General features: G+C 60.4%; 78 protein-coding genes and 1 pseudogene. 43 read left to right on the forward strand and 36 right to left on the reverse strand.

The annotated features are described in order from the left end of the window. Window positions 1-182 (reverse strand): FadR/GntR family transcriptional regulator (locus AC1DTN_RS29080; protein ID WP_477923723.1); only part of this gene is annotated, 182 nt, incomplete at its 3' end. Window positions 183-321: 139 nt separating this feature from the next. Here AC1DTN_RS29080 and AC1DTN_RS29085 point away from each other — a divergent pair. After that, a complete protein-coding gene (locus tag AC1DTN_RS29085; RefSeq protein ID WP_477923725.1) occupies window positions 322-1,608 on the forward strand; it encodes an extracellular solute-binding protein in 1,287 nt (428 codons plus the stop codon). A gap of 212 nt (window positions 1,609-1,820) precedes the next feature. Then, entirely contained in the window at window positions 1,821-2,972 is a 1,152-nt protein-coding gene (locus tag AC1DTN_RS29090; protein WP_113324379.1) for a mandelate racemase/muconate lactonizing enzyme family protein, read from the forward strand. A 165-nt stretch (window positions 2,973-3,137) separates the two neighbouring features. On the opposite strand, the gene AC1DTN_RS29095 is transcribed toward AC1DTN_RS29090, so the two are convergent. Beyond that, complete coding sequence (locus AC1DTN_RS29095) at window positions 3,138-4,187, reverse strand: ABC transporter ATP-binding protein (RefSeq protein WP_442206619.1); 1,050 nt, start codon at window positions 4,185-4,187, stop codon at window positions 3,138-3,140. Beyond that, the gene (locus tag AC1DTN_RS29100; protein WP_477923727.1) at window positions 4,187-4,648 is read right to left on the reverse strand and encodes an HIT family protein; all 462 of its coding nucleotides are present in this window, start codon (window positions 4,646-4,648) and stop codon (window positions 4,187-4,189) included. The genes AC1DTN_RS29095 and AC1DTN_RS29100 overlap by 1 nt, the downstream gene beginning before the upstream one ends. A 167-nt stretch (window positions 4,649-4,815) precedes the next feature. Between AC1DTN_RS29100 and AC1DTN_RS29105 the strand changes: the two genes are divergently transcribed. The 7 genes from AC1DTN_RS29105 (at window position 4,816) to AC1DTN_RS29135 (ending at window position 11,413) form a co-directional block, all read left to right on the forward strand. After that, on the forward strand, window positions 4,816-6,099 hold the full coding sequence (locus tag AC1DTN_RS29105; protein WP_477923729.1) for an ABC transporter substrate-binding protein: 1,284 nt from the start codon (window positions 4,816-4,818) through the stop codon (window positions 6,097-6,099). Between the two features lie 48 nt (window positions 6,100-6,147). Next, window positions 6,148-7,083, forward strand: coding sequence for a carbohydrate ABC transporter permease (locus tag AC1DTN_RS29110; RefSeq protein ID WP_477923731.1), 936 nt, complete (start codon window positions 6,148-6,150; stop codon window positions 7,081-7,083). Next, window positions 7,076-7,939 carry a carbohydrate ABC transporter permease gene (locus tag AC1DTN_RS29115; RefSeq protein ID WP_477923732.1) on the forward strand — a complete coding sequence of 288 codons (864 nt, stop codon included), beginning with the start codon at window positions 7,076-7,078 and terminating at the stop codon, window positions 7,937-7,939. Before AC1DTN_RS29110 ends, AC1DTN_RS29115 begins: the two co-directional genes overlap by 8 nt. A 40-nt stretch (window positions 7,940-7,979) precedes the next feature. Further along, window positions 7,980-8,732, forward strand: coding sequence for an SDR family NAD(P)-dependent oxidoreductase (locus AC1DTN_RS29120; RefSeq protein ID WP_477923733.1), 753 nt, complete (start codon window positions 7,980-7,982; stop codon window positions 8,730-8,732). A gap of 86 nt (window positions 8,733-8,818) precedes the next feature. After that, window positions 8,819-9,649 (forward strand): sugar phosphate isomerase/epimerase family protein, encoded by an 831-nt coding sequence (locus AC1DTN_RS29125; RefSeq protein ID WP_162748120.1) that lies wholly within the window; start codon window positions 8,819-8,821, stop codon window positions 9,647-9,649. Window positions 9,650-9,665: 16 nt separating this feature from the next. Then, complete coding sequence (locus AC1DTN_RS29130; RefSeq protein WP_162748121.1) at window positions 9,666-10,664, forward strand: Gfo/Idh/MocA family protein; 999 nt, start codon at window positions 9,666-9,668, stop codon at window positions 10,662-10,664. A gap of 23 nt (window positions 10,665-10,687) precedes the next feature. Beyond that, window positions 10,688-11,413, forward strand: a complete 726-nt coding sequence (locus tag AC1DTN_RS29135; RefSeq protein WP_162748122.1) for a FadR/GntR family transcriptional regulator — start codon at window positions 10,688-10,690, stop codon at window positions 11,411-11,413. A 35-nt stretch (window positions 11,414-11,448) separates the two neighbouring features. On the opposite strand, the gene AC1DTN_RS29140 is transcribed toward AC1DTN_RS29135, so the two are convergent. From AC1DTN_RS29140 to AC1DTN_RS29175, 8 genes are all read right to left on the reverse strand, one after another. After that, the gene (locus tag AC1DTN_RS29140; RefSeq protein WP_113324823.1) at window positions 11,449-12,261 is read right to left on the reverse strand and encodes an ABC transporter ATP-binding protein; all 813 of its coding nucleotides are present in this window, start codon (window positions 12,259-12,261) and stop codon (window positions 11,449-11,451) included. After that, on the reverse strand, window positions 12,258-13,247 hold the full coding sequence (locus tag AC1DTN_RS29145; protein WP_113324824.1) for an ABC transporter ATP-binding protein: 990 nt from the start codon (window positions 13,245-13,247) through the stop codon (window positions 12,258-12,260). Before AC1DTN_RS29145 ends, AC1DTN_RS29140 begins: the two co-directional genes overlap by 4 nt. A gap of 2 nt (window positions 13,248-13,249) precedes the next feature. Further along, the gene (locus AC1DTN_RS29150) at window positions 13,250-14,107 is read right to left on the reverse strand and encodes an ABC transporter permease (protein ID WP_113324825.1); all 858 of its coding nucleotides are present in this window, start codon (window positions 14,105-14,107) and stop codon (window positions 13,250-13,252) included. Window positions 14,108-14,110: 3 nt separating this feature from the next. Further along, window positions 14,111-15,115 carry an ABC transporter permease gene (locus tag AC1DTN_RS29155; protein WP_113324826.1) on the reverse strand — a complete coding sequence of 335 codons (1,005 nt, stop codon included), beginning with the start codon at window positions 15,113-15,115 and terminating at the stop codon, window positions 14,111-14,113. Window positions 15,116-15,224: 109 nt separating this feature from the next. Beyond that, window positions 15,225-17,129 carry an ABC transporter substrate-binding protein gene (locus AC1DTN_RS29160; RefSeq protein WP_113324827.1) on the reverse strand — a complete coding sequence of 635 codons (1,905 nt, stop codon included), beginning with the start codon at window positions 17,127-17,129 and terminating at the stop codon, window positions 15,225-15,227. Between the two features lie 196 nt (window positions 17,130-17,325). Further along, complete coding sequence (arfA, locus tag AC1DTN_RS29165) at window positions 17,326-18,834, reverse strand: arabinosylfuranosidase ArfA (RefSeq protein WP_442206622.1); 1,509 nt, start codon at window positions 18,832-18,834, stop codon at window positions 17,326-17,328. Window positions 18,835-19,040: 206 nt separating this feature from the next. Continuing rightward, window positions 19,041-19,964 carry an ArsR/SmtB family transcription factor gene (locus tag AC1DTN_RS29170; protein ID WP_113324828.1) on the reverse strand — a complete coding sequence of 308 codons (924 nt, stop codon included), beginning with the start codon at window positions 19,962-19,964 and terminating at the stop codon, window positions 19,041-19,043. 169 nt (window positions 19,965-20,133) lie between these two features. After that, complete coding sequence (locus tag AC1DTN_RS29175; RefSeq protein WP_442206657.1) at window positions 20,134-21,072, reverse strand: LacI family DNA-binding transcriptional regulator; 939 nt, start codon at window positions 21,070-21,072, stop codon at window positions 20,134-20,136. Between the two features lie 210 nt (window positions 21,073-21,282). Here AC1DTN_RS29175 and ltnD point away from each other — a divergent pair, with 210 nt between their 5' ends. From ltnD to AC1DTN_RS29210, 7 genes are all read left to right on the forward strand, one after another. After that, window positions 21,283-22,209, forward strand: a complete 927-nt coding sequence (ltnD, locus tag AC1DTN_RS29180) for an L-threonate dehydrogenase (RefSeq protein WP_113324830.1) — start codon at window positions 21,283-21,285, stop codon at window positions 22,207-22,209. 277 nt (window positions 22,210-22,486) lie between these two features. Continuing rightward, window positions 22,487-23,473, forward strand: a complete 987-nt coding sequence (denD, locus tag AC1DTN_RS29185) for a D-erythronate dehydrogenase (RefSeq protein ID WP_113324831.1) — start codon at window positions 22,487-22,489, stop codon at window positions 23,471-23,473. Then, window positions 23,470-24,243 (forward strand): SDR family oxidoreductase, encoded by a 774-nt coding sequence (locus tag AC1DTN_RS29190; RefSeq protein ID WP_113324832.1) that lies wholly within the window; start codon window positions 23,470-23,472, stop codon window positions 24,241-24,243. The genes denD and AC1DTN_RS29190 overlap by 4 nt, the downstream gene beginning before the upstream one ends. A 77-nt stretch (window positions 24,244-24,320) precedes the next feature. Further along, a complete protein-coding gene (locus AC1DTN_RS29195; protein WP_477923738.1) occupies window positions 24,321-25,388 on the forward strand; it encodes an ABC transporter ATP-binding protein in 1,068 nt (355 codons plus the stop codon). A 152-nt stretch (window positions 25,389-25,540) separates the two neighbouring features. After that, window positions 25,541-26,845 carry an ABC transporter substrate-binding protein gene (locus AC1DTN_RS29200; RefSeq protein ID WP_113322551.1) on the forward strand — a complete coding sequence of 435 codons (1,305 nt, stop codon included), beginning with the start codon at window positions 25,541-25,543 and terminating at the stop codon, window positions 26,843-26,845. A gap of 81 nt (window positions 26,846-26,926) precedes the next feature. After that, a complete protein-coding gene (locus AC1DTN_RS29205) occupies window positions 26,927-27,859 on the forward strand; it encodes a carbohydrate ABC transporter permease (protein ID WP_113322550.1) in 933 nt (310 codons plus the stop codon). 109 nt (window positions 27,860-27,968) lie between these two features. Next, window positions 27,969-28,868 carry a carbohydrate ABC transporter permease gene (locus AC1DTN_RS29210; RefSeq protein ID WP_113322549.1) on the forward strand — a complete coding sequence of 300 codons (900 nt, stop codon included), beginning with the start codon at window positions 27,969-27,971 and terminating at the stop codon, window positions 28,866-28,868. Between the two features lie 30 nt (window positions 28,869-28,898). Here the strand turns inward: AC1DTN_RS29210 and AC1DTN_RS29215 are convergent, their stop codons facing one another. Both AC1DTN_RS29215 and araD read right to left on the reverse strand, forming a co-directional pair. Beyond that, window positions 28,899-29,621 (reverse strand): ribonuclease activity regulator RraA, encoded by a 723-nt coding sequence (locus AC1DTN_RS29215; RefSeq protein ID WP_442206624.1) that lies wholly within the window; start codon window positions 29,619-29,621, stop codon window positions 28,899-28,901. A 17-nt stretch (window positions 29,622-29,638) separates the two neighbouring features. Continuing rightward, window positions 29,639-31,375: an L-arabinonate dehydratase gene (gene araD, locus AC1DTN_RS29220; RefSeq protein WP_442206625.1), complete on the reverse strand. Its 1,737-nt coding sequence runs from the start codon at window positions 31,373-31,375 to the stop codon at window positions 29,639-29,641. A 156-nt stretch (window positions 31,376-31,531) separates the two neighbouring features. Between araD and AC1DTN_RS29225 the strand changes: the two genes are divergently transcribed. Next, window positions 31,532-32,224 carry a GntR family transcriptional regulator gene (locus tag AC1DTN_RS29225; RefSeq protein ID WP_113322547.1) on the forward strand — a complete coding sequence of 231 codons (693 nt, stop codon included), beginning with the start codon at window positions 31,532-31,534 and terminating at the stop codon, window positions 32,222-32,224. Here AC1DTN_RS29225 and AC1DTN_RS29230 read toward each other — a convergent pair. Next, window positions 32,187-33,065 carry an SMP-30/gluconolactonase/LRE family protein gene (locus tag AC1DTN_RS29230; protein WP_477923740.1) on the reverse strand — a complete coding sequence of 293 codons (879 nt, stop codon included), beginning with the start codon at window positions 33,063-33,065 and terminating at the stop codon, window positions 32,187-32,189. The genes AC1DTN_RS29225 and AC1DTN_RS29230 overlap by 38 nt on opposite strands. A gap of 261 nt (window positions 33,066-33,326) precedes the next feature. Between AC1DTN_RS29230 and AC1DTN_RS29235 the strand changes: the two genes are divergently transcribed. Further along, window positions 33,327-33,569 (forward strand): hypothetical protein, encoded by a 243-nt coding sequence (locus AC1DTN_RS29235; protein WP_442206659.1) that lies wholly within the window; start codon window positions 33,327-33,329, stop codon window positions 33,567-33,569. A 75-nt stretch (window positions 33,570-33,644) separates the two neighbouring features. Here AC1DTN_RS29235 and AC1DTN_RS29240 read toward each other — a convergent pair whose 3' ends face one another. The 3 genes and pseudogenes from AC1DTN_RS29240 to AC1DTN_RS29250 all read right to left on the reverse strand — a co-directional run. Then, a complete protein-coding gene (locus AC1DTN_RS29240) occupies window positions 33,645-34,325 on the reverse strand; it encodes a peroxiredoxin-like family protein (RefSeq protein ID WP_113325555.1) in 681 nt (226 codons plus the stop codon). A 73-nt stretch (window positions 34,326-34,398) separates the two neighbouring features. Continuing rightward, window positions 34,399-37,647 carry an adenylate/guanylate cyclase domain-containing protein gene (locus tag AC1DTN_RS29245; RefSeq protein WP_477923742.1) on the reverse strand — a complete coding sequence of 1,083 codons (3,249 nt, stop codon included), beginning with the start codon at window positions 37,645-37,647 and terminating at the stop codon, window positions 34,399-34,401. Window positions 37,648-37,820: 173 nt separating this feature from the next. Continuing rightward, window positions 37,821-37,995: pseudogene (locus tag AC1DTN_RS29250) on the reverse strand (histidine/lysine/arginine/ornithine ABC transporter ATP-binding protein); the annotation flags it as partial. A gap of 568 nt (window positions 37,996-38,563) precedes the next feature. Here AC1DTN_RS29250 and AC1DTN_RS29255 point away from each other — a divergent pair. Continuing rightward, the gene (locus tag AC1DTN_RS29255; protein WP_442206628.1) at window positions 38,564-40,678 is read left to right on the forward strand and encodes a carboxy terminal-processing peptidase; all 2,115 of its coding nucleotides are present in this window, start codon (window positions 38,564-38,566) and stop codon (window positions 40,676-40,678) included. 112 nt (window positions 40,679-40,790) lie between these two features. Here the strand turns inward: AC1DTN_RS29255 and AC1DTN_RS29260 are convergent, their stop codons facing one another. After that, a complete protein-coding gene (locus tag AC1DTN_RS29260) occupies window positions 40,791-41,078 on the reverse strand; it encodes a GCG_CRPN prefix-to-repeats domain-containing protein (RefSeq protein WP_477923744.1) in 288 nt (95 codons plus the stop codon). A 1,206-nt stretch (window positions 41,079-42,284) separates the two neighbouring features. Here AC1DTN_RS29260 and AC1DTN_RS29265 point away from each other — a divergent pair. The 8 genes from AC1DTN_RS29265 to AC1DTN_RS29300 all read left to right on the forward strand — a co-directional run bounded on the left by AC1DTN_RS29265 (window position 42,285) and on the right by AC1DTN_RS29300 (window position 52,194). Continuing rightward, the gene (locus AC1DTN_RS29265; RefSeq protein WP_113325551.1) at window positions 42,285-43,820 is read left to right on the forward strand and encodes a sensor histidine kinase; all 1,536 of its coding nucleotides are present in this window, start codon (window positions 42,285-42,287) and stop codon (window positions 43,818-43,820) included. 296 nt (window positions 43,821-44,116) lie between these two features. Further along, window positions 44,117-46,171 carry an ATP-binding protein gene (locus tag AC1DTN_RS29270; RefSeq protein ID WP_442206629.1) on the forward strand — a complete coding sequence of 685 codons (2,055 nt, stop codon included), beginning with the start codon at window positions 44,117-44,119 and terminating at the stop codon, window positions 46,169-46,171. Between the two features lie 339 nt (window positions 46,172-46,510). Continuing rightward, window positions 46,511-47,572 (forward strand): LacI family DNA-binding transcriptional regulator, encoded by a 1,062-nt coding sequence (locus AC1DTN_RS29275; protein WP_113325549.1) that lies wholly within the window; start codon window positions 46,511-46,513, stop codon window positions 47,570-47,572. After that, the gene (locus AC1DTN_RS29280) at window positions 47,569-48,519 is read left to right on the forward strand and encodes a substrate-binding domain-containing protein (protein WP_113325548.1); all 951 of its coding nucleotides are present in this window, start codon (window positions 47,569-47,571) and stop codon (window positions 48,517-48,519) included. Before AC1DTN_RS29275 ends, AC1DTN_RS29280 begins: the two co-directional genes overlap by 4 nt. Continuing rightward, window positions 48,516-49,325, forward strand: coding sequence for an ATP-binding cassette domain-containing protein (locus tag AC1DTN_RS29285; RefSeq protein ID WP_025668588.1), 810 nt, complete (start codon window positions 48,516-48,518; stop codon window positions 49,323-49,325). The genes AC1DTN_RS29280 and AC1DTN_RS29285 overlap by 4 nt, the downstream gene beginning before the upstream one ends. Then, window positions 49,322-50,326 carry an ABC transporter permease gene (locus AC1DTN_RS29290; RefSeq protein ID WP_025668589.1) on the forward strand — a complete coding sequence of 335 codons (1,005 nt, stop codon included), beginning with the start codon at window positions 49,322-49,324 and terminating at the stop codon, window positions 50,324-50,326. The genes AC1DTN_RS29285 and AC1DTN_RS29290 overlap by 4 nt, the downstream gene beginning before the upstream one ends. After that, on the forward strand, window positions 50,326-51,396 hold the full coding sequence (locus tag AC1DTN_RS29295; protein WP_442206630.1) for a phosphotriesterase family protein: 1,071 nt from the start codon (window positions 50,326-50,328) through the stop codon (window positions 51,394-51,396). Before AC1DTN_RS29290 ends, AC1DTN_RS29295 begins: the two co-directional genes overlap by 1 nt. A 27-nt stretch (window positions 51,397-51,423) precedes the next feature. Continuing rightward, window positions 51,424-52,194, forward strand: a complete 771-nt coding sequence (locus AC1DTN_RS29300; RefSeq protein ID WP_442206631.1) for a glutamine amidotransferase — start codon at window positions 51,424-51,426, stop codon at window positions 52,192-52,194. A gap of 3 nt (window positions 52,195-52,197) precedes the next feature. On the opposite strand, the gene AC1DTN_RS29305 is transcribed toward AC1DTN_RS29300, so the two are convergent. Then, entirely contained in the window at window positions 52,198-53,100 is a 903-nt protein-coding gene (locus AC1DTN_RS29305) for a PfkB family carbohydrate kinase (RefSeq protein ID WP_113325544.1), read from the reverse strand. Window positions 53,101-53,126: 26 nt separating this feature from the next. Here AC1DTN_RS29305 and AC1DTN_RS29310 point away from each other — a divergent pair, with 26 nt between their 5' ends. From AC1DTN_RS29310 to AC1DTN_RS29320, 3 genes are read left to right on the forward strand one after another with little or no spacing between them, the layout of a single operon-like run. Next, the gene (locus AC1DTN_RS29310; RefSeq protein WP_113325543.1) at window positions 53,127-53,969 is read left to right on the forward strand and encodes a BtpA/SgcQ family protein; all 843 of its coding nucleotides are present in this window, start codon (window positions 53,127-53,129) and stop codon (window positions 53,967-53,969) included. Between the two features lie 5 nt (window positions 53,970-53,974). Beyond that, window positions 53,975-54,616, forward strand: coding sequence for a TenA family protein (locus AC1DTN_RS29315; protein ID WP_442206632.1), 642 nt, complete (start codon window positions 53,975-53,977; stop codon window positions 54,614-54,616). 11 nt (window positions 54,617-54,627) lie between these two features. Further along, window positions 54,628-55,878 carry a Zn-dependent hydrolase gene (locus AC1DTN_RS29320; protein ID WP_442206633.1) on the forward strand — a complete coding sequence of 417 codons (1,251 nt, stop codon included), beginning with the start codon at window positions 54,628-54,630 and terminating at the stop codon, window positions 55,876-55,878. 143 nt (window positions 55,879-56,021) lie between these two features. Here the strand turns inward: AC1DTN_RS29320 and betC are convergent, their stop codons facing one another. After that, a complete protein-coding gene (gene betC, locus AC1DTN_RS29325; RefSeq protein ID WP_477923748.1) occupies window positions 56,022-57,536 on the reverse strand; it encodes a choline-sulfatase in 1,515 nt (504 codons plus the stop codon). 416 nt (window positions 57,537-57,952) lie between these two features. Here betC and AC1DTN_RS29330 point away from each other — a divergent pair, with 416 nt between their 5' ends. Continuing rightward, the gene (locus tag AC1DTN_RS29330; RefSeq protein ID WP_442206635.1) at window positions 57,953-58,867 is read left to right on the forward strand and encodes an alpha/beta hydrolase; all 915 of its coding nucleotides are present in this window, start codon (window positions 57,953-57,955) and stop codon (window positions 58,865-58,867) included. A 3-nt stretch (window positions 58,868-58,870) separates the two neighbouring features. Here the strand turns inward: AC1DTN_RS29330 and AC1DTN_RS29335 are convergent, their stop codons facing one another. After that, window positions 58,871-60,874 carry a CocE/NonD family hydrolase gene (locus tag AC1DTN_RS29335; protein ID WP_442206636.1) on the reverse strand — a complete coding sequence of 668 codons (2,004 nt, stop codon included), beginning with the start codon at window positions 60,872-60,874 and terminating at the stop codon, window positions 58,871-58,873. Window positions 60,875-60,895: 21 nt separating this feature from the next. Further along, the gene (locus tag AC1DTN_RS29340) at window positions 60,896-62,476 is read right to left on the reverse strand and encodes an ABC transporter substrate-binding protein (RefSeq protein WP_477923750.1); all 1,581 of its coding nucleotides are present in this window, start codon (window positions 62,474-62,476) and stop codon (window positions 60,896-60,898) included. Between the two features lie 121 nt (window positions 62,477-62,597). Between AC1DTN_RS29340 and AC1DTN_RS29345 the strand changes: the two genes are divergently transcribed. After that, window positions 62,598-63,383, forward strand: a complete 786-nt coding sequence (locus AC1DTN_RS29345) for a helix-turn-helix domain-containing protein (protein ID WP_442206638.1) — start codon at window positions 62,598-62,600, stop codon at window positions 63,381-63,383. A gap of 59 nt (window positions 63,384-63,442) precedes the next feature. Here the strand turns inward: AC1DTN_RS29345 and AC1DTN_RS29350 are convergent, their stop codons facing one another. The 9 genes from AC1DTN_RS29350 to bcoG form a co-directional block, all read right to left on the reverse strand. Then, the gene (locus AC1DTN_RS29350) at window positions 63,443-65,074 is read right to left on the reverse strand and encodes an ABC transporter ATP-binding protein (protein ID WP_442206639.1); all 1,632 of its coding nucleotides are present in this window, start codon (window positions 65,072-65,074) and stop codon (window positions 63,443-63,445) included. Then, window positions 65,067-65,894, reverse strand: coding sequence for an ABC transporter permease (locus tag AC1DTN_RS29355; protein ID WP_113325142.1), 828 nt, complete (start codon window positions 65,892-65,894; stop codon window positions 65,067-65,069). The genes AC1DTN_RS29350 and AC1DTN_RS29355 overlap by 8 nt, the downstream gene beginning before the upstream one ends. Then, window positions 65,891-66,898 (reverse strand): ABC transporter permease, encoded by a 1,008-nt coding sequence (locus AC1DTN_RS29360; protein WP_113325141.1) that lies wholly within the window; start codon window positions 66,896-66,898, stop codon window positions 65,891-65,893. Before AC1DTN_RS29360 ends, AC1DTN_RS29355 begins: the two co-directional genes overlap by 4 nt. A gap of 97 nt (window positions 66,899-66,995) precedes the next feature. Beyond that, a complete protein-coding gene (locus AC1DTN_RS29365; RefSeq protein ID WP_113325140.1) occupies window positions 66,996-68,585 on the reverse strand; it encodes an ABC transporter substrate-binding protein in 1,590 nt (529 codons plus the stop codon). 121 nt (window positions 68,586-68,706) lie between these two features. After that, window positions 68,707-69,489 (reverse strand): carnitinyl-CoA dehydratase, encoded by a 783-nt coding sequence (locus AC1DTN_RS29370; RefSeq protein WP_442206640.1) that lies wholly within the window; start codon window positions 69,487-69,489, stop codon window positions 68,707-68,709. 6 nt (window positions 69,490-69,495) lie between these two features. Next, window positions 69,496-71,550, reverse strand: coding sequence for an acetate--CoA ligase family protein (locus tag AC1DTN_RS29375; protein ID WP_477923754.1), 2,055 nt, complete (start codon window positions 71,548-71,550; stop codon window positions 69,496-69,498). Window positions 71,551-71,553: 3 nt separating this feature from the next. Beyond that, window positions 71,554-72,714: an acyl-CoA dehydrogenase family protein gene (locus tag AC1DTN_RS29380; protein ID WP_477923771.1), complete on the reverse strand. Its 1,161-nt coding sequence runs from the start codon at window positions 72,712-72,714 to the stop codon at window positions 71,554-71,556. Between the two features lie 10 nt (window positions 72,715-72,724). Further along, the gene (locus AC1DTN_RS29385) at window positions 72,725-74,215 is read right to left on the reverse strand and encodes a carnitine 3-dehydrogenase (RefSeq protein WP_477923756.1); all 1,491 of its coding nucleotides are present in this window, start codon (window positions 74,213-74,215) and stop codon (window positions 72,725-72,727) included. A gap of 7 nt (window positions 74,216-74,222) precedes the next feature. Continuing rightward, on the reverse strand, window positions 74,223-75,125 hold the full coding sequence (gene bcoG / locus AC1DTN_RS29390; RefSeq protein WP_477923758.1) for a 3-dehydrocarnitine:acetyl-CoA trimethylamine transferase BcoG: 903 nt from the start codon (window positions 75,123-75,125) through the stop codon (window positions 74,223-74,225). A gap of 41 nt (window positions 75,126-75,166) precedes the next feature. On the opposite strand from bcoG, the gene AC1DTN_RS29395 reads away from it, so the two are divergent. Next, complete coding sequence (locus AC1DTN_RS29395; protein WP_439018890.1) at window positions 75,167-76,216, forward strand: GlxA family transcriptional regulator; 1,050 nt, start codon at window positions 75,167-75,169, stop codon at window positions 76,214-76,216. On the opposite strand, the gene AC1DTN_RS29400 is transcribed toward AC1DTN_RS29395, so the two are convergent. Continuing rightward, the gene (locus tag AC1DTN_RS29400; protein ID WP_477923759.1) at window positions 76,191-77,066 is read right to left on the reverse strand and encodes a LysR family transcriptional regulator; all 876 of its coding nucleotides are present in this window, start codon (window positions 77,064-77,066) and stop codon (window positions 76,191-76,193) included. The two genes, AC1DTN_RS29395 and AC1DTN_RS29400, sit on opposite strands and share 26 nt — an antisense overlap. 114 nt (window positions 77,067-77,180) lie before the next feature. On the opposite strand from AC1DTN_RS29400, the gene AC1DTN_RS29405 reads away from it, so the two are divergent. Beyond that, a complete protein-coding gene (locus AC1DTN_RS29405) occupies window positions 77,181-78,086 on the forward strand; it encodes a DMT family transporter (RefSeq protein ID WP_477923761.1) in 906 nt (301 codons plus the stop codon). An 89-nt stretch (window positions 78,087-78,175) separates the two neighbouring features. Further along, entirely contained in the window at window positions 78,176-80,218 is a 2,043-nt protein-coding gene (locus AC1DTN_RS29410; protein WP_477923762.1) for an oxidoreductase, read from the forward strand. Window positions 80,219-80,272: 54 nt separating this feature from the next. On the opposite strand, the gene AC1DTN_RS29415 is transcribed toward AC1DTN_RS29410, so the two are convergent. From AC1DTN_RS29415 to AC1DTN_RS29430, 4 genes are read right to left on the reverse strand one after another with little or no spacing between them, the layout of a single operon-like run. Beyond that, window positions 80,273-80,794, reverse strand: coding sequence for a sarcosine oxidase subunit gamma (locus AC1DTN_RS29415; RefSeq protein ID WP_113325132.1), 522 nt, complete (start codon window positions 80,792-80,794; stop codon window positions 80,273-80,275). Next, the gene (locus AC1DTN_RS29420; RefSeq protein WP_477923764.1) at window positions 80,787-83,720 is read right to left on the reverse strand and encodes a sarcosine oxidase subunit alpha family protein; all 2,934 of its coding nucleotides are present in this window, start codon (window positions 83,718-83,720) and stop codon (window positions 80,787-80,789) included. The genes AC1DTN_RS29415 and AC1DTN_RS29420 overlap by 8 nt, the downstream gene beginning before the upstream one ends. Continuing rightward, a complete protein-coding gene (locus AC1DTN_RS29425) occupies window positions 83,717-83,995 on the reverse strand; it encodes a sarcosine oxidase subunit delta (protein ID WP_477923766.1) in 279 nt (92 codons plus the stop codon). Before AC1DTN_RS29425 ends, AC1DTN_RS29420 begins: the two co-directional genes overlap by 4 nt. A gap of 12 nt (window positions 83,996-84,007) precedes the next feature. Further along, a complete protein-coding gene (locus AC1DTN_RS29430) occupies window positions 84,008-85,258 on the reverse strand; it encodes a sarcosine oxidase subunit beta family protein (protein WP_113325129.1) in 1,251 nt (416 codons plus the stop codon). Between the two features lie 88 nt (window positions 85,259-85,346). Between AC1DTN_RS29430 and AC1DTN_RS29435 the strand changes: the two genes are divergently transcribed. From AC1DTN_RS29435 to AC1DTN_RS29470, 8 genes are all read left to right on the forward strand, one after another. Then, a complete protein-coding gene (locus tag AC1DTN_RS29435; RefSeq protein ID WP_477923767.1) occupies window positions 85,347-86,306 on the forward strand; it encodes a GlxA family transcriptional regulator in 960 nt (319 codons plus the stop codon). Window positions 86,307-86,378: 72 nt separating this feature from the next. Continuing rightward, complete coding sequence (locus AC1DTN_RS29440; RefSeq protein WP_025668617.1) at window positions 86,379-87,062, forward strand: helix-turn-helix domain-containing protein; 684 nt, start codon at window positions 86,379-86,381, stop codon at window positions 87,060-87,062. A gap of 90 nt (window positions 87,063-87,152) precedes the next feature. Beyond that, a complete protein-coding gene (locus AC1DTN_RS29445) occupies window positions 87,153-88,049 on the forward strand; it encodes a class II glutamine amidotransferase (protein ID WP_113325127.1) in 897 nt (298 codons plus the stop codon). 54 nt (window positions 88,050-88,103) lie between these two features. After that, window positions 88,104-88,790 (forward strand): GltB/FmdC/FwdC-like GXGXG domain-containing protein, encoded by a 687-nt coding sequence (locus tag AC1DTN_RS29450; RefSeq protein WP_439018216.1) that lies wholly within the window; start codon window positions 88,104-88,106, stop codon window positions 88,788-88,790. Between the two features lie 18 nt (window positions 88,791-88,808). Next, window positions 88,809-90,137: an FMN-binding glutamate synthase family protein gene (locus AC1DTN_RS29455; RefSeq protein ID WP_025668620.1), complete on the forward strand. Its 1,329-nt coding sequence runs from the start codon at window positions 88,809-88,811 to the stop codon at window positions 90,135-90,137. An 80-nt stretch (window positions 90,138-90,217) separates the two neighbouring features. Then, window positions 90,218-91,525 (forward strand): type III glutamate--ammonia ligase, encoded by a 1,308-nt coding sequence (gene glnT / locus AC1DTN_RS29460; protein WP_113325125.1) that lies wholly within the window; start codon window positions 90,218-90,220, stop codon window positions 91,523-91,525. 102 nt (window positions 91,526-91,627) lie between these two features. Beyond that, window positions 91,628-92,512 (forward strand): formyltetrahydrofolate deformylase, encoded by an 885-nt coding sequence (gene purU, locus AC1DTN_RS29465; protein WP_439018215.1) that lies wholly within the window; start codon window positions 91,628-91,630, stop codon window positions 92,510-92,512. Between the two features lie 3 nt (window positions 92,513-92,515). Continuing rightward, the coding region (locus tag AC1DTN_RS29470; protein ID WP_477923769.1) for a tetrahydrofolate dehydrogenase/cyclohydrolase catalytic domain-containing protein at window positions 92,516-92,940 on the forward strand (425 nt) is incomplete at its 3' end.

Below are 92,940 nucleotides of genomic sequence, written 5' to 3' on the forward strand. Positions count from 1 at the left end.
GTCCTGATCAGGCCCTTGCCCGCGAGGACTTTGACTGCCTCTCGCAGGGCGTTCCTCCCGACGCCGAAGCGGGCGGCGAGTTCCGGTTCCGGCGGCAAATGTTCCCCCGGCTGCCAGTCACCTTCGACGATTGACCTGCCGAACCTCTCGACCGTATCGGCGATCACCCCCTTCGGCAGCATGATGTTGTCCTTCTTGCAAAGTCTTTAGATCCCATCTATAAGCCCGATCAAGCTTGAGGAGGCTTCGCGCGTCGCAGGCAATGATGCGGTGATCAATCGATATGTCAACGGGATCAGACATTCAAACGGGGGAAGAAGCATGGGTTTGAGAATATCCACGATGATCGGCCTTTCGACAGCTATCGCCGGCGCTGCAATTTCGCTGTTGCCGTCTGCGGCGGCGGCCGAGACCGTGATCAAATGGCTTCATCCAGAGGCCCAGCCGAAGGTTGTGGCGGTCTGGCGGGGAATTGCCGATGCGTTCGAAAAGGATCATCCGGGTGTCAAGATCCAGATGCAGTTCCTCGAGAACCAGGCCTTCAAGGCCAAGCTGCCGACCCTGTTGCAGTCGTCTGACGCCCCGAGCATGTTTTACAGCTGGGGTGGCGGCGTATTAAGAGCGCAGTCTGAGACTGGGATGCTTCGCGACGTGACGCCGGCCCTGGACGCGAATGGCGCGGCCTGGAGGGCATCGCTGAACGCCGCTGCAATTGACGGCCTTTCGAGCGGCAACAAGGTCTGGGCAGCCCCCTTCAAGGTCAGTCTGGTCTCTTTCTATTACAACAAAGATCTCTTCGCCAAGGCGGGCGCTGATGCCAGCTCGATAACGAGCTGGGAGAAATTTCTCGACGCCGTGAAATCACTCAAAGCTGCCGGCATCACACCGATCGCGGGTGGCGGCGGCGACAAGTGGCCGCTGCATTTCTATTGGGGTTATCTCGCCATCCGCGAAGCCGGCAAGGATGGGTTCAATCAGGCAAAATCCGGCAACGGAGACGGCTTTGTCGCGCCCGCATTTGTGGAGGCCGGCAAACAGCTCGCCGCGTTGGGCAAGATCGAACCTTTCCAGAACGGTTACCTCGGCGCAACGTGGAACGATGCCCTCGGTGCCTTCGGCAATGGCAAAGCCGCAATCATCCTCGGATTTGAAAACACGCCGGGAACGCAGGCCGTCAACGCGGCCGACGGAAAAGGACAACCCCTGTCGAACATTGGGCGCTTTGCATTTCCTGCCGTCGACGGTGCACCCGGTCTTGCAACCGACAATCTTGGCGGCATCAACGGCTGGGCGATCACCAAAAACGCTCCGCCCGAAACGGAACAGTTCCTGCAATATCTGAGTTCCATCGGACCGCAGCGCATCCTGGCAAAGGAAACCCGTGTTCTGCCTTCGGCAAAGGGTGCGGCCGATGCCATCGACGAACCGACGGTAAAGGCGGCGGCCGACGCCGTGGCGGCCGAAACCTGGCATCAGAACTTTCTTGATCAGGATCTCGGGCCGAACGTGGGTGCGGTGGTCAATGACATGTCGGTCGAAATCGTCTCCGGGGCCGTGAGCCCCGCTGATGCGGCCCAACAGATACAGGACGCTTTCTCGCTCGAGTAGCCTTGAGCTCTGAGATCAGCAAAAGTCAGCCGCCTCGCGAAAACGGGCGAGGCGGTCAGCTGGTTCATCTCGTCACCGCTGCCTGACTTGGCCGACAAACTCTCCTGCGGGTGGATTGCTGAGTGCGTTCCCGTCAAGCTTAAATTGCATTCGATAGCGAGCGGATCTTAAACTGCTTGAAACGGTCTGATCAATCTGACGGATGATGCAAGATGAAAATCGAACGAATTGAGTGCTTCACGCCAAGGGTGGGGCATCGTAACCAGTTGCTCGTCAAAGTCACGACCGCAGATGGGATTCATGGCTGGGGAGAATCCGGCCTGACGGGTCGGGAACATGCCGTCATTGGAGCGATCCGGCATTATCAGGAATTTCTCGTTGGGCGCGACGCCCGCAGGGCGGGTGCACTATGGCAGGAAATGTACCGCAGCCAATATTTCGAGGGCGGGCGTGTCCTGACAGCGGCGATTGGTGCACTCGATATTGCCTTCCACGACATCCGCGCCAAGGCGCTTGGCGTGCCTGTCCACGAGCTTCTCGGCGGCAAACACCGTGACCGTGTTCCGGCCTTTGCCACCGCGCCGGCCGATCCCGGTCCGGAGATGATGGAGCAGGCCAGGATCCTGATGGACGCGGGCTGGAACTCCATCCGTTTCGTGCCGTGGGGACAGCATTCCCTCGACGTCTTCGAGCCGAGAGAGTCGATTGCACGCACGGCGCCGTGGATGGTCAAGGTCCGGGAAGAATTGGGCGCCGAGGCTGTGCTCGGCATCGACTACCATCATCGGCTGAGCGTCGCCGAGGCGGCGTCCTTCTGCCAGAAAATGCCGTCCGGAACGCTCGATTATATCGAGGAGCCGATCCGGGACGAGACGCCGGAAGCCTATGAAGCGCTTCGAAAGATGACGGATGTGCCGTTTGCGATCGGCGAGGAGTTTTCTTCCAAGTGGCAGTTCCTGCCCTATATCGAGCGCGATATCCATCAGTTCAATCGACTGGACATTTGCAATGTCGGCGGGTTCACAGAGGCCATGAAGGTCGCCGGCTGGAGCGAAGCCCACTATGTCGATCTGATGCCGCACAATCCGCTTGGTCCCGTCTGCACGGCGGCGACAGTGCATCTTGCTGCGGCGGTGCCGAATTTTTCCTGGCTGGAATGCCGTGCTTCTCCCGTCGAGCAGCTCGGCTTCGATTCCCGCGAGCTCTTTCCGCAGCAGGCAGAGTTGAACGGCAGTCACTACGACGTCCCGGAGGTTCCGGGATTGGGGATCGAGGTGAACGAAGATGCGCTGAACAAGCTCGACTTTCAATATTTCGAGCCCCCGCATCTGCGCCGTCGCGACGGCAGCTTCACCAACTGGTAGCGACAAAAACAGGAATGGTGATTTCAGCATCCTCGTCGCGTGAACGCGGACGGCGACAGGGCCCTTTAAGCCCGATGCGCAAAATCTCCCTTCAATCATCACCTGCTTCCTCAAAATTGACGGGTGAAAGCCGCGGGCGGACCGCTGCCTTCCAGTGCGCTCGGCTCATGCGTCGTTTGCGAGGCGGTGGCCTTGCGCGTCGAACAGGTGAACTGCCGAGGTATCGATGGAGATCCTGATCTTGACGCCGGGCGCGAATCTCACCCGTTCGCGAATGAGTGCGATCAAGTTCTGGCCACCCAGCCTGACGACGACTTGCGTTTCGGAGCCGGTCGGCTCAACCAGAACGACGTCCACTTCCAGCCCCGATGGATCAAGACCGATCGCTTCGGGGCGAACACCCAAGACTGCTGCTCGTCCATTCGTCGAGTTGACCGGTAGAAGAACGCCATCGGCTGTACGAAACCCCTCGTCGGTCATAAGTCCCTCAAGAAAGTTCATGGATGGCGAACCGATGAAACCAGCGACGAAGGTGTTGCAGGGACGATCATAGAGTTCGAGAGGCGTGCCGATCTGTTCGATGACGCCGCCGCGCATGACGACAATCCTGTCTGCCATCGTCATCGCCTCCATCTGATCGTGCGTTACATAGACCGTTGTCGTGCGCAGGCGTTGATGCAATTCCTTGATTTCGGTACGCATCTGCACGCGCAGCTTCGCATCGAGATTGGAAAGCGGTTCGTCGAACAGGAAAACTGCAGGGTTGCGGACGATGGCGCGGCCCATGGCAACACGCTGGCGCTGCCCGCCCGACAATTGTCGGGGATAGCGCTCCAGGAGGGGCTGAAGGCCCAGGATCGCCGCCGCCCTCTCGACTTTCGCTCGGACCTCGCCACTCGTCTCTCCACGCAGTTTGAGAGAAAATCCCATGTTTTGCGCTACCGTCATGTGCGGATAAAGTGCGTAGTTCTGGAACACCATTGCGATGTTGCGATCCTTGGGCGGCAGGTCGCTGACGATCCGTCCGGCAATTTCGATATCGCCCGAGGTGATGTTTTCAAGGCCGGCAATTGTTCTTAGAAGCGTCGATTTTCCGCATCCCGAGGGGCCGACGAGCACGACGAATTCGCCATCATCGACCTTGAGCGATATGTCTCTCAACGCCTCGAACGCGCCGAAAGTCTTGCGTGCTTCGCGTACGATGACATGCCCCATTATCGCGTCTCCCCGACGGCATTTTGCGGGCTGGTCGTCGCCGGACCGAGCCGTTCGGCGAGGCGGCGCTGCATGCGGCCATGAAACCCGTCAGGCAGGGAACGCGCACTCGCCCTTGAAGGCGGCAACCAGACCGGGTCGGGAAAGGTCGGATCGCCCTCAAAGCGCGGTATGACATGAAAGTGCAGATGCGGTGCTGCCGTCCCGAGCGAGGCGATGTTGATCTTGACGGGCGACAGTTCAGCCCTGAGCGCCTCCTCGAGCGCCACGACGGCCTCCAAAACCTCGCGTCGATCGCCTTCTGAGAGATCGGTGAGTTCCGAAACATGCTCGTTCCAGATGACGCGGCACCATCCTTCGAAGCCCGTCTCATGGACCAGCACCACTCTGAACGTGGGACCCTGCCACAGCCGATCCTCACCTTTCGCTTCGCAATGAGCGCAGCCTTTCTTGATAGCCATGTTCCGTTTCCTCCCTGCTTATGGCTATTCAAACATCATACGTAGAATGTTTGAAGTCAAACATATTATGTTATTGACAGGATCGCTTATGTGTTGTTGTCATTGGGAGGGAGAGACGAGGGAGTGGGCTTGCTCAGACCCTCATTGGAGGAAAAGAGGAGGAAATCATGCTTCGAAAGATGGGCTTTATTGCTGCGTTGATGCTGTCGGCGGCCGGTGCCGCTCATGCAGTCGAACTGAAGGTGCTGGTGCCTGCTACCTATTCGCCCTCATCCGGTTTCGTACCGGGGGCCGACATTCACAAGCAGCTCTACGAGAAGTTCCAAGCCGCCAATCCTGATATCAAGATCGATTACGAAGTCTTCGATACAGGCCCGGCCGGCCTGCAAAAACTGCTGACGGCCGCTGCCTCGAATACGCTGCCCGATGCCGTCATCGTGGATGGTCAGTGGATTGCTCGGCTTGTTCAGTCCGATGTCCTGCAGTCACTCGACGGTCTTTGGCCGAACGACGACCAGACGGATTTCCATCCCGCCGTCCTGGCAGCCGAGACCGTTGACGGAAAGCCCTATGCCATCATGTTCCAGACCGGCATGCGCGGCCTTCTCTATCGTCCGAGCGTCATGGCCTCGGTCGGGCTCAAGGAATTTCCCAAGAGCTTCGACGATTTCATGACCGCGTCCAAGACCTTGAAGGAAAAGGGCATCACTGCCGAACTCGTGCCTGCAAAGGCTAACGATGAGCCGGCCACCCTGCATATGCTCAGCATTTTCTGGGGTCTCGGCGGCAAGCTGGTGGACGACCAGGGCGCGCCTGTCTTCTTCGACGGAAAGAACGGTGAATCCCTGGCCAAGGTCTACCAGATGTATCACGATATGGCGGCTGCGGGGGCAATATCGCCCAATGTCACGACCATGGACGAAACCGCGTTGAGGCCGTTCTTTTATGGCGGCGAGGCTTTTTCGATCGGTGCAAGCTCCTCGGGCATAAAGCAGATGTGGAGCGAACTGCCCGATCTCCAGAATGACCTGGCTGTGGCCCCCTATCCGATGCCCGACGGCAAGCAGCCTGTGACCGTGCTTGGTGGATATGCCTATGCCATCGCAGCCAAGGACGAGGACAAGAAGGCGGCTGCGTGGAAGTTTGTGCAGTTCATGACATCGCCAGAGAACATGACAGCCGTCAATGAAACGCTCGGCCAGCTGCCGGTGCGAAAATCCATCTGGAACACGAGTACGTTCTTTTCGCAGAACGCGCTCATGAAGAGCTACAAGGCGATCTACGACGGTGAGATGCAGACCCGGCCGGCCGTGCCGATCTATACGGCAGTCTCATCGGCTATTTCCTCCCAGCTTGCGGCCGTCATCGGTGGCCAGCTGACCCCAGCCGACGCAGTAGCGGCGGCGAAAGAAGCCGTCATGCGCGAATATGACCGTCAGAAGTCGCGCTGAACTGGGCTCAATCGGCGGGAGCACCTGCTCCCGCCTTGGGAGGAAACAATGAGTTACAACACGCTCGCACAACATCCTGCAAAAACCGTCACGAAGTCGAGAAAGAGACGCTTTGCCGTCAATGGCTACTTCTTTTTCGTCCTTCCGGGGGTCGCGATCGTCCTCGGCCTGACGCTATTTCCGGCGGTCTACGGTATCTACATCAGCCTGACCAATCTCAATCTCGGCTATGTCGGATCCTCTTTCGTCGGTTTCGAAAACTACATCCGGTTCTTCACGGCCGCCGATCTCGGCCTGATTACGCGCAACACACTGTCCTTCGTGGCAGCTTGCGTGATCCTTCAGGCCTGTCTGGGCTTGGCTGCCGCCGTGCTGCTTGAACAGCGCCTGCCGGGCCATCAGCTGATGCGGTCGATCGTCATCCTTCCGTGGGTCCTTCCTTCGGTCGTCGTCGGTCTCGTCTTCGCGCAGATATTCGGCGGTAGCCGCCTCGGCATCGCCAACTATCTCTTGTCGCTCTTCGGCATTGGTCAGATGTCCTGGTTCTCCGACCCGTTGCTGGCGATGATCATCCTGATCGGCGTATGCACATGGCGCGGCATCCCCTTCACCGTCATCATTCTGCTCGGCGGCTTGCAGACCCTGCCGCGCGACGTCTATGAGGCGGCCGCGATCGACGGAGCAACCGCCTGGCAGCGGTTCCGCTACATCACCGTCCCGCTCCTGCGACCCATCATCATGATCAGCATCATCATGGGAACCGGCGGTGCACTCAACAGCCTCGACATCCCGCTCGCACTGACGGGTGGAGGGCCGGGGAACGCGACCGAGCTCATCTCCATCGCCCTCTACAAGCAGTCTTTCTTTCAGCTCGACGTCAGCTATGGCGCAAGCATCGGTACGGTCATGCTGATCGTCAATATTCTGCTGATCATGCTCTATCTCGCCGTCCTTCAACCGAAGCGGAGGAATGAGGATGGCTGAGGCTCGACCCATATCCCGTCGGCGCCTGCGCCGGCCAATGGAGCCCAATCCGGCTGCCTATATTTTCTATCCGTTGCTTGCCGGGGCAGTTCTGCTTCCCTTGAGCTGGGCCCTGCTCGGCGGATTCAAGAATCCCAACGAGCTCTTCACCTATCCGCCGACCATCTGGCCGAGATCGCCAACCTTCGCCAACTTCATCAATCTCTTCACGCGTCTGGATTTCGGCCACTATATCTGGAACACCGTCATCGTGGCCGTCTTGACGGTCATATTCACGCTGTTCTTCGGCGGGCTGGCTGGATACGCGCTCTCGCGCTGGGATTTTCGCCACAAGGACGTCCTGCTCCTGGTCCTGCTCGGCCTCCAGCTGATACCGAGCACGGTCAACATCGTTCCCTACTACATGATCATGAACCAGTTGGGTCTGCTCAATACGCTGACCGCCCTGGTAATGATCTATACCGCGACCCACATCCCGATCACGATATGGGTGCTCAAGGGGTTCTTCGATACGGTACCCCGCTCGCTCGATGAGGCGGCTGCGATTGACGGCTGCTCCAAGTGGCGGACCTTCTGGAGCGTCATCATGCCGCTCAGCCTGCCCGGCCTTTCAGTCGCAGGCTTCCTGGTCTTCGTGTCGGCCTGGTCGGAGTTCCTGGTGCCTCTGGTCATTGCCGGAGGCAAGGACGTGGCGGTTGCCAGTGTCGGCCTGTTCACCTTCTTCGGCCCAGACTCGGCGACCGCCTATACCTCTCTCTTCGCAGCCACGTTGATCACCGTGCTTCCGGTTCTCATCGGCTATCTTTTTGCCCAGCGTTTCATCGTTTCGGGGCTGACCGCCTTTGCCGAGAAATAGGTCGCGTCGACCCTCTCGTCAGTTTGTAAGGAGAAGAATGGTGACAGAATTAACAGGGACAGTCTCCGTCGTTACCGGCGGTACGTCCGGGATCGGCCTGGCAACCGCAATGGCTCTGCTGACGAAGGGCAGTAACGTGGTGATCAATGCCAGGGCCGAAAAAGCTGATCTCTTCGATAAGCTCTGCGCACTCGGCGCGCCGTCCGGTGCCCGATGCGTCTTCGCTGCCGGCGATGCGTCGGCGCCCGAAACGTCCCAAAAAGTCGTTTCGGCTGCCCTGGACGCCTTCGGCAGGGTCGATGCGGTCGTCCACTCTGCCGGCGGACCGGCAGCGGGTACCATCCTCGACCTGAGCCCCGAGCGGTGGATGGAAGCCTTTGCTGTCCACGTCCATTCCGCCTTCCACCTGTTCCGGGCCGCGCATGGTCCACTATCGGCAAGGGGAGGCTCGGTCACCTTTCTATCGTCGGCAGCCGCACTTCGTGGCTGCCCCGGAACCGTCGCCTATCAGGTCGTCAAGGCCTCTCTCATCCAGCTTGCCCGCGCATTGGCGCGCGATCATGCGGCCGAAAACATCCGCGTCAATTGCGTTGCGCCCGGCATTATCCGCACGCCTTTTCACGATGCGATGAGCCAGGCCGCAAAGGAGAATAACCTGCGCAATCGCATTCCTCTTGGTAGGGAGGGGCGTCCCGAGCAGGTCGCGTCCCTTATTCTGCAACTGATCGAAAACGAGTTCATCACCGGCGAGACCTTTACCATCGACGGGGGCATGTCGATGCGGATGGTCTGACACCCGCTCTACCTTCGAGCCGCCGATGCCGCGGCGAGACCGCAGCAACTTATTCCTGTCCAGCAATTTCCAATTGGAGAATGAAAATGAGCGATATCAAATTCGGGGTGTTCACGAAGCCGTGGACGAACCCCATCGACGAGGTGGCGGAAAGAATGAATTCCCTGGGCGTCGAAGCGATCGAGCTGCCGATCCGGCCCGGCTATCAGGTCACGCCGCAAACGGTCAAGACCGCATTGCCTGAGGTCGTGCGTCGTCTGCGTGGCCACGGGCTGTCGATATGCAGCGTCGCCGCCCCGCTCGACGACGACATTATCTCGGCCTGTGGCGACAGTGGTATTGCGCTCGTGCGCACCATGGTCGGTATCGATCTGTCCAAGGCACGCTACGCCGATACGATCGCCGAGCATCGCGCCCGCTACGACGAGCTTATCCCATTGCTCGAGTCAAGCGGTGTGCGTGTCGGCGTCCAAAACCATTCAGGCAACTGCGTCGGTAGTGCCATCGGCCTTTTCCATCTGATGGAGCGTTATGACGCCAAGCATGTCTGCGCCATCCTCGACATGGCGCATTGCGGCATTGCCGGCGAACCGATCGAACTGTCCGTCGACCTGCTTTGGGAGCGCATCCCCAACCTCGTGAATTTCAAAAATGCCTACCGCGAGAGGATCAATGGGCCGGAAGAGCCGGAGGCCGTCTACCAGACGCATTGGACGACGGGGCGGCATGGCGCCTATTCGTGGTCGGGGCTTGTCAAAGAGCTACATCGCCGCGGTTTTACCGGAACCTTTGTGCTGCCGGGTGAATACAGCGATCCGAATGGTCAGCCGCAGCGCATGGGCGACGACGTCTTGCCTTATCTGTCCGCTGACGTCGCATATCTGCGCTCCCTTGTGTCCTCCGTCTGGTCGCATTGAGAAGGGGATCGATACGATGATCAAGGATCGCAAAGTCCGCGTCTGCATCATTGGCGCCGGCAACATGGCCAACAATGTCCACTATCCCTCATTGACCTCGTTCGATGATGTCGAGATCGTTGGTGTCATAGAAAGCCGGGCAGATCGGCTCAAGCAAACCTGCGACAAGTTTGCAATCCCCGAGACGGCACGTTTCGAAACCCGCCTCGATTCCGATTATCAGGATATCCTGACCAGGCTCAAACCCGATGGCGTCTATGTCATCGGGCAGCCCGAGATCATGTATCCGATCTGGCACTGGTGTCTGACGAACGGCTTCAATCTCTATATTGAAAAGCCGATGGGGCTGACGACACACCAGGCCGAAGCGCTCGCCCATCTGGCCAAACAGAAGGATCTGGTGACGCAGGTCAGCCATCAACGGCGCAATTCGCCGATCCTGCAGCAGGTCAAGGCCCGCCTTCTTGAGAAAGGGCCGATCATCCACGGGGTCGTCGAGTTCTTCAAATGCGATGTCACGCCGATGCTGATTGCCCGCGACCGGATGATGGACGATGGCACGCATGCAATCGACACGGCCCGATGGATCTGTGGTGGGGAGGTGGTCAAGGTCGAAAGCCAGTGCCGTCGGATCGGCGTGCCTGATATCAACTGGTTCGGCGCCACGCTGCATTTCGACAACGGATCGACCTGTTATGTCGTGTGCAATTGGGCATCCGGACGGCGCGTGTTTCGAACCCAGATGCACGTCCAGGGTGGATATGCTGATGTCGAGGTGGAGGCTGAGGCGAAAATCTACCTTGATAACAATTATCAAGGGGAGACGCTTTCGACGCAGCAAGCCGCCAATCACGACCAGAATTTCGTCTACGGAGGATTTGCAGCGAAGAACAGAGAGTTTATTGACTCCCTTAAGTCAGGCATTAATACGTGCTCCTCGCGCTTCGAGGACACGGTCAAGACGATGCGCGTATGTCAGACGATCCTCGCACAGGCACTCGCAGCCGGGGTCTGACATCCGCGAAAGGACATGAACGTATGGGAAGCCCTGTTTTGCTCAGCAAGCATCGCGAAAGCCGCTCGAACCTGCATCTGGCAGTTGCGGGCGAGATTGGCGCAGACATCGTCACCGGTCGCCTTCCAGTCGGCGGACTGGTGCCCTCAGAGCCGGAACTTTGCACTCGTTTCGGCGTCAGCCGGACGGTTATTCGCGAGGCCGTGAAGTTTCTTTCCTGGCGAGGGCTTCTGAAGACCGGCTCGGGTGTCGGAACGGTCGTTCTGCCAACAAGCCAATGGAATTTTCTGGATCCAGTTGTCTTCGGCTGGGTCCAGAAAACCTCCGACTCGCAAAATGCTATCCAGCAGCTCTTTGCGTTCCGCAGCGCCGTCGAACCCGCTGCGGCCGCGGAGGCGGCCAGAAATGCCACACTTGCGCAACTCTACGAGATCGAGGCGGCGCTTCAGGTAATGTCCGAAGCCAAGACGGATTTCAACAAATGGATCGAGGGCGACGTCGCCTTCCACACTGCAATCTACGTCGCGTCCAACAATGTCTTCATCGCTCCGTTGGCCAATCTGTTCAGACAGTATTTCCAGATGAGCTTCAGTGTCTCCAGCTCGAACTTCCACCATCAGCATTGCCTGCAGGAGCACCGCGACGTGTTCGAGGCGATCCGCGAGCGTGATCCTGAAAAGGCGGCGGAAACCGTCCGTATTCTACTTAAGCACGCCGACGAGGACGTGAAGTCGGTTCTGCAGAAATAAGCGAGCCGCGCACGAGACAATTCCGGTTCCCGCCTCTAGGCCGTTGCAGCGAAATCTGCGCTCAGCACGGCCTCCTTCAGCGCTCGCGAGTAGGGGTGCTGAGGATTGTCGAGGACCTTGCGCGCCTCGCCCTGCTCGACGATCTCGCCTTTGCGCATGATGATGATCCGGTCGCTGATGTAGTAAGCGGTTGCGAGATCATGGGTGATGTAGACGATGGAAAGCCCAAGCTCGTGTTTCAGTTGTTCGAAGAGATTGACGATTGCCATGCGCAGTGACGCATCGACCATCGATACCGGCTCGTCGGCGATGAGCAAGCGTGGCTGAGGGATCAGGGCACGGGCAATTGCGGTGCGTTGGAGCTGGCCTCCGGACAGTTCGTGCGGAAACCGGCCCTTCACTTCAGCAAGACTGAGACCCACATGGCCGAGAGCCTCGTCGGCCAATCGTTCGACCTGCTGCCGATCCGGCTTACCCGCGCCAGCTGAGAAGCTCCGCGCCGTTTCGAAAAGGTAGCGATCCACGCGCTTGAGCGGGTTGAAGGCTTCGAAGGGGTTCTGCAGGACTGGCTGTACTTCCCTCATGAAGGCGCGACGCTCGGCCTTGCCGTGGAGGGCCACCGCTTTCTGACGAAATTGGAGTATGCCTTGCGTGGGCGCTGTCTGTCCGAGGATCATCGCTGCGATCGTTGATTTTCCTGAACCGGATTCTCCGACGATGGAGAGAATCTCCGGCTCGCTGCCGATCTCGAAGCTGACATCGTTGACCGCCACAATCTGCCGCCGGCCAAGCATGCCGCCCTGACGGTAGATCTTCGTGACATGAGAGAGAGTGAGAAGAGCGCTCAAGCCTGATCTCCCGTAACCGCAAAGCAAGCTACTCGCCGATCCGGCTCGACCGTGATCATCGGCGGGACCTTCTGCGAGCAGATCTCCATCCGCTTCGGACAGCGCGGATGGAACCGGCAGCCCTCCGGCGGCATGGCAAGGTTCGGCGGACGTCCCTCGAGCGAGGGCCGGGCCTTCGCATCGCCGATACGCGGCAGGCTGCCGACCAGATGCTGCGTGTAAGGGTGCAGCGGCAGGGCGAAGAGCTTCCGGGTCGGCGCTTCCTCGACGAGGCGACCGGCGTAGACGATGCCGACGCGGTCAGAAACCGTCGCATGTACCCCCATATCGTGCGTGACGAATAAGAAGGAGGAGCCTATCTCGCGCTGGATTTCGCGGATCATCGATAGCACGTCGCGCTGGACGATGACGTCGAGCGCCGTCGTCGGCTCGTCGGCAATGATGAATTCGGGTGTCAGGATCGTTGCGAGCGCGATCGTCATACGTTGGCGCATGCCACCGGAGAGTTCGTGAGGATAGGCCTGGAGCAGATGCGGATCAAGTTTCAATCTTTGGAGATGCGAGCCGACTTTTGTGAAGAACTCATTCTTGCCGACCTTCATGTGACGGAAGGCGAAATCGGTGAAGGAGTGATGGATGCGCCGAACCGGGTTCAGCACATTCATCGACGCCTGCATGATATAGGATAGGTACAGCCAGCGAAGCGCCATACGCTCGTCAACCGTCATGGCGTACATGTCCTGCGTGCCACCGGCAAAATGGAATACCACCTTGCCCGATACGACCTTGAGCGGTGGCCGGATGGCGCCAGCAATCGTCTTGATCAAGGTTGTCTTGCCACTGCTGGATTCGCCGGCGATCCCATAGATTTCGCCGCGCCCGATCGTAAGAGTAATGTCGTCGACGGCGCGCACCTCGCGATCGACTCCGTAAAGGAAGGCGCGGTAATAGGCTTTCAGGTTCTGGACTTCGACCAGGGCATCCATGGCTAACCTCCCATCCGGTTCAGCCGGCTGCGCGGATCGTTGTATTCGTTCATCGACATGGACAGGAGAAACAGCGCCAGGAAGAGAACGACGATGACGGCAACGGGTGCGGCCACCCACCACCATATTCCCGATATCAGCGCCGAATGGGCATTCGCCCAGTAGATCATCATGCCCATGGTCGGCGTCTCGATATCGGTGAAGCCCAGCACCGACAGGGTGATCTCCATACCGATCGACCAGATCATGTTGTTCATCGTGGTGGCGAAGACGATCGGCAGAACATAGGGCAGGTGCTCTTCGACGAGGATCTTGCGCATGCTCATGCCTGAATAGACGCTTTGGGTGGTGAAGGGTCTGGTCTTCAGACCGATCGCGACCGAACGGATGAGACGGGCATCGTAAGACCAGCCGAGCGCCGCCATAATAACGATGAGCGCAGTCCAGGTCATGCTGTCCTTCAGCACGAAATAGAACAGGATCAACAGAGGGAACTGCGGGATGACCATGACGCTGTCATTGATCGCCATCAGCACCCGGTCGACCGCGCCGCCGGCGTAACCGGCGACGAGGCCGACGACGAGCGATATGATGCGCGAAAGGAAGGCGACGCCGACGCCGAAAAACAAGGTGTTGCGAAGGGCCGTCGTCAACTGCCAGAAAACGTCCTGGCCACGTGATGTCGTGCCGAGCCAATAGTCGCCGTCAGGTGGCATGTCAGGCGGCAGAAGATAGATGTCCGTGGGACCATAGGGCGAGAAATAGGATATGACTACCAATCCGACTATGACGGCAAAGAGCAGCAGGCCACAGAGGAACTCCATGTTCTGGCGTGCGAGGTCACGGATGATCGTAAACATGCTCTATTCCACCTTGATGCGCGGATCGATCAGCGGGCTCAGAATGTCGATGATGAACACGGCGGCGGCGACGCCGACGATCGACAATGCGCTGAGGCCGAGCACCAGGCTGTAGTCGCCGGCATGCACCGCCGAAATCAGCAGGTTTCCGATACCGGGATAGCCGAAGACGATCTCCGTGATGACGGTGCCGTTGAAGATCCCGCCGAGTGACATCGCAAGCCCGGTGAATTGCGGCACCATGGCATTACGGGCGATGTAGGAGCGGAGAATTTTTCGCTTCGGAACGCCGCCGAGCTCGGCGAAGACGACGTAATCATCGGTGATGATGTTGGAAACAAGCGCGCGCATCCCGATCAGCCAGCTGCCGGCGCCGACTAGTATCAGCGACAGCGCCGGCAGGATCGAGTGTTTCAGGATATCGAGGACGAGCGCGAAGGAGAGGTCCAGATTGGTGTTCATCTCGTAGCCGCCATTGATCGGCAGCACCGGCCAGAGATAACCGAACACGATGAGAAGGACGAAAGCAAGAATGTAATAGGGAATGGGAAGCAGGGCGATGAAGACGAGGCTGACGGCCTTCAGCAGCATATCCTTCCTGTAGTAGCCGGCGAGCGCGCCGATCGCATTTCCGAGCACGAAGGTGATCAGGGTGGAAACCGTCATCAGCCCGATGGTCCAGGGCAGGGACCGCAGAATGATGGTGGAAACAGGTGTGGGAAAAGCCGAGAGCGAGGGGCCGAGATCACCGGTCGCAAGCCGCAGCCAAAAATGCAGATATTGCTGCCAGATCGAACCCTCCATTCCGTAGAGCTCTCGCAGCGACTGACGCATCAGTTCAATCGCATTTGGATCGGATTGCCCCATCTGCGTGATGGCGCCTATGCTTTCTTCGACCGGATCGATCGGGGTCAGGTGGGTGACGAAGAATGTTATGGTCACGCCAAGAAATACGACGAGCAGAAACTGACCGAACCGCTTCAGCACAAAGATCAGATAGGACGTCATAGAGCAGTGGTTCCTCTCTGGTTCCCTTTTTCGAAAGGATTGACGGACATGGGGCGCATGCCCGTCAATAGGGGGCCGGCGCGACATGATCGCGCCGGCGTTGGGAGGATTATTTCGGTTGTGCCGGCTTCAATTTGACCATCATGAGCCTGGAATTCGCCCAATTCGGAACCGGGTCGGTATAGGGGTCTGATATCGTCGGATAACCGGTCCAATACGTCGTATCCATCGAGGTGAAGACGTTATAGGACATCAGCGGGATCGTCGGCATTTCACGGGCGACCAGCTTCAGATAATCGTTGCCGAGTTCGATGCCCTTCGGATCGTCGGCGCTGATGCCGCGGATGCTCTCGATGATCTTGTCGAGCTCCGGATTGCTCCAACGCTGCCAGTTGCGTGGCGGCTGATTGTCACCTTTCTTTGCCACGAATTGCGAGTGCCAGCTGTCGAGGAAGAACGACAGGTCGGGATCGCCGCCCCAGGTCTCGACGCTCCAGGCAATCGCCACTTGGAAATCGCCGGGCTGCAGTGCAACCTGCCACAGTTTCGTGGCGGGCACGGCTTTGGCGTCGATGCCGAAAGAGGCCCATTGCTGTGCGATCAGGGTGCCTGCCCGGGTGAAGACGGAGCGCGTGTCGCCCTCAACCGTCATCCGGATCTTGAACGGCTGGCCGTCCGGGGTCATCCATTTGCCGCCGGTTTTCTTGAAGCCTGCCTTTTCCAGAAGTTCGGCTGCTGCCTGCGGATCCGGTTTCCACCAGCCGTAGCCGAATGCCGTGCTGATCGCTTCCGGATCGGTCGGGATCTGGTCCTTGAACTTCGGCTGCTTGCGCAGGATATCGGCAACCTGTTGTCCGATTGTTGGATCATAGGGTTTGATCTTTCGTTTGCCGGTATCAATCTCGAAATTCTTCAGCCAATCCTGCATCGGCGCCTGGTAGTCTTTCATGGTGGCCGCCGTGGGCGGTACGCCGAGCGCCGACAGCGTGGCAGCGCCGCGGTAGCTCGCCATGTCTACGGCCTTGATGTCGATCAAAAGGGCAAGCGCCCAGCGGACATCGGGATTGGCAAAGGCCGGATCCTGGTTGTTGAAGATCACTGCCGGAAGCGTCGGATCCGGATGGGCAAAAGGAAAGCCCGGGAACCAGGTCTCGACCGACTTTGACTTCTCCTTGAGGGTGAACATGCCCTCGGGCGTGTTGTCGTGAATGATATCGAGATTATGCTCGAGCTGCGCGATGGTGCGTTTGTCCGGCGGGCCGGGATCGACATAGGTCACGTATTTCGGGCCCGGCTCGCCGAAGCGCGCGAGCGATGTTCGCTGCCAGTCGTCACGTTTCTCCCAGGTATACCATTGGCCCTGAGGATCGTACGCCTTGAGCTTATAGGCGCCGAGTGAGACCGGATTGGCGAAATCATAGCGAAGCGGATCGGCCACCTTCTCGAAGACGTGCTTGGGCATGATCCAGGCACCGTTCCAGCGCACGGTGAAGATCGCATGGAAACGGGAATTGGGCTTTTTCAGCTTGAAGACGACCGTATAGGGATCGGTCGCTTCAACGCTCGCCACCTGCACGGAAAAGGCAGCACCCCAGACCATGCTGGGATGGTCCATCTGTGTCTTGACCGTATAGACGAGGTCGTCGGCGGTGAATTCCACGCCGTCGCTCCAATAGAGCCCCTTGCGCAGCTTTACCGTCATCTCGGTAAAGTCGGCATTGTATTGCGGTTTGTCGGCGGCAAGGGAATTGTCCCAGGTCGAGCCGCCGAGACCTTTTTCCGGATCGATGTACCAGAGCGTGTCCATGGTCAACTGTTGCAGCCCGGTTGAAACGCCGCCGCCGCCGTTGACCCAAATATTGAACCAGCCGGGATTCTTGATCGTGCCTTCCGGATTTTCGACGATGAGGGTGTCCTTGCGAGGCAAGGATTTATAGTCATCAGCCTTAGCCGCGGCCATCAGGCCGAGCGTCGCCAAGGCGACGCCGAATGCAAGCTTCTTCCAATGCTGCATAATCTCCTCCCTTTGAATGCGACGAGCGCGCGGCCGCAATGGACGCATGGGACGTCGCGGTTTTGGGTTCGTAGCAGCATTGGGACTTGCGCTTGTCAGGTCCGATGCTTCTGCGAACCATTCCTCCGGCTCGGCTGCCTCCTCGCAGCGAGCGGATATTCTCCAGGCCAGCACAAGTGTGATGGCCGGAAAGGTGTCAGACCGACAGCCGGATGACGCTATAGGACTGGGGCTTTAACGTTGCGCGCAATCTACCATCCTCTATTTTCCCGTTCTCGACTTTGACGGGGGCGACTGTCTCCGGCTGCCGCGCCGTGTTGACGGCCTGCAGGTCCGGATGCGTCATCTCCACCTGTTCCAGCACGCGGGCGTTGGCAAAGCCATCCAGCCGGGCGTCGAGGTCAAGCGCGTTTTGCGGATGACGGTTGACGACAAAGAAGGTCAGCGTCTGGCTGTCATCGGAAAGGACCGCTGATGCGTCGAGATAGGGGACGTCGTCCGCTTCTTCGCAGTCATAGGTCGGCGCGTCGGTAATGAGCTGCAGAGCCGATCCACGGCCGTATTTTGATGCGAAATAGAATGGGTAGTAGATTGTCTGACGCCAGGCCGGACCGCCATTCTCGGTCATGATCGGAGCGATGACGTTGACGAGCTGGGCAATGCAGGCAATGCGCACGCGATCTGAACGGCGAATGAAGGTATTGAGAATCCCGCCGACCTGCAGCACGTCCTCGAAATTATAGACGTCTTCGAGAAGGTGAGGGGCATCGGGCCATTCGTTCTTCGCGAGGATATCCTTGTCCTGCTGGTTGGAATGATACCAGACATTCCATTCATCAAAGGAAATACCGATCGTCTTCTTCGACCGCTTCTTCGCCTTGATATAGTCGATCACGCCGCCAATGGTGGTGATGTAACGATCAAGTTTGGTCGTGCGGGCAAGGTAATTGAGCGTATTTTTCTCGCGGTTTGCGAAATACATATGCAGCGAAATATAGTCGGCGCTGTCATAGCACTCGTCGAGGACCTGCGCTTCCCAGTCCGGATAGGTCTTCATATCGGAATGTGACGAACCGCAGACCACCAGTTCCAGCGATTTATCGAAATTGCGCATGGCCTTTGCCGTTTCGTCGGCGAGCCGGCCATATTCGTGCGCCGACTTGTGTCCGACCTGCCAGGGGCCATCCATTTCGTTGCCGAGGCACCACAATTTGACATTGTGGGGCGCTTCCCAACCATGCTTGCGACGCAGGTCCGACCAGTAGGTGCCGCTGGGATGGTTGCAATATTCGAGGAAATTGCGGGCCGAATCGAGCCCGCGTGAGCCGAGATTGACGGCGAGCATCGGCTCGGTCTTCGCCTTCTTGCACCAGTCGACGAATTCGTTGACGCCGATCTGGTTGCTTTCACGGGTGCGCCAGGCAAGGTCAAGACGGACAGGGCGCTCCGAACGCGGGCCGATGCCATCTTGCCAATCGTAGGCGGACACGAAATTGCCGCCGGGGTAACGGCAATAGGGCGTATCGAGTTGCTGCACGAGATCGATAACGTCTCGCCGGAAGCCGTCCGCATCGGCTGTTGGATGCCCCGGCTCGTATATGCCGCCGTAAACGGCTCTCCCGAGGTGCTCGAGGAACGAACTGTAAAGTCTGGGGTCAATGTTCGCGACCCGAAAATCGCGATGAACGATAACATTCGCCTTCAACGAACCCTCCCTTAAATATCGATTTCTTCGTTCTTATACAGCTATCTTGATGGCTTGATGGAAGCGAGTCAATTGAACAGCGCGTGCGCTATGCGCCGCTCGGGCGCCAGAAATAATTATTATTTCACAATGATTTAGATCGGAATTGTCGTCTTTTGGCAGAAAAAATATCGCATTATTGAAATCAGGATTTCCGATATTGTTCGTTAAATGTAGAGCCGCATAACGATGTCGCGGCCATGATTCCCAAATCCACGGCCGAATATATTCACGCCGCCGGTATGGCTAGCATTCTCGGCAATGCCGACGCGCAGACGGATCGAGGAATGCTGCGCGAGAGCGAGGTCTCCAACCGTGACGTTGGAGGTTGAGACGCCGTCGATGAATGTGCCTCGTGTGGAGATGCGCCAGGTTTTCAGGTTGCCGTATTGGGAGCCTTTAAGCTTCCACCAGTCAGGCGTATAGGCGCCTCGCTTGTCACCATAATCGCCCGGGGAAGTCCAGGTGCCGACCGGCATTCCGTTGACCCAAAGCGTGATGTCGGAGGGCCAGTCGGGATTGGTTCCCGGTACTTCCGAAGACAGTTCCATCGAAAACTCGATGGCGCGCACGTCCTTGTTCAAAACCTTGGCATTGTTCGGGAACTTGTATTCGACAAAGCCCCTTCCGAACCACACGAGACCGGCCTGCATACGCTGTGGATCAAGGAAATAGTCAGGGACGTCGAGCAGGCCGATGACACTGTCGCTTGAGCAAAGGCCACAAGGGGCGTGGATATCGCAACTCGTATAGAGCCCAACCGGCATCTCAACTTCGATGACGTCGTCTGCCTTGTTGACGGACTTGTCCTCAAAGCTGATGAGGATTTCATCATAAACTGCAGAGCAGATTTTCTGATTGCCCTTCCGCCCTTTGGCGAGGCGAGATTCGACTAGTCCCACGTCCTCCAGAATTTGAATTCCGGTTGCGACGGTTGACTGCGGCAGCGACAGAGCTCGAGCCATGTCGTTGACGTTCATGGGACCCTTTGAGCACAAAAGTTTGAGGAGTTGCAGGCGTCCCGGCGCAGAGAGAGCTTTGATAACGGTGTCATTGACTCCGGCATCAATCGTCAAAAATGAGCGTTCCATGATTGCTCCATGCTGCGTCACAGACGGCTTTATATCGACAATGCTGATACAGCAAGTTGCCAGAGGCGATATAGATCGATTTCTTTGATTTAAATCTCAGTATTCGTTTAAAATGATAGTCGCTTTTTCTCCGCAGCCATCTGGTTGCCGGCTCGAGCGGCGACGCAAGCTATACAATCCCCGTAATCTCAGGGACGAAGGCGGTGATCTTGCTGACCGATGGGGCGTTCGGCGCCATGGAGCCGCGTGCCAGACGCGCTGCGACTTCGCCGATCATATGGCGGGGTGATCTGGATGTGGCGATCCTCACCGGAAGCGCGGCCGCCAGTTCCAGTCCGTTAAAGCCTGCCATCAAAATGTCGTCGGTGCGAGAAGCCTCCATGCTGGCGAATGCGCCTCCGGCTGCCATGTCGTCGTTGGAGTAATAGATGCAGTCGAGGCTCGGCTCGGAACTCAGCAACTGGTGCGTCAGATATTTGCCGAGGCTGACGGAGGAAAGGGTGTCGCCGAGCCTTTGCCCGATGAAGGCGAGACGGTTCTCATGCAAGACGCGCTCGAAGCCGGCCTTGCGTTTGCCGGCGCGCAAGTCCCGGTCCAGTGCACTGCCGATATAGCCGAAACGCTTCCGGCCGGCGGCAATCAGTGCCCTTGCCATCTCCTCGCCCGCCTTGCAGTGCGAGAGCCCAACGTTAAAATCGATCGGCGTGCCATCGAGGTCCATGATTTGAATGACGGGGATAGCCGCGTTCTTCAACATCCTCACGGTCTCATCCGGCTGGTCCAGACCCGTAACGATGATGGCAGAAGGCCGCCAGGAGAGCATGTCTCTGATAACGTTGCGCTCCTTGGTCACATCGTAGTCGGAAATGCCGAACACGGCCTGCATGCCCGACCCTTCCAGGCCGGTCGAGATGCCGGCAAGGACTTCGGGAAAGACGATGTTGGACATGCTTGGAACCACGACGGCGACAAGGTCGGTTCGCTGCGACGACAGCGACAGAGCCAGGCGATTGCCGAGATAATTCAGCCGCTCGGCCGCTTGCAGCACTTTGTCCCGCGTTTTTATCGAGACGTCGGGCGCGCCGCGTAGGGCTCGCGATGCAGTCATCTTGCTGACGCCGGCTGCCGCAGCGACCTCTTCCAGAGTGGATTTGTGCGTATGCAAGGGATCTCCCGATAGCAGGGCGTCTGCCGCGCCAGTATTCATAAGCTTGTTGAAGTTGAAGTGGAACTGGCAGCGCTTGACATTTGCAGCGATTCTAGCGCTTGGTATCGATACCGGTATCGGTAACGGAAGATCAATCGACGGATTGGTATTATGGAGACAACTTTGCAGGACGCCGGCAAGGCTGCAGTCATCGGCCTCGGTTCGATGGGATGGGGTGCTGCCCTGTCCCTCTTGCGGGCAGGATTTGTCGTCAGCGGATGCGATGTCCGTCAGGATGTTCTTCAGCGCTTTTCACAGGCCGGCGGCAAATCGTGTAAAAGCCCGTCTGAAGCTGCCAGCACAGCCGCCGCGGTTTTCGTGTTTGTCGTCAACAGCAGCCAGACCGAGGACGTGTTGTTCGGGCCTGGCGGCGCGCTGGAGACGGCTCGTGCCGGTACCGTCTTCCTGCTTTGCACCACCATGGCGCCAAGCGCCACGGTCGCGATTGCCGACCGGCTCGAAACCGCCGGCATGCTTGTCGTCGACGCGCCGGTTTCCGGCGGTCACGCCAAGGCACTTTCCGGAGAGATGGTCGTCATGGGTTCCGGTTCGCCAGAAGCTTTCGCGCGTGCCAAACAGGCGCTCGATGCGGTCTCCGGCAAGGTGTTCCGGCTCGGGGACAGGCCTGGTCCCGGCTCGCAAGTGAAGATGATCAACCAGCTCCTTGCCGGGGTGCATATCGCGGTGACCGCCGAGGCGATGACGTTTGCAGCCAAGACGGGCATCGACCTGAAGACGCTCTACGATGTGCTGCGGGTTTCGGCCGGCTCCTCCTGGATGTTCGAGAACCGTGGCGAGCATATCGTCTCGGGTGACTATGCACCGCGCTCGGCGGTCGATATCTTCGTCAAGGACCTCGGCATCGTCACCTCTGAAGCAGATCGGGCAGGTGCCTTCACGCCGCTCGCAGTGACCGCGCTCGATCTCTTCCGGCAAGCGTCCGACGCTGGTCTCGGCCTCGAAGATGATGCCGCGGTGGCAAAGATCCTCGCTGAAAAGAGCGGTGTCGTCCTGCCGGGCATGGCGGTTATGGGCTGATGGCGGCACTGGGCAAAATGCGCATGAGACTTATGTTCGATTGCTACCGCCCGCAGATCATGCAAGTTAAGTTGACCTGCAAGTTGCAGTTTTGTTTGGTTTCGTCTGGCCGCTAACATTCCGGAATATCGGTCCGAGGCAGTGGAAAATTTGAAGGAGCAGATGGCGTTGCGCCTGGCGTGACGTGCGCGGAATCCGACTGGGGAGAACGGATTCCGATCAAACATCGAGATCGTCTCGAAAAAATGACGCCGGCAGCGCTGGGAGGTAAACCAATATGCATGTGATGATTTTGGGTGCGGCAGGCATGATCGGCCGCAAGCTGGTCGAAAGAATTGCCCGCGAGCCTGGTGTGCTTGGCGCCGCGATCAGCCGACTGACGCTGGTAGATGCAGTTCAGCCGCCGGTGCCCGAGGCGCTTCGATCCGTGTCGAGCACGCTGACGATCGACCTCGCCCAAGCCGGCATCGCCAAAAAGCTGATCGAGACCCGGCCCGGTCTGATTTTTCATCTGGCGGCGATCGTTTCCGGTGAGGCGGAGGCCGATTTCGATAAAGGCTATGCCGTCAATCTCGATGGTGTGCGCGCTCTGTTCGAGGCGATCCGCCACCAGGGCCTGAAGTCCGCCTATGTGCCGCGCGTGGTCTTCGCCTCGTCCATCGCCGTGTTCGGCACGCCTTTTCCCGATGTCATTCCGGACGAATTCTTCTCCACGCCGCTGACGAGCTACGGCACCCAGAAGGCAGTTGCCGAGTTGCTGCTTGCCGATTATTCGCGCCGTGGCTTTTTCGATGGCATCGGCATTCGCCTGCCGACGATCTGCGTGCGGCCGGGTGCACCGAACAAGGCGGCCTCCGGCTTCTTCTCCAATATTCTGCGTGAGCCGCTCGCCGGCAAGCCAGCGGTGCTGCCGGTCAGCGATAGCGTCCGGCACTGGTTCGCGAGCCCACGGGCGGCAGTCGGTTTCTTCGTTCACGCGGCGAGGATCGACACGGCAAAGGTGGGGTCGCGGCGCAACCTGACCATGCCGGGTCTCTCGGCTCTGGTTTCGGAAGAGATCGAAGCGTTGCGCCGGATTGCGGGCGACAAGGCCGTTGCGCTGATCAAGCACGAGACCGACCCGGTGATCGAACGCATCGTGGCCGGTTGGCCGACGCAGTTCGATGCGAAGAGAGCGTCCGCGCTCGGCTTCAGGGCGGAGACGAGTTTTGACGAGATCCTGCAGGTGCATATCGAGGATGAACTCGGCGGGAGGATTGCATGAGTGAAAGTACCGGCACGCAATCGAAGATTGCCCTGGTGACCGGTGGCGGCACGGGCATCGGCCGCGCGATCGCAAAGGGGCTAGTGGCTGCCGGCTACAGGGTCGTGATCTCGGGACGGCGTGCCGAGATTCTCCAAAAAGCCGCCGCCGAACTCGGCAGCGAGACGGGTGCGGAAGTTACCGCAATCCGGGCCGATGTCGGCGATCCGGTCTCGGTCAGAGCATTGTTCGATGCGATCGCAAATCAGCATGGTCGCCTCGATCTGCTGGTCAACAATGCCGGTGTCTCGGTGCCGGGCATGCCGCTGGAGGATGTGTCGTTCGAAGACTGGAGCGCCATCGTCGCGGCCAATCTGACAGGCGCCTTCCTCTGCACGCAGCAGGCGTTCAGGCTGATGAAGAGCCAGACACCACGTGGCGGCCGCATCATCAACAACGGCTCGGTTTCGGCAACGACGCCACGCCCCAATTCCTCGCCCTATACGGCGACCAAACACGCCATCACCGGCCTGACGAAATCGACCGCGCTTGATGGGCGCGAATTCGACATCGCGTGCGGCCAGATTGATATCGGCAATGCGGCAAGCGACATGACAAAAAGGATCGCCGCCGGCGTTCTTCAGGCCAATGGTACGACTGCCGCGGAGGCGACCATTGATCCTGCCCATATCGCCGATGCGGTCGTCTATATGGCGGGCCTGCCGCTCAGCGCCAACGTGCTGACGATGACTGTGATGGCGACGAAAATGCCCTTTGTCGGGCGTGGATAACTGGCGGTGCTTGGCCGAAAAAGCCGTGAGAATACATATACATAGCGTACGATGCTCGATATCTGGGAGGAGGGAGTATGGCAGGTGTTCAATTCGCTGATGTGCGCAAATCGTTCGGTGCGTTTCCGGTCATCAAAGGCGTGAGCATCGATATTGCCGACGGAGAGTTCGTGATCCTGGTCGGGCCTTCCGGCTGCGGCAAGTCCACGCTGCTGCGCATGCTGGCGGGGCTGGAAAACATCTCTGCCGGGGAAATCCGGATCGGCGGGCGGGTGGTGAACACTTTGCCGCCGAAGGATCGCGACATCGCCATGGTCTTCCAGAATTATGCGCTTTACCCGCATATGACGGTGCAGCAGAACATGGGCTTTTCGCTGATGCTCAACAAGGCGCCGAAGGCCGAAGCCGAAAAGCGCGTGAAATACGCCGCCGGCATTCTCGGGCTCGATGCACTGCTCGACCGGTATCCGCGCCAGCTTTCCGGCGGCCAGCGCCAGCGTGTCGCGATGGGCCGCGCCATCGTGCGCGATCCGGAAGTCTTCCTCTTCGATGAGCCGCTCTCCAATCTCGATGCAAAGCTGCGTGTCGCCATGCGCGCCGAGATCAAGGAACTGCACCAGCGGCTGAAGACCACCACTGTCTACGTCACCCACGACCAGATCGAAGCGATGACCATGGCCGACAAGATCGTCGTCATGCATGACGGGATTGTCGAACAGGTGGGCTCGCCTCTGGAACTCTACGACAAGCCGGCCAATCTCTTCGTCGGCGGCTTCATCGGCTCACCTGCGATGAACATGATCAAGGGCAGGCTCGATCCCGAGAATCCCATACGTTTCATCGCCGCCGACGGCACGGCGCTTCCGGTCGCCAATCCTCCGGACAGCGCAAAAGGGCGTGACCTCGTCTATGGGCTCCGCCCGGAATATATCTCGCTCGACGCGGGCGGCCTGCCTGGCGAGATCGTTGTGATCGAGCCGACCGGCTACGAGACGCATCTCACGCTGAAGTTCGGCGGCAGCGATCTCAATTGCGTCTTCCGTGAACGCGTCAACGCGCGCCCAGGCGAGAGCCTGAATGTCGCAATCGACGCCTCGCATGTTCATCTTTTCGATGCCGAAGGTGGCCGGAGATTGACCAACTGACGTCTTCAGGCGCGGCGCGGGAGAGGAGGGGGCTTCCCGTTCAGTCGCCAGATGGCAGGCATCCCATTTCCGGATGCAGATACCGTCGTTCATCAAGCGGGAGATGAATGTCGGAGAATTCTCTCCCGCTTTTTTCAAGGAGGAGGAATATCATGACGATCAAGAGACGTGAATTTCTTGCTGCTTCGGCAGCCGCAGCCGGCGTCGCCGGTCTGGGCATCAGGCCTTCTTTCGCACAGGCCGAACCGACCTATAAGCCGGAAAACGGCGCGAGCCTGCGCCTGCTGCGCTGGACACCCTTCGTGAAAGGTGATGAGGAAGCCTGGCTTGCAAACACCAAGAAATTCACTGAGGCGACCGGTGTCGAGGTCCGCGTCGACAAGGAGAGCTGGGAGGACATTCGCCCAAAAGCTGCGGTTGCGGCCAATGTCGGTTCCGGTCCTGATCTCATCATGTGCTGGTTCGACGATGCTCATCAGTACCCGGACAAGCTGGTCGACCTGACCGAACTCGCCAATTATCTCGGCAACAAATATGGCGGCTGGTACGATGGCGTCAAAGGTTATGCCTCGCGCGGAGATACGTTCATCGCCATGCCGCTGACGGCGATCGGCAATGCCGTGGTCTATCGCGACAGTCATGTGAAGGCGGCTGGCTTCAGCGAATTCCCCAAGGATACTGCAGGCTTCCTTGAGCTTTGCAAGGCGATGAAGGCTAAGGGCACGCCCGCCGGCTTCCCGCACGGAAAGGCTGTCGGCGACGGCAACAACTATGCCCATTGGCTGCTCTGGAGCCACGGCGGCAAGATGGTCGATGAAGGCGGCAAGGTGACGATCAACAGCCCGGAAACGCTGGCTTCGATCAACTATGCCAAGGAGCTCTATGCGACCTTCATTCCGGGCACAGAAAGCTGGCAGGACGTCAACAACAACCGCGCCTTCCTCGCCGGCCAGGTTTCGCTGATCGCCAACGGTGTGTCGGTCTATTACACTGCCAAGGGCGATCCCAAGCTCGCAGAAATCACCAAGGACATTCGCACGACGAACTTCCCGATCGGCCCGGTCGGCCAGAGCGTCGAGCTTTACCAGACAAGTTCGCTGCTTCTCTTCAAGCACAGCAAATATCCTGAAGCAGCAAAGGCCTACATCAAGTTCATGATGGAAGCCGATCAGATGAATGCCTGGATCCAGGGCTCCAGCGCCTATTGCTGCCAGCCGCTCAAGGAATTCGCCAAGAACCCGATCTGGACTGCTGATCCGATCCATGCGCCTTACGCGCGCGCCTCGGAAAAGCTGCGCCCGAATGGCTATGCCGGCCCGCTCGGCTATGCCTCGGCCGCGACCATGGCCGACTACGTGCTGGTCGACATGTATGCCGCGGCCGTCACCGGCCAGAGGTCGCCAGAGGATGCAATGAAGGAGGCCGAGCGCCGGGCGAACCGCTACTATCGCGTCTGATCCTATTTTTCCAAGACTTGCGGCATGCCGGAAACGACGTGCCGCAAGTCTCTAGGGCATATCGCAATCTGGAGATAAGCAATGTCGACGGTGAATTCCGGAGATACGCGCGGACCGACATCCTCGCTCCTGCAGAACAACAACGTGCTCGGCTTCCTGTTCATGCTGCCGGCGGCGGTCTTCCTGGTCTGCTTCCTGACCTATCCGCTGGGGCTCGGCGTCTGGCTCGGCTTCACCGATACGCGCATCGGCCGCGACGGTATCTTCATCGGGTTGGAGAACTACCAATACCTGATGGAGGATGACGTCTTCTGGCTGTCGGTCTTCAACACCGTCCTCTACACCTTCGTCGCTTCGATACTGAAATTCGTGCTTGGTCTCTGGCTGGCGCTGCTTCTGAACCAACATTTGCCGTTCAAGAGCTTCTTCCGGGCGATCGTGCTTCTGCCCTGGGTCGTGCCGACCGTTTTGTCCGCCCTGGCCTTCTGGTGGATCTACGATTCCCAGTTTTCGATCATTTCCTGGTCGCTGATGGAGCTTGGTCTCATCGACGCGCCGATCAACTTCCTCGGTGATCCCACAAATGCGCGCATTTCAGTCATTATCGCCAATGTCTGGCGCGGCATTCCCTTCGTGGCGATCTCGCTGCTTGCCGGCCTGCAGACCATTCCGGTCTCGCTACAGGAGGCAGCGTCGCTTGACGGGGCGACCAGCTGGCAGCGCTTCCGCTATGTGACGCTGCCGATGTTGACGCCGATTATCGCCGTCGTGATGACATTCTCAGTGCTCTTCACCTTCACGGATTTCCAGCTCATCTACGTGCTGACCAAGGGCGGGCCGGTCAACGCCACGCATCTGATGGCAACATTGTCCTTTCAGCGCGGAATTCCCGGCGGCCAGCTCGGCGAGGGTGCCGCGATCGCAGTCGCGATGATCCCCTTCCTGCTCGGCGCGATCATGTTCAGCTTCTTTGGCCTGCAGCGCCGCAAATGGCAGCAGGGCGGACAGGATTAGGGAAATTCCAGCAAAAGCGTGCAGCGGTCTTGCGTCAGAATTGCGTGAAAACAAAGAGACAGGGCATTTCCATGGATCGAAGAAACGGAAATGCTCTAGGGAGGAAGATATGTCGACCAATTCCAACACCGCCAATGTCGTCCTGACCGACAATGCCGAAGGTATGAGCTACCTGAACCGCCTGCCACGGCGGGTGGTGATGCTCTACCTGCCGATGGCGGTTTTCGTCTTCGTGCTGCTCTTCCCATTCTACTGGATGGCGGTCACCGCGGTGAAGCCGAACGAACAACTGACCGACTACAGCAATTACAGCCCGTTCTGGGTGGTCGGGCCGACGCTTGCACATATCAAATATCTGTTCCTCGAAACGTCCTATCCGGGCTGGATGTGGAACACGATCCTCGTCGCAGTCTGCTCGACCCTCCTGTCGCTTGTTGCGTCGGTCTTCGGCGCCTATGCGATCGAGCGCGTGCGCTTCACCGGCTCCCGTTCCATCGGCCTCGTCATCTTCCTTGCCTATCTCGTGCCGCCGTCGATCCTGTTCATTCCGCTTGCCTTCATCGTCTTCAAGCTCGGGATCTATGACTCGCGGCTCGCGCTGATCTTCACCTATCCGACCTTCCTCATTCCCTTCTGCACCTGGCTTTTGATGGGTTACTTCCGCTCGATCCCGTTCGAACTGGAAGAAAGCGCACTGGTGGATGGCGCCAATCGCTGGCAGATCCTGACGAAGATCATCCTGCCATTGGCAGTGCCCGGCCTGATCTCGGCCGGCATCTTCGCCTTCACTCTGTCGTGGAACGAGTTCATCTACGCCCTGACCTTCATCCAGTCGTCGGAGAACAAGACGATCCCCGTTGGGGTGCTGACGGAGTTGGTGCGTGGCGATGTGTTCGAATGGGGATCGCTGATGGCGGGAGCTCTCTTCGGCTCGCTGCCCGTCGTCATCCTCTATTCATTCTTCGTGGACTATTACGTCTCGTCGATGACAGGCGCCGTCAAGGAATGAAAAAGGGGCAAAAGCTGCTCCTTTTCGCTCCTAACGGTTATTCCTCTTACGCCATTGCGCAAACTTTTCGCGCGGTGCTTCGCTGGTCGCCGGGTAGAGCCCGATGATGGTCGCGCCGCCGAGCACCTCCTCGGTAACGAAATCCTCGTAGGCCGTCATCTCGACGGCCTCGTCGGCGATTTCCTCCGCAAGATACAGGGGGATGACCACGACGCCCTCATTGTCGCCGACCACAACGTCGCCGGGGAAGACAGGAACATCGCCGCAGCCGATCGGGACATTGATCTCGATCGCCTGATGCAGGGTCAGGTTGGTCGGCGCCGAAGGCCGGTGATGATAGGCAGGAATATCGAGACCGGCGATTTCGGGGCTGTCGCGGAAACCACCGTCGGTCACGACGCCGGCAACACCGCGCACCTGCAGGCGCGAGACGAGGATCGAGCCGGCGGAGGCAGCACGCGCATCCCGCCGGCTATCCATGATCAATACGGCGCCCGGCGGGCAGCGCTCGACGGCGGCGCGCTGGGGATGTTCCGGATTGCGGAAGACATCAAGCGTGTTCAGGTCTTCGCGCGCCGGGATATAGCGCAGCGTGAAAGCCTGACCGACCATGTTGGTCTTCTTCGGTGAGAGCGGGCGCACGTCCTGGATGAACTGGTTACGCAGGCCGCGTTTGAAAAGAGCGGTACAAAGGGTCGCAGTCGAAACGCCCTTCAGCTTCTCACGCGTCTGCTGGCTCAAAGTGGTGGTCATATCTTGTCCTCCTGAAATCAATAGATATCCGGCTCGTCGGGGGTGGGGCCAAAGCCGGTTTCCAGAAAATCGAAATCGCAGCCCCTATCGGCCTGGGCGATGTGGCGTGCAAACATCCAGCCATAGCCGCGGCCAAACTTTTCCGCCGGCTTGACCCAGGCTGCACGGCGGCGCGCCAGTTCATCATCGTCGACAAGCATGTCGATACGGCGGGCTTCAAGATCGAGGCGAACGATATCGCCGGTTTTCAACAAAGCGAGCGGGCCGCCCACATGCGATTCCGGCGAAATATGCAATATGCATGCGCCGTAGCTCGTACCGCTCATGCGTGCATCCGAGAGGCGCAGCATGTCGCGATAGCCCTTCTTCAGCAGCGCCTTCGGCATTGGCAACATGCCCCATTCCGGCATACCAGGGCCGCCCTGCGGGCCGGCGCCACGCAGAACCATGACGTGATCCGGGGTAATGTCGAGGGTTTCGTCGTCGACAGCCTTCTTCATATCCGGATAGCTGTCGAAGACGAGGGCGGGGCCCTCATGCTTGTGAAAGCGCGGATCGCAGGCCGCGGGTTTGATGACGGCGCCGGTCGGTGCAAGATTGCCTTTCAGCACCGCGAGCGACCCCTCATGGTAGAGCGGATTGTCGAGAGAGCGGATGACATCGTCATTATAACATCTGGCACCCTCAAGCGTTTCGCCGAGTGTTGCACCGGTGACCGTCATCGTCGAGAGATCGAGCTTGGAGGAGAGCTTTGCCATCAGCGCCCTCAGGCCGCCGGCATAATAAAAATCCTCCATCAGATAGGTCTTGCCGGTCGGGCGGATATTGGCGAGCACAGGCGTTGTACGGCCTGCATGGTCGAGATCGTCAAGCGTCAGCGGTATGCCTGCACGGCGTGCCATCGCGACCAGATGCACGATGGCATTGGTGGAACAGCCTGTCGCCATGGCGACCGTCACGGCATTGTCGACTGCCGCCTGTGTAACGATCTTAGCGGGCACGAGGTCTTCGAAGACCATCTCGACGATGCGCCGGCCGACCGCCGACGACATGCGGATATGGTTGGAATCGGCGGCCGGAATGGAACTCGCACCCGGCAGCGTCAGCCCGAGCGCTTCGGCGATTGCCGTCATCGTGCTCGCCGTGCCCATAGTCATGCAGTGGCCGTAAGAGCGGGCGATGCCGGCCTCCACCTCGACCCACTCGGTTTCGGAAATCGTGCCGGCACGGCGCTCGTCCCAGAATTTCCATGCATCCGAACCGGAGCCCAGATATTCACCGCGATAATTGCCGCGCAGCATCGGGCCAGCCGGCAGGTAGATCATCGGTAGGCCCATGCTGAGCGCACCCATGACAAGACCGGGAGTCGTCTTGTCGCAGCCGCCCATCAGCACCGCACCATCGACCGGATGTGAACGCAGCAGTTCTTCCGCCTCCATGGCGAGCAAGTTGCGATAGAGCATGGTCGTCGGCTTGACGTAGCTTTCCGACAGCGACAGTGCCGGCAGTTCGAGCGGGAAGCCGCCGGCCTGGAAGATGCCGCGCTTCACATCCTCGACGCGATGCTTGAAATGCGCATGGCAGGGGTTGGCATCTGACCAGGTGTTGAGGATGGCGATGACGGGTTTGCCAGCCCATTCCTCCGGCGCGTAGCCCATCTGCATGGTGCGCGAACGGTGGCCTGAACTTCTGAGGTCATCGGGCGCGAACCATCTGGCGCTGCGCAGCTTGGAAGGTGTCTTCCTGGCCTTCATTGTTTTGAAGTCCTGTCTCGAACTGAAGAAAATGCCGTCCCGTTTCTGGCGCAACGGCTTTGCATTGGCTTAACTAAAGCACTAATGTATCAGTGCATCAAGTCACAAAATATGTTTAAACGGTCGGCAGTGCTTCGACAGGATGGATGGCCAGACGTGAAAGTTAACCGGACGCAATTTGCCCTCGACCGAACGCGCCAGGTCGCGCCGCAAATTCTTGAAATCCTTCGTTCCCGCATTCTCTCCATGGATCTGACGCCGACAACGGTTCTGTCCCGCATCGCGCTGCAGAGCGAGTTCAATGTCAGCCAGACGCCGGTGCGCGACGCCCTGATACGGCTTGAAGAGGAGGGACTGGTCGAGGTCTATCCGCAATATGCGACTGTTGTCGCCAAGATCGATATCGACCACGCCACCCAGGCGCATTTCCTCAGGCTGTCGATCGAACTCGAGGCGGTCCGCCGGCTGACGCTCGAAAGCCCGGCCGAGACGGCGCAGGTATTGGAGCGGGTGCTTCGGCAACAGGAGGCGGTGGCCTCGGCGGATCAGTTTGACCAGTTCGATTCATTCGACAGGGATTTCCATCGCACGCTCTTTGAGCGCAGCGGCATTCTGGGCCTCTGGGCAACGGTGCGGCGTCTGAGCGTCCATCTCGACAGGCTGCGCCGCCTCAACCTGCCGATGCCCGGCAAGTTGGAGACGGTGCTTGCCGATCATCGTGCGATCATTGAAGCGGTTCGCTCCGGCGAGCCTGAATGGGCGGTCGCGGCCATGCGCAAGCACCTGTCCGGCACGCTGTCGATCATCGATCTCATCTGCGAACAATATCCCGATTTCGTCCAGCGCTAAGGACAGCCTCAGGGAGCAGGCAGCGCAGCAGATGGCCGGAGGCGTCGCTCTGCTCCGGATCGGCCATGCGTCGCGTGGTGACGAAGACCGTGCGCGGCATTGTCCGGTTCATCACGAGCTTGGTCGGGTGGGTTACCGGTAGCTCCACCGGCTCAAGCGGCTCACTCGATGGCGCAAAGCGCAGCAACTGCGAGCCGCCGACACCGGCAATCCAGTAGACGCCGTCCTCATCGACGAATGCGCCATCGGGCCGTCCAGCAAAGGCATGCGTGGTCGCAAAGACCCGCCGGTTGGACGGCGTGCCGGTGGCAAGATCGTAGTCGCAGGCCCAGATGGCCTGAACCGAAGGATGGGAATCGGAAAAATACATTCTCTGCCGTATCGGATCGAAGGCCAGGCCATTCGGTGTCCAGAAATCTTCGAAGACCCGGCGGTGGCTAAAATCGGGCTCGATGCAGAAGATTGCTCCCGCTGGCGCTGCCATCTCCCGCTGCATCGTGCCGGCCCAGAGCCGGCCGGCGGGGTCGAGCGTCCCATCGTTGAAGCGGACATCCGCGCGGCTTTCCGGCGCGCAGACGCGCTTGAACAGGCCTGTCCGCTGATCAAAGAGGAAAATGCCGGTCGCAAGGCCTGCGAGCAACGTTCCATCTGTCCGCAACGCGATGCAGCCGACTGCTTCGGGTGCGTCCCATGTCGAGGTCTTGCCGGTTGCCGAATCGGTGCGAAGCAGCCTGCGGCCATCGGTATCAACCCACCAGATGCAATTTTCATTCTCCGACCAGACCGGGCTCTCGCCGAGATGCGCCCAGTGGTCGGAGAAGACTTCGAATGTGATCGTCATTTCGCCCCAGGCTTGCCTCGCCGTGTCCGCACCAAAAGAAGGGAATTCTGGATCAAAAAAAATCGTAATTCTAGCTAAGCTTATTGGAATTCCAAAATCGTATTCTCAAACGCCGACTGCGTAGGACCAATAACTTAAGTAGGTGCCCGCGACCTGCGTTTCCAGTTTCAGCCCTGCGATGACATCCAAACTAATTGAGATTTTATCCAAACGAACGGGATTTTGGCGTGGGCGGCGGACAAGGATCCTCTGGGGAACGACGTGAGCATTACCATCAAGACTGGCCTTATGGCGCTCGCCCTGCTTGGTTCGACGGCACTGACCGCGGTCACGGCCCAGGCAGCCGACAAGGAAATCAGCTGGATCTATTGCGGCGACACGATCCTCAGGGATGAGGTTTGCGCGGCAGCTTTTTACGCGACGGGTGGTAGCGGCTGTCAGGACTGCGGGTGTGGGATCCGCCACGATGAATGGTTGTGTTTTCCCCATCCATGTTCTCGGTAACCAGAAGATCGGTCACCATCAGTCCTTCAAGCGACGACATAATCTTGTCGTCGCTTGTCGCACCAGCAATTCGTCTCAGACTGCCATGTTCGAAGCTGCCGACATCACCTCCCGCGGGGCGGGGCCGCCGAACATATGGCGGCCACCATCCTCGACTTCGGTGAAACACCAACGCACGACGCCATCTCGATCGAGCAGAAATTCGCCGACAAGTTGGCCGTGGCCGGTGGCGATCATCTGCGTGTCGTCCTCGGTGAATTCATAGCCATCCGCCTTGTCGAGATATTCCACCGCCTCCATCACGCCCATGGGCGCCGGAAGCTCGCCCGGCATGTCGATCTGCATCGAGGACACAGTGCTCATGCTGACTTTGTGCGGCCAGTCGTTCTCGTTTTCCGTGAACTGAAGGTTCGGCAGGCCGAAGGCCTTGTGCGATACCCGTTCCGGATCGGAAGCCGCCAGCAGATTGGGAAGCGGGTGGTAGCGGAAATAGAGGCGGGCGCGATCGATCGGCGTGTTGACGACGGTCAGGCTATCGATGCCTTTCTCCTGTAGGGCATTGGTGAGTTCGGCCATAGCGGCGATCTGCCGGCGACAGAAGGGGCAATGCAGTCCGCGGAACAACCCGACGAGCACCGGCTTCTGGCCGCGAAAATCGTCAATAGCGATCTTGCCCTGGCGGGTGATCGCATCCAGCACTACGTTCGGCGCGCGATCTCCTGGCTGCAATGGTTTTGCTACGTGGTTCTCCTGCATCTTTCATTCCTCCCTTTATGCGTTGGATACGATTCTCCTCATCGATCTCCTGCAGTCGTTGCAACGGGGACAGTCAGTCGAGGAACGGCAATACGACGAGCGTGGCTGGATCGAGGTTGTGGCGGATGCATACATCCTGTGCCAGCGTGAAATACCGTTCCGCCTCGTCTATGTCGTCATGCTCGAGGCTGAGTGTCGCCAGACCATCATAGCACGGAAAGAGCAATTGCGGCTCGTCAATTTCCTTCGCAACCTCAAGGGCTTCCTCGTAATACTTACGAGCTAGCTTCGGCTGCCCATGGCACTGATGAATCTGGGCGAGCACAATCAGCGGCACGGAGAGATGATCGCGCTGATCGAGCGCCCGGTCGATTTCGACGGCCTTTTCCGCCGCCGGCACGCCTTCGGCGGCGCAGCGATCGGTGAAAGTGCAGCAGGAGACTGCGAGATTGGCGAGAAGGCGCGCCTGGAAGCCGAGATCGCCGATACGGGTCGCCACCTCTAGTCCGCGCCGGCAGATCCTGATGGCGTTGCCCGGATCGACGATGGTGTAGAGGACACCGAGATTGGAATAGGCGCGACAGGCGGCACTTTGTAGATCGGCCTTTTCGGCGACGGAAAGACTGTGTTCCACTTCCTGCACGGCATCGCGCCGCCGCCCGAGCCGCGCAAGTGCGACACCCTTGGTGTTCAGCGCCTCCGCCATCGCGCGCGCTGCCTCCCGTCCGGCCTCAGTCGTTCCGTCGATCGGTAGCGTTTGCAGGCGTTGTAGGGCTTGCGTGGCCCACTCGGCGGCAGCGGCCTGATCCCCCATGCGGAAGGCCAGATGACCGCGCTCCTGTAGAAGATGCGCATGTTCGACCGGCGCATCGATCGCCGCGATCAGTGCTTCAGCCTCGGCGCAATGTGTCTCCGCTTGATCGCGGCGCCCGGCATCGAGATGCAGGCGGCCGATCTTTCGCAGTATCCTAGCTGCGGCGATAGGGTCGTCCTTGGAGCGATGGATCGCAAGCGCGCATTGGTAATGGTTCAAGGCAGCGTCGCGCAGACCGGCCGGGCCGCAGAGATCGGCAAGGCGCTCCAGGAGTGCCGGTTGCTCCGGCGTCACCTCCGCTTCGTTTGCGAAGGCAGCAAGCGCCTGGCGGTAAAGGCGCATCGCATCGTCATTGGCGTAGGTCTTGCGCGCCAGATCGCCCGCCGCCATCAGATAGGCTGCTCCCTTGGCTCTTTCGGTGGTTAGGCTGAAGTGGTGGCCGAGCAGCGCCAGATGCTCGGGCCGGTCGGGAGAGGCGCCATATTGGCGTTCCAGAAACTGGCCGATCCGTCGATGAAGCTCCATGCGTCTTTGCAGCAGGAGATTATGGTAGATGACGTCATGCATCAGCGTCTGGCTGAATCGATAGCCCGGCGATACAGCGGCATCGGGGCCGCGCAGTTCCTCGATGATATTGGCGTCGCAGAGGTAATCCAATGCAGCATCGATGCCGGCCGGATCGGTGGCGACGGTGCGCAGGAGCGCGGTATCGAACTTCGGTCCCACCACCGCCGCCTCTTGCGCCGACCGCCTTATCTCCTGCGGCAGACGATCGACGCGGGCAAGCAGCAGCGCTTGCAGATTGACCGGGATATCGACATCCATGTCTTCGGCCGCAACATGCCAGTGCTGACCGTCATGATGCAACGTGCCAATGTCGATCAGTCCCCGAAGGATTTCCTCGATGAAAAGCGGATTTCCACTGGCCCGCTCAAGGATGCGCTTTCGCATCGAGATCGGCAGCTTTCCGTGAGCCTCGCCGAAAAACGCGGCAAGCAGCTTCTGCCCGTCGGCTGCCATGAGCGGACCAAGGCGTTGCACGGTGACGCTGACACGATCGGAATTCAGCGGGTCGGTCTGCGATGTCGGCCGGTAGATCGCAAGCAGCATCAGCCGGCTGCGCTCCAGCCGGTCCATCATGAAGCGAAGCACTTCCAGCGAGGCGGCGTCCGCCCAATGCAGATCCTCGATAACGAGCAGCAGCGGACCCTGTCCCAGCCGCCGCTCGAAGACGGTGCGGACCGCATAGAAGATCTGCCGCCGCAACTGCTCCGGCTCGATATGCCGCAACGCGCCGTCGGGGTCACCGAGGCCGAGGACATGCAGGAAGAGCGGCAAAAGCCCCTCGACTTCCTCCTGCGTGAAATCCAACGCGCGAAACCCCGTCGACAGCAGTTGCCGCGTCCTGTCGGGATCATCCCGCTCGCCGACGCTGTAGGCGCTCCGCACCACGGCGGCAAGCGTACCATAGGATTGTTCGCCGAGGGGAGAGCAAGTGGCTTTGCGAATGGCGAGGCCCGGGAAACGGCCGGCATTGCCGGCGATTGTCACGAATTCATTCGCCAGGCGTGATTTGCCGATGCCCGCTTCGCTGATCAAGCGAACAAGCTGTGCCGTGCCGCCGCAGGCAAGATCGAGGCATGTCAGCAACCGCGACAGTTCCGCGTCCCGTCCGATCATCGGCGCTTGCAGGCCGAAACTTTCAAGCCCCCGCGCGGTATGCGGCGCTTCCAGGAGCCCTGTCAGTCGATGGACATGGACGTTACCACTTTTGCCCCGCAGTGTCTGTGCGCCGAGACTATCGAAGGCAAAGGCATGACGGGTGAGGCGATAGGTCAGCGGCCCGACGAGGATGTCGTTTTCGCCGGCCATGGACTGCAGGCGCTGTGCCGTATTCACCGTGTCGCCGGTGACAGAATAGGACTTTGCGCCAACCGCACCGAAACCGCCGGTGACGACAGGTCCGCTATTGATGCCGATATGCAGCCGCAGCGGTACGCGGGCGCGTGAACGCCAGCGCGTGCCGACCTCGGTGGCCCGATCGATCATGTCGAGCGCCGCGTTAAGCGCTCGGATCGGATCGTCCTCATGCGCCACAGGCGCGCCGAACAACGCCAGCAGCGCATCGCCGACGAACTTGTCGACGAAGCCTCCATAAGTTTCAACCGCCCGGGTCATCTCTTCGAACAATTCGTTCTGCAGCGCCCGCATGACTTCGGGGTCGATCTGCTCGCTCAGAGTGGTGAAGCCGCAGAGATCGGCAAAGAGCACGGTCACCGGCCGCCGATCGGCATCGCTGTCTGATTTTTCCGGTACCGCCACCTCGGTACTTGACTTCAGGACGGGCTGCATTTTGCTGGCAAGCGACGCGCCGCAACGGGGGCAGAAGGCGAAATCGGGCTGACATGAGTAGCCGCAGCCAGCACACAAGAGCGGCTGCTTTGCGCCGCATCGCGGACAGAAAGCAAAACCCCTTTGAATGTCGAAACCGCAGCCGGCGCATTCCATCGCACGCGTCTCACGACGAGCCCACTTTGTTCGGCTGATCAGCCGCTACTGGCGGGCTTCAAAAGCGAAGACAAGCATGAACCTGCTGCCACTTGCCTGCAAGCACTAAACAAGTGGTCGGATTGACGTGTCAGCGTTGAATATCAGGCTGCGAACGGGATCTGAAGCGCACGTCAAACGGCGTCGCCTCGCCCTGACAGAAACTGCCGAAATCGTTCGGATTTCGGCTGCGTGAAAAGCTCGGCAGGCGCGCCGGCTTCTTCGATGACACCCTCGTGAAGAAACTTTATTGGAAACGTCGCGCGCAAACGCCATCTCGTGCGTCACGATCAGCATAGTGCGGCCATCGGGACCGTCGACCACCGTCACCACCTTCATCGAATTCTCCTCTTCTTCCGAACGGGGATCATAAGTGGAAAATCCCAGGTCTGAATGGCCCAATTTGACGGGGGCACGTCATGCTACGCAAAGAGGTTCTAAAGCGCTAATGCATCAATATATCACTACGACATGCGTCGGTAGGCGGTCACTTGCCGAACCCGGGGTGAACTGAAGAAGGTGAGGCAGTGCTGGCTGGTTGGCAGGTGTGAGGATCGCGACTTGTGGCGAGCGCGGCCCGAAGGCGGAACGCGAAGTCCTAGGGCAGTTGGCCCCGCTTCCCTGCGGACCGCTATCCTGAAGCTCCTGCGGCTGCCCTTGTCACGACCTCGTGTGACGCGAATTCCCGCTTTCCCGCGCGCTTTGCGTGGTGCTATGTTGAAGCCCCGATGGGCTTCACTGCCTCCCGACTGATCGTGCCGGATGGTTTTTCGCGGCTTTGCAAACCATGCCGTTTACCATTTGGTTGCCAAAAAACCATAATTACCCGCCTAGATCGCACATCGACAACAGGCACTAAGAATTGGATCGAAGCTGAATGCGCATACCATACCTTTTTCTTGCTGCATTTCTTGCAGTCGCGCAGTCCGCCTATGCTGAAGTCGCATCACCTCCTGTTTTGGCGCCGCTAAAGCAACAGGCGCAAGCCGCGCAGTTGAGTGCACAACTTCTCACGCGATACAGTTACAGGCCCATTGCACTCGACGATGCCTTGTCGGCCAGAATTATGGATCAGTTTATCAAGTCACTGGATCCGGACCATGTGCTCTTCCTGCAAGCCGACATCGACAGGTTCATGTCTGACCGCAGCGAGATCGACGACGCCATCGAACAGAAGGATTTGAAGATCCCGTTTGCGATCTTCAACGCGTATGAACAGCGTATTGTCGATCGCATGAACTACGCGCGCAATTTGCTTAAGCAGGACTTCGATTTCAGTGTGCAGGAAAATTATTCCGTACTGCGCGACAAAGAGCCCTGGCCGCAGTCGGAAGCCGAGAGCAATGAGCTTTGGCGCAAGCGCGTCAAAAGCGATTGGTTGCCGTTGAAACTCGCCGGCAAAACCGACGCGGCTATTCGCGAAACGCTCGACAAACGCTACGCAAACGCTCTTGAGCGCGCCTACCAGTATAAAAGCGACGACGTTTTCCAGTTGTTCATGGATGCCTATGCGACGTCGATCGATCCGCACACGGACTATTTTGGCGCGAACGCTTCGGCCGACTTCAATATCTCGATGAAGCTTTCACTGTTTGGTATCGGTGCGGTACTGCAGGAGCGCGACGACTACACGACGATCCGCGAGCTCGTGCCTGGCGGTCCGGCCCAGTTGTCCGGCAAGCTCTCGGTCGGAGACCGCATTACCGGCGTCGGTCAAGGCAAGGATGGTGCGATAAAAGAAGTGGTAGGCACGCGCCTTGATGAAGTCGTGCAATTGATACGCGGGAAAAAGGGCTCCGTCGTGCGCTTGGACATCCTGCCGGCGGATGCCGGCGCAGATGGCGCACACCGCGTTGTCAGCCTTGTGCGCGATAAAATCAGTCTCGATAAGCAGGCCGCCAGAAAGACCGTGCTGTCCGTGAACGTGGGCGACGTCACGCGCAAAATCGGGGTGATTACTCTGCCAACATTCTACGAGGATTTTGAGGCTCGGCACAAAGGCGACAAGGACTATAAAAGTGCAAGCCGCGATGTCGCCAAGCTTCTCGATGAACTGAAGCAAGAAAAGGTCGATAGCGTTCTCATTGACGTGCGCAACAATGGCGGCGGTTCATTGGACGAGGCGATTGATCTGACCGGTCTGTTCATCGGCAATGGCCCGGTCGTTCAGCAACGCGGCAGCGATGGTAAGGTCGAGGTCAGAAGCGCTGAGTTTGCAGCACCTGTCTGGACAGGCCCGATGGGTGTCCTGATCAATCGCGGGTCGGCATCGGCTTCAGAGATTTTTGCTGCGGCAATCCAAGATTACGGTCGAGGCGTGATCGTCGGCGAACCCAGTTTCGGGAAGGGGACGGTTCAGACCGTCGTCGACCTTGACCAGATGGTTCGCAACAGCAAACCCGAATTCGGGGAACTGAAAGTGACGATTGCCCAGTTTTTCCGGGTCAACGGCGGTACGACGCAGTTGCGCGGTGTGACGCCTGATATCAGTTTGCCTGGACTTTCAGATCCGACGAGCTTCGGCGAGACCAGTTATGACAATGCCCTGCCGTGGGCGCAGATCAAGCCCGCGAACTACACGCCCGCCGACACGGTTACGAAGTTGCTGCCGACATTGCAAAGCCGCCATGACGGGCGGGTTGCGAGCGATCCGGACTTCCAAGGTCTCGTAAAGGATATTGCCGACCTCAAGGCGCAGCGCGAGAAGGGGATTATCTCTCTCAATGAAGCCGAACGTCGCAAGGAAGCGACCGCTCGAGAAAATCGACGGAAGTCTCGAGCCGAGTTAGGCGATGGCGAAGATCCTGGTGGAGATGATGGCCTGGAGTCAAACGAGCGCAGCCTGAGTGCCGATATTGCCATTGAAAATGCACGCAAGAAAGCAAAAGACGTCTTGCTGAACGAGGCGGCGGCCATTCTTGCTGACGAGGCGGATTTGCAGAAAGGCGTGTTGCGGGCAGCTACGAAACAATCGGGGGATACGGGCAAATAGTCATGCCCGATCAATTTCGTGGTGCTCCGGGTAGTCCAGCCATGACGGCGGCGGTCGATCACCGGCATGAACTATAGCAGGTGATCGAGATTCCGGCCGGCGAAAGGAGTGCTCACCGCCAGTCGCGATCGCGATCCCAGCGCTCGTAGCGCCTGTATTCGCGCCAGCCGCGATGGGGACGATCCCAACCGTAGCTGCGATCCCAACCGTAGTAGCGTCGCGGCGGATTGGGTCGGCAAAAGCCGCGCGGGCTCAGGTGATAACCGCGGCCACATGCAAAATCGACGGTTATGATGTTCGAGGCTGCTGGCGCCGTCATGCTGCCGACAGGCGCGGCATTTGCGGCTCCAGCCGTTATTCCGGCTGCGAGAAGGGCTATAGTGACTAGAAGTTTTCGCATCTTCTTTTCTCCGATTGTCGGAGGGATTTAGCGCCTGTCCTGGTGAACCGAGGCTGAAAACGCCGTTCACCTGAGGGACAGCTTTAGCTGCTAGTCGCGCTCCCAGCGATCACGTCGGTCATCGCCGCGTCGATCGTTGTTGCCGGAATTGGACGTTTGCAAATGCTCCAGCACCTGCAGAACTGCGTCGGCGCAGTCCTTCGTGGAGTCCCCGTCGGCGCACCTGAGGTCGATCCTGGTCTGGCCGTTCTCGATGTGGAACCGGGCGCCGCGTTCCCTCGGCTGCGACCGCCAATCAGCGTCCGCTCGGTCTTCGTTTTTGCGTGAAGAATTCGGCGGAGGTGGTGGATTTTCCCTACTGGATTCTGGCGATGCGGGTGGAGGCGGCGATGGTTCGGCTGGTGCCTGCGCAAAGGCGCAAGTGGAGATCAATCCAAAGATCGCCGCCGATAGTCCTATGATTTTCTTCATGACGTTACCTCGCTTTTGTGCGGAGGTAACGATGGGTCGAGGCGATAGTTCCTATTGTGGGGCTGCGACTGGGTACGTGACGATGCGGACGACTGTATCGTTCAGTCCGATCTTGTCTGTCGCGAACAGATCGCATGCTGCCGCAAGCACTGTCGCACCTGTCGGCTCGCAGAAAGGTCCTGCCTTGCGGATTGGACCTCGCGCAAGAGAGCGCGTACCACCTTTGTGGTCGATCAATAACTCAATGAAGGCCCTGCAGCCGATTTCGCCGCTCATTCAACAATTCATGTTGAACCAGGTCTCTCGCTTCGTTCGAAAGACCATTCGGCCCGGATAGTCCGAGCTCGGTTAACCTCGCTTCGATCGCCTTGGGAATGCTATCCGCTTCGTGCTGGCAGAGCCGCACAAGCCACTTCCATTCGTCGCTTGTCATGTCCCTTCGCGCGACCATCAACTGCCTCCCAGCCAAGGATAACCGTAATTTTGAGAATACCATAATTCTCGTCGAGAGGCAGCAATGTCAGCCGCTTCACAATCGAGCCTTCCGGACTCGTCCGATCGCTTGCCTTCCACGCTGACCCTGAGCCGGAGCCGTCGGCCACCAAGCTCGCAAAGCGTGTGTTGGTCCACTAAATCGGGTTGCGGCTAATGGGAGGAGCGGGACGGCTGCAACCTATCCTTGACTCTGATAGCCTGCTATCCGACAGTGCTCCCTGTTAAATCCATGGGGATTCGATGGGCCTCACCAAAGGCTTCACGATTGTCGGCAGGGCTGCGATAGCCGCCATCGTGTCAATGTTCCTTGCGCTCTCGCTTGTCTTGGGCTTCTGGCTGCATTCGAGCTACATCTCCGCCGTTACGCGTGGGGAAGATCAGGTCACAGCCACGGCCAAGATCGTTGCAGCCAACGCGATCTGGATCAACTCCCTGGCGCGCCAGACCCTTCACCGCATGGATGATGCCTTCGGAACGGCGGAGGCCTTATCAGGCGGGGAGCGCATTCGAAGGTTCAACGCCGCGACGGCCGAATTGCCGACCACTGCAACCGCCTATGTGGTCGCCGCGGACGGGACCTTACTTTATTCGACCGACCGGGAAAGCAGCCCGGCCGACATCGTCGACCAGACCTTTTTCCGTCGCTTGGCCAATGGCGCAGAGGACCATACGTCGGCGATGACGGTCATGCGCAACACAGATCGCCACGTCTTCCTCTCGGCTGCGCGCATCGAGCGGAACGACAAGTTCGAAGCCGTCGCGATCCTGGCGTTTGATGTCGGGATGTTGCGATCGATCTGGGACGCTGCGTCGCTCGGGCCAAACTCGACGGTGAGCTTCCTGAGGCGCGATGGAAAGCTGATCGCCAGATATCCCGAGCCGAAAGAAGCTGTCGATCTCGGCAACTACGTCCTGTTTACCGACTATATGCGTAAGGCAACGTCGGGCTCTTATGTGTCTGTCTCACCCGTCGACCAGGTCGAAAGGTTGGTGGCATACCGCATCGTCGAGCGCACACCCTTCGTCGCCATCGCATCGGCCGACACCGCGGCAATCCTCAAGCCTTTCTGGACCGATGTTTCGATTGCCGCGCTGATCGTTCTTCTGGCCCTTTGCGCGGCCGTGATCGGCGGATTGAAGATCCTGAGGCTGGCGCATGCGGACGCGCGCCACACCGCCGAACTTGCCGAGGCGCTTCGAACCAATCAGGTGCTGATGCGGGAAATTCATCATCGGGTGAAAAATAATCTCCAGACCGTGATGGCGCTCATCCGGCTGCAGGGCTTGCGGCCTGAAACCGTCCGGAGGGTGAACGAGCGGATCGTCGCCATGTCGGCGGTGCACGAACAAATGTACGGCTTCGATCAGTTCAGTAGCGTCACTGCACGGCAGTTCGTCCCAAACCTGGTTCGCACGCTGGTCGGGCTGCATGATCGCGAAATCAAGCTGACCTTCGAGATCGACGACATCAGGATCGATGCGGACAAGGCCACACCATTTGCATTGCTGCTGAACGAACTTCTGACAAACAGCATGAAATATGCCTTTGTCGGCCGGGCCGACGGACATATCCGCATCAGGCTGCTTCAGCGCCCCGACGGCAAGGTCCTGCTTGAAGTGGCGGACGACGGCGTCGGATATGAGCCGGTTGCAACGGAAACCGGCATGGGAAGCAGGTTGATCAAATCCTTCGTCGGCCAGATGGATGGGACCTACGGGACCGAGCGGGCGCAAGGTACCGTCTTCACCGCCCTGTTGTCGATTGCCGCACGATGATGTGGGCGGCGTGGGGGAGGCCGAGTGCCGGACATTTGAAACGGCGGACAACGTGTGCGGTTGTCCTGGCGATCTGGAAGACGTAGGCAAATGACGTGCGCGGTTCGCATCGAAGGCCGGCTGCCGACACGGTCTGACGGGTCGAAGCACACCCATTCGAAAGCCGAGTTGCGATACCGGCTCTGCTGTCACCGCTTATCTTTAGGGGGAAAGCTCAGTCTTTTCGCAGCTTGGCATTGCAAGTTTCGTGCCCTGGATTATTTGATGGGGCTCGAAGAACATATCCGGAGTGTCTGTTGAACAAAACCCGGCCAGCGCTCCTTCTCATTACGGCGTCGCTCATTCCGGTCATCATACTGGCGGCGCTGATGGGAAGGTTCTTCATCAAGGAGCAGCAAGCCGCTCTCGACGATGACATTCGCGGCCGGGCAGCTACGCTGGCCGCCACTCTTCAACGTGAACTCAAGAGCCAGATCCAGTTGCTCTCGATCGTCGCCGACTCTCCCCGCCTCGACCCACCGATTCCCCGTGCCGCCTTTGCCGAGACTGCGCGGCGTCTGCGCGATCGGGTGCCCGAATGGGAACAGATCCGGATTTCGAACGAGAAGGGTGAGGTGGTTCTGTCGTTTCCACCGCTCGATCCGTCGGCTGATACGCACGTTGTGGACATGGAAAGCCACGACGACCTGGTTCGCACAGGTGCGGCCCTGGTCGGCAATATCGCCATCGGGCCGAAAGGCCAGGCGGCCTTTGCGTTGCGCGCCCCGATCCAGAGAAGCGATCGTTTGAGAGCCGTCCTGTCGGTGGTTATCCGTCCAACGATCGTGACCAAACTGCTTTATGCCAATGGACTTCCAGGATCCTGGTCGGCCTGGATCGTCGATGGACGGGACCGTCTGGTGGCATCGACCGGCGCTCCCGCGCTTGCCGGTAATCCGGCCAGCGAATTCGCAACCTTTTCCGGCCAGGACATTGGCGCGGCCACGCTCAAGGACGGGATGGAGCTTCGGGTCGCCGAAGTCGCGCTCGCCGACACGCCCTGGCGGGTAAGGGTTGGCCTGCCGGTCTCCGACTATGAGCGGCTGGCGCGCAGGGCCACCATGCTACTTGTGACGGCGAGTTGTTTCACGCTCCTGCTGTCCGGCTCGGCTGTATTCCTCTTCTATAGGGAGGTGCGCGCCAGAAACCGGGAATGGGAGAGCATGGCCAATTGGCAGCGGATGGATGCGCTTGGAAAGCTGACGGGGCAGGCGGCCCACGATTTCAACAATCTCCTGATGGTTTTCCAGTCCGGGGTGGAGGGCATCAAGAGGCGACGAAATGACGAACAGCGTGTGACGCAGCTTCTGGCGCATATGAGCGATGGAGTCGCTCGGGGAAAGGCGATCACGCAAAGGCTGCTGTCGTTTTCAAGACGCTCAAACCAGGGCGCCTCCCAGGTCGAGCTGGACGTCAGGCTTGCCGAATTGTCTCCGCTGCTGCGCCAAGCCGTCAACGACGCGATCCTGATGGAGATCAGGGTTCCGGAAGATACCTGGCCGGTTCACGTCGATCCTGCGGGGCTTGAAATTGCCCTGATCAACATCCTGACGAATGCGCGCGAAGCCATGACGGCAGGCGGAAAGGTAACCATTTCAGCCCGCAATGTGCTCGACGCCGCCACGGAGGATTCCGGGCTGAAGGGGCCGTTCGTCGCGCTGACGATTTCCGACACCGGGACAGGTGTCGCCCCGGAAAATCTGGCACGGGTGTTCGAGCCGTTCTTTTCTACCAAGAAGAATGGTGGCTCGGGCCTTGGTCTGACGCAGGTCCACAGTTTCGCCACCGGCAGCGGCGGTGCAGTCAAGGTCGCAAGTTTGGCCGGCCATGGCAGCGCCTTTACCTTGCTTCTGCCGCGATCAAACGAGCCGCGGGCGGCGCGTGCGGATACAGCTCCTTCGGTGAGCCTTCCCCGTACGATCATGGTCGTCGACGACACACCGGCATCGCTGGAATCCGTGCGACTGGCGCTCGACGGCATCGTGCCGACGATCTTCATAGCTGCAGGTGGCCCCGAGGCGATCGAGATCCTGGACCGTCATCCTGAAATCGAGGCGATCGTCAGCGATATCATGATGCCGGGCATGTCGGGCATCGAGCTTGCCGAGGAGATCCGCCGCAGAGATGCGTCTCTGCCCGTCGTGCTGATGACCGGCTACAGCGACAGGCTGGAGGCCGGTACGGAAGTCGGACGTCCGGTCGTCCCGAAACCCTTCAAGGTCGAGGATCTGGCGGCCTGCCTCGAGAAGGCGAGGACCTCGGTGATCCAATCGGCAAACGTCGTGCGTCTGGAAATTCCGACGAAGGGCTGATCAGCTTCGACGTCTGTGTGATACGCATTTTTTGCGCGGTCGCGACCGTTGCTGGCGGCTTCGCAGCGCGCAATGGTCTGCGACTTCGAGAAAGAAGAGATCGCCCTATTCCTCCAGAAGCTAACCAACTGATTTAAAGAGCCCTTCGCCTGCCCACGAATTCATGGCTCGTCGAACGGCTGCCGAGGCGCGCAGTCGAAACCGAAGCGGCGCATTTCCACGAGGCGGCTTAGTTGGCCTCCCAAATCCTATCGTCCGCAGCTGACAACGCCTCTTGACAGGCAATCCCTTGTCATGGAGTGTAAGTAAAGCGTTTTACTAAAGCGGTTTACAAAGCTGATGGCGCATGGACGTACCCCAGGATTGAAGGATGTCGCGAAAGCTGCCGGCGTGTCGGTGACGACCGTCTCGCGGATGCTGAACGGTTCGCTGGATTTGCCTGCGCTTACCAAGCAGCGTATCGAAAATGCTATCACTTCCCTCAAATACCAGCCGAACCCCCATGCGCGGCGGCTGAGCCGCGGTCGTTCCGACACGATCGGGCTGGTTGTGCCCGATATCGCCAACCCATTCTTCGCGACCATGGTGGCGGCGGTCGAAGAGGAGGCGAACGACCGGGGGCTTGCCGTTTCGCTCTATGCCACTCTCAACCGGACCGGCCGCGAAGTCGCCTATCTCCGGCTGCTCGAGCACAATCACGTCGACGGCTTGGTTTTCGTCACCAACCATCCCGACAACGGGGATCTCGCAGCTCTCATCAATCGAACAGGCAAGGTCATCGTCGTCGACGAAGACGTTCCGCTTGCCAGTGTCCCGAAGCTTTTCTGTGACAACTTCCAGGGCGGCCATCTCGCAGGACGCCATCTGGCGGAGTTCGGTCATCGCGACGTGCTCTATGTCGGCGGCCCCGATGCGATGATCAGCACGCAGCGGCGCTTCAACGGATTGCGCAAGGGCCTGCAGGAGCGTTTCGGCGACGATACCTCGATTAGGCGCTACAGCGGCGAATATACGATCGCCTGCGGGCGGGACATGGCGCGCCGCTTCCTGGAAGAAGGCATGCCGGCGACCGCAATCTTTGCGAGTTCCGACGAAATCGCGATCGGCATGATCGAAGTCCTGAGGGAGAAAGGAATATCGATCCCCGACGACCTGTCGATCATCGGCTTCGACGATGTCAGTCCGCTGCACCTCTTTGCGCCGCCAGTGACCGCTATCCGACAGCCGGTGCGCGCCATCGGCCGGCGTGCGCTATCTCTTCTTCTCGAAACAAACTGGCAGGAGAGCAAATCGCTCGCCACCGAGGAACTCGTGCCAGTCGAAATCGTCGTGCGGAACTCCGTTGCGCCGCCGTCGACCCATAATAAGCAACGAGAACAAAACCAGAGGATGAGAACATGAAACAGATCAGACGTCGGGCGTTTACCGCCGCTCTTGCCTTCACCGCGCTGGCCAGTGCAACGCTTGGAGCCTCACTTGCTCAGGCTGCAGGCAAGACCTATGCGCTGGTGCAGATCAACCAGCAGGCCCTTTTCTTCAACCAGATCAATGAAGGCGCACAGAAGGCGGCGGATGCTGCTGGCGACAAGCTCGTCATCTTCAACGCCAACAATGAAGCGGCCGCGCAAAACAGCGCCATCGAAAACTACATTCAGCAGAAGGTCGATGGCCTGATCGTCGTCGCAATCGACGTCAACGGCATCATGCCCGCCGTCAAGCAGGCCTCGGATGCCGGCATTCCGGTTGTCGCCATTGACGCGATCCTGCCCGACGGCCCGCAGAAATCGCAGATCGGTGTCGACAACGGCAAAGCCGGCGCCGACATGGGCGCGTATTTCCTCGACTACGTGAAGAAGAACATGGGCGGCAAAGCCAAGTTCGGCGTGGTCGGCGCCCTGAACTCCTATATTCAGAACGTTCGCCAGAAGGGCTTTGAGGATGCTGTCAAGAGCGACGGCATTGAGGCGGCTGGCGTCGTCGACGGCCAGAATATTCAGGACAACGCACTTGCCGCTGCCGAAAACCTGATTACCGGCAATCCCGACATGACGGCGATCTATGCAACCGGTGAACCGGCTCTCCTCGGCGCGATCGCCGCTGTCCAGAGCCAGGGCAAGCAGGACAGCATCAAGGTCTTTGGATGGGATCTGACCGCGCAGGCGATTTCGGGTCTCGACGACGGCTACGTGGTTGCCGTCGTCCAGCAGGATCCTGCCGGTGAAGGCAAAGCCGCGGTCGAGGCTCTTGCCAAGCTGACCGCAGGTCAGAGCGTCGAAAAGAGCATCTCCGTTCCGATCACGATCGTGACGAAGGAAAATGTCGAGCCGTACCGGGCCGTCTTCAAATGATGACGGACAACCGGCCTGTTTATGCCGGGGCCGGGGAGGCGCAAGCCTCCCCGCATTCCTCTGGCTCGTCCGCCCGGACACCTGCTGTTTCACTGCGCGGGATCCGCAAGACTTTCGGCTCGCATCAGGCGCTGCGTGGCGTCGATCTTGACCTCTTTCCCGGTGAGTGCCTTGGCCTTGTCGGTGACAACGCAGCCGGCAAGTCAACACTTACCAAGATCATCTCCGGAACCTATCTGCCGGATGAGGGGACGATTTCGCTGAACGGTGAGGAGGTTCATCTCTCCGGACCTGCGGACGCCCGCGGCCGCCATATCGAAATGGTCTTCCAGGATTTGAGCCTCTGCGACCATATCGATGTCGTTGGCAATCTCTTTCTTGGGCGCGAACTCACCAGGGGTCCGTTCCTCGATCGTCAGAAGATGATGAGCGAGGCGCGCAAGATGCTGGATGCGCTGGAAATCCGCATTCCGCGTCTCTCCGCCAAGGTCGAGAAGCTGTCTGGTGGCCAGCGCCAGGCGATCGCAATCGCCCGTGCCGCTTCCTTCCAGCCCAAGGTTCTGATCATGGATGAACCGACATCGGCCCTTGCTGTTGCCGAAGTCGAAGCCGTGCTCTCGCTGATCAACCGGGTCAAGGCGAAGGGTGTATCCGTCGTCCTCATTACCCATCGCCTGCAGGATCTGTTCCGTGTTTGCGACAGGATTGCCGTCATGTACGAAGGCACCAAGGTTGCCGAGCGGGATATCGGCAAGACCAATCTCGAGGATCTCGTCAAGCTCATCGTCGGGGGAGAAAGACATTGACCGTCTACACCGAACGCGCCAAGGGCTCACCGATGGCGGACTTTCTGGGGGAGAACGCCCAGGTCCTGTCGATCGCTTTCTTCTTTCTGGCATGCCTCGTCTTCTTTTCACTGACGACCACCACCTTCATGACGACGGGCAACATCCTGAACATCGTGCGCCAGGCGGCGCCCATCCTCGTCGTCGCCATCGCCATGACCCTTGTCATCGTGACCGGCGGGATCGATCTGTCCGTCGGTTCGATGCTGGCCCTGATCAACGCCGTCGCTGCCATTACTCTTGCGACAGGCATACCCTGGCCGGTCGTCTCGATCGGCATGCTCGCTTTCGGCGGCATCGTTGGTCTGCTGCAGGGCTGGTTCATCGCCTACCAGAACATTCCAGCCTTCATCGTCACCCTTGCCGGGCTTTCCATCCTGCGTGGCGTGGCCCTCTACCTGACGCAGGGCTATTCCATTCCGATCAATAACGAGCCCGGCTTCTTCTACCTGGGGCGCGGCGAGCTGGCGGGCTTTCCCGTTCCGGCACTGATTGCGATCCTGGTTGCAATCGTCGGCTACGTCATCATGGCGGTCACCAAATATGGCCGGCAGATCATCGCGGTGGGATCGAACATGGAGGCAGCGCGCCGCGTCGGCATGCCGGCCAAATGGATCGTTGCCTCGGTTTACCTCGTATCGGGCGTTGCCTCGGCGCTCGCCGGTCTCTTGATCGCGGCCCGTCTCGGCTCCGGCTCGTCGAACGCCGCTGTCGGCTTCGAACTGCAGGTCATCGCCGCGGTCGTGCTCGGCGGCACCTCCCTGATGGGCGGGCGCGGCACGATGATCGGCACGGTGCTCGGCACGATGACCATCGCCGTCATCGGCAACGGCCTGATCCTCATGCATATCTCGCCCTTCTTCACCCAGATCGTCACCGGCGCCATCATTCTGGTTGCCATCTGGCTGAACACTCGCATCTTCACCGCAAACTTCCGCCTGGCCGGCAGGAGGAAAAGCTGATGGCAACGGATGAGCTTTCACCGGGTCACGTGCGATCCGGGAAGGTGATGACGGTCTCGGGGCCGATTCCCGTATCGGAGATCGGCGTCACGCTGATGCACGAGCATATCCTCAACGATTGCCGCTGCTGGTGGCACGCGCCGAAGACACCTGAGCGGCAATATCTTGCCGAAGGTTTCGTCTGCATGGAGATCCTCGGCGAACTCAGGCAGGATCCTTTCGTCAACAAGCACAACATCACCCTCAACGATGAGCAGCTTGCCGTGACGGAACTCCAGGACTTCGCCGGTCTTGGCGGTCGAACGGTCGTCGAACCCACGTGCCAGGGCATCGGCCGGGATCCTCTTGCCTTGCGTCGGATTTCCAGGGCGACGGGACTGAACATCGTCATGGGTGCCGGCTTCTATCTTGGTTCCTCGCATCCGGCCAAGGTTGCCGGCATGTCTGCTTCCCAGATCGCGGACGAGATCGTCTCCGAAGCCACCGTCGGCGCCGATGGTACCGACGTGAAGATCGGCCTGATCGGCGAGATCGGCGTGTCGTCCGATTTCACCGCCGAGGAGGAAAAGTCGCTGCGCGGTGCTGTCCAGGCGCAGGTGCGCACCGGTCTGCCTTTGATGGTCCATCTCCCCGGCTGGTACCGCCTGGGCCACAAGGTTCTCGATATCGTCGCCTCCGAAGGCGGTGATCTCAGGCATACCGTGCTCTGCCACATGAACCCGTCACATGACGATCTCACCTATCAGTCCGAACTTGCCGTCCGCGGCGCGTTTCTCGAATATGACATGATCGGCATGGATTTCTTCTACGCCGATCAGCAGGTGCAATGCCCGAGCGACGAGGAGGCGGCTCGCGCGCTCGTCAAACTCGTCGAGATGGGGCATGCCGATCGCCTCCTGCTCTCCCACGACGTCTTCCTGAAGATGATGCTCAAGCATTACGGAGGCAACGGCTATGCCTATATCCTGCGCCACTTCCTGCCGCGCCTGAAGCGTCACGGTCTCGATGACGCGACGCTCGATATCTTCATGCGCGCCAATCCGAAATCCGTCTTTCAGGCCAGCGCCTGACCGTGACATAAAAGAAATGGAAACATCATGACAAAGAAGGTTCTTCTCGTCGGCGAAAGCTGGGTTAGTTCCGCCACGCACTACAAGGGTTTCGACCAGTTCGGAAGCGTCACGTTTCATCTCGGCGCCGAACCGCTCGTTGCGGCACTCAAGGATAGTGCATTCGAGCTCACCTACATGCCGGCCCATGAAGCGGTCGAAAAATTCCCCTTCGATATGGCGGGGATCGACGCCTTCGATGCGATCATTCTTTCCGATATAGGCGCTAATTCCCTGTTGCTTCCCCCGGCGGTCTGGCTGCATTCGAAGACGGTTCCGAACCGATTGAAGCTGCTCAAGGCTTGGGTTGAAAAGGGCGGCGGTCTGCTGATGGTCGGCGGCTATTTCTCGTTCCAGGGCATCGACGGCAAGGCGCGCTGGCGCCGTACGCCGGTCGAGGATGTCCTGCCGGTCACGTGTCTGCCCTATGACGACCGAGTGGAAATTCCGGAGGGAACGACGCCTGTCCTCGTCACGTCCGATCACGCCACGGTTGCCGGCCTGTCAGGTGAATGGCCTCTGCTTCTGGGCGTCAACGAGGTAGAAGTGCGCGAGCGCGACGATGTCGAAGTCATTGCTCGCCTGCCGGATACGGAAGGCGGCCATCCGCTCCTGGTGACCGGACGCTTCGGTAAAGGCAGAACCGCCGCCTGGACTTCGGATATTGGGCCGCACTGGCTTTCGCCTGCCTTCTGCGAGTGGGAAGGCTATGGGCGTCTCTGGAAGAATATCCTCGGCTGGCTGACAGAGGCGAAGTAGGCGTCATTCGCCGGCGAGGATGCCGGCGAGTTCCGCCTTGGTCGGGAAGGCCGAACGCGTCCCCCGGCGACTGACGGTAATGGCCGCCGCCGCAGTCGCATGATGAATGGCTTTGGTGTCGAGCGTGGTCGATCTGAGTGCGGCAGAGGCGAGGGCGACGGCCATGAATGTGTCGCCGGCGCCGGTCGTGTCGACGACCTCTGTGGCACGGGCAGGAATGGTTGCCAGCACCTGATTTCCGCTGGCAAGGATTGCCCCATCGCCGCCGAGGGTCAGCACGGTCTGTGCCACCCCGGCTTCGGCGAGGCGGTGGATTGCGGCCTCGCCGGATGATCCGGTCAGGCTTTCGGCCTCGCCCCGGTTGAGAAAGGCGATGTCGATGAGCGGCCAGAGCTCGGCGAAATAGGGCCTGAGCGGCGATGGATTGAAGGCGGTCGTCAGGCCGCGGCGTCTGGCCTCGGCAAGAATGCCGCGGGTCACGTCTTCGCTGAGGTTGCCCTGCAGGACGACGAGGTCGCCGCCGACCGCATCGTCGAGCGGCGCAAGCGCCTCGGACAGGGTCAGTGCCTCTGCCGAGTCCGTCGTCGTGACGATGGCGTTTTCGCCATCGGGCGTCGTGAAGATGATGGAGAAGTCGCTGGAGCGGTGAGGGCTGCCCAACAATCGGGCGTCCAGCGCTTCACCAGCAAGCTGGTCGCGGATCGTCTGGGCGCGAAAATCCTCGCCGACGGCTGTGACAAGCGTCGTGGGAAGGCCGGTGCGGCCCATTACGACGGCCTGGTTGGCGCCCTTGCCCCCGAGGTCGCGGGTTTCTTCCCGACCGAGGATCGAGGCACCCGCTTCGGGCATGGACATTACAGAAATGGTTTCGTCGATGGCGACGTTACCGATGACATAGGCACGCATGGCGGGCTTTCAGAAGGGAAAGAAAAATGCAGCAGATATCGGATAAGGCCACAAGCGCCATACGGGAAATATTCGGCACTGACAAGGCGCTGATCGGCATGATCCATTGCCCGCCCTTCCCGGGTGCTCCACGCTACCGCAACGCGGCAATGGATTCCATCTACGACACCTGCATGCGCGATGCCGAGGCGCTTGTCAAAGGCGGCATTCATGGATTGATCGTCGAAAATCACGGCGACATCCCCTTCTCCAAGCCCGAGGATATCGGCCACGAAACTGCGGCCTTCATGTCTGTTGTAACAGACCGCATCGCTCGTGCTGTCGGCGTGCCGCTCGGCATCAATGTGCTTGCCAATGCGCCGATCCCCGCTTTCGCGATTGCGGCCGCCGGCGGCGCACGCTTCATCCGCGTCAACCAGTGGGCGAACGCCTATGTCGCCAATGAAGGCTTCATGGAGGGCCGTGCAGCCGAGGCCATGCGCTATCGCTCGCTGCTGCGTGCCGAACATATCAAGGTGTTTGCCGACAGCCACGTCAAGCATGGGGCACACGCCATCACTGCCGACCGGACGATCGATGAACTGACCCGCGATTTGGCCTTCTTCGATGCGGATGTGGTGATCGCTACCGGCCAGCGAACGGGCAACAGTGCAACGATGGAGGAGATCGAGGAAATCGGTGCTGCAACCCATCTACCGTTGCTCGTCGGCTCGGGCGTGACCAAGGATAATATCGTCGAGATCCTCAAGCGCACCAACGGCGTCATCGTCGCCTCTTCGCTGAAGGAGGGTGGCGTCTGGTGGAATCCTGTGGAGCCGGCCCGTGTCGCAGCCTTCGTCGAAGCCGCAAAACCCCGTCTGGAGTCGTGACGATCATGGTATCTCTCTCCGAACAGATGCTCGACGAGAACCGCGACGTCTTTGAAGCCATGGTCCACCACCGCTTCGTCGAAGACATCAAGGCTGACCGTCTCCCGAATGAGGCCTTCGAACGATATCTGGTCTTCGAGGGTGCCTTCGTCGATACGGCGATTGCGATCTTCTCCTATGCGACCGCAAAGGCCGGCACCATCGAGGAGAAGCGCTGGCTGATCGGTGTGCTGGACGCGCTTGCAAACCAGCAGATTGCCTATTTCGAGAAGACCTTTGCAACTCGCGCCATCGACCCCGCCCGCCATGACACCGGCCGAGCCGATGTCGCTGCGTTCCGAGAGGGAATGCTGGCGATTGCCCGTGACGGCGGTTTCCTCGATACGATCGCCGCCATGTTTGCCGCCGAATGGATGTACTGGACCTGGTCGACCGAGGCCGACCGGATGGCCATCAGCGATCCACTTCTCAAGGAATGGGTCAGGCTTCATGCCGAACCGGAATTCGAAGCGCAGGCGCGTTGGCTGAAGGCGGTGCTGGACGAGGCTGGCGAGACAATGGATATTGCCGAACGCAAGCGATTGAGCGCCATTTTCGGCCGTGCCCAACGCCTTGAGATCGACTTCCACGACGCAGCCTATTCCTGAGGGCCCGCGCCATGACTGGCAATCCCGTTATCAATGGAAAACGTCTGCTGGAACGCCTGGATCGGTTTGCCGAGATCGGCGCGACCGCGGGCGGCGGCGTCAATCGCCAGGCTTTGACGGAGCTGGATCGAAAGGCCCGGTTGCTGCTGGCAGAGTTGGCAGAGGCGCGCGGTTTCGGCGTGTTCCAGGATCCCGCCGCCAATCTCTTCATCCGCCGCCCGGGCAGGGACGAGGCGGCACCGCCGCTCCTTATCGGCAGCCACCTCGACAGTCAGCCCTCCGGCGGCCGCTTTGATGGTGCGCTCGGAACACTGACGGCCTTCGAGGTCCTGGAAAGCCTTGACGATGCGGGCGTTGAAACCGGAAGGCCGATCGAGGTGGTTGCCTGGACCAACGAGGAGGGATGCCGCTTCGCACCCGGCTGCATGGGGTCATCAGCCTTCTCGGCAGGCGAAATTCCGCTTGCATGGTCCGACCTCATCGCAACCGATGGCGCAAGGTTTGACGACGAGTTGAGAGCAACCGTTGCCAGTCTTCCGCAGGCCGCGATGCGCGATCTCGGCTTTCCTGCTTACGCATATCTCGAAGTGCATATCGAGCAGGGACCTTCTCTGGAGAAAGAGGATATCCCTATCGGTATCGTCACCGGCATTCAGGGGACGCGGTGGCTGGAAGTGACAGTCTCGGGCCAGACCGCCCATGCTGGGACGACCGCGCTCAACTATCGTCGAGATCCGCTTCGCGCGATGATCGCGGCTCTCGACGGACTTTACGCCAGTATCATGCCTCGGGACGATCGTGCCCGATTTACCGTCGGACGTATCGCCGTAGAACCCGGTGCCATCAACGCCATCCCGCAGATAGCGCGATGCACCATCGACATCCGTCACCCGGATCCATCGGAGATCGAGCGGCTGAGCGCGACCATCGAGCAAGTCTTTGGCGAACAGGCCCAAGCAGAACGTTGCCAGGTTGCGCTCAGGCAGACCTTCAATATGCCGCCGGCCAACTTTCCTCAAAAGGTGCTGGATGCATTGGACAGGGCCGCGGTGAAAGGCGGACTGGCAACCAGGAGAATGTTGTCAGGTGCCTTCCATGATGCACTGTTCGTCAACCGGGTCGCGCCCGCGGCAATGATCTTCGTGCCTTGCCGCGACGGCCTCAGTCATAATGAAGCCGAATATGCGGCGCCGCATCATGTAGTCTCGGGCGCGCGCATGCTGCTGCTATCGACGATCGAAATCCTGGAAGCCGAGGTTTGAGCAAGGCTTTGGATCGGGATTGATGGCGACAAACGCCGCATTGAAAGATGGCCTGTCGCGCAGATGATTGCACTTGAGGAAGGTTCGGTGTGCGGGTGGTCGGGCCCGTGGACACGTGTGGCGCCCAATGGTGTGCCTGAGCGTCATTCGCCCCGAGGAAACCGCTGGTTTTCCTCCAGTACGTTCAGATCCATATGATTGCGCATATATCGCTCGGCGGCTTTCTGCAGGGGTTGATAATCCCAGGGATAGTAGGCTCCCTCGCGCAAGGCCGGATAGACGACCCAGCGCCGTGCCTGGCTTTCTCGAACCGCTTCATCGAAAGCTGCAAGGTCCCAACGTAGCTTCGCCTGATCGAGAAGCGTGCCCAGCGTGTTCGCATAGGCCGGATCTCCGGCCAGATTGACGAGCTCGTGGGGATCGGCCTGAAGGTCGAACAGCAGGGGGGGATCCTTCTCGCAGACCGTCAGTTTGAAGCGCCCGGCGCGAATGCCCACCAGCGGTGCTATCGATCCTTCGGCCGCATATTCCATCAAAACCGGACCGCGGGCTTTCGCGCCATTCAACAGCTGTGCCAAATCTTCGCCATCCGTCCATTTGGCAATCGCCGAAATATCCAGGCCGGCAAGGCATGCGAGCGTCGGTGTAACGTCAAGAGTGGAGACCGGCTGATCGATCAAGGCGGGCTGCCAGTCGGGTGCCGATATCATCAGCGGGACGCGCGCAGACCCGTCGAAGAAGCACATCTTGAACCATAGGCCGCGCTCGCCGAGCATGTCCCCATGGTCCGAGACGAACAGGATGACGGTATTGTCGCGCATCCGCCCCCGCTCCAGCACCTCGAGGATTTCTCCGACTTTCTCGTCGATATAGGAGATGTTGGCGAAATAGCCGCGCCTGGCCCGGCGAATCTCCTCGGTGGTAATATCGAAGGCCGTATGGTCGCAGGCCTCGAGCAGGCGTTGCGAATGCGGATCCGTCTCGTCGAAAGGCAGTGCCGGAACAGTCGGGTCAAGGGCCGGGCAGTCCTCGTAGAGATCCCAGAATTTGCGCCTGGCGACATAGGGATCGTGAGGATGGGTGAAACTGACGGTCAGGCACCAGGGACGCTCGTCTTGCCGGCGTGACAGGTCGTAGAGCTTGCGGGTGGCGTTGTAGGCGACCTCGTCGTCATATTCGAGCTGATTGGTGATCTCGGCGACCCCCGCGCCGGTGACCGAGCCGAGATTGTGATACCACCAGTCGATCCGCTCTCCAGGCTTGCGGTAATCGGGCGTCCAGCCGAAATCTGCCGGATAGATATCCGTCGTCAGACGCTCCTCGAAGCCGTGCAGCTGGTCGGGGCCAACGAAATGCATCTTACCCGACAGGCTGGTGTGATAGCCGGCTGACCGGAGATGGTGCGCATAGGTCGGAATGTCGGAGGCAAATTCGGCCGCATTGTCGTAGACGCGCGTTCGGCTCGGCAACTGGCCCGACATGAAGGAGGCGCGCGCCGGCGCGCAGAGGGGGCTCGCCGTATAACTATTGGCAAAACGGACCGAACGGGCAGCGAGTGCCTTGAGATGCGGTGCATGCAGGAAATCGGCTGGCCCGTCCGGAAACAGCGTGCCGTTCAGTTGGTCGACCATGATGATGAGAATATTGGGACGGGCCATGATATTCGATGCTGCTCACGTTCAGGGGCTTTTCGGGGGAAGGGGTCTACGGATGCATCCGCCACCAGTTCGCCTGACGGAACCGGCTGTTGCCGGCGGGTACTGGTCTGGCTCGTGAGCGCCGATCAGGTCCATTGTCCTCTTCAGAAGCGGCACTGGTCGTCGCATGAGTGATCCTCTCGGCGGCGTGGGTCGCAGTTGTCACTTCACGATAGCCAACTTGATGATTGCACACTATCGCCTTGCCGACATCCGTTGTTCCGGGCGCTCATGCGTGCCTGTTTTCCAAGGGCGGACTTGCCGGCGACACCGGGGGTCGCAGCAAGGCAGGCGTCGTGGCGGAGCGCGTGCATGATGCAGTATCGGCTAGCTGGTTGCCGCCTGACAGCATCTTGCGAGCACGCGGAAGGATCTTCATGTCGATCGACCGACCGATGCCCACCGAAGAGGGCATTCTGGAATTTCTTGAGATTTGCGAAGGCTTCTATCCGCCGGACGCGGTCGAAGCATCGATCGAACAACAACGGCAATGGTACGATGCGCTTTGCGCACGGTTTGACCGCCCGTTGCCGCAGGCGCTGGTCTATGCCGATGGCATGGTGCTGCGGATACCGATCCGCCGGTATCGGCCACGGACAATAACCACATCAACCGTTCTCCTCTATCTTCACGGCGGAGGCTTTGTTGTCGGCTCGCTCGAAAGCCATCACTCGATCTGCGCTGAAATCGCCGATTTTGCTGGCGCCGAACTCGTTTCCGTCGACTACCGGCTGGCGCCCGAGTACCGCTGGCCGGCGCAGAGCAAGGATTGCTTCCTCGTCTTGAAGCATCTGCTGTCGTCCGCCGGTAGCAAGGTCGTCATCATCGGCGATAGCGCCGGTGCCAACCTGGCGGCAGGGCTCGCCATCAGGGCGCTGGAAGAGCCCCTGCCTGGTATCGCCGGTCAGGTTCTCGTCTATCCGGCGCTGGGTGGCGACTTGCAGAAAGGTTCCTATGTTGAAATGGCAAATGCACCGGGTCTGACCACGGCTGATGTCGCCTATTATCGCAGGGTTCTGCAGACACCGTTGCACCATCCCGTCGCCGCACCGCTTCACGCCACATCGGTCGAAGGTCTTGCTCCTGCCTTCATCACCGTCGCGCGGTTCGATCCGTTGCGAGACGATGGACGAGCCTACGCTGCCCGGCTTGCGGAGGCTGGCGTGGAAGTCTGGTTCCGGGAGGAACCGCAGATGGTGCATGCTTGGCTGCGCGCCCGCCATATGAGCGAGGGTGCCCGGGCAGGCTTCAAGGCGGTATGCGAGGCGGTGCGGCTCTTCGCGTCGCGCTGACGGCTACATCAGATCGCGGGCGATTGCCGTCTCGCCAAAATCCTTTTCAAAGACTTTTACCCCGCCTTCATAGGCGACGACCGAGGCGGCGATGATCCAATGCGTTGCCGTGCAGCCGATCGATGCGGTCGTAACCGTCGTCACGGACCAACCAGGCCGCTGCATGTCGCAAGTCCAGGTCGAGGTGCCCGTCATCGATAGCGGATCGTGCGGCGCGATTGACCAGGTTTCCTCACGCAGCTGCCGGGTGGAAAGACCGGTGCCGGGATGCTCGAAAAGGCCGGTATCCTCATGGATTTCATAGCGCGTGACCCCCGCCGAGAGATCGCGCACCACCTGCCGTTTTGTGGAGGCGGGTGCGTGTTCGATATATTTCGGCAGGGGATCGGGATTGTCGGGCTGCTTGGTGTCGATGATCTCATGCGCGCCGAGCTTGGGCAAAGCTAGACCGATGGAGGCGATGTCGATTGTCAGCCCCGGATCTTCCGGCGGTGGCAGTACCATCGGCCAATAGGCCGTTGATAGCGACAGGCGGATACGATGCCCCTTGCGGAAACGATAGCCGCAGGCATCGAGCGTGATGGTAATGGTTGTCAGTTCCCCCTTGCTCAGCGGCTCCGGTGCAGCATTGCCATTGCGATGAGCGAGATTGAGCACGCCGAAGGAGACGCGCGTTGCCGTGCCGTCTGGATGGATATCGATGAGCCTTGCGCAGAGATTGGCGGTTTCGGCGTCGCATCTGAGCGTCAATCTGACCGCTGGGCGTCCGAGATAATCATGGTCCTCGACCAGCGGCGCGGTTTGGAAGGTCAGCGATCCGGCGTCATCGAGGCGCTGATCGATCGCCAGTTCCGCATCCGGCTTCAGGGTGAACCATTCGCCCGAGGCCGTGCCCGTATCGAGCGGCGAGCGCAGATAAACGGGATGTTCCGGCGCATGTGGGATCGGCATGCCTTCCATCAAGGCGCCGAACTGCTCGACATAGAAGCACTGCATGTCCGGCTGCTGCCAACTACGCTTGGCGATCCAGAAACCGGGGTCGAAATCGCGGCGCGTGGCGGGCTTTATGGCATCGAGAATATAGGCGCGTAAGGATGGCATGGTCTCCGCGCCGTTGCGCTCGCCGCGCAGCCAGCGGTTCCACCAGGCGATAGCTTCGCCATGAAAATCGACCCGCGGCTTCGGCCAGGCGAAATGCGGATACTTGTGGATCCATGGACCGATCAACGCCTTCGCCTTCTCGCCGAGACCCTCGACGGCCAGCAACGGCGTGTTGCGATAGCCATCCGCCCAGCCGGCGATGACGATGGCGGGAATATCGAAGCCCGCGAAATCTTCGCAGATCGACCCATGCCGCCAGAAATCGTCACGCCGCTGATGCTCCAGCCATTCTTCCATGAAGAAGGGTTCCTGCTCCAGGCGCTGCCGCCACATATCGCGCCAATCGTCGCCGACGATGGCCGGATCGGGGGAGCGCGATTGGTAGGCAAGCATGGTCGCCGCCCAGGAAAGCTGGGCGGAGAGGTGGCAACCGTTCTTGTAGTGGATGTCGTCATTATAGCGGTCGACCGTGGAAGCGATCGAAATCACCGCCTTTAGCGCCGGGGGCTTCAAGGCTGCGACCTGCAGGCAGTTGAAGCCGCCCCAGGAAATACCCATCATGCCGACCGAGCCGTTCGACCAGGGTTGCGCTGCGATCCAGGCGATCAGCTCACAGGCATTGGCAAGCTCAAGCTCGGTATATTCGCCATCGATAATGCCACTGGATTCGCCGGAGCCTCTGATGTCGACACGCACGCCGGCAATCCCGGCTGCAGCGAAGACCGGGTAGGTGGATTCATCACGCGGGCTTGTCCCGTCGCGCTTACGATAAGGCAGGAACTCGAAGACCGCCGGCACGGGATCCTTCTCCGCGCCGTCGGGCATCCAGATGCGTGCGGCGAGCCGCGTGCCGTCCTTCAAGGTGATCCACTGATTTTCGATAGTCGTGAAGCTGCGGTCTGACATGGTCATATATCCAGAAGAGCTTTAGGCATTAAGCCACACACGGCTGCCGATGTAGCCGTTGGACATATCGTTGCCGATGTCGTCGACATAGCCCTTCAGCGTCTTCGAAGAGGCCATGATGTTGTCGTTGAAGACGGGCAGGATCAGACCGCCATCGTCTCGCACCATCAGCGCCAATTGCCGATAAAGCACCTTGCGCTTGGCCTCATCGAGTTCAGACCTTGCTTGCAGAACCAATTTGTCGAAGTCAGGGCGCTTGAAACGCGTGTCGTTCCATTCTGCGGTCGACAGGTAGGAGGTGGAATAGCGCGAATCCTGGGTCGGACGACCGCCCCAGAACGAGGCGCAGAAGGGCTGCTTGTTCCAGACATTGGTCCAGTAGCCGTCTTCCGGTTCGCGCTTGACGTCGATCGTGATGCCGGCCTTGCCCGCGCTTTGCTGGAACAGGATCGCCGCATCCACGGCGCCCGGAAAGGCTGCGTCTGACGTGAGCAGCTGAATGGAGCGGTCGAGACCCGATTTCTTGAAGTGGAAGGCGGCCTTGTCCGGATCATAAGGGCGCTGCTCGATATCGGTCGGGGCGAGGGCGTAGTTGGAATTGACCGGATAGTCGTTGCCGATCGTTCCGTAGCCGCCCAGAACCTTGTCGAGGATCGCCTGACGATCGATGGCATATTTCAGCGCAAGCCGAAGATCGGCGTTGTCGAAGGGAGCCGTGTCGCAATGCATCAGGAAACAATAGAAGCCCTTGCCTGCATTCCGGAGGATGTCGACGGTCGGTGCTCGCTGCAGCATCGGGACGGTCTTGGGGTCGACATTGTTGACGAAATGGACCTGGCCGGAGGCAAGTGCGGCAACGCGGGCGGTGTTGTCGTTGATGACGAGGATTTCGACGCTGTCGACAAAGCCGCGGTCGGAGCGCCAATCCTTCGGGTTCTTCTCGAAGGTTGCCCGCACGCCCGGTTCGAAGCTTTTCAGAATGTAAGGACCTGTACCGATGGCCGCCGCAGGCTTGTCGACACCGCCCTTCGCCTGGATGATCAGATGGTAGTCGGTCAAAAGCAAAGGCAGGTCCGCATTGCCTTCCGAAAGCGTCAGGACAAGGTCGCCCGCTTTTTCTTCGATACCGATGATCGAGGCCATGAGCCCCAGAGCACCCGACTGCGAATTCTTGTCCGCATGTCGCTTCAGTGTCGCGACGATGTCCGCGACGGTCATCTTGCTGCCGTCGTGAAACTGCACGTCGTTCCTGATCTTGAAAGTCCAGACGGACGCGTCCACCGATGGCGCCCAGGAAGTCGCCAGCGACGGCAAGGGCGCACCGGTCTTGGGGTCGGATTCGACAAGTGTGTCGCCCCAGAGACGGCCAATGACGAACAACACGGAGGCGCTATAGGTCGCAGGGTCGAGCGCATCACTGGTGGCGCCGCCCTTGAGGCCGAGTTTCAGATGACCACCGCGCTTCGCTTCCTGCGCGCGGGCCTCGCGCGGCATCAGGAGGCCGGAGGCGAGGGCAGGCAAAGCGCCCAGCGCGACGGCGCCGCCCAGGAAGTGACGGCGGCCGATACTCAGCGGCGAAGATTGATCCTTTTCACGTGTCATTGCAGTTCCCTTTTTCAACTTTATTAGAAGGGAACGTAGAGGTCAGGCTGCTTCACACAATTTCGCGACTTGACGCATCTTTCAGCGAGTTTACGCTACTACCATTAAGACAGAGCCGCCGATGCCTCACCTGGTCGAGAACCTCAAGATTGCCTGTGCCACGCAGCGTTCCATTTCGCATCTGTGCCGCGCGATCGATATCAATCGGCAGCAGTTCAATCGATATATCAACGGCCAGACGAGGCCCTCTGCCCATAATCTCGCGCGCATAGCCAAGTATTTCGATCTCGACGCAGCCGACTTTGGTCTCGCTCCAAGGCTCTTTCGCGAGCGGCTTCGCAAACCGACTCTAGACCTCAATCAAAGTTCCGAACTGTTAAAGGCGTTCCCAGGAGATCTGACCGCGCTCCGGCGCCATATCGGCTATTTCCAGACATATCATCGCTCACCGTCCTGGCCGGGAATGGTTGTCTGTTCGTGCAGCCGCATTGTCGAGAAGGGTGGGCTTGTGCATGTCAAATCAATGGAGCGTCTGCGGGATCCTGGAAACGGCATCCAGCAGTTTTCGAAATATGTCGGCCTTGCGGCCTTCTATCGAAACCGGATCTTCATTACGGAGCGGGTCGTCGGCCCGAATCCGATACTGTCACAGACGATCCTCCTGCCATTCGACGAGTACCAGCGCGTCTATCTGCGCGGGACGACAATGGGAGTTTCCTGGCGAAGGGAAAATCTCCCTTATGCGTCGCGGATGATCTGGCGGCATGTCGGCGCAGAGCCCGACCTGCGCGAGCTTCTGTCGCGCTGCGGCCCACTGCCGCTGTCTTCACGCCAGCTGCCACCGACGGTGCGCTCGTTCCTCGCAGATCCGTCCGCGGAAGTGTATGCGGTGCCGGCAGAGTATTGAAGACACCGATTCGCGACGAAGCCATCAGATCCGGATGAGTGCCGGAAGATTTCGAGCCTTCAATTTCCAGCGCTTGCCATCTTCCGCGTCGTCAGTACCCGCTCTAGCCAGCCGATCTCCATCTCGGGCACGGATTTCAGCAGCAGGTCGGTGTAATCGTCGAAGGGCGGCGATAGCGCTTGGGATTTGGGACCGAAGCGGACGAGCTTGCCGCGATGCATCACCGCGACGCTGTCGGCGATGGCGCGCACGATAGCGATATCATGGGTGATGAAGACGTAGGAGAGATGTTCCTCTTCCTGCAGCTTCAGCAGCAGTTTCAGAATGCCTTCGGCAACCAGCGGGTCGAGTGCCGAGGTCGGCTCGTCGCAGAGGATGAGTTCCGGCTTGGCCGCAAGCGCGCGGGCGATGGCGACGCGCTGCTTCTGGCCGCCCGAGAGCTCTGCCGGGTAGCGGTTCAGGAAGCCGTTGCCCATCTCGATCTGGTCGAGCAGTTCCTTCACGCGGCCCGTCTTCGCAGCTCCCCTGAGGCCGTAGTAGAAGGTCAGCGGTCGACCGATGACGTCGCGCACGGTCTGGCGCGGGTTCATCGCCGTGTCGGCCATCTGATAGATGAGCTGGATACGGCGCAGATCGTCGCGCGAACGATGCCTGACCTCGGCGGTCAACGGCTTGCCGGCAAAGGAGATCGTCCCGGCGCTGGGCGCCAAGAGCCCGGTGATGACGCGGGCGAGCGTCGATTTTCCCGAGCCCGATTCACCGACGATCGCTAGTGTCTGTCCCTTCGGTAGATGGAGGCTGACATCGTTCAGGACCTTGAAGCCATTGGAATATTCCGCACTGACGTTTTCGACTTTCAATAAAGTGTCGGACTGGTCGGTTGCTTCCTGTCGCAAGCTCTGCCGTACATTGACGAGGGCGCGGGTATAATCCTCCCGTGGCTCTTCGATGATCTGCCGGACGCTGCCATATTCCACCGTCCGACCATGGCGCAGCACCATGATGTCGTCGGAGATCTGGGCGACGACCGCAAGGTCGTGGGTGATGTAGAGAGCCGCGGTATGGGTCTCCTCGATGGCGTGCTTGATCGCTGCCAAGACGTCGATCTGGGTGGTGACGTCAAGTGCCGTGGTCGGTTCGTCGAAGACGATCAGTTCGGGGTTGGAGCAGAGCGCCATCGCCGTCATGGCGCGCTGCAGCTGGCCGCCCGAGACCTGGTGGGGAAAGCGCTCGCCGAAGCTTTCGGGATTGGGCAGGCCGAGAACGCCGAACAGATAAAGCGCGCGCTTGCGCGCCTCGTCCTTACTCATCAATCCATGTTTGATCGAAGCTTCGACCACCTGATCGCCGAGCCGATGCGCAGGATTGAAAGCAGCGGCAGCCGACTGCGCGACGTAGCAGACCCGCGCGCCGCGAATTTGACGGATGCCGTTCTTGCTGAGCGCCAGGATGTTGGCACCGTCGAGCAGCACCTCGCCGCCGGTGATTTCGGCTCCACCCCGGCCATAGGCGAGTGCGGAAAGGCCGATCGTCGACTTGCCGGCGCCCGATTCCCCGATAAGGCCGAGAACCTTGCCCTTCTGCAGGTCGAAGGAAACCCCATCGACGATCGTCACCCGCCTGGGCGGTTCGCCCGGCGGATAGCTGGTGGCTTCGATCTTCAGATTGCGAACGGAAAGAAGCTCAGGCATCGCCGCGCCCTCCCTTGAGGCTGGATGTGCGTTTTAAGAGCCAGTCGACGACGAGGTTGACACAGACGGCAAGCACGGCGATCGCCGTGCCCGGCACCAGCGCTGCGGAGATGCCGAAGATGATGCCGTCCTTGTTGTCCTTGACCATGCCGCCCCAATCGGCCGCGGGCGGTTGAATGCCGAGGCCGAGGAAGGAAAGTGTCGAGAGGAACAGGATCGAGAAGGCGAAACGCAGCCCGAATTCGGCGAGCAGCGGCGACAGCGTGTTCGGCAGGATCTCGCGGAAGATGATCCAGAGCTTGCCTTCGCCGCGAAGTTTCGCTGCCTCGACGAATTCCATCACCGCGACATCGAGCGCCACGGCGCGGCCGAGACGATAGACGCGGGTGGAATCGAGGATAGCCATGACGAGGATCAGAACGATGAGGTTTTGCGGCAGCACCGCAAGAACCACGAGCGCGAAGATCAGCGTCGGGATCGACATCATTAGATCGTTGAAGCGTGAGAGGACGGTGTCGATGAGGCCGCGCGAGACGGCGGCGGTGAAGCTTAAGATGACGCCGAGCGAGAAGGAGATGACGGTGGCGGCGGATGAGACCAGCAGCGTCGTGCGTGCGCCGTAGATCAGGCGCGAGAGAATGTCGCGGCCGAGATTATCGAGACCGAAGATATATTGATCATCAGGCAACTGCCAGACGTCGCCGACGACCTGCGTCTCGCCATAGGGCGCGATCCAGGGTGCGAAGATCGCGAAGATGAAGGCGACGGCGATGCCAAACATGCCGATCCAGGCGGTGATGGGGATATCTCGCAATCTCATCTTGGATGCCTCAACCTGGGATTGGCGATGATCGCGAGGATATCGGCCATCATGTTGAGGAAGATGTAGACGGCGGCAAAGATAAGGCCACAGGCCTGCACCACCGGCATGTCGCGCACGGTGACTGCATCGACCATGTATTGCCCCATGCCGGGATAGACGAAGACGACTTCGACAACGACGACGCCGACGACGAGATAGGCGAGGTTTAATGCGACGACGTTGATGATCGGCGCGAGCGCATTGGGGGCGGCGTGTTTGACGATCGCGCGGAAGGCGCTAAGGCCCTTCAGCTCAGCGGTTTCCATATAGGCCGAGGACATGACGGAGAGGATCGCAGCCCGCGTCATGCGCATCATGTGCGCGAGCACGACGAGCACGAGGGTCGCCGTCGGCAGCGCGATCGCCTTCAATCGCTCGACGAAGCCCATGCTGTCGTAGACGGTCGCCGGAAATGTGGCCATGCCGAACTTCACCGCGAAGAACAGGATCAGCAGGTAGCCGATGAAGAATTCCGGGAGCGAGATCGCCGCAAGCGAGATGACGTTGATGATCTTGTCAGGCAGGCGGTTGCGGAAGTGCACCGACAGCATGCCGAGGCCGATGGCGAGCGGCACGGATATCACCGCTGCGAAACCGGCCAGAAAAAGCGAATTGCCGAGGCGTTTGCCGATCTGTTCGCTCACCGAATTCTTGCTGGCCCAGGAGGTGCCGAAATCACCCTGAATGGCGTTGCCGAGCCATTCGACGTAACGCGTCGTGACCGGGCGGTTCAATCCGAGATCTTGACGAATATTGGCAACGGCCTGCGGCGTCGCCGACTGGCCGAGATAGGTGGTAGCAAAATCGCCGGGCAGGGCTTCCAGGCCGCCGAAGATCAGGATGGAAACGGCAAAAAGCAGCACGAGGCTGAGCACGAAGCGCTCGAGGATGAGGGCAAGCAGCGGAAAACGCTGCCGGAACCTGAGGCCGGGCAAGATATTGCTTGAGGCAGGATTGGTCATGGCGAGGACCTCGCGCTAAAACGTCGGGAGGACCGCGGGTTTTCATCCCACGGTCCCGGCTTCGTTGAAGGTCGGAGGGGCATGTGCCCCCTTGCCATCAGGCGTCCAGCCAGACGCGCGTTGCGACGTAGCCGTTCGACATGTCGTTGCCGATGTCGTGCACATAACCCTTCACCTGCTTGGTGGAGGCGTTCACGAAATCGTTGAACATCGGCAGGATCACGCCGCCCTCGTCGCGTACCATCATCGCCATGGTGCGATACATGTCCTTGCGCTTGGCTTCATCAAGTTCGGAGCGGGCCTGCAGCAACAGCTTGTCGAAGTCAGGACGCTTGAACTTGGTGTCGTTCCAGTCCGCCGTCGAGAGATAGGCGGTGGAATACATCTGGTCCTGCGTCGGACGGCCGCCCCAATAGGAGGTCGAGAAGGGCTGGACGTTCCAGACGTTGGTCCAGTAACCGTCGCCCGGCTCGCGCTTGACCTCGATCTCGATGCCGGCCTTCTTGCAGCTTTCCTGATAGAGGACGGCCGCGTCGACACCGCCGGGGAAGGCGACTTCGGAAGTGCGTAGAAGGACCGAACCGCTGTGACCTGATTTCTTGTAGTGGAAGGCCGCCTTGTCGGGATCGTAGACGCGCTGCTCAATGCCCTCGGGGAAAAGCGCATAGGTGCTGTTGATCGGGAAGTCGTTGCCGACCTTGCCGTAACCGCCGAGGATCTTCTCCACCATGGTCTCGCGGTCCATGGCGTATTTGAGCGCCAGGCGCAGGTCGTTGTTGTCGAACGGCGCCTTGTCGCAGTGCATGATGAAGACGTAGTGGCCGCGGCCGGCGGTCGAGAGGATCTCGACGTTCGGAGCGCGTTTCAGCAGATTGACGGTCTTCGGATCGACGCGGTTGATGTAGTGGACCTGGCCGGACGACAGTGCCGCGATGCGGGCGGTGGCGTCGTTCATGCCGATGATTTCGATCGAATCGACATAACCCCGGTCCGTGCGCCAATCGTCCTTGTTCCTCTCGAAGGTGGCGCGGACGCCGGGCTCGAAGCTCGTCATCTTGTAGGGGCCGGTGCCGATCGAGGCCAGCGGATCGTCGACGCCGCCGTTCGGCTGGATGACCAGATGGTAGTCCGACAGCAGCAGCGGCATGTCGGCATTGCCTTCGGAAAGCGTCAGCACGAGATTGCCGCCGTCGGCCTTGATCTCCTTGATCGAACCGAGAACACCGAGCGCGCCGGATTCCGACTTCGCGTCGGTGTGACGCTTCAGCGTCGCAACGACGTCGTCGATGGTGAGTTCCTTGCCATCGTGGAACTTGACGCCCTTGCGGATCTTGAAGGTCCAGGTCGCCGCGTCCTTCGACGGCTCCCAGGATTCGGCAAGCGACGGCACGGCAGCCCCCGTCAGCGGATCGGATTCGACCAGCATGTCGCCCCAGCAGCGGCCGATGCAGAACATGACCTGCGACAGGAACTTCGCCGGATCCTTCGAATCGGTGGCGGCACCACCTTCGAGGCCGAGCTTCAGATGACCGCCACGCTTCGGTTCGGCGGCCTCGGCACTTTCGGTAAAGAGCTTATCGGCAACAGCAAGCGTCAGGCCGGCTGCCATGGCGCGTCCCAGGAATTCGCGGCGGCTGAGGCCACCGGCGGTCACCCGGCTTGCGAGATATTTCGTGTAGTCGTTCATTCCCCTTCTCCTTCTTATGGTGCGTTGACTTCGGTTTTTGGGCATGATCCCCGAACGGTTTCCTCTTCCGTTCGCGGTGCCCGCACGCTTGCGGGAAGATGATGCGGTTGCCGCCGCCTTGTTACCGTCCTTTCCAGTTAGGGCTTCGTTTCTCGGCGAAAGCCCGGGCGCCTTCCAATTGGTCCTCGCTCGAATAAAGTCGGTCGACCGTCGCAAACTGCCGTTTGGTGATTTTGTTCATGGCAGTCTGGAAGGTCGAACCCTCCGATTCACGGACGATTTCCTTGATTGCCGCGTAGACGAGCGGCGGTCCGCTTTCGAGCCGGCGGGCGAGATCCCAGGCCCGCTCCATCAGCTTGTCCGCTGGCAGGATCTCGTTGACAAACCCCCAGCGATGCGCCTCCTGGACGTCAAGCCAGCGGCCGGTCAAAAGCATGTCCATGGCGATATGATAGGGGATGCGCTTCGGTAGCTTCACCGAGGCGGCATCGGCAACCGTGCCGGAGCGGATTTCCGGAAGGGCGAAGGTAGCATGTTCGGCTGCGAGGATCAGGTCGGCGGAGAGCGCGATCTCCAGCCCGCCGCCGCAACAGATGCCGTTGACGGCACAGATGACCGGCTTGTTGAGATCGCGCAGTTCTTGCAGCCCGCCGAAACCGCCGACACCATAGTCGCCGTCGACCGCGTCGCCTGCTGCGGCAGCCTTCAGGTCCCATCCGGCACAGAAGAATTTCTCGCCCGTGCCGGAGACGATCGCCACGCGGAGCAAGGGGTCATCGCGGAAATCACGGAATACCAATCCCATGGCGCGGCTGGTCGCAAGGTCGATGGCATTTGCCTTCGGCCGGTCGATGATGACTTCCAGCACTGCGCCAACCTGTCGGGTGCGAATGGGGTCGCTCAACCTATGCTACCTCCTTCGCCGGATCAGGGCATCGACTGCGGCAACGCCGCGACTTTCGGGAAGAACCATCAATGGATTAATGTCGAGTTCCTCCAGCCGTGCCGCATTCATTACGACATAATCTGCCGCCCGTGCGACAGCCGTCACGGTCGCTTCGAGGTCGCCCTTCGGGCCTCCACGATATCCTTCAATCAATTTTGCGATCTTCAGGCGTGAAATTGCTTCTGAAATATCCGATCTCGTCGTTGGCAGTGGCAGAATGACGGAATCCTCCAGCAATTCGACGAAAATCCCGCCGGCGCCAAGCGTCAGCGACAATCCGAAAACCGGGTCGCGGGAGGCGCCGACAATCAGCTCGGCGACGGGACGGTCGATCATCTGCTCGACCAGAAAACCGCTTGTCACAGCCATCTTTGATGCGGCATCCGATACGGCCCTTGCATCCTTCAGGTTGAGTACGACCGCTCCTGCTTCGGTCTTGTGTGCGACGCCGAGCGCTTTCAGGACGACGGGAAAGCCGATCCGCTCAGCACAATCTGCCGCCTGAAGGGGCGTACTCGCAATCAGGCCTTTGGGTATCCGAAGGCCGGCGAGGTTGAGTTCCATCTTGGCATCGGCCTCCGTCAGCGTTTCGACGGCGCCTTCAACGGACGGCATATTGAGAAGCGGCAGGGGAGGCGGTTTGCGCCAGGCATGGCCGATGCCGGCTGCGACTTCCGCGGCAATCAGGGTTTCATCGATGCCGCAGAAGGGAACGACGCCTTCGGCGATCAGGCGGCTGGCGACGGCCTCCGGCATGGTCTCGGGCAGGGTCGCCAGGATCCCGGCGAGTGCGTCTGTCGCAGAGGCAGCGGCAATGACGGCATCCGCCGTCGTCACCCAGTCGGCTGTACTGCACCGGTCGGTGCGGGGAAAATCGAGCACGACGAGATTAAGGGCGTAGCCACCCTCGAACATGGCAGTGAAAGCCTCTGTCTGGCGCGCGAGATCGCCCCACACGAACGTGTGGTAGTCGAGCGGATTGGAAAGCGTCACCATGTTGCCGAGGATGCGTCTCAGACGCGGCAACTGGTCCGGCTCGAGGTCCCGGAACGCAACAGCGCGCCCGACTGCAGCATCCGCCATCAACGAGGCCTCGCCGCCTGAACAGCTCATCGAGGAGATCGAAGCGTCTGGCAGCGGGCCGGCGACATGCAGGAGCTTCAGCGTTTCAAGCAGCGCCGGCAGCGTTTCGACGCGGCCGAGGCCGAGGCGGGAAAGCACCGCATCGGCCAGGGCATCGCCACCGGCAAGCGATGCGGTATGGGAAAGCGTTGCCTGTCTTGCCTGTTCGGACCTGCCGACTTTCAGCACGACAACAGGCTTTTTCGTCAGGCGGGCAGTGGCGGCGAGGCGTTCGAGCGCGGCCGGATCTCCAAAGCCTTCGACATGCACGCCAAGCGCCGTCACGCGCGGGTCGGAAAGCAGGCCACAGGCGACGTCGGACAGCGAAGTTTGCGCCTGGTTGCCTGAGGTCACGACATAGGCGATCGGCAGACCGCGCGTCTGCATGGTCAGGTTGAGCGCTATATTCGACGATTGGGTCAGGATCGCTACGCCGCGATCGACACGCGCCATGCCGTGCTGGTCGGGCCAGAGCAGCGCGCCGTCGAGACCGTTGATAAAGCCGTAGCAGTTCGGTCCGAGGATCGGCATGTCGCCTGCAGCGGCAATCAGCGCCTGTTGCAGGTCGGCGCCATCGGCAAGTTCCGCCACTGCCTCGCTGAAGCCTGAGGCATAACAGACCGCGCCGCCGCCGCCAGCTGCCGACAGGCTGCGAACGATCTCGATGGTCAATGACCTGTTGACGCCGACGAAGGCCGCGTCTGGCGGAGAGGGCAGTTCGGAAACATTTCTGTAACACCTCCGTCCGAGGACCTCATCGAGCGTCGGATGAACGGGCCAGATCTCACCCGCAAACCCCATCCGGTCGCACTGTTCGATCACCCGGCGCGCCTCACGGCCGCCGAAGACGGCGATCGTTTGTGGTCTGAACAGGCGCTCGAGCGGGCGGGAGGTCATCGGCTACGCTCCCAGAGGCCGCAGGAGATCGCGGCTGATGATATGGCGCTGGATCTCCGACGTGCCGTCCCAGATGCGCTCGACGCGCGCATCACGCCAGAAGCGGGCGAGCGGCAGGTCATCCATCAGGCCCATGCCGCCATAGATCTGGATCGCCTCATCCGTGACGCGCGCAAGCATTTCAGAGGCGTAGAGCTTGGCCGACGCGATTTCGCGATCGGAGGATAGGCTGGCATCCAGGCGCCATGCCGCCGAAAGTGTTAGCCAGTCGGCTGCGTCGATCTCCGTGATCATGTCGGCAAGCTTGAAGGAGACGCCCTGGTTGGCGCCGATCGGCCTGCCGAACTGCTTGCGCTCGGCGGCATAGGACAAAGCCATGTCGAAGACGCGCCGCGCCCTGCCGACGCAGGTGGCAGCGACCGTCAGCCGCGTGCCGTAAAGCCACTGGTTGGCAAGCTCGAAACCGCGATGCAGTTCGCCGAGCACCTGGGACTGCGGAATACGGCAGTCAGCAAAGCTCAGGGTGCAATTGTGATAGCCGCGGTGGGAGACGGAATCATAGCCTTTGAGAATCTCGAAGCCCGGCGTGCCGCGATCGACCAGAAATGCGGTGATCTTCTTCTTGAGGCCTTTTGGCGTTTCCTCCTCGCCGGTTGCGGCAAAGACGATGATGAAATCGGCGGCATCGGCATGCGAAATGAAATGCTTGGTGCCATTGAGCACGAAATCGCTGCCGTTGCTGCGAGCGGTGCATTTCATGCCGCGCATGTCAGAACCGGCGTCCGGTTCGGTGATCGCCAGCGCGTCGATCTTTTCTCCGCGGACGGCAGGAAGCAAATAACGTTCGCGCTGCTCGCCCTCGCAGGCCATCAGAATGCCGGAGGGACGTCCGAAAAAGACTGTCAGCGCCATGGAGCCGCGGCCAAGTTCGCGCTCAACCAGCGTGAAGGTGACATGGTCGAGGCCGGCGCCGCCGGCCTCTTCGGGGAAATTGCAGGCATAGAAGCCGAGGTCGATGCATTTGCGTCGGATCTCAACCGCGAGATCCGGCGGGACGATGCCGGTGCGCTCAACCTCGTTTTCATGCGGATAGATTTCGGTTTCGACGAAGCCGCGGACCGTCTCGACGATCATTTCCTGCTCTTCGCTGAGGCCGAAATCCATGACGATCTCCTTATCGTTTCTGGCCGACATGGCGGCCGGCCCCTTCCGGGGGAGGCAGCGTTGAGTGAGCCGCGGCAATAGCATTCGCCTTGTCGAGTACGGCGGCTGGCGCTGGGGTCGCCTTGCCGGCCTCGGTATCGACATGCAGCAGCATCTGCTCGGCAGTGGCGAACACGGCGCCGCTCTCGGTGTCGCAGATCGTGTGGAAGAGGTGCAGCCGCTTCTCATCGACTGCGAGGATCTGGCATGTCGAATGGATGGCCTGCCCGAGCTTTGCCTCGCCGAGATGGCGGATATGGGTCTCGACCGTATAGTAGCTCTGCCCAGCCTCGACATAGGCAAGATCGACCCCGATCAGGCGCAAGAGCGCGTCGGAGGTGTCGCCAAAGACCTGCAGATAGCGATGCTCCGTCATGTGGCCATTATAGTCGACCCAGGCGGGGCTCACCTTCGTCTCGACGAGCTTCAGGGGTTCTGTGGGATCGACAGCAGCGGTTTTCCCGCCGCCTGCTGCCCAGAGGGCACGTTCGAAATCCTTCAGCAATTCGCCGGCACCCCAGCCCTTGCCGTCGTTTCCGGCCTTCAGCGCCTGCAGGATGCCGACGAGGTTTTCGTCGCGGATGCGCTCCAATGCGCGGATTGAAAGACCGGCAGCCTGTTCGTCGGATTGTTTTCCGATCTTCTCGATCAGCGCGTCGTCGAGATCGACGACGTCGGTTAGCTTCGTCCAGGGCCAGGCAAGGCATGGCCCGAACTGGGCCAGGAAATGGCGCATGCCGGCCTCGCCGCCGGCGATGCGATAGGTCTGGAACAAGCCCATCTGCGCCCAGCGCAGGCCGAAGGAATAGCGGATGACGTCGTCGAGCGTCTCGACGGTGCAGATATCGTCATGGATGAGCCAGAGCGCCTCGCGCCAGAGCGCTTCGAGCAGCCGGTCGCCGACGAAGGCCTCGATCTCCTTGGCGATATGGACGCCCTTCATGCCGATCGGGACCAGACACTCCATCGCTGCCTCGATGGTGGCTTTCGAGGTCCTCTCACCGCCGACGATCTCCACCAGCGGCAGCAGGTAGACGGGATTATAGGGATGGGCGACGAAGAGACGCTCGGGATGCTTCATGTCGCGCTGCAGGTCGCTCGGCAGCAAGCCGGAAGTGGATGAGCCGATCAGGGCATCCGGACGTGCGGCAGCGTCGATCTCGCTTAAGACGCGGCGCTTCAAATCGAGCCGTTCCGGCACGCTTTCCTGGATCCAGTCGGCACCGGAGACGGCCTCTTGCAGGGACTTTTCGAAGGTGAGCCGACCTCGCGGCGGCAGCGGGGCGCCGGTCAGCATCCCATAGGCCTTTTCCGCATTGGCAAGGACCTCGCCGACGATGCGGCTTGCTTCCGGATGCGGATCGAAGACGCTGACATCAATGCCGGCAAGCAGAAAACGTGCAATCCATCCGCCGCCGATGACGCCGCCGCCGATACAGGCCGCTTTGGTAATCCCTGTCATTTCGTCCTCAGCGCTTCGTCAGTTTCAGTTTCTTGCGGACGTCCTCAGGACCGATGATCCGCGCGCCCATGCCTTCGACCACCTGCACCGCCTTTTCGACGAGCTGCGCATTGGTGGCGAGAGCGCCCTTGCCGATATAGAGATTATCCTCCAGGCCAACGCGAACATTGCCGCCCGCCAGAACCGCGGCAGCTGGATAGGCCATGGCGTTGCGACCGATCGAAAAGGCTGAGAAGGTCCAGCTATCGGGCACGTTGTTGACCATTGCCATGAAGGTGTTGAGGTCGTCGGGGGCACCCCACGGAATGCCCATGCAGAGCTGGATGAGCACCGGATCCTCGATCAGGCCCTCTTCGGCGAGCTGCTTTGCAAACCACAGATGGCCGGTGTCGAAGGCTTCGATCTCGGGACGCACACCGAGATCGGTCATTTTCTTGGCCATTGCCCGCAGCATGGCGGGCGTGTTGGTCATGACGTAGTCGCCGAGATTGAAGTTCATCGTGCCGCAGTCGAGCGTGCAGATTTCGGGAAGGCATTCGGCAATATGGCTGACGCGCTCGGTTGCGCCTGCCATGTCCGTCCCCTTCGCCTTTAAGGGAAGGGGGCTTTCGACGTCGCCGAAAATCAGGTCTCCACCCATACCGGCCGTCAGGTTCAGCACCACATCGACGTCTGCCGAACGGATGCGGTCGGTGACCTCCCTGTAGAGGTCGTTGCGGCGGCTCGCGGCACCGGTTTCCGGATCGCGGACATGGCAGTGAACGACCGCCGCCCCAGCCTTGGCGGCGTCGATCGCGGAATCCGCGATCTGCTTGGGAGTAATGGGAACGTGGCTGGATTTCGAAACCGTATCGCCGGCACCGGTGACGGCGCAGGTGATGAAAACATCGCGGTTCATCGCAAGAGGCATGTTTGTTGTTCTCCCTCGTCTTGAGGGTATTACGCGCCAGGATGGGAGAGGATGCTTTGCATTTTCGGAATCGATCGATACATTATCGGAACACTAGGGAGGGGACTGTGCTGGAGCGATCGACGGAACGGCTCGACATCGATCTTCTCGTCCTGCCGGATACCAACCTCATCCTTATCGCTTCCGTCATCGAACCGCTGCGCGGGGCAAACCGCATTTCCGGCAGCGAGCTCTACCGTTGGCGCATCTTCACGCCTGATGGAGAAGCGGTGCCGACAACCAGCCACATTGCCATACCGACACAGGGAACGTTCCAGACCACGGCATCGGATACGCCGCTCTTCGTGCTGGCGAGCTACAACTGGCGGCAAAGCGCGACTGCTGGCCTGAAGATGCAGCTATCGCAGGCGGCACGCCACCGGACCATGATCGCCGGCATCGAATCCGGTACTTGGCTGCTTGCGGAAGCCTGCCTGCTCGACGGCTTGTCGGCGACCGTCCATTGGGAGGACTACGAGGATTTCGCGCTCGCCTATCCGCAGGTCTCGGTCGTCAAGGACCGGTTCGTCATCGACGGCAAGCGGCTGACCACATCAGGCTCGCTGCCGACCGTGGACCTGATGCTGGAGGTCATCCGGCGGCGTCAGAGCTATTCGCTGGCGCTCGAGGTCAGTCGGCTGTTCCGCTACGAGCAGCCATCCTTTCATGCCGACGAGGCGCTGTCGGCGGGCTTGCGCATGGATGATCCGCGGGTGGCCCACGCCGTGCGGCTGATGGAGGACAATATCGAGCAGCCGATCGTGCTGGCGCGTCTTGCCCGCAGGGTCGGGATCAGCGCCCGGCACCTGCAGGATCTCTTCCAGGCCTCGATCGGTGCGCCGCCCCATATCCATTATCTTGCCCTGAGATTGAATGCGGCGCGGCGCAAGGTGATCGAGACGACGGCATCCCTTGCCGATATTGCAGCCGCAACCGGCTTCAATTCTGCCTCCGCCTTCGCGCGAAGCTATCGGGCAAGCTATTCCGAAAGTCCCTCGGAAACGCGGCGACGGCTGCGGCATACGGTCAGGCCATCGGAGGCCCGGCCATAGGCTGGAAGGCGTCGCGCACCATCTCGGCAAGCTCGCGAACCGCTTCGCTCGACCGGAATGTGTTGCGACGAAGAACGACCCTGGAGGAATCGACCGGCGGGAAGCCGTCCTCCGTCGTCAGTTCCCGGCAGCCGGGCGGGATATTGCTGCGCGACAGCGTCGTCACGGCAAGACCGGCCGTCACGGCGTTCTTCAGCCCGGAACTGGTGTCGGCAATGAAGGCGACCCGGTAGTTGCGCCCGAGCTGGTGTAGGGACTTCAATGCAAACTCGCGACACCAGCTCGAGTCTCTATAGGTTGCGATCGGCAGCGGGTCGATGTCGTGCAGCCGGTGGACGATCGAGGTCACCCAGACGGTCGGGTCGATGCAGAGCACTTCGCCACTCATCTGATCGCTCCAGTCGAAGACGACGGCGAGATCGAGCTCGTCGCGTTCCAGGGCGGCGATGTTGCGGACAGTATAATCGCAGGAGACCGTGACTTCGACGGCCGGATGGCGAACGGCAAAGGCCGCAAGTGCCGCGGGCAGCACCGTCTGGCTATATTCCTCGGGAATGCCGATGCGGACAGGACCGCCGAGCGGTTTGCTGCGGATCGTCGCCGCCGCCTCGCTCAGGAGATCGATGACACGGCGGGCATAGGGGACGAGCTGGACGCCCTGACGTGTCAGCACCACCCCTCGGGCGCCGCGTTCGAACAGTGCTTCGCCGATCGTGTCTTCCAGCTTCTTGATCGCAGCACTGATCGCAGACTGTGTTCTGCCGACGCGCTGTGCGGCCGCCGAAAAATTGGTGGTCTCGACGACGACAAGGAAGGTTCGGAGAAGATCACTCTCGATGGGCTCGCGCATGGACAGCCATAGAAAAAATCGATGACATCCATCTCTACTATTCGTTTGTCTGATGTCAATTGCGGGTGCAAAAAGGAGGTGCGTTCGACTTTTCCTCCTTCGAGAATAACCTGCGTGACCATTGACCATCCGGCCAGGCACCTCGGTGCCGGCGAGCGCGAGAAGGGCATCCTTCTCGTTATCGGGGCGACGCTTGCCTGGAGCGCCAGCGGGGTCTACTCGCGGCTCCTGACGACCGATGTCTGGACGGCCATTGCCTGGCGCTCGCTGTTCGGTGGGCTGTTCCTGCTGATCCCCTGCCTGTTCCTCGAAGGCGGGATTTCGCGAAAGCAATGGCGTTCGGTCCTGCATCCATCCGGTCTGGCTATGATTGTCTGCCAGACCGTCAGTCAGGGCTGCTTCATCGGGGCGCTCTATATGACCAGCGTCGCGAATGTGACGATGATCTATTCGACCGCACCCTTCATCGCCGCCCTGTTCGGATGGATCATCCTGAAAGAGGGGGTCGCCAGGCGCACGCTGATTGCCGGGGGCATTTCTCTTCTGGGTGTTGTGGTCATCGTTGCCTCGTCGATCGGCGGCGGGACCGGGCTCGGCGACCTGCTGGCGCTCGGCATGACGGTTTCCTTCGCACTCGTCATCATCATTCCGCGCATCAATCCCGAGGTGCCGAGCCTGCCGCCGACCGTTGTCAGCGCCTTCCTGACGCTTATCATTTTCGCCCCTTTCGGCTCGGTCGGCTCGCTCGATCTTCACAACTGGATCGTGCTGGCAGCCTTCGGAGCGACCAATTTTTCGCTGGCGCTCGTGCTTTTCCTGGCGGGGGCGAGGCGAATGCCGCCGGCCGAAGCCGCACTGATCGGAACAATGGAGATTGTATTGACCCCGTTCTGGGTCTGGCTCATGTTTTCCGAACAGCCGCCGATTGCCACCTTCTTTGGGGGTGCCGTCATCCTTGGAGCCGTGCTCTGGCACACCGCAATCGACCTTAGCCGCAGCCGGCGGGCGCATGCCGGCTAGAATGCGGCGTCGGCCGGATCGTCATTCGTTGCGGCATCGGCCAGAATAGCGGTTCGATTGCCACTCCCACCCAAGCGACGAGAGCGGATATGACCTCTAGAGATCCCCTGCTGCAGCCTTTCCAACTCAAGCACCTGACGCTGAAAAACCGCGTCATGTCGACCGCTCACGAGCCGGCCTATTCGGAAAACGGCATGCCGACGGATCGCTACCGGCTCTATCACAGGGAAAAGGCGAGAGGCGGTATTGCACTCACCATGACGGCGGGATCGGCGGTCGTCTCGCCTGACTCTCCGCCATCCTTCGGCAATCTCCATGCCTATCGCGACGAGATCGTGCCCTGGCTGAAGAGACTTGCAGACGACTGTCATGAGTTCGGTGCAGCGGTCATGATCCAGCTCACGCATCTTGGCCGCCGCACGGGCTGGAACAGGGGCGACTGGTTGCCTGTGCTGTCAGCCTCGCCGATCCGTGAGCCGGCGCACCGGGCCTTCCCGAAAGAGGCCGAAGACTGGGACATCGACCGCATTGTGGCAGACTATGCCACGGCGGCGCAGCGCATGCAGGAAGCCGGCCTCGACGGTATCGAGATCGAGGCCTACGGCCATCTGCTGGATGGCTTCTGGTCGCCGGCGACCAATCGGCGCGAGGACGAATTCGGCGGTTCGCTCGACAATCGCATGCGTTTTTCGGTCATGGTCACGCGGGCAGTTCGCGAGGCGGTCGGGCCGGATTTCATCGTCGGCATGCGCCTTGTCGCCGACGAGGACTGGGAGAAAGGACTGTCACGCGAGGAAGGCATAGAGATCGCTTCACGATTCGCGCGATCCGGCGATATCGATTTTCTCAACATCATTCGCGGTCATATCGACAGCGATGTCGCGCTCAACGAGGTCATTCCGATCCAGGGCATGGCGTCTGCCCCGCATCTCGATTTTGCCGGCGAAGTGAAGGCGATAACAAAGTTCCCCGTCTTTCATGCTGCGCGCATCGGTGACGTGGCAACAGCCCGTCATGCGATCGCCGAGGGAAAGCTCGACATGGTCGGCATGACGCGCGCCCATATTGCCGATCCCCATATCGTGCGCAAGATCGAGAGCGGTGAGGAGGCTCGCATCCGGCCCTGTGTCGGCGCCACCTATTGTCTCGACCGTATCTACGAAGGCGGCGAGGCACTCTGTATCCACAATGCCGCGACCGGTCGTGAAGGGCAAATCCCGCATGAGATCCCCAAGGCGGAGATCCGTCGTAAGGCGGTCGTGGTCGGTGCCGGACCGGCCGGTCTCGAGGCCGCCCGCGTGCTTGCCGAGCGTGGCCATGAGGTGGATGTTCTGGAAGCGACCGGAAAGGCCGGCGGACAGGTCAATCTGCTTATCCGCAATCTCCGGCGCAAGGAGATGATTGGTATCATCGACTGGCGGCTGGCGGAACTGGAGCGGCTGGGTGTTCGCATGCACTATGATGTCTACGCAGAGGCAAGCGACGTCATTGCTCTTCAACCCGACCTCGTTGTCATTGCGACCGGTGGCATCGCGCAGCAGCCAGAACTCGATGCAGGCGATGAGCTTGTGACATCTTCCTGGGAAATCCTCGCCGGCGGCGTCAGGATCGCCGACACTGTACTGCTCTTCGATGACAATGGCGCACATCCGGGCATGTCGGCGGCTGAGGTGATTGCCAGAAGCGGCGCGGAGCTCGAGCTTGTGTCGCCCGAACGCTTTTTCGCGCCCGATATGGGGGGCATGAACCACGTGCCCTATGCCCGTACCTTCGCAGAACGGAACGTCAAGGTGACCATCAACACGCGGCTCAAATCCGTCCGGCGCGACGGCAATGCCCTTGTCGCCGTACTCGGGTCGGATTTTGCAGACGGCGCACAGTGGGAGCGGCGCGTCTCCCAGGTCGTCGTCGAACATGGCACGCTTGCCAATGACGGGCCCTATCTTGAGCTGAAGCCGCTTTCGCGAAATCTTGGTGCGGTGGACTATTCCGCCCTGATCAATCGTCAGCCACCGCTGCCGCTGCGCAATAGCGAGGGGCGTTTCGACCTCGTGCGGATCGGCGACGCGGTTTCCAGCCGCAACATCCATGCCGCCGTCTATGATGCGCTGAGGTTCTGTTCGTTGTTTTGAGCTCTTGACCGTGGGCCTGGCTTTTGTGTGTCTATGTGACCTCAGGGCCCGCGCTCAGCCCGCCGCGACGTGTTCGAGCATCTCGTAGAGATCTTCGGCAAAGCTGCGCAGCACCGTGAGCTCGAAGCTTGTCGCCTGCGTGCGCGTCAGCTGGACGGAGACATGTCCGAAAAGTGTAACGGCCGATTGGCCGACGGGGAAAGCGGCGGGATCGAGGTCGACCGCCGTTCCCCGAGTGAGCAGGTCCGCAGCGCGGGGACCTGAAAGAGCGATGCGGATGCGGCCATGGCTCTGATCGCAGACGAAGCTTCTGCCTCTCAAATGATCGGCAAGGAGCGCGATACGCGAGGGCGACAGGCTTTCCTCGCCTGTTATATACCATTGCTGATAACCGGCCACTCGCGCAGCGCTCGTTGCCAGTCCAGCGGCAGAGAGCGCGTTGGCGAGGCTATCACCGTCGATTGCGCCCATGACATGCAGGAGATGGCCTTCCGGCAGCGGCTCCAGCCGGATGCCGGAGCCTTCAACTGTCGCCTTGCCTGTGAGAGCTGGCTTGTGTTCGGGACGTTCAGGCATGGAGCTTCTCGTTGTCGGGATCGATGAAGACGGGACTGCAGAGCACCGCCTCGGTGAATTCGTTTCTCAGGCCATTCCAAACCACGACCTTTTCGCCCATGCGCTCAGGCCCACGCTTGACGAGCGCAAGGCCGATCGTATGGCCAAGACTCGGTGAGAAGGCGCTCGAGGTCACATAGCCCTGGTCGTTTTCAAGGGTCGCTGCGGCATGCTTGGCAAGGATATGGGAACCGGTGCGGAAGCTCGTCGCCGGATCGAGCGGCTTGACGCCGACGAGACGGGGGCGGTCCTCGGCCTGCAAACCTTCGCGGGCGAGCATCGCCTTGCCGATGAAGTCGGGCTTGGTGGCCGAAACCATGCGGGAGAAGCCGAGATCGCCTGGCGTAACCGTTCCGTTGATCTCGGCATGGGTGACATGGCCCTTCTCTATGCGCATGACCCCGAGTGCCTCGGCACCGTAGGGGCAGATGCCGTGCTTTTCACCCGCCTGCATGATCCGGTCGGCGACCCATTCGCCGTAGCCGGCCGGCACGGCGAGTTCATAGGCGAGTTCGCCGGAAAAGGAGATCCGGAAGAGCCGGCCCTCAAGCGAGCCGCCGAAGAGGGAGACCACGCGCGCGCTCATGAAGGGGAAGGCGGCATCGGAAATATCCGCGTCGACGATCTCGGAAAGGATCGCGCGCGATTTCGGGCCGGCGACCGCCATCTGCGCCCATTGGTCGGTCGAGGAGGCAAAACGGACGTCAAGTTCCGGCCAGAGCGTCTGGGCGCAGAATTCGAGATGGGTCAGCACGCCGGCGGCGAGCGCCGTCGTCGTCGTCATGAAGAAATGGTCCTCGGCAAAGCGGCTCGTCGTGCCGTCGTCGTAGATCATGCCGTCCTCGCGCAGCATGATGCCATAGCGCGCCCGGCCGACCGGTAGCTTGGCAAAGCCGTTGCAATAGACGCGGTCGAGGAAGGCAGCGGCATCCCTGCCGAAGACCTCGATCTTGCCGAGGGTGGAGACGTCGCAAATGCCGGCATTCTGCCGGATGTTCAGCACCTCGCGGTCGACGCTCTCACGCCAGGTCGTCTCTCCCGCACGTGGAAACCACGAGGAGCGGTACCAGAGCCCGGTCTCGACGAAGACGGCGCCATTCATCTTTGCCCAGCCATGTAGCGGTGACCTGCGTACCGGCTGGAAATGACGGCCGCGCGAGCCGCCCGTCAGGGCGCCGAAGGAGACAGGCGTATAGAAGGGACGGAATGTGGTCGTGCCGACGTCGGCAGGCGACACGCCGCGGGCCTCGGCCAGGATGCCGATCGCATTGATATTGGAAAGCTTGCCCTGGTCGGTCGCCATGCCGCTTGTCGTATAGCGTTTGGCAAGCTCGACATGCCCATATCCCTCGCGAACGGCAAGGCCGAGATCTTTGAGGTGTACGTCGTTCTGATAATCAACGAAGGCCTTGCCCTTTCCGCCCTTGACGGACCAAAGCGGCTTCGAGGCCGCCTCGGTTTCCTCGACGGGCGCGAAGGCGGGCTCAACCTTGACGAAGCCGATCGCCCTCAGTGCCTCAACGGCCTTCGCCGCGCCATCGCCGAGGCAGGCGCCCGTCGCGCCGAGCCCGGCCGCAGAGCCGGCAATCGACAGTCCCTGCTGGCGTTCCGGCGCCAGGAAGGCTGCCCTTTCCTCGGACCAGACCGGCTTGGCGCCCCGATGGCAGGCAAGATGGATGATCGGGCTCCAGCCGCCGGACATGGCAAGCGCATCCGCCTCGATGCGCTGCACTGCCGAAGCGGTCTCGATCGTGACATGGCGCAGGCGTTGGCCGCCATGCGCGTCGCGCACGCGGCTGCCGTTCAGCACACGGGCGCGCCCGGACCAGGCACTGCCGGCCGCATCGCGGCTGTCGACGATGGCGGCGACATCGACACCTTCGGCTTCGAGGGCGGCCGCCGTGCGATAGCCGGAGGCATTGCTGGTGAAGATCACGGTGCGGGCGCCGGGCGTCACCGCCTGGCGGCTGAGATAGCTGTGCATAGCACCGGCCACCATCACGCCTGGAATATCGTTACCGCCGAAGACGAGCGGACGCTCTTCAGCGCCCGAGGCGAGGATTGCCTGTTTGGCGATGATGCGCCAGAGGCGCTCGACGGGCCGATGCGGATCGGGCAGCGCCACATGTTTTTGCACACGTTCGACGGCGCCGAAGACATTGTCGTCGTACCAGCCGACGACGGTGGTGCGCGGCAGGAGACGGACGTTCGGCAGGCCCTCGAGTTCGTCGAGCATGTCCTGCAGCCGGGTGCCGTTTTCGAGGAGCAGACTGCCGCCGAGCGCGAAATCTTCGTCGGCGAGGATGACGCGGGCGCCGGCGCGTCCTGCCGTCAGCGCCGCTGCGAGCCCGGCAGGTCCTGCGCCGATGACGAGCAGATCACAGTGAGCCCAGCATTTCTCGTAGGAGTCAGGATCGGGCTCGTAGGACGCCTTGCCGAGGCCGGCGGCCTTGCGGATCAGCGGCTCGTAGAGCTTTTCCCAAAGGGCGGCCGGCCACATGAAGGTCTTGTAGTAGAAGCCGGCGCTCAGGAAGGGCGACAGCAGGCCGTTGACGGCGCCAATGTCGAAGCCGAGCGAGGGCCAGCGGTTCTGGCTGCGGGCGATGAGCCCGTGATGGAGTTCGATCATCGTGGCACGCGTATTGGCCTCTGTGCGGCCGCCAGTGCTCGTCGTGACCAGCGCGTTGGGCTCGGCTGCACCCGCCGTCAGGATGCCGCGCGGCCGGTGATACTTGAAGCTGCGGCCGACAAGCTGGATGCCGTTGGCAAGAAGCGCGGAGGCGAGCGTATCACCGGGATGGCCGGCCAGTTGTCTGCCATCGAAGGTAAAGTTCAGCGTGCTCGATCGGTCGATCCGGCCACCGCTGGGAAGCCGCGAACTCGTCATGCCGCACCTCCGAGCTTGGCAAGCGCGGCATCGCTGACGGTGTGAACGGCGTGGGTGACGGTGTCGCGCTCAACAATCAGCCAGCGCCGGCAGCCGGAGGAATGGTGCCAGTACTCCTTATGCCGTCCCCTCGGATTATCCCGCAGATAGACGTAGTCGTACCAGGTGTCAGCGCCGGCATCGGCCGCCGGCCGTATCAGGCTCGCATCGCCCCGGATGGTGAATTCTTCCTTGGGACGGATGCCGCAATGAGGGCAGGAAATCAGGCTTGCCATGGCTTCACGTCCTCAATGCAGGTTGGGCTGGGCGCCGACGCCCTTTTCGTCGATCTGGTAGCCGCGCCGGAAACGGTCGAGACGCAGCTCGCGCGCCGTCTCGTGTGGCTCGTTGCGGGCAATCAGGTGGGCGTAGCAATAGCCGGAGGCGGGTGTGGCCTTGAAGCCGCCATAGCACCAGCCGGCATTCAGGTAGAGATTATCGATATGGGTGCGGTCGATGATCGGCGAGCCGTCCATGCTCATGTCCATGACGCCGCCCCAGCTGCGCAGATATCTGACCCGCGTCAGCGACGGGATCATTGCCACGCCGGCTTCGGCGACGTGCTCGACAGTGGCGAGATTGCCGCGCTGGGCATAGGAATTATAGCCATCAATATCGCCACCGAAGACGAGGCCACCCTTGTCCGACTGTGAAACGTAGAAATGGCCGGCGCCAAAGGTGACGACGGTATCGATGAACGGTTTCAGCCCCTCGGTGACGAAGGCCTGCAGCACATGGCTCTCGATGGGCAGGCGCAAGCCCGCCATGTCGGCGACCACGGTGGAATTGCCGGCGGCAGCGAGCGCCAGCTTGCCGCAGCCGATGAAGCCCCTGGTGGTCTCGACGCCTGTCACCCTGCCATTCTCGCTGCGAATGCCGGTGACCTCGCAATTGGTGATGATATCGACGCCGCGGCTGTCGGCGCCACGGGCATAGCCCCAGGCGACCGCATCGTGGCGCACCGTGCCGCCGCGCGGCTGGCGCAGGCCGCCCATGACGGGGAACCGGGCATTGTCGAAATCGAGAAAGGGCAGCATCTTGCGGACAGCAGCCCGATCGAGGAGCTCTGCGTCAACGCCGTGCAGGCGCATGGCATTGCCGCGCCTTGTATAGGCATCACGCTGCGCATCGGAATGGAAGAGGTTCAGCACGCCGCGCTGCGAAACCATGGCGTTGAAGTTGAAATCCTGTTCCAGCCCTTCCCAAAGCTTCATCGACAACTCGTAGAAGGGGTTGTTGCCGGGCAGCAGATAGTTGGAGCGGATGATCGTCGTGTTGCGGCCGATATTGCCGGAGCCGAGATAACCCTTCTCCAGCACGGCGACATTGGTGATGCCGAACGTCTTGGCGAGATAATAGGCCGTCGAAAGGCCATGGCCGCCGCCGCCCACGATGATCACATCATAATGCGGCTTCGGCGAAGGCTGGCGCCAGGCAGGCGCCCAGCCATTGTTGCCGCGAAGCCCGTTTAAGAAGATGGAGAGAGCGGAATAGCGCATGGATAGATCCGGTGGGAGCTGATGCCATGATGCCAGAAAGGCGAGGCGTGACTTGCCTGTTTGGGACATTTATCGATAAGAAAGGGACATGGCGTCTATCGAAGCAAAAAACCTGCATTCCATCGGCTTCATTCTTCTGCCGGGATTTGCCCTGATGTCCTATGCCTCGGCGAGCGAGCCGCTGCGAGCCGCCAACCTGCTCGCCGGGCGGGAAATCTACCGTATCTCATGCTTTTCGCCGGAAGGCGGGGCAGTGTCGTCTTCCGGTGGCGTACCGGTTCCGGCCGCGCCGCTTCCGGGTCGCGGTTTGGGGCTCGGCACTGTCTTTGTCTGCGCAGGTGGTTCGCCGCGCGACTGGCACTATCCGGCCGTGCTTTCCTGCATACGGCAGCTCGCGCGCGAAGGTGTGCGCATCGGCGGCATTTCGGGGGGGCCCTATCTGCTGGCCGCGGCCGGGCTGCTGACAGGCCGTGACTTTACAATCCATTGGGAGCATGCGCCGGCGCTTCTCGAAGCCTTTCCCGACCTGTCGCCGCGCCAGGCGCGTTTCGTCGTCGACGGCAACCGCATTACCTGTGGCGGCGGCATTGCGCCGCTCGACATGATGCATGCGCTGATTGCCGAGCGCATGGGGCCGGATTTCGCCCGCCGGGTCAGCGACTGGTTCCTGCATACCGAGGTCGGTCAGCCGACAGCGCCGCAGCGCGCTTCCCTTGCCGAGCGCTACGGCGCGCACCATCCGGGTTTGCTGAGCGTCCTGGAGAAGATGGAGGAAACCATCGAGATGCCGCTCAACCGCGCAGCCATGGCCCGCATTGCCGGGGTGACGCCGCGCCATCTCGACCGCCTGTTCGCCGCTCACCTCGATACGACTTTCCTCGAGCAATACAGACGCATCAGGCTGCAACACGCCCGAAGGCTTCTTGAGCAGAGCCCTCTGTCGATCTCCGAGATCGCCATTGCGACAGGTTTTTCCGGGGCCGCGCATTTTTCACGCCTCTTTCGCGGCCTCTACGGCACCAATCCGAGTTCAAGCCGCAAGCTCTGACTTTCTTCAGGGTTGAGAAGATTTCACTCTGACGATAGGATACTTGCAGAGAGAGTGCGCGAAGGACCGTGAATGAAGATCAAGCTGGATGAAACGTCGAGCCAGGAGCATGCCCATGCGGTTCGTCAGGCCCTGTCCCAGAATCCGCACGCGGTGCGCGAGCCGAAGGAAAACAATCTCGAAATGGCGATCGGCCATGAGGTTCGCGCCTATCGCAAGAAGCTCGGCATTACCGTGACCGACCTTGCCGCCGCGACCGGCATTTCGCTCGGCATGCTGTCGAAGATCGAGAACGGCAATATCTCGCCATCGCTGACGACCTTGCAATCGCTCTCGCGCGCTCTCGGCGTGCCGTTGACGGCCTTTTTTCGCCGTTACGAGGAGCCGCGCAACGCCGTCTTCGTCAAGGCGGGGCAGGGTATCGAGCTTGAGCGCCGCGGCACGCGCGCCGGCCATCAGTATAATCTGCTCGGCCATATCGACAACAACAGCAGCGGCGTGATCGTCGAGCCCTATCTCATCACGCTGACGACGGATTCGGATGTCTTTCCGACCTTCCAGCATGAGGGCATGGAGCTGATCTACATGCTGGACGGAGAGGTCGTCTATCGCCATGGCGACCAGCTTTTCCCGATGCAGCCGGGCGACAGCCTGTTCTTCGATGCCGATGCGCCGCACGGGCCGGAAAAACTTGTGAAGTTGCCGAGCCGATATCTCTCCATCATCAGCTATCCGCAACGCGGCAAGAATGACTGACTTGCCTTAAAGGAAAAAAATATTCCTGCAGGTTGAAAACCCAAAACAGACCTGATAGTCATTTTGCAGACGCGAAATGGAGGGTCTGTCATGTGCGGAATTGTGGGTCTCTTCCTGAAGGATAAAAGCCTCGAGCCGGAGCTCGGCGCGATGCTGTCGTCCATGCTGGTGACGATGACGGACCGCGGGCCTGATAGCGCCGGCATTGCCATCTATGGCGCAAGCAGCGGCAATAGCGCGAAGATCACCGTCCAGTCCGCCAAGCCGAAGAAGGATTTCTCGGGTCTTGAGGCCGAGCTTGAGAAGGAACTCGGCACGGAGGTCTCAATCGATATCAAGAGCACCCATGCCGTCGTCACACTGCCGAAGGACATGCTCGAAGAGGGCCGTGCCGCCATCGCCGAGCTGCGCCCCGACATCCGTATTATGAGCAGCGGCGACGCGATCGAGATATACAAGGAAACCGGCCTGCCGAAGGACGTCGTTTCCCGTTTCGCCGTCAATTCCATGGCTGGAACGCATGGCATCGGCCATACCCGCATGGCGACCGAATCGGCAGTCACCACGCTCGGTGCCCATCCCTTTTCCACCGGCTCCGACCAGTGCCTCGTTCACAACGGCTCGCTTTCCAATCACAACAACCTGCGCCGTGAACTGAAGCGCGAAGGCATGACCTTCGAGACCGAGAACGACACGGAAGTCGCCGCCGCCTACCTGACCGCCGAAATGGCCAAGGGCAAGAATCTCGGCGAGGCGCTGGAAGGTGCCGTCGACGATCTCGACGGTTTCTTCACCTTCGTCGTCGGTACCAAGTCCGGCTTCGGCGTCGTGCGCGATGCGATCGCCTGCAAGCCTGCCGTCATGGCCGAGACCGACCGTTACGTCGCCTTCGGCTCGGAATACCGCGCGCTCGTCAACCTGCCCGGCATCGATACCGCGCGCGTCTGGGAGCCGGAGCCCGCGACCGTCTATTTCTGGGAACGCTGAGAGCAACTTTTCTGCCTTCATCCCATCGGCTCGATTTCATTTCAGGACGATTTCATGCCCACATTCGATCTTGCGGCGACCCCGCTTCGTGACCTCAATCAAGCCCTGCATGACGTGGCGTCAGGCGACAACGACCTGCAGTTCGACGTCGTCAATCCGCGTGGCCACCATGCCGTCGCCGCCGGCGTGCATGCACCCGTCAGCATCGATATCCACGGCAGCGTCGGCTATTACTGCGGTGGCATGAACGAGGAGGCGGTCATCACCGTGCACGGCTCGGCCGGCCCCGGTGTCGCCGAAAACATGATGTCCGGCCGCATTACCATCAAGGGTGACGCCAGTCAGTATGCGGGTGCCACCGGCTGCGGCGGCCTGCTCGTCATCGAGGGCAATGCCTCTTCGCGCTGCGGCATCTCGATGAAGGGCATCGATATCGTCGTGCGTGGCAATATCGGTCACATGTCCGCCTTCATGGCGCAGGCCGGCAACCTCGTTGTGCTTGGCGACGCCGGCGATGCGCTCGGAGATTCCCTTTACGAGGCCCGCATCTTCGTCCGTGGCAAGGTCGAGAGCCTCGGCGCGGACTGTATCGAGAAGGAAATGCGGGCAGAACATCTTGAGCTTCTCTCCGCCCTGCTCGCAAAGGCAGGCATTACCGATGTGCGGCCGGAGGAGTTCAGCCGCTACGGTTCTTCCCGCAAGCTCTACAATTTCAACGTCGACAATGCCGACGCCTATTGAGTTTTATCGAGGTTTTCCATGAGCTATCACAACCCGCCCACAAAGCCTCGCCTTTCGGCAACCTTCGACGAATACACGATGTCGGAAATCCGCCGCGCTGCGGCGACCGGCATCTATGATATCCGCGGTGGCGGCGCCAAACGCAAGCTGCCGCATTTCGACGATCTCTTGTTCCTCGGAGCCTCGATCTCCCGCTATCCGCTCGAAGGTTACCGCGAGAAGTGCGGCACCAATGTCGTGCTCGGCTCGCGCTACGCCAAAAAGCCAATCGAACTCAAGATCCCGATCACGATCGCCGGCATGAGCTTCGGCTCGCTCTCCGGTCCGGCCAAGGAAGCGCTCGGCCGTGGTGCCACGATCGCCGGCACCTCGACGACAACAGGCGATGGCGGCATGACGGAGGAAGAGCGTGGCCATTCGCAGACGCTCGTCTACCAGTACCTGCCGTCGCGCTACGGCATGAACCCGCGGGATCTGCGCCGCTGCGATGCGATCGAGATCGTCGTTGGCCAGGGTGCCAAGCCCGGTGGCGGTGGAATGCTGCTCGGTCAGAAGATCTCCGACCGCGTCGCCGAGATGCGCACGCTGCCGAAGGGTATCGATCAGCGTTCGGCAAGCCGTCATCCCGACTGGACCGGCCCTGACGACCTCGAGATCAAGATCCTCGAACTGCGCGAGATCACCAACTGGGAAAAACCGATCTATGTGAAGGTCGGCGGTGCGCGCCCTTATTACGATACGGCCCTTGCCGTGAAGGCCGGCGCCGATGTCGTCGTGCTCGATGGCATGCAGGGCGGTACTGCGGCGACGCAGGAAGTCTTCATCGAGCATGTCGGCATGCCGACGCTCGCCTGCATTCGCCCGGCCGTGCAGGCGCTGCAGGATCTCGGGATGCACCGCAAGGTGCAACTCATCGTTTCGGGCGGCATCAGGAACGGCGCCGACGTGGCGAAGGCCCTGGCGCTCGGCGCTGATGCCGTGTCCATCGGCACGGCCGCCCTCATCGCCATCGGTGAGAATGATCCGCGCTGGGCGGCGGAATACGAGGCGCTGCATACGACGGCGGCCGCCTATGACGACTGGCACGAAGGCAAGGATCCGGCCGGCATCACCACGCAGGATCCGGAACTGATGAAGCGCGTCGATCCGATCACCGCCGGTCGCCGCCTCGCCAATTACCTCAAGGTCATGGCACTGGAGGCGCAGACGATCGCGCGCGCCTGCGGCAAGAATCATGTCCACAATCTGGAACCGGAAGACCTCTGCGCATTGACGATCGAGGCTTCTGCGATGGCGCAGGTGCCGCTCGCGGGAACGAGCTGGATACCGGGCAAGGGAGGTTACTGATTTCTACCGGCCGGGCAAAAAGTCCGGCCGCTTCGCATCCATAACCAAAGTGTCTCTGAGAAATCCAAAGGGGAACGAGAATGACACTGGACCTTGCTGCTTTTGCGAAAGACAAAGGCATCAAATATTTCATGATCAGCTATACTGACCTCTTCTCCGGCCAGCGTGCCAAGCTGGTGCCGGCGCAGGCGATTGCCGGCATGCAGGAAGAGGGTGCGGGTTTTGCCGGGTTCGCCACCTGGCTCGACATGACGCCCGCCCATCCCGACCTCTTTGCTGTTCCTGATGCCACCTCCGTCATCCAGCTTCCCTGGAAGAAGGACGTCGCCTGGGTAGCCGCCGATTGCATGATGGAGGGCAACGTCGTGGCGCAGGCGCCGCGCAACGTGCTGAAGAAGCTCGTCAATAAAGCCGAAGCGGCGGGCAAGCGGGTCAAGACCGGCGTCGAGGCCGAATTCTTCCTGATCACGGCCGACGGCGAACAGATTTCCGATGGCCGCGACACGGCTGAAAAGCCCTGCTACGACCAGCAGGCCGTCATGCGCCGCTACGACGTCATCGCCGAGATTTGCGACTATATGCTGGAGCTCGGCTGGGGCGCCTATCAGAACGACCACGAGGATGCCAACGGCCAGTTCGAGATGAACTGGGAATTCGACGATGCGCTGAAGACGGCCGACAAGCATTCCTTCTTCAAGTTCATGGTCAAGTCGATCGCCGAAAAGCACGGGCTTCGCGCCACCTTCATGCCGAAGCCCTTCAAGGGCCTGACCGGCAATGGCTGCCATTGCCATATCTCGGTCTGGGACAATGATGGCAAGGTCAACGTCTTCGCCGACAGGGCAGCCGAATTCGGCCTGTCGGCGGAAGGCAGGCATTTCCTCGGCGGCATCATGAAACACGCTTCGGCGCTTGCCGCGATCACCAACCCGACCGTCAATTCCTATAAGCGCATCAACGCGCCGCGCACGACCTCGGGCGCCACCTGGTCGCCGAATACGGTAACCTGGACCGGCAACAACCGCACCCACATGGTACGCGTGCCGGGCCCCGGCCGCTTCGAGCTGCGCCTGCCTGATGGTGCGGTCAACCCCTACCTGCTGCAGGCAATCATCATTGCGGCCGGTCTTGACGGGCTGAACAGCAAGGCAGATCCCGGTCCGCATCACAATATCGACATGTATGCGGAAGGCCATCTGGTGAAGGACGCGCCGCGTCTGCCGCTGAACCTGCTCGATGCGCTGCGGGCCTATGACGCCGACGAGGGTCTGAAGGCTGCGATCGGAACCGAGTTCTCCGCCGCCTATCTCAAGCTCAAGCACCAGGAATGGAATGCCTTCTGCTCGCATTTCACCCAGTGGGAACGCGACAGCACGCTCGATATCTGAGCCGACCGGTTGAGGTTTTGACATCATGCGCCTGCGGGCCGGAGCATCAACGCACCGGCCCGGCTGATGGCCTATGCGTCAATTGACGAAGGAAGAGATGGCATGAAGAGCTACGTACTGACAGTATCCTGCAAGTCGACGCGCGGCATCGTTGCGGCGATCTCGGGGTATCTCGCCGAACAGGGCTGCAATATCGTCGACAGCTCGCAATTCGACGATCTGGACACCGGCCAGTTCTTCATGCGCGTCTCCTTCATTTCCGAGGAAGGCATCTCCGGGGCCGATATCCGCGCCGGCTTCACCAGCATCGCCACGCGCTTCGGCATGACTTATGATTTCCATGACAGCGAGAAACGCATGAAGGTGCTGCTCATGGTGTCCCGCTTCGGCCATTGTCTCAACGACTTGCTCTATCGCTGGAAGATCGGCGCGCTGCCGATCGATATCGTCGGCGTCGTCTCCAATCATTTCGATTACCAGAAGGTCGTCGTCAACCACGACATTCCGTTCCACCATATTCCCGTCACTAAGGCCAACAAGGTGCAGGCGGAAGCGCATATCATGGACGTGGCCGAGCAGACCGGCACGGAATTGATCGTGCTCGCCCGCTATATGCAGATCCTGTCGGACGAGATGTGCCAGAAAATGTCGGGCCGGATCATCAACATCCACCATTCCTTCCTGCCGAGCTTCAAGGGCGCCAATCCCTACAAGCAGGCCTATGAGCGCGGCGTGAAGCTGATCGGCGCCACGGCGCACTACGTGACGGCCGATCTCGACGAAGGCCCGATCATCGAGCAGGACACTGCTCGCATAACCCATGCGCAGAGCGCCGAAGACTATGTCTCAATCGGCCGCGATGTCGAAAGCCAGGTGCTGGCGCGCGCCATCCACGCCCATATCCACCACCGTACCTTCATCAATGGCAACCGTACCGTCGTCTTCCCGGCAAGCCCCGGCAGCTATGCCTCCGAGCGCATGGGCTGAGCCATGGTCAAGGTAATCGACGGCAAGCAGGTTGCCGCTTCCGTAATCGAAACCGTTAAATCGGCAAATACTGCGCTAGAAGCCGCCAAGGGCGTCCAGACGGGCCTTGCCGTCGTCATCGTCGGCGACGATCCGGCGAGCCACACCTATGTCAGCTCCAAGAGCCGCATGGCCAAGGAATGCGGCTTCAAATCCGTCCAGCACACGCTGCCAACCGAGACCAGGCAGGAGGAGCTTGCAGCCCTTGTCGCTTCGCTGAATGCCGATCGGTCGATCCATGGCATTCTCGTACAGCTGCCGCTGCCGAAACATCTCGACAGCGAGCCGATCATCCAGTCGATCCTGCCGCAAAAGGATGTCGATGGCTTGAGCGTCGTCAATGCCGGTAAGCTCGCGACCGGTGATCTGAAGACCGGCCTCGTTTCCTG

It is taken from the genome of Rhizobium sp. 01T444, assembly GCF_056398305.1.

Bases quoted from the DNA above. Each gene is read 5' to 3' on its own strand.
- ltnD (WP_113324830.1), top strand. From the start codon at position 21,283: ATGGAGACAACTTTGCAGGACGCCGGCAAGGCTGCAGTCATCGGCCTC.
- AC1DTN_RS29145 (WP_113324824.1), bottom strand. From the start codon at position 13,247: ATGGATGCCCTGGTCGAAGTCCAGAACCTGAAAGCCTATTACCGCGCC.
- AC1DTN_RS29455 (WP_025668620.1), top strand. From the start codon at position 88,809: ATGAGCTATCACAACCCGCCCACAAAGCCTCGCCTTTCGGCAACCTTC.
- AC1DTN_RS29315 (WP_442206632.1), top strand. From the start codon at position 53,975: ATGGTATCTCTCTCCGAACAGATGCTCGACGAGAACCGCGACGTCTTT.
- AC1DTN_RS29375 (WP_477923754.1), bottom strand. From the start codon at position 71,550: ATGACCTCCCGCCCGCTCGAGCGCCTGTTCAGACCACAAACGATCGCC.
- AC1DTN_RS29365 (WP_113325140.1), bottom strand. From the start codon at position 68,585: ATGAACGACTACACGAAATATCTCGCAAGCCGGGTGACCGCCGGTGGC.
- AC1DTN_RS29255 (WP_442206628.1), top strand. From the start codon at position 38,564: ATGCGCATACCATACCTTTTTCTTGCTGCATTTCTTGCAGTCGCGCAG.
- AC1DTN_RS29175 (WP_442206657.1), bottom strand. From the start codon at position 21,072: ATGACTGCATCGCGAGCCCTACGCGGCGCGCCCGACGTCTCGATAAAA.
- AC1DTN_RS29335 (WP_442206636.1), bottom strand. From the start codon at position 60,874: ATGTCAGACCGCAGCTTCACGACTATCGAAAATCAGTGGATCACCTTG.
- AC1DTN_RS29105 (WP_477923729.1), top strand. From the start codon at position 4,816: ATGCTTCGAAAGATGGGCTTTATTGCTGCGTTGATGCTGTCGGCGGCC.
- araD (WP_442206625.1), bottom strand. From the start codon at position 31,375: ATGAAGGCCAGGAAGACACCTTCCAAGCTGCGCAGCGCCAGATGGTTC.
- AC1DTN_RS29170 (WP_113324828.1), bottom strand. From the start codon at position 19,964: ATGGAACGCTCATTTTTGACGATTGATGCCGGAGTCAATGACACCGTT.
- AC1DTN_RS29210 (WP_113322549.1), top strand. From the start codon at position 27,969: ATGTCGACCAATTCCAACACCGCCAATGTCGTCCTGACCGACAATGCC.
- AC1DTN_RS29435 (WP_477923767.1), top strand. From the start codon at position 85,347: ATGGCGTCTATCGAAGCAAAAAACCTGCATTCCATCGGCTTCATTCTT.
- AC1DTN_RS29425 (WP_477923766.1), bottom strand. From the start codon at position 83,995: ATGGCAAGCCTGATTTCCTGCCCTCATTGCGGCATCCGTCCCAAGGAA.
- AC1DTN_RS29410 (WP_477923762.1), top strand. From the start codon at position 78,176: ATGACCTCTAGAGATCCCCTGCTGCAGCCTTTCCAACTCAAGCACCTG.
- AC1DTN_RS29095 (WP_442206619.1), bottom strand. From the start codon at position 4,187: ATGGGGCATGTCATCGTACGCGAAGCACGCAAGACTTTCGGCGCGTTC.
- AC1DTN_RS29440 (WP_025668617.1), top strand. From the start codon at position 86,379: ATGAAGATCAAGCTGGATGAAACGTCGAGCCAGGAGCATGCCCATGCG.
- AC1DTN_RS29430 (WP_113325129.1), bottom strand. From the start codon at position 85,258: ATGCGCTATTCCGCTCTCTCCATCTTCTTAAACGGGCTTCGCGGCAAC.
- AC1DTN_RS29085 (WP_477923725.1), top strand. From the start codon at position 322: ATGGGTTTGAGAATATCCACGATGATCGGCCTTTCGACAGCTATCGCC.
- AC1DTN_RS29150 (WP_113324825.1), bottom strand. From the start codon at position 14,107: ATGTTTACGATCATCCGTGACCTCGCACGCCAGAACATGGAGTTCCTC.
- AC1DTN_RS29280 (WP_113325548.1), top strand. From the start codon at position 47,569: ATGAAACAGATCAGACGTCGGGCGTTTACCGCCGCTCTTGCCTTCACC.
- AC1DTN_RS29125 (WP_162748120.1), top strand. From the start codon at position 8,819: ATGAGCGATATCAAATTCGGGGTGTTCACGAAGCCGTGGACGAACCCC.
- purU (WP_439018215.1), top strand. From the start codon at position 91,628: ATGAAGAGCTACGTACTGACAGTATCCTGCAAGTCGACGCGCGGCATC.
- AC1DTN_RS29445 (WP_113325127.1), top strand. From the start codon at position 87,153: ATGTGCGGAATTGTGGGTCTCTTCCTGAAGGATAAAAGCCTCGAGCCG.
- AC1DTN_RS29245 (WP_477923742.1), bottom strand. From the start codon at position 37,647: ATGGAATGCGCCGGCTGCGGTTTCGACATTCAAAGGGGTTTTGCTTTC.
- AC1DTN_RS29090 (WP_113324379.1), top strand. From the start codon at position 1,821: ATGAAAATCGAACGAATTGAGTGCTTCACGCCAAGGGTGGGGCATCGT.
- AC1DTN_RS29385 (WP_477923756.1), bottom strand. From the start codon at position 74,215: ATGACAGGGATTACCAAAGCGGCCTGTATCGGCGGCGGCGTCATCGGC.
- AC1DTN_RS29450 (WP_439018216.1), top strand. From the start codon at position 88,104: ATGCCCACATTCGATCTTGCGGCGACCCCGCTTCGTGACCTCAATCAA.
- AC1DTN_RS29200 (WP_113322551.1), top strand. From the start codon at position 25,541: ATGACGATCAAGAGACGTGAATTTCTTGCTGCTTCGGCAGCCGCAGCC.
- AC1DTN_RS29400 (WP_477923759.1), bottom strand. From the start codon at position 77,066: ATGCGCGAGCCCATCGAGAGTGATCTTCTCCGAACCTTCCTTGTCGTC.
- AC1DTN_RS29190 (WP_113324832.1), top strand. From the start codon at position 23,470: ATGAGTGAAAGTACCGGCACGCAATCGAAGATTGCCCTGGTGACCGGT.
- AC1DTN_RS29330 (WP_442206635.1), top strand. From the start codon at position 57,953: ATGTCGATCGACCGACCGATGCCCACCGAAGAGGGCATTCTGGAATTT.
- AC1DTN_RS29230 (WP_477923740.1), bottom strand. From the start codon at position 33,065: ATGACGATCACATTCGAAGTCTTCTCCGACCACTGGGCGCATCTCGGC.
- AC1DTN_RS29295 (WP_442206630.1), top strand. From the start codon at position 50,326: ATGGCAACGGATGAGCTTTCACCGGGTCACGTGCGATCCGGGAAGGTG.
- AC1DTN_RS29100 (WP_477923727.1), bottom strand. From the start codon at position 4,648: ATGGCTATCAAGAAAGGCTGCGCTCATTGCGAAGCGAAAGGTGAGGAT.
- AC1DTN_RS29415 (WP_113325132.1), bottom strand. From the start codon at position 80,794: ATGCCTGAACGTCCCGAACACAAGCCAGCTCTCACAGGCAAGGCGACA.
- denD (WP_113324831.1), top strand. From the start codon at position 22,487: ATGCATGTGATGATTTTGGGTGCGGCAGGCATGATCGGCCGCAAGCTG.
- glnT (WP_113325125.1), top strand. From the start codon at position 90,218: ATGACACTGGACCTTGCTGCTTTTGCGAAAGACAAAGGCATCAAATAT.
- AC1DTN_RS29380 (WP_477923771.1), bottom strand. From the start codon at position 72,714: ATGGATTTCGGCCTCAGCGAAGAGCAGGAAATGATCGTCGAGACGGTC.
- AC1DTN_RS29110 (WP_477923731.1), top strand. From the start codon at position 6,148: ATGAGTTACAACACGCTCGCACAACATCCTGCAAAAACCGTCACGAAG.
- AC1DTN_RS29215 (WP_442206624.1), bottom strand. From the start codon at position 29,621: ATGACCACCACTTTGAGCCAGCAGACGCGTGAGAAGCTGAAGGGCGTT.
- AC1DTN_RS29275 (WP_113325549.1), top strand. From the start codon at position 46,511: ATGGCGCATGGACGTACCCCAGGATTGAAGGATGTCGCGAAAGCTGCC.
- AC1DTN_RS29305 (WP_113325544.1), bottom strand. From the start codon at position 53,100: ATGCGTGCCTATGTCATCGGTAACGTCGCCATCGACGAAACCATTTCT.
- AC1DTN_RS29350 (WP_442206639.1), bottom strand. From the start codon at position 65,074: ATGCCTGAGCTTCTTTCCGTTCGCAATCTGAAGATCGAAGCCACCAGC.
- AC1DTN_RS29130 (WP_162748121.1), top strand. From the start codon at position 9,666: ATGATCAAGGATCGCAAAGTCCGCGTCTGCATCATTGGCGCCGGCAAC.
- AC1DTN_RS29135 (WP_162748122.1), top strand. From the start codon at position 10,688: ATGGGAAGCCCTGTTTTGCTCAGCAAGCATCGCGAAAGCCGCTCGAAC.
- AC1DTN_RS29395 (WP_439018890.1), top strand. From the start codon at position 75,167: ATGGGAGAGGATGCTTTGCATTTTCGGAATCGATCGATACATTATCGG.
- AC1DTN_RS29320 (WP_442206633.1), top strand. From the start codon at position 54,628: ATGACTGGCAATCCCGTTATCAATGGAAAACGTCTGCTGGAACGCCTG.
- AC1DTN_RS29205 (WP_113322550.1), top strand. From the start codon at position 26,927: ATGTCGACGGTGAATTCCGGAGATACGCGCGGACCGACATCCTCGCTC.
- AC1DTN_RS29155 (WP_113324826.1), bottom strand. From the start codon at position 15,115: ATGACGTCCTATCTGATCTTTGTGCTGAAGCGGTTCGGTCAGTTTCTG.
- betC (WP_477923748.1), bottom strand. From the start codon at position 57,536: ATGGCCCGTCCCAATATTCTCATCATCATGGTCGACCAACTGAACGGC.
- AC1DTN_RS29240 (WP_113325555.1), bottom strand. From the start codon at position 34,325: ATGCAGGAGAACCACGTAGCAAAACCATTGCAGCCAGGAGATCGCGCG.
- AC1DTN_RS29300 (WP_442206631.1), top strand. From the start codon at position 51,424: ATGACAAAGAAGGTTCTTCTCGTCGGCGAAAGCTGGGTTAGTTCCGCC.
- AC1DTN_RS29310 (WP_113325543.1), top strand. From the start codon at position 53,127: ATGCAGCAGATATCGGATAAGGCCACAAGCGCCATACGGGAAATATTC.
- AC1DTN_RS29420 (WP_477923764.1), bottom strand. From the start codon at position 83,720: ATGACGAGTTCGCGGCTTCCCAGCGGTGGCCGGATCGACCGATCGAGC.
- AC1DTN_RS29340 (WP_477923750.1), bottom strand. From the start codon at position 62,476: ATGACACGTGAAAAGGATCAATCTTCGCCGCTGAGTATCGGCCGCCGT.
- AC1DTN_RS29265 (WP_113325551.1), top strand. From the start codon at position 42,285: ATGGGCCTCACCAAAGGCTTCACGATTGTCGGCAGGGCTGCGATAGCC.
- AC1DTN_RS29115 (WP_477923732.1), top strand. From the start codon at position 7,076: ATGGCTGAGGCTCGACCCATATCCCGTCGGCGCCTGCGCCGGCCAATG.
- AC1DTN_RS29260 (WP_477923744.1), bottom strand. From the start codon at position 41,078: ATGCGAAAACTTCTAGTCACTATAGCCCTTCTCGCAGCCGGAATAACG.
- AC1DTN_RS29195 (WP_477923738.1), top strand. From the start codon at position 24,321: ATGGCAGGTGTTCAATTCGCTGATGTGCGCAAATCGTTCGGTGCGTTT.
- AC1DTN_RS29345 (WP_442206638.1), top strand. From the start codon at position 62,598: ATGCCTCACCTGGTCGAGAACCTCAAGATTGCCTGTGCCACGCAGCGT.
- AC1DTN_RS29285 (WP_025668588.1), top strand. From the start codon at position 48,516: ATGATGACGGACAACCGGCCTGTTTATGCCGGGGCCGGGGAGGCGCAA.
- AC1DTN_RS29360 (WP_113325141.1), bottom strand. From the start codon at position 66,898: ATGACCAATCCTGCCTCAAGCAATATCTTGCCCGGCCTCAGGTTCCGG.
- AC1DTN_RS29355 (WP_113325142.1), bottom strand. From the start codon at position 65,894: ATGAGATTGCGAGATATCCCCATCACCGCCTGGATCGGCATGTTTGGC.
- AC1DTN_RS29160 (WP_113324827.1), bottom strand. From the start codon at position 17,129: ATGCAGCATTGGAAGAAGCTTGCATTCGGCGTCGCCTTGGCGACGCTC.
- bcoG (WP_477923758.1), bottom strand. From the start codon at position 75,125: ATGCCTCTTGCGATGAACCGCGATGTTTTCATCACCTGCGCCGTCACC.